Below are 115343 nucleotides of genomic sequence, written 5' to 3'. Positions count from 1 at the left end.
AATCTCGCCTCCCACGAATGGTGCTCGTTATGGGGAGTCGTGTCTCTACTCGATCCTCGTCCCTCGATTCTGGTATACACACTCAAAAGCAATTCCAGGATGTGGGCGAGCGTGCTGGCGGCTGGTGGATTCGACGTCATCACCACTCCCTTCTCGTATGAAAAGTTCAGTGATGCACTCCTATCTGCGGAAGACGATTTTAACCGAAGGATTGCTCCTTGAGAGAGCAATATAGCGTTTTACGGCCCACTCAATTCCTCTGGGCTTGTATGTCGAACGAGAAAGACAGGACTCGGTAAGTTCGTTGTCGCTTGTTGGCTGACCGCTGTTCCGGCTGACCGATTATCTCCACGCTCGATCGCTATCAGCGCCGCAATCGCTTCATCGCTAGCATCGAGAACGTCTTGGGTAATCGAATCGGCCAAACGCGACGCCGGGTTTCGGTGAGCCTTATACGACCATCCTTGCTCTTTTTGTAGAGGTGCACACCAGAGTTTTCCTGGAATCGCTTTGACTGCGCACTCAGGTTAGGCTGCGCCGTATGAAAGTACTCAGCTACAGTTAGAAAACCGTGGTGTTCCAAAATCTCAAGCAGATACCTGAAGTGACAAAACTCGGCCCAATCGTTCATAGAGGACGGCTCCTTGCATTACTAAAATGCGCGTTCGCTCTAGTCCACAGTCTCTTGAGAGACTGTGGAGGCTCTTCGCCAAACTCCCTCAAAAAGAGCGGGGACCCAGCGTTCAGCTGGGCAGCGACTCCAGCTTTGCTCTAAGAACACCAGATCATTCGAGTCAGCATGTTTGTGGGCTTCGCTAAGCTCTAGAACAAAGATTGCATTCTTGTGAAACGGGCAACCTGCAATCTCGCCAGCAGAAGTCGCCTGTCTCAAGATGGTGGCAGGTGCAATGAGGCAATGCGTCGCAGCCGCCTCGGCGGTCGTCGCTAATCGTTTTGAAATATTTCCATGAAGGGTTTGCATTTCGCGAAACCCCTTCACAATGTTGTGCAACGCAACGCCAGTGCCGTGGACGCCGGCAAGGTCACCGTTTACCTTGGCCGCCAAAAGAGCCTTCGCACGGGAAACTTTTCTTGTGAGTCTCCAAGAGATTGTGGTCAAGATACCCTTTGGCCGAGGAGCTGCATCCAGTGTCATCGCCGCAGCCCAGCTCTCGGCGTCCGCTATATACGAATCGACGAAGAGCCGTCCGACGGTCTGCTGGACAAGAATACCTAGCTCCCTGTCGGCTCTTTGCCCCTTTACCCATTCTGCAAGACGATCGAGACCTTCTTCCCCAAGCCTGACCGTGGCTGCTCGTTCATTCAATCGTTCCCATAATGCATCCTGGTCGTGAGCACGGTCCGCATCACCCCGTGGCCTCATGGTGGGAAATCGCTTTCCACCAAAAGACAAAGCCTTCAAGACCTTCCGGAGCAGCAATCCATTCAGGAGTGGCCGAAATGCCAGAAATTTCCGATCTACCCTCGGATCGAGGGAAAGAGCTCTTATCTCCTCAGGATCGGAGACCTTGATGACCTCAATGAGGCCAGGTATTCGATGATTTTCCATGTCAATTTTCCTATTCTCTAGCGTGTCTAGAAACGGTAGTCCAAAGCTAAGGCAAGCGCATTGTTGGCTTTCAGGTTTACGCCCGGAGCGGCACTGGACACTACATGTCCCGTGCCAATATCCACACTCCACTTCATGTCGGGGTAACGTGAGATGCGCACAGCGTAGATCAGCGTGGTAGGGATATTGGCATAGGTTACATACGCGAGATGATGCGGTTCTTGGTCTACTTCAAAGGTCGGTGCGATCAAAACGTGTTTCATCGGAAGAGGAAAGGCAATCGCCCCGAATGTCCGCGCTTGCCAGTTGGTGGCGTTGCCGCCATATCCATAAACCTCTGCGTTCGTGCCGCGAACTCCTCCGCTCAACAGAAGAGGCAATTTTTTCTCTATGACAAGAAGCTTGGTTGCTACCCCGTAGATGTCCCCGTTTGTTGCGTTCTTGTGGACGAAGGTCTGACTGACATAAGGGACATTCGTGCGAAGGACTCCTCCAATCGCCACCGCTGGAACCCATTTCATGTGGTGGATATTTTCGGCGATGACCTTTGCCTTTACATTGAAAATATTCATCCCAGCATAGTTGAATAGGGGACTAAAAGTGGGATCACCTCCATCGGTGTGGTTGCCTCGAGTGAAGCCGAATTCAAGCCAGTTGCCGAAGCCTTCTTCGAGAGACACGTTATAGTAATCTCCCGCTACAGGGCCAGCCGTCACTGCGTGGTAACTGAGCGTTGGACCGTTGAACTTTTTGGGGGATGCTGGAACGACATTGGCCCAAGGTTGAAAGAATACCCCCGACTGTCCGTCCATCGTGAGGGCCTGACCGTCCGCGGAGCGAATGCCCAGGAAGGCAACCGCCAATAGAGTGACCAAAATGTATAGGTGGTGAGGTGTTGTTGTACGCATAGCATTTCCTCCCTCTCGGGGTTCAGTTGTGGCTGAACAAGGGCCGCCTCTTCCAATCTCGGCGGGTGACCGTATCCGGCATATCTATCGCAACATGTGTACACGGGTAAAAAGAGTGATGGAACCGTGAGTTAACAGTGAGAAGTAAGAGCGGCGGCCAGAGCGTGTAACTTCTGCCCGGCAATTCTTACTTCGCCATCTCACTCTTCGACATCGATCGCAATCGGGTGTTCTGCCCAGCCAAGAGCAAAACTCGCCACCTCTTGCCATCCGTCTTGGCCGAGCGTGTAGTGTGTCCGCTCTGGATATTCCTTGTAGGCGGTTATCGCCGATGTCTTCCGGTACAAATGCTTTGTGGTCTTGATCACAGAAGGCGGTGAAACGTGGTCAAGACCTCCTGCAATCAGCAACAACGGCGCCCGCGTCTCATTCCTGAAATCGACAGCCGCCTCTGAATCGGAGTTGAAATTAGCGAATGCCGCTTGGAACACAACATGGTCTGGCCCTGGGACTGCATACTTCTCGTAGACCGCCAACGATTCCTCCTCACTCAAGGTATTTGTGAAGGCATAGTGGAATTGCTCTGCGCTGAGAGGAACGGCTCTGTGGTTATTCGCAGGACTGCTAAGGGCCGGGAATATCACTCTTACGGTCGAGAACGGAAGGAAGAGCACGCCCTTCACCGGAGCCGATGCGATAGCAACTCCTGCCGAGCCGAGGCCGCGATCCAGAAGAATCTGAGTTACCAAACCACCAAACGAATGTCCGATGATAATCGGTGGTTCGGAAAGATCTCGAATGATCGATTCGTAGTGGTCGACGATATCACTTAGGCCGATCGTAGCTATTGTCGAGGGATCCTGCCTCAAAACATCTATGCCGACGTCCATACCGGGCCAACCCCGCGCGATCACTCTGTAACCCTGTTCTTCATAAAACTGAACCCAATGTTCCCAACTCAGTGAGGTCATCCATAGGCCGTGAATGAGTACGATTGTCCGTTTGCTGTTTTCAGCCATAAGAAGTGCTCCTTTGATGATCTTTAGGGACGCGTACTCCCCTTATCCAAGCAGCAGAAGAAAAGGTCCCTAGACTCGGAGTATAGGAATCAGAGCGGCTCGCGAGCAGTAGGACTAGGGAAGATCACGGTGAGTAGTAAGTGTGCCATCTAGTGAAAACTCACGTCAGAAGAGGCTTCGCCAACTTGAGCCTCAAGCGGCGCTAAACGATGTCCGATTAAAAAAACCCCCATCGTTATTAACGATGAGGGCTTGTCGCACAAGCTAGTGCTTGAAAGCAGGTGGCACAAGTGACTTCAGTTCGCGCTTGATCGGAATGGTGATCACAGTTGGCCCCTCTGTCGTCAAAGCAATCTTGAACGCAGCTTGGATCTCTTCTTTGGTCGAGGCATTGGCTGTGGAACAACCGTAGCCCTTAGCAAGGGAATTGATGTCAAGGAAGGGGAGATCAAGGGCCGGCACATTGGGAGTCTTCTCCAACTCTGCGAACTCCTTAAGGATGGCATACTCCCCATTGCACGGGACGATGTAGATGATCTTCAACTTATGTTGTGCTGCCGAAGCGAGACTTTGCACTGAGTACTGCAGCGAGCCGTCACCTATCACTGTGATGACTGGGCGATTTGTACCGAGCTTCCTCTGGGCCAGTGCAACACCAACGGAGGATGGTGCATTGTGCCCCAATCCACCACTGGCGTACGTGTAGTACTCACCTGGCGCTTTCGACGGCCACCAATGTAGGAAGTCGTTGTAGTTCGATGGCGTTTCCTGCACAACGATCGCACCTTCCGGCCGAACTTCGCTCAGGGCGGCATACACTTCATTGGCTGTTAGCGGAGAATTCGGAACTTCAGGTAACGTCCTAAGTATCTGTCTTGACGCAGGCGCGATACGAGCTGAGTCATCTTCAACTAGTTCAAGTAGAGCTTCCAACGCGAGCTTCGCATCGGATAGCAGGCTGTCACCCACCAATGCGCTGCCAGCATCTGTCGGGTCGTCAGTTACCTGCAACAGGCTGGAACCCTCCGGAATCACTGGCCCTGGGACATAAGGATAGTAACGAAAGACAGGAGCGCCAATCACCACGATGAGATCGTGACCTTCGAGTCGCTGGCTTAGCGGCCCCATGGCGCTCACCAACTCCCCCTGAAACAACGCATGAGTTTCAGGAAAGCAGGCACGTTCAGCCGCTGGAGCGCGAAAGACAGGTGCGCGGAGCTTCTCTGCCAGCGCGATGCCAGCATCCCACCCTCCCGCTTTTTCAACTTCGGCTCCGTAGATGAGGGCAGGATTCTTCGCAGTAGAGATTCGCTTGGCAAATTCCTTGACCCGTTCCGGATCAGGGCCAACGCGCGAACTCACAGTCCGCACATCTGCAGTTCCGAGGGCCGTCTTGTCCCAGTCGTCTAACGGAATTGAAACGTAGACCGGCCCTGCTGGTGGTTGAAGGGCCAATGCATATGCCCGCATGATCGCTCTGGGAACATCCTGCGCACGCTTTGGTTCATAAGCCCACTTCACATAGGGCTTTGGAAGCGCAGTCTCATCGCGGTTTGTCAGCAGCGGATCGCAAATGATCATCTCCCTCGTCTGCTGACCGGCGGTGATGATGAGAGGTGTCTTATTCTGAAAGGCTGTCATGATGTTGCCCATGCCATTGCCCGTGCCTGCGTTCGTGTGGAGATTGACGAGGACTGGCTTTCCAGTCGCCTGCGCAAAGCCATCGGCCATCGCAACCGCGGAAGCTTCCTGAAGAGCAAGAATGTAATCGAAATCATCTGGAAAGTTTTTCAAGAAGGGTTGTTCGGTAGAACCTGGATTACCGAATATAGTAGTCAGCCCCAGCGACCTCAATAGATCGTATGTTGCTGCCCAAACAGTTTGCTTCTTCTCAGTCGCCATTTTGTGTTCCTCTCTGAAGCCCCCGCGCGGAGTAAACCATCGCGCCGTCACGCTGCGGCGTTAGCTTCTGATTTAGAAGACACTTTCAGGTTGGCATTTTCCAGTAGTCGCAGGGTTAGCTCACAGTGAGGGCGCGTTTATATCGAGCGCGCTTGCTTACAGTGAGCTAACCCTACGTCTCTTCTTTGATCTCCGAGATGCTGTTTAGATCCGATCAGGCTTTTCGCTCGACACATCACTGGAGAAGACAATGTCACGAACTAAATCACCCAGAATGCAAGCTACTTACTTCACAATATGTCTTGCCGCCCTCGCACTCGCTGCATGCTCAATTCAAGCGCAAACCGCGCCTTCGTCTAAGCCGAGCCAAGGAGCCGAGGTAAGTGCTAATGCATCGGCCAGCCAGTCGGAGGATGCAGCCGCAAAGGACGCCGCACAGAATCCTGTTGCCGCGGCGATCAGTGTTCCTTTCCAAAACAATACCTACTACGATGTTGGTCCCTATCGTAGAGCGGAGAACCAACTCCTCATTGAGCCGGTTATTCCCATCAAGCTGTCTGATCGCTGGATCGTCATCTCACGCACAATTACACCAGTAGTGGTTGTGCCGCGCCGCTCGCCAGGAGAGGGTGTTGATTACGGTCTCAGCAATATTCAGCCGCAGTTCTACCTTTCACCCGCTCACCCCGGAAAATTCATTTGGGGAGTGGGGCCTCAGCTGTGGTTGCCTACAGCAACCGACAAGACTCTGGGAACGAACAAATGGGGAGGCGGCCCAGCCTTAGTCGGCCTCATACATCAAGGCCATTGGCTCGGCGGATCTTTGCTCAGCAACCAGTTTGCAGGCGTGAATCATACCCATGTTAACCAGATGCTCATCAATCCGTTCCTCTTTTACAACATGAAGCATGGCTATTACTTTGTGACGACTCCAGTCATTACCGCGGATTGGACGCAGCAGAGGAGTCAGCGTTGGACTGTTCCAGTAGGTGGAGGCGTCGGACGTGTATTCAAAGTAGGGCCCCAACCGTTGAATGCACGCGCTGAGTTCTTCAACAACGTGCGAACTACGAACGGTGGTTCAAGTTGGCAAATGCAAGTCCAACTCCAGTTTCTGTTCATCCAGAAGAAGAAACGCTAGCCGAAGCATTTGTTCTGCGACGCAGCATACTATCGGCATCTCCACTAGCCTGAATGTAAATCAGAACGTCTACACGCAATCTGCGGTGTCGAAGAGGCAGATCGGGGTGAATCAATTTATTAAAGAACTATCGTTTGTATTGTCCTCTTAGCTTCATCGGCCATCTCGCAGTCGAATGCGACCAAATCCGCCTCTCAGGTTGCGGCTTTGCCAGACGCATCAATTACGTCTTCTGCGGAAATTGATCACACTCGAACGCACTCAACCCCAAGGCAAACGTAGTCGATGCATTGGTTCGCGCCGCCCGATACTTGAGCCAAACGAGGGTTGGACCGGGACCGCGACCCGGACAGTTAGCTATCGGAAAAAGCCGCAACCGAGGATCTCGGACGTGGATCTAGGAGGAGCAGGACTTGGTTTGGTAGCGCTTGCTGAGGCGAATCATGCCAGACCAAGTTCCATTCCAGTGGTCGAAATGCAATCGCTCGGAAAATTCGCGCTTTTGTTGCAAAAAGAGGATGGCAATTTCTAGAGCAAGTATCGTGCTGGCTTAGGGCCGGACGAAGAATGGGAAAGTCTCTACTATCCGGACGAAGCTGCTCTTGGGTTCATTTCACTTTACGAAACCGATCACTCGAAGGAATGGCTTATTGCGGCAGCCAAGGCGCTCGCGCACCTAGCGCGCAGCCGCGTGGGGTTCGCGGAGGTCCCGCCTGATCTCATTGGGCGCTCTGGAATTTCTTCCGAAAGAAGATAGGGCGTTGCGTACCCAAATCGAATTAGCGGCAAGACGTGGTATTGCATTCCTGTTGCGCACCCAAATTCAGGCCGGTCCATGTGCCAGTGGATGCCCGGAGCATATGCGAGGGGCACCAAGGACAGTAGTGAGATCCGTATCGACTTTGTGCAGCATTCGCTGTAGTTTCAATCGGGTAATCGTTCGTTTACTCTCACTGTATCCGGAAATGTCGCGTATAGCAGCATAGTAATGAGGAACCTCATTACTATGCTGCGGAGCGCCGTCCGGGTGTGGCCGACTTAAATAAGCCTGCAGTGGAGACCATGAGATAAACAATCCATGATCTATGGAACAGCAACCACGTCTGGGGAGCGAAACATCGAAGCGAACGGCTATTGGACAGCGATGAGATAAATCTGCTGTGTTATGTCTCTCTGCAGCCGTACTGCGTTGCGCGTGCTGCCGAAGACGATCGCACCACCGGCAGTCGCTGGCCATGTATTGTTGCCACCCCCATTGAGGAGAGATCCGGTGCTCCAGCCCGTATCCTTGTGGTAGACCGCCGTCATGACGCGCCAACGCCAGTCGACGGAGCGTGAATCAAACCAGACCGCCCGCACGCTGCCATCCAGGTTGAGGCCAAGGCGAGCATGCTGGCTCATGGTCTGCGCATCTTCAGCCAATACTGTGGGGGGAGCAAAGGTCAGGCCATCGTCAGTGGACACCGCTGCACGAACCGACAGATTTTTGCCGCTGGGTTCCAGCGCTTTGCTTTCCCAGGTGACGATAAGATCGCCAGCTCCGCTGAACGCCACATCAGGATGACGATCTGCCATATCCTCGGCACCGAGCGAGACCGGAGCTGCCCAGGTATTGGATGGGTTCCGCACAGCAACCATAATCTGCCAGTTGTCAGGATCCGTACCCTTCCCAGCCGCGGCGGTTCCGGTCCACAGGGGATCGGGATCCGTACGATTGTCCTGCCAGGTCACAGCGACATGACCGTTCGTGGCGACTGCGATGGCCGGCCAGACTGAGGCCGGATAGCGAGGCGAGCGGGTATCGTCGGGAGTGCCCGCGCTGATGGATTTGCCTTCTCTTGAGAGATTGCGAGGCTCTGCGTCCGCCCCGATCTCCTGAAACATGATATCGAATGGCTGAGTGGCGCGAATCTCCTGCCAGACCAACAATGGCTGACCGTTTGCGGAGAGTGCGAGAGCCGGACGCTCGGCGCGTCCCTCCAGTGCACGCACAGTCTGGGTGGGCTTCCAGGTATGGCCTCCATCTACGGAGTGCCGCAACTGGATCGTGGGCCGGTGTGGTATCTGAGTGGCATCTTCCTGCCATGTAACCCAGACGTCGTTGCCGCGGGCCACCACGCGAGGAAACTGCGCCATACCCTTGCCGCTGAGCGTCTGGCCAGCATCGCTCCAGAAGCCTCTGGCATCGCGTCGGCGATAGACTATCGTGCTGGTAGTTACGCCGTGGACTTCAGCGACTATGTGGATGATACCTGCGTTCACCGCTACGTCAGGAAACCCTGCGAACGCTCCGAGTGCACCCGCTACCCGTACCGCGCCATCGTCCTGGCCTTGATCCTCGGGCACTGCAATCTCCGGCTTCGCTTCAACGCGAGACGGCGAGATAAACAGCGGCGAGACGGCGGCCCTCAGATCGTTTGGAATCGTGGCGCCTGTTCTCGTGAGTCCGGGGCCGCGCACCTCCACGCGGTACCAGTCCGGCTGGTCTCCGGCAGTTACGTCGAGCATCACGGTCTCATCATCACTGGCGGGAACAAATGTCTTCAACGGGCCAGCGCTTCTGCCTGGCTTGCGGTAGACCAGCACCTGCAACCCAGCCGCTCGCTGCACCCGGATGCGCAGGTGTCCTCTGGTGCCGGCTGGAACGATGATCTCATCGCCGCCCATAGCGGTGTAGCCGCCGCCTTTCAGATCGGTCGTGAAGGTGAGGAACGGTCCGGTTGGCTGCGGCGAGAGGCTGGTGTGTCCAGCTCTTAACCCAGCGAGGATTGCACGCTCGTTGTACTCTTCCGCAAAGACGCTGGAGGTGTTCATACCCGGCCCCGCGACCTTCCAGAGCTCTCGCATATGGCTGTCGCTTACGCCAGCTACGCCGAAGCGGAAGCCTGCGTTCCAGCGGTTTTCGTCGTAGTCGATTTGCTTTTCGACATTTCTCGCGCGGTTCCATATCTCGATCAGGTCGACGCCCTGAACGTTTGCAAGCGCATTCAGGCTGCCATCGGTGTTCATCTCGCCGTCGTCAGGATGCGCGACCGACCATACAGCATCCTGGCTGTGCGCGTCCCAAACGGATTGCTGGACATGCGTGAAGTCAGCCCGATCCGCACGGCTGGCGCCCTGAATGATTGAATCCACCGCGCCGAGAACTGTCGCGTGTGGCTTCGTGTTAGCTTCCTCACCCGGTAACAGCAACAGTGATGAGGACTCCCATAGCGGATCGTAGTGCTGGTCATAGGTTCGATGATCGGTCAGCGGCATGAATTTCAAGCCGTTCGCGGTGCCCTGTGCTATTTGATCTGCGACGGACACGTTTCCTTTGGCCTTGTCGTGGTTTCGCTGCCGAGCGAGACTGCCATCATACGAATGATCGTCATGCACATGCAGATCGCCCGCAAGCCAGGTACCAGCCGGAATCATCGGCCCAACCTGAGAGAATCTGGCCACGACCGTTCGCGCTTGCTTCATCGATACGGCGCATGTTCCTGTTCCACGGCAGGCTCCTTGCCAGCCAAGAAACGTGGAATCCCGAGCGGGCACGGCGATCAGACGCACGGTTTCGGATGCGGGAAAAGCTACTGTGCAGCTCGAATCGCAGGCGAGCTTCGAGTCCAGCGACTCTACATTCCCTCTGCCCTCGCCCTGTCGTTGGATAGACAGGGTATGGTCAGAGGCACTCCCACTATGAAGTGCGGCGCCGGTTGTCTTCTGTGAGAATGCGATGCAGGACATCGACGTCAAGAAGAGCAGAGTAGCAAGTCTGACCATTTGGGAGAAAGAAAAGTAGCTTGGAGAATTCATCAAAAAAAGTGCCTCGCGTCGAGTTGCAGGATTGGTGGATTGCTGGCGGTGGAGGCTTTTAGAAAGTGCGTGCCGCTGGTCACGGTGCCAAGCGGATTCCTTCAAGCCATTCGTAAGAACATTTGAAGCAGAGCAATGAGCCTCGACGAGATTGCTCAAGATTGCCAAGGCAGAAGCATGATGTAGACACCATGCTCTTTAGTTGACTGCTCATAACCGGCTTGTATCGATAGGAGTGTAACCGTTGCCGTGCAGGGATATCAGAGAATTCAGGCTCCATTTCTCCGCAATGTTGTGCCCGTTCTGAGCGAATTTGAATACTGTGCAGTGGCGTCAGCTTCAGCATCGAAAGCAGTTCTCGTGAAATGAACGACTTAGTGCGCGCAGGCCGAAAGAGAATTGTGACATCCATATAAATTGACGATGCATGAATGGGATCTGCTGGGCTTTTACCGTGAAGGTTTCGATGGATGAAAGCAAATTCATCGACTGCTCGAAAGTCAAGATGCGGATTGACCATGCAGAAGAATGGCAACGGAACCAGCGTCGATTAACTCGCAGTCGAATGGGTGTAATCGCCATATTGCCGTGTGGAATCGGTCTGTGGATCACTGTCGCAAAGCTGTCCTTCAATAGGACTGTTCCGAGAGTTCTTCGAGGCTCTTACCTCTGGTTTCGGGTAGAAAAAAGATGGTGACAACCAGTCCCAGCCCGCACACGATGGCTGCTGTGCCTTCTACTAGAGGCAGACCATGACTATGCATTAAGAACGGGAAAGTAAAAACGCCGGCAAAGGCACCAATCTTGCCTATGGCCGCAGCGATGCCGTGTCCAGTGGTTCGAACTCTTACAGGGAAAATCTCCGCGGGATACACGAAAACAGTGGCATTCGGACCGAACTTGGTAAAGAAATAGCTAAAGCCGTAGATCATGAGGAAGGGGTATGTCCGCTTCTCAATTCCTGGAATGATAGCGAGCAGGCCAAAGGTCACTGCCATCATGCCGAAACCAAGACTCTGGATCGTTTTGCGGCCCAACTTGTCCATCGTGAAGACTGCGGCCGCATAGCCCGGTACTGCAAAAACGACAAAGATGCCGAATTGGATCAGCGTCCTTTGCAGGATGGTGTGGTCGCCGCCAAGACCGGAAAGCACGAGTGGGCTTGAGACGGTGTTGCCATAGTAGGCAAAGTCCACCAGAAACCAAGCTGCGCTGGCGCCGATCAATTGAGAAAGGAGTCTCTTGCTGCCTGCGAGGTGCTGAAAGCCATCCCAGAATATTGTGGAGTTGCTCTTCCTGGTGGAGTAGCTCTTTGTATCAACGTATTCCAACCCGTGCAGTCCGGCAGCTTCGAGGAAGCGTGGGGTTTCTTTGAGATGTCTGCGTGCACGATATACCGCGAGAGCAGGCAAAGCACCGATAGAGATCAGAATACGCCAGACGACGTTATATGAGAGATGAGTGGTGAGTAAGGCCGCGGCAAGCAGCGGACCGAAGATCAGGCCAGCGGCTTGCATAGCAAAGACGAGCGTGATCAGCATGCCTCGATGAGCTTTTCCGGCATATTCGCTTATGATCGTGGCGGAGACAGGGTAGTCGCCACCAATGCCAATTCCGAGAATGAACCGAAACCCGATGAGCCACCAAATGTTGGGGGATAGTGCGCAAGCTGCCGCGCCTGCCGCAAGGACCAGCATCTCGACCCCATAGATCCTCTTGCGGCCGACTATATCCGCGATGCGACCAAAAAGTAGAGCTCCTATCGCCGAGGCTAACAGGGCTGTGGACTCAACCAGGCCTTCTTCCAGTTTACCGATATGCCACATCGGCTTGAGCAGCACCATGACGATGCCGATGATGAACAGATCATATGCGTCGGTAAAGAAACCAACACCCGAAATGAGCACGATCTTCCAATGCACTTTCGTGATGCCTGCATTGTCCATCTCGGAGAAGTCAGCCTGCCGGAAGTTGATCGAAGTGGCCATATCGTTTCCTTCGCTCCTAAAGGAATTTCTTTGCTTGCGCACGGCCCGATATGCCTATCACTTCGACCCGCATTTCCCACATCAATCGTCTTGTCTGTAGATCTCCTTATGCTCTTTGTGGCCAGGTCTTCGCACCCGGGCTCGGTTCTGAACCAGGAACATGTGCTCGATTCGTTAGAAATAGTCAGGCAGGCAAGATTTCTCCCGGAACTCGGTCGGGGTCATCTTCCACCGTTGTCGGAAGACATTCGAGAAGTGACTGAAGTTGCGGAAACCGAGGTCCAGGGCGATTTCTTTAATCTGACGGTCTGTGTTCAGCAGCAGATCCGCGGCCTGTCCAAGAAGAAGGTTGCTATAGGATTTGTGAGGGCTGATGCCCGTCGAATGTGTAAATAATCGAGAAAATGTAGATGTGCTTCGATTCACCTGACCAGCCAGGAAGGGCACTCTGAAATCATGTGGGGACATGGAACTCATGATCTCGATCGACCGCACCAGTTCGTGCCTGGGAAGATATCTATGGTCGTTGGCATCCTGCCTGCGAATCAGCGATTGAGGCCATTCGCGCAGTACGAGAGAAATAATCTGGCGGGCAAGAGCTGTGGCCATCAGCAGGCTGCTCTGGTCCGACTTGAGCATCTCATCCTCGATCATGCGGGCCAATTGACCAACCCTGGGCATGTTGAGCTTGCCCATAAACACTGAGCGAGGATAGGGAGATGAGCGAGGGTATCCAAGGCGATGCAGCACTGCCGGATGAAATTCGATCGTAACTCCCCGGGTCGGCTTGTTCTCGATGTAATACCGGCTCGCGTGTGGGATCTTGGCATTGGTGAACAAGACCTGATCTTCGTGAAGAAGCTCTCGGCATGAAAACTGCGTGGACTCGAGGATTCCTTCGGTACCGATCACGATTGCCATCTCGTCGTGGGCGTGCATTGGAAAGGTAATGGCTTCTTCGTGATGAAAAAGTTGGACGCGTAATCCAGATTCGGGACAGCATACGAACTTGCTCACACCCATCGCTACACCCCTCGGTTTCAGTGTAATCAGGGTTCATTTATACGTTGTTAATGAACATGCCAGTAACAATCCATCGCTGCTCAGGATGGAGCTAACCGTCCTGAATTCTTGAATATGTACACATTTCCTCGCCATCTCCGAGATTGCGATTGTCGGATTTCGCTCAACTGGCGCGCGAGAAGGGCTCGAAGTAGGCCCTGAATATTGCCGGTTCCGATTCCCTGCGCCTTATTCTGATTTCGTTGATCGAGTTGACTAGGCTTCGAGTTTGCGAGGGTCTTCACCCAGGTACCGGGAGACCTGTCTCATTCCCGAGCGCTTGCCTACAACTTCATGAATTGACAATCTCTGGGCGACTGCCTTGGCCAACAAGCCACGTATCCCGCCTTAGATATGAGGATCAACTGTACTGTGAAATCTATTTTGCTGAATAGGCTCATTCTCAGCTTCTCCATATTCCCTTGCAGCCCACGTTTTATGGAACTGCACTACGGCAGCCTTCGCAGAAACCGTTGCGCGCTGTGACCGATCCGGGCGTGGTGGCGACGAGCCAACGCTTCACTCCGGCGGGTGCTTCCAGCATCTTTTCAGGGATCAGCATATGCTGTCGCATCCAACCACTCGCCATGGCGCTTTTGCCACGTAATCAAAGGACAACAACGATATTGATCGCGACGAGAGCTGGCAAGATCCCTGCCTGGTAATCACACATTCAACCATCAGAACCCTGCAAAAAGCTCAACTACAATTTAGGAGATGCCATGAAAGGCTTCATAAGTTTAACTACCCGGATCTTTTGTTTCTTAATTCTCGCCATCTTGATGTATGACGCGCATCCTGTCGATGGCCAAACCATCACAGGATCTGTACGCGGCACAGTTACAGAATCAAGCGGGGCAGTCGTTCAAGGCGCTGCCGTCAAGATCACCAATGTAAATACGGGCATATCCACAGCTACGCATAGCGACCATTCTGGGTTTTACACCATCCAGTTTCTACCGATTGGCAGCTATAAGCTGGAGATATCGTCATCTGGATTTTCAGACTTCCAGGTCGGTCCGTTCGATCTGGGGATCGATAAGATTGTGGATTTCAATGCCGCGCTGAAGGTTCAGGGTGCATCGAACAACGTCAATGTAAGCTCCGATGCGACTCCTGTACTGGAAACCCAAAGCCCCACATTGGGCGCCACTCTCAGCTTCAATGAGCTAAATAACCTGCCCAACAACGGCCTCAACTTCTCCGCGCTTACACTTTTCGTTCCAGGGGCAGTTACAACCAGCCTCAGCTATATGACGGGATACATCGCCAACTTCCCAACGGCGTCGGCTTTCGATACGCCGCAGTTCAATGGGAATCGTGGACAAAGCAACAGCTACATTCAGGATGGTGTGGAGATCAACCAGAGTATCGATAACCGCATATCCTACAATCTGGCGCCTGCCGCAACACAGGAGATTCGTGTTATCACGGGCAACGCGGACGCAGAGTATGGAAATGCGAGCGGTGGCGAGGTCATTTTGGTGACCAAGGGCGGGAGCAATTCGTTCCACGGAAGTGTCTACAATTTTCTTAGAAATGATTCGCTTGACGCGAACTCCCTGGCAAACAATATCTCGCAGATTCCCAAGAGCAGCTATACGCAAAATCAATTCGGCGCGACCTTTGGAGGTCCCGTCATTAAAAATAAGCTCTTCCTCTTCGCCGACTATGAGGGATTTCGTTATCACTCCGGTGGTGCTGCTACCGCTAGCGTTCCGACCTCACAGATGCGAACTGGAGACCTCTCTCAGCTTCTCAGCGTCAAAAAGATTCAACTGTACAACACGCAAGACGGATTTACTCCTTACGCCAACAATCAGATTCCAATTACCAATCCTGTAGCTACCTTTCTTTTCGCGCATCCCGAGATTTATCCCTTGCCGAACAACACTCCTTTGGATGGTCTGACGCAGAACGACTATATCGGCTACTCCAAGACAGCCTATACGAATGATCAAGGAGACCTTCGGGGCGATTATGCGATTGGCCCTAAGGACTCGCTGATGGTACGGTTCTCACAGGACCAGGCCGTCTCCACGACCGCTCATCCTGTTCTAGCGATCACATTTCCGCAGACGAGCGTTTTTCCATTTCAAAGTTTGGTGCTGAACGAAGTTCATACTTTCGGTCAGTCTTTCGTGAATGAGTTTCGCGCAGGATATATGCGTGTAAATGGACTAGCTTCCGGGGCGACGCAGGATAGTACCGGCTTATTTGGAAAGATGGGAGATAGTGTTGTTGGCATCCCTTATGAGAACCAGCCTTATGAAGGCTTCAGCTTGATGAAATTTTCTGGGAGCGATGCTACTAACATTGGCTCCTCCGCGGTCTCGGATACGATCGTCGATAACACGATCGAATACGGAGACGACATTATTTGGGAACATGGAAATCACGTTACCAAGTTTGGTCTGCAGTTTGTCCGCTACCAGCAAAACTATGCGGTGCCCGGAAATAACGGAGCGTTGGGAAATTTCAGTTATTCCGGCCAATTCACATCGAATCCAACCTCGAATGGAGCGCCGTCGGCGGGCTTTCCGTTCGCGGATTTCGTCCTGGACGAGGGAGTCTCGGCCGGAGTAGGAGGAGTGACAGGACTGTTTGGCGAGCGCCAGTGGCGCGATGCGTACTATGTGCAAGACGATTGGAAGCTGCGCCATAATCTGACCATTAACCTTGGTGTGCGGTACGCGTATGACCAGCCGACCTACGAAGTTCACAATCGACAAGTCTCGGTAAATCTGTCTAACCCGTCCCTCGGTCCTGCAGGAGTGGAACTTGCCGGGCAGAATGGCAACAGCCGGGCGCTTTATAACGCCAACTACACTGCTGTTATGCCGCGCTTAGGCGCGTCCTGGCAGGCGTTGCCACGGCTTGTCGTTCGCATGGGCTATGGCATCACCGATAACCTTGAGGGCGGTGGCGTAGGGACGCGATTTACGCAGAATCCCCCATTTGAAGCCCAGTTTTCAGAGACAACTTCGACGCCGAATCGGACATCAGGCGGCTCTCCTATTCGAGTCGAAAATGGCTTTATGGTATCGACCGGCGGCAGCTTGACGAAGAACACGCAGTACAACATCTGGGCTCCGAATATCCGCCCTGCATTCGTGCAGCAGTACAACCTGAGCGCCCAATTTGAATTGAATCACACCAGTTCGTTGCAGGCTGGTTATGTGGGCCAGATTGGACAGCACTTACTCAACTGGGAGAACTTCAACCAGTGGCCCTCTCCCTGCACGGCTAGTTGCTCAAATGCACCGTTCTATAATTTGATTGGACAAACGGGCTACCTGAGCGTCATTTTGTCCGAAGCCGTCTTTAATTACAACGCACTTCAGGTTGTACTCAAGAATCGCCTAAGTCAGGGGCTTGAGTATTCGATCAACTACACTTGGTCAAAAACGATGACCGACGCGGTGGGAATTCAGGGCTTAGCTGGTGTAGATGCGAACAGCGTGTCTGCCCAGAACGCGTACAACTTGATAGCTGATTACGGCCCGGCAGCTTACGATACACGTCAGAACTTTACAGCAACTGCCGTGTACGATCTGCCCTTTGGCCGCGGACGCAAGTTTGGAACTCAGTGGAACAGGCTGCTGGACAGCGTTGCCGGAGGCTGGAAGACTTCTGGCGTTGTGATTGCGTATTCAGGGTTTCCCATCACGATTACGAGTAACAATAACGCCAACTTAAACGCGGAGACGGCACGCGCGGATCAGTATCTTCCGCTGCATGTCGTCAATCATTCAATCAAGAACTGGTTCGGAACGGATTCATCAGCAAGACCGTGTACGGGAACATCCGGGGCGTTCGATGGATCTTGCGCGTATGGGCCGGAGCTTCCAAATCAACTCGGCACCGCGCGTGTCGGTACAGAGCGGGGACCGCGCTTCACTCAGATAGACCTCTCTGTTTCCAAGGACTTCACCATCTGGGAAGCGCATAAGCTCCAATTTCGCACTGATTTCTTCAATGCGCTTAACATCGCCAGCTATGCCGCGCCCGTAGCGAACATTTCTAGTACGACATTTGGTCAAATCTCGGCTACGGCGACTTCGCCTCGACAAATTCAATTCTCCACCTCCTATCGTTTTTAGGGCGTGGTTAACAGGCCTCCACCCATGAACTATCTTGCGATTTTATAACTGACTATGATGGCGGAATAATAGCACTTCTTTTTTGCCATCATAGTCAGCCAGTAGATATAAGGTCCGTCGCTGGTCGGTCTGAAGTATAGTACAGCATTCGCTGTAACTGGTTCAGTACGTTGAAGCTATAAAAGTGAAGCCGCATCGGACTTAGGTTTTAACTTGAAGTTAATGAGCGTGGCATCGATCTAGCTCGGCGATGCCAAGGATTGTTGCCGTGAACGATTGGTGCTGATAGAACGCGAAACTTCCTTCAGACTAGGTGGAACGTCGCAAACCAGGATGTTTGCTGCAAAGTTCGTCAATTAGATACTTAGTCCTTTGTTGAATGGATAAGCTCTCTTCATCTCTCGGCTTTCAGTTACTACCTGACTGTCTAGCTCTTTTCAAAATTTCCAAAAGTTTTTCCGCAGAGTTACCGGCACTATCGTAAGCTTATTTGCTCCCCAAAGGCCCCGCCTCTAATCTCGCGAGCTAACGGAGGTCCTCGACGTTGCGATCTACCAATACGAACTGCAAGACATCTGGGGAGCCATCAACGCCGCCGGGAGCTTTACATCGATGGTGCCGTGGTGGCGCGTGGTTATCTGAACCGTCCGGAACTGACGGCAGAGCGGTTCCTTGCCAACCCGTTCGCAGATGAGCCCGGGCGCGGATGTACCCTGCGTGCGGTCGCTTCGATTCCTACTATGCAAGCGCCACATCGCGACAATTTGGTCGCTCCCTTCCTCGGTTCTGCAGGCCAGGGTACGGAACTGAAGGAGAATTACAGGGATTCGAAGTGGGCTTCTGGATTTCCAGAGACTGTTTCGGACCAGCGGAACCTTCGAACCCGTTGCATCTGGGGAATCGGGTGGGGAACCATTTGATGTGGCAAGTTGTAAACCTCGTAGAGTCAGAGGGACTGGAAGGGAATTTGGTAGGCGTTAGCGCTACCAATACACCTCCCATACGTGCCCCAGCGAATTCATACGCTTCCACGTTCATTACCTACTTTCCAATAAAATCAACTATTTAGCGTTTTAACCGTCTTTGCGCATTCAAGTGCGTCTGCCTGCAGCCAGAGATTTTGGTATATGGATGGTATTCCCTTCGCGCGATTTACTGACTCTGTGCGATCAACCGCGAAGAAGCGGAGCTCCAAAAGGCGCACCCGTTAGCCCTCCATCAACCATCAACTCGACGGCATTGATGTACGAGGAATCCTCAGAAGCCAGGAAAAGGACTGCCTTTGCGACATCTTCCGGTTCAGCCCATCGGCCCAGCGGAACCATTGAGGAGAACAAATCATCCACCTTGGCGGACTGTTCGGCCGATATTGAAGCGCGAGCTCCGCGCTTCCAGATGGGAGTTTTGGTCGCGCCGGGTGCGACTACATTGACGCGAATGTTGCGCGGGGCGAGGTCGGCAGCGATTGCACGCGCCATCGCCACCACCCCGCCCTTCGTGGTCGCATAGGCAGCTACGCCGGCCTGCCCTAGATAGTTGTGGACCGATCCGTTGAAAATGATACTGGCATTGTCGTTCAACAGAGGAGCGGCGGAGTTGACAGTGAAGAAAGCGCCATTCAGGTTGATGTGGATGACATTCTCAAATACTGCTTCGTCCGTTGCGCCGATGGGCGTTCTACCTGTAATTCCGGCATTGGCAAAGACGATGTCCAACTTTTCGAAATCTCTGGTAAGGTTCGCTTCTTGATTATTCCGATTGGTGATACATGTTGGCGCGCCAGGCGATGCTCCCCAGCCGCCCGAGACGCTTATCTTTCAAAAACTGAAAATTAACGACGGAAGAGCGAGATCGCCTCCAAAAAATAAACGACTATACAGATGCAAATAGAAAAAAGACAAGCAAATAAATCGCTTTACGTAGAGAAGCAATTTCTCCCCGACTTGAGGTACTCTTGTTGTGTTTTGCGGCAGCAAGGAATTTGCAACGTTTACTGAGATCGAGTTTCTGCATCTCGTTGTTCATTGGGATATCTCTGCGAAAGTGGGCAAAGATATGTGGCGCTAACGATAAGGCTGATGCTTCCCGAGCATTCGTCAGCGGGGAGTGTTTGCACACTGGCTGGAAAGCTTCGTATGAGGTGAACTTGCAATGAATCTTCGATCGCTTCGCGGTTGGTGTAGTCAGATCAGCTATTCTGCGCCCGAAGATTAACTCGCAATCGATCTAACAATCCATGCGGCAGGAAAGATGCCAGCCCAACAGAATGTCTATCGTGTTTGGCAGAAGTAAAGGAGCAGCGTGATCCGCCTATGAACATTCGAATTCGATTGTGTTTTCTCTTAGCACTGATCTCTGGCCCAAGCCTATTCGGCGCTGATTTTTCCATGCGGGTGACCGATAAAAATTATCTCGAAACACAAGGGTTTAGCGTATTCCTTTACGACAGCACCTACCATCCCGTCTTCGTCGATCAGAAGAACACAGCGATGGAGATGATTCTTCATGGGGCACGCATTGCCACCAATGGCGACGTGCGCCTGATGCCAACGCCCGAGCAGTGGGATTTAGTGGCGACGCTCAAAAATCGCCAGGCAGATAAGGCAAACAACCGGCTCACTGCCGATCTCGCTTTTCCGACCTTTAATCTCAGCTACACCCTTGAAGTGACAGCGGAGCTAGGTGGCGTGAAGGTCAGCATCAACCTCGACAAGCCACTTCCTGAGAAGCTGGCTGGGCGTGCGGGGTTCAATCTGGAGTTTCTACCCTCCATCTACATGGGTAAGGCTTACCTGGTGGACGGAACGAAAGCCGGTATCTTTCCGCGTACGCCGAACGATTCGATGGTGAAGGTGTTGCCGTTGTCCGATGAACCGAAAAAGGCTTACTACCTGGAGGACTGGGATAAGGCCAAGGGATACACGCAGCCGTTGCCGTTCGCGCAAGGTAAGAGTATTACCTTGGGAGTGGACGACACGCTGGCCCGGGTCAACGTTCAGTCAGATACGGCTGATCTCATGCTCTTCGATGGAAGAGACCGCGCGCAAAATGGATGGTTTGTGCTGCGTTCGCTGATTCCTGCCGGCAAGACCACAGGTGCTATCGTCTGGCATATTCGGCCTGACGTGATTCCGAACTGGACGCGGCCGCCGATGATCGCACACAGCCAGGTTGGTTATGCGCCGGACCTGTCCAAGGTAGCTGTACTTGAACTCGATCCGAAGTACAGCGGCCCGAAGACAGCAAAAGTACTACGCCTCATGGAAGACGGGTCTTATAAGCAGGTGTTCGAAGGCCCGATCACGCCTTCGACCCCTTGGCTGCGCTATGTCTATTCGAAATTCGATTTCACTTCTGTCAAGGATTCCGGCCTGTATGTAATTGAATATGCAGATCAGCGTACCGCCCCTTTTCCCATCGCAAAGGACGCTTACGCGAATATCTGGCAGGACAGTCTTGATCATCACATTGCAGAGCAGATGGATCACGTCTCGGTTCGCGAAGGCTACCGTGTTTGGCACGGTGCTTCCCATCTTGATGATGGCCGTCTCGCGCCTGTTGTAGGCGAGCAATTCGATGGGTGGAATCAGGCTACCGCAACGGATGGAAAGTATAAAGGCGGTGATCATATTCCCGGGATTAATGTAGGTGGTTGGTATGACGCGGGAGACTTCGATCTTGAGGAGCCTGCGCAACTCAGCGTGATTCAGAATCTGGCCCTGGCATATCGCACATTCCATCTCAACTACGATGAGCTCACGGTGAACGAAGCTACACGCGAGGTCGAGATGCATCGTCCCGATGGCGTGCCGGATACTGTGCAGCAGGTCAAGCACGGTGCACTTCTTATCCTGGCGCAGTTTCACAATATCGGGCACGCGATACGCGGCACGCATGAACCGGATTTGCGCCAGTATACGCATCTGGGAGATGGAGCTTCCAAAACTGACGGCCGCATTTATGATCCGAAGCTCGGTCTTGACGAAGCGAAGGGGGACTACTCAGGCAAGCCGGATGACCGCTGGATCTTCTCCTCCAATAACCCGTTTTTCCAATGGAACGCAATCGCATCCCTTGCCGCCGCGGCCGATACCTTGAAAGGCTGGGACGATGCTATGGCGAAAGACTGTCTTGAGACCGCGATCAAAGCATGGAACGAGGAGAAGGCTCATCCGACGCAAAATCCGACAGCGGGTGGCTTAGGTGGAGCGGCTCCGGCAGGTGCTCCGGGTGGTGGTGTGCTGGCTGCATCGCAGGGGGTTGTGTCTGGCGTGCAAGGCATTCACAAGGCGCAGGGCGGTTCGGGTGCTCCCGCAAGTTCTGCCGCGGCAAGTACCCAAACAGCTCCCCCGGCAGGCTCTGGCCGTGGCGGGTTTGGAGTGGGACAAGACTGGGCTGCGGCTCTCGAATTGACGATCGCAACCCACGGCGCGGAGCCCTATAAAGCTCGCCTGAAGGAACTGTTTCCCCAGATGATCATGCCGGAGCAGATGGGCTTCCGTGGGTGGACGGCGGTCCGAGCATTGCCTTACCTGGACGCGAGTGAGAAGGATCAATTGCGGGAAGCGGTGAAGGTATATATGGCGGATCTGGATAAGCAGTTAGTCGCGACACCGTTTGGCGTGCCCCCGAGCCTGGGCACCTGGGGAGGATCGGGAGCCGTGGTTGACATGGCTATCCGGATGTATTTCCTGCACCTGGCGTTTCCGGATCTTGTGAGCGGCGACTACACAATGCGTGCCGTAAATTACATTTTGGGCACGCATCCCGTATCCAGCACCTCGTATGTGGCAGGCGTAGGTACGGTTTCGAAGACGAAGACATACAGCAACAATCGTGCCGATAATGCTTACATTCCGGGTGCTGTAATTCCGGGATACATCATCATCAAGCCGGACTTTCCGGAATGTATCGATGACTTCGGTTTTCTGTGGTTTGAGGATGAAGCCGTCGTGGCAGGTTCAGCCAGTTGGGTTGTAGCTGGCAATGCAGCAGACGCCATCACTAAAGAGTCAAGGTAGGATTGGAGGTCGGTTCTCTTTGACCATGCACAAATGCACCGATGCAGCAATGAAGCTCTTTGAAATGGGCAATACAGAGCCTTACCAGTCGTAGGGGTGTGTATATGGGGTGCAATATATACGCCCTTCCACAATGTACGATTTTACGGAGTCATCGACGTTTGTTGTGCCAAATCCCAAGAGTCAAGATAGATCGCAATGGATCGCAGAAAATCTCTCAAGACCAGCAGCGCCATGGTCACCGTCGCCACTGTTTCGCCACGACTGATAGCCCACCATTCAATCGAAGAAACGGGGCGTACACATCTTCCGATCAACCGCGGATGGCGATATAACAAGATGTCTTCAGAGGAAGCGGCGACTATTACCTTCGATGATTCGAGCTTCGAGCGCATTATCATTTCCCCATGCTAACCAACATCTTCCATGGCACAGCTTCGAAGACAAATCCTACAAGTTCGTATCCATCTATCGCCGCGAACTCTGGATCCCCGTTGAGGTCGTAGGCAAGCGCATTTTCGTTGACTTTGACGGCGTTCTCGACTCGCCAATTGCGCGAAGGAGGCTTTGCTCCGACAGGAACAATGATCGCCGCCCTGTATCGCAAAGGTACCTGAGTCGTTTGAGCAGCAAACGAATTTAACCGCAAACGGTGCGGTGTATGGCACATATGCCGCAACGGTCGGCGCCAAATGAATGCAGGCAACAATATTCAATATTTAACCGGTCTGTAACGATTGTCGTGCCTATCAAATTGTATTCATAGAGTTGTTCGTCAAAGACTGAGCTTAAGCCCCTGAGCGTGTTTACATTCCGCCGTGTGTGCTGATCTCCCCACCAGTCTTCCCAAATCTCCTTCTGTGAACGCCCCGTCAAAAATCCAACTGCGCCGTTAGGAAAAGGCTTGTTCAAAAGTCATTACGCGAGCGTGTTTGCGTACGAAGATATTTACCCGCTCGAATGCACTCTTCCGCGAACCGGTCTGTTTGCGAGCTGAATTGCAATTGATGGAATTGAATGTGCTTATCTCTTGGAGGCGTTGTGCAGGTTGTGACTGAAATTGCGGGATTTAGGGCGAAGGCTGCGGGTACGCTTTTGCTGGGCGTTCTGATGTTGGCCGGTTGCGGTGGTTCATCCTCGTCGAACAAAGTAACTACGGCACCTACGTTTAGTCCGGGTGGAGGAACTTACACCGCATCGCAGACGGTGATCGTTGCTTCGCCGACACCTACGGCAGTCCTTTATTGCACCACGGATGGGACCACGCCTACGACTTCTTCCGCTAAGTGCGCCCAGCCGACGATTGTGTTTCAGACGGAATTTCTCCAGGCCATTGCCGTAGCGCCGGGCATGAGCCCGAGCGCTGTGGCTTCAGCCGGTTATGTGATCAATCTGAATACGGCCCCTGCGCCTACATTCAGCCCGACGGGTGGTACGTTTACGGGCGCGCAGCAGGTGACGATCAGCGATTCGCTGGCTGGGGCGAATATCTATTACACGCTTGACGGGACGATGCCGACGACGAGTTCAATGCTTTATTCGGGTGCGGTGACGATTGCGCAGAGTGCAACGTTGAGTGCCATTGCCACCTCCGCCGGATATACCAACAGTGGTGTGGCGAGCGCGGCGTTTACGATTCAGACCGTGGTTCCGGCGCCGACGATTACGAGCATTGCGCCAACGACAGCGATTGCGGGTGGGGCGGCCTTTACGCTGACGGTGAATGGGGCGAATTATGCGGCTGGCGCGACGGTGCAGTGGAATGGTGCTGCGTTGAAGACGGCATATGTGAGCGCGACGCAGTTGACGGCGATGGTTCCGGCGAATCTGATCGCTGCGCCTGGGACTGCAAATGTGACGGTGGTAACGCCCAGTGGCATCTCGCCGATCTCGGCTTTCACGATCTCGGCGGCTATTCCTACGATTACGGGTATCACTCCAGCGAGCGGCACAACGACGGGCGGAACCTCGGTGACGATTACGGGGACCAACTTTACGGGTGCGACGGCGGTCAATTTTGGCGCGGCGGGCGCGAGCTTCATCGTGAACTCGGGGACCAGTATCACGGCTACTTCGCCAGTGGGTACTGGCACGGTGGATGTGAAGGTGACTACGGCTGGTGGGACGAGCGCGACCAGCGCGGCGGATCAGTTCAGCTACATCGTTCCTGCGCCTACGGTTACGGCGATTGCTCCGGCGATTGGGCCTACGATCGGCGGCTCTTCGGTGACGATTACGGGGACCAACTTTAGCGGCGTGAGCGGGGTTAGTTTTGGCGGCACGGCTGCGAGTGGCTTTACGGTGAATTCGGCGACGAGTATTACTGCTACTTCTCCGCGGGAGAGCGCGGGTGCGGTGGATGTGACGGTGACTACGGCGAATGGGACGAGCGTAACGAGCGCTGCCGACCAATTCACTTACTCCGGTACTGCTCCTGCTTTGAGTGCTCTGAGTCCTTCGGCTGGTCCTCCGGGGACGGCGGTGACGATCAGCGGCAGCAACTTCGGTTCTTCGCAGGGCAATAGCACGGTGAGCTTTAACGGCACTGCGGCGACGACTATCAATAGCTGGGGCGCTAGCTCTATCACGGCGGTGGTTCCAGTGGGTGCTACTTCGGGGCCGATTCTGGTTACGATCGGCAGCGAGGTGAGCAACGGCAACCTGATCTTCTCGGTGGGTACGGCGATCAGCGGGACCGTGATGAGCGGGGCTAGTCCGGTGGTCGGCAATGTGCAGTTGTATGCGGCGGGAACGACTGGTTATGGGGTATCGCCAACCAAGATCGGTGGCCCGGTTGCGACCGACGCCAATGGAAACTTCTCTGCTGTCTATGATTGCTCTACGGTATCAGCGCCGGGAGACCAGCTGTACCTTGTTGCCACCGGCACTGTAAATACGAGTGCTGTGCTCATGTCGGCGCTGGGCTCTTGCGGCGGACTTAGCACTCTCAGCTCGGTTACGGTGAACGAGGTCACCACGGTTGCTTCGGCTTATGCGCTGTCGGCTTTCGCCAGTATGGATTCAGCGGGAGGCATCGATGTGGGCGCGCCTGGAACTGGGCCCTCGTGCAATGCGGCTGGCGGCTGGCTGACCACTGGGCCCTCCACCTGCAACTACATGGGTCTGATGACGGCGTTCGGCACGGCTAACAACATGGTCAATCCGATCACTGGGCAAGCGCGCGCTTTCACGCCGGCTTATTCGCAGAGCCTGACGAGCGACACGAATGTTGTGAACAACAGCACGGTGCCGACTGCGCGCATCAATGCGCTGGCGGACATGCTGGCAAGCTGCGTGGAGAATAACTCTGGCTGCGGAGGCTTACTGGGAGCGGCGGCTACTACGGGCGCGAGTGGGGTGACGCCGAAGGATACGCTGCAGGCGGCGATGAATATCGCGATGAATCCCGGCAACAACGTTACAACGTTGCTGGGCCTGGCTGCTTCGCTGGCGACTCCGCCGTATGCAACTAATATCGGTGCGAGCGAGACCGTGCCGCCTACCGACCTGACACTGGCTTTAACCTTTACCGGGGCGGGCCTGGGGGTAGGACCGGTAGGAAACGCTGCCTACAGCGATCCTTTGTGGGTTGCCAATTCAGGCATGGCCATCGACGCACAGGGCAACATCTGGGTCGCGGCCTTTCCTACGGATGGGTTCAGCAAACCAACCGATATCCTTGCGGAGTTCAACAGCCTGGGTGCGCCCTCGCCTCTGACACCCGCGACCATCTTCAACACGACCACTCCATCCTCGTCTACCTGGGGCGGGTTTAACCCGCAGCCGACCAACCCGCAAGGGCTGGGGCCGATCGCGATCGACCAGACGGGAAGCTTGTGGATGACCGGTGAGCAGGACGGCGTGTTGAAGGTAAACCCCAGCCTCGACCCAACCCAATTGCTCCCCACGCTACAGGCAGGGACAAGTGCCAGCAGCATCGCCATCGATACCAACGGCTTTGCATGGTTAGTAGACGCAAATGGCCTGCAGCAGATCAGTACCGACGATACGGCGGTATTGAATGGAAACAACGGATTTTCTATCTTCGCGTATGCATCTTCACTGGGCTGGATCAACTTCGATTTGAATGGGGGCCTGTGGGCTACCGGCTTCGATTCCAATGGCGCCGCCGAAGTCTTTCAGCTCAGCACCTCGGACGGAAGCCTTCTTTATGCTCCATTCGCCAACTCTGCCGCATACAAAAACACAACCCTGGTTGCGGATGCCTCTGGGGATGTGTACGGCTGTGATCCGACAGGCACCATGCTGTATGAGTTCAACAACGGCGCCACGGTTGGTTCGTCTCCTTACATGCTTCCAAAGGGAATAAGCTGCGGCACGCAGTTGGTGCTGGATGGGCAGGGCCACATCTTCGCGGCGAACGTTACTGCCCAGACTTTCCCTACTTCCACCCAGACGCTGTATGAGTTCACCACCATGGGCGTGGCACTCTCCCCGGTGGCTGGCTACACCGGAACCAGCAGCGCGGAGACGGTGACGCTCAATCCGGATGACGATTTCGAATCCCAGGTGATTGGGGTGAGCGCGGCCATGGATGGGGCAGGCAATCTGTGGGTGCTGAATGTCGATAGCAACGGCTACGACTCCAGTTTCAACCCTGCGCAGCCGGGCAACGCGCTGGTGGAGTTTGTCGGGATCGGCGCGCCGGTGGTGACTCCGGTGTCGGTGGCGCTGACAAACGGCACGCTGGGAACGCGGCCGTAGAGCCGGCATACGGCGCGCGAAGACGGGAGGCCTCCACGTTTTCGCGCGCCGGGCAGCTCGCTTTCACGATGGTGTAACAAAAGAAGATTTTCCGCATTGCCAGGAGAGATTCACGTGCGTGTTGCAGTAGCTCCGCATACTCGAAGCAAGGCCTCCAGTCCGCATTCGCGTGCTGTGGTGTGGGATCGCGCCGCTTATGCGGCGGCCGCAGCGAGGAAACCATCCCTTGCGCCGGGGCACGATGCTGGGCGCAATGCTGCAGCTTGCGAAGAGCCTGTGCACGAAGAGTCGATTGAGCGAACGCTGTATCTCCTGGGTGAGAATGCCCATTCACCGGACAAGGAAAAGGACATTATCCGTCAAGCGATCCTAGTGGACCTGGAAGGTCAGATCTCCGCGCTCTATGACGAGTATCAACCTCGGCTTTACAGCTATCTGCGTAGCCTTGGTCTGGATGAGGACCGCGCCCATGAGGCTATCCAGGAAACCTTCATGCGGTTGACGAAGGCACTGCTCCAAAAGGACAACATCAAGAACGTGCAGGGATGGATCGTGCGCGTGGCGCACAACCTGGCGATGGATGCGCACACGCGGCTGGAGCGAAGCGAATCCGGTCATGCCGACAGCGCTTTTGTGATGCGCAACCAGGCCGATCCTGGACTGAATCCGGAAGAGACCTATCTGCGAAACGAGAGGATCTGGCGCATGGAGGATGCGCTGAAGAGTTTCAGTGAAATGAACCGCCAATGTTTTTACATGCGACTGGAAGGCTTCCGTTTCAAGGACATTGCGATGGCCCTCGGAGTGAGCGAGCCGCGCGTGATCTTCGTGGTGAAGCAGGTGACGATGCGATTGGCGGCGATCTGTGGGTAAAGCAATGGACCGACTCATGCAGCGGCTCTTTCCGGGGATGGGGGAGCACCTTTCCGACGACCGGTTGGTGGACCTGTTCAGCCGCGAACTGCCGCTTGTTCAACGGTGGATTGCCCGGCGGCACCTGGCGATGTGCGAGGTGTGTCAGGCGCGACAGATAGAGCTGGAGGGCTGGCGGAGCGATCGTGTGATCGCAGATTTTCAAGCCTCCAGGAGCCGCAGGGCTTTGACGTTGCCGCCAGAACATGGCGCGGAGTTCAAGCAATGGCTGAAGACCACCGTGCAGCAAACAGCTGCACAGCAGAGGCCTCCGCGGCGCACCCGGTTGAGTTTGCCGCCGGCAAATATTTTGATTTCCCGCTTATTCGCTATGAATACTATTTTGATTTCCGGGGCTGTACTGACTGCAGCCGGCCTGGTTCTGCTCTTTACTTCCTGGTGGCAGCAGCGCGTTCCAAAGATCAGCTCAAATGATCTTTTGACGCGAGCGGAGCAGTGGGACAGGCCACAATCTTCCGTGCCCACGGGCGTGATCCGTCAAAGGGTGCTTATAACGACCCATACGCATTCGGTTGAACGGGCCATCTACAGGGATGTGCAGAGAGTTCGCAGGCCCAGGCGTGTCACGCTGGCCGGACCGGAGGAACAGATCAAGAACAATCTGGATAAGGCAGGGGTCGATTGGGACGCGCCGCTTTCGGCGTCACGTTATCAGGCGTGGCACGATCATTTGCGGAATCGCGAGGACCAGGTGGCATGGGCCGGAGCGCACCTGTTGCGGCTGACGACGGTGGCTGCGGGCGGGCCGGTGTCGGAACAGTCGTTGACGGTACGCGATACGGATTTTCATCCGGTGCAGCGAAGGGTGGTTTTTCGCGACCGCGAAACGATCGAGATCGCGGAGCTGGATTTCAAGGTTTCTCCGTGGGGACCGGAGAATGAAAACTTCTTCGAGCCGCTGGGCGGCATGAATACAGCCGGTTCTTCGCCGCGTGTGCTTATGTTCCCACGTGTTCCCGAAAAAGTGACGGAGAGCCAGTTGGATGAGACGGAATTGAGTGCCCGGTTGATTCTCAACAACCTTCGCGCGGATACCGGTGAGCAGGTCACGATTGCGCGAACGGCGCAAGATGTCGAGGTAAATGGCCTGGTTGAAACAGCGGATCGGAAGCGGGCGCTTCAATCGCAACTTGCCACCGTGTCTCATCTGAAGGTTTCGATCCGAAGCGTTCAGGAGGAACAGAGTTTGCCTGGTTCCGACAGCGGCATCAAGAGTGTCCAGGTGACTTCGATGCCGGAGTTGGAATCGCCATTCGAAAGTTATCTGCTGGCGCATGGGCGCAGTGTGAGAGAGATTAGCGCATTGCAGCAGCAGCTCTTCAAAGCGGCGTTGACGGTCAGCCAGGAGAGCAATGCGATTGCGGATTTGCGCAGACGCTTTGTGGGCGGCGGCCAGACTTCGGTGCTGGCGTCGGCCACTGCGGCGGAACTGCTCTACAACCATCACGAACGGCTGGACGATGCGCTGCGAAAAGAGCGTGACTTGCTGGCCGAGGCGCAGGCTGTTGGAAGTAATTCAGAGCGCGCTTCGCAACCTGCCTCACTGCTTGACGGCGCGAACGAAAATCTGGCGTTGTGCAAGGAATTGACACAAACCAGCGGCCCTGCGACGCGTAGTGCGGAGGCGATTCTGGCGGATATGTCGGTGAGGCTGAATGGCCTGACGGATGCCGCGCGCAAAGCCTATGAACGGCCTCTCGATAACTCAGCTCAAAGCGGAAAGAAGTAGGACGCTCCTGACCATGTTCCCATTGTTGAAACGAGTATCGGTGTTACGGTTTATTGCTCCTGGTGGATGGACCTTTCTGGCGTTGCTGGGGGCTGCGCTTGCCGGTTTGCTGACGGGTTGCGGAGGTTCTGCTATCTCCGCCGTGAAGGCTGGGCCGATCGTTATCGCTGGCGGGTCGACTACGCAGATCAGCTCGCTTTCGGTGGCTTCTTCGCTGCAACTGAGCATGATGCCGGTGGGCGATCCATTGAAGGCGGGCGTTGACTGGACTGTGACATGCGAGGGCAATCCGGTAACGGGCAGCGTGACCGGCGGATCCTGCGGCACGCTGTCTCCGGCGCATACCGTGGATGGTGGCACCGCCGTTTACACGGCGCCATCGCAAATTCCTATTGGCACTACGGTCACGATTATCGCGACGGTGACTGGCAATCCCGGGCAGAGCAGCAATGTGAGCCTGACTGTTACAGCGCTGCCTATCGGCGTTTCCATCACCACCGCTGTGCCCGGCACGCTGCTCCCGAACACGCAGTTAATTCTTGGAGCACAGTTGTCTAACGATCCATTCGGTGGCGGCATGGCATGGACAGCCACCTGCGGGGCGAGCGCCTGCGGTACGGTGAGTCCGGCTGTCGTCAATAACACCATATCGGGATACTTTTATTCCACCTATACGGCTCCGGCAGATGTTCCCACAGGCGGAACCGTGACGATTACTGTCACTTCGTTGACCGACACCAGCAGGTCGGCCAGCGTAATGCTAACTATCGTCAATCCGCCTGCTCCAGTTCCGGTCACGGTAAGTGTGTATCCGGCGAGCGTCAGCGTTGTGCCTGCTGGATCGGGCCGCAATGCCAGCCTGTTTGCGGTGGTTGGCAATGATGCGGCGAATGCAGGGGTTGACTGGTCGTTAAGTTGCGGCGCATCGAGCTGCGGTTCCATTACGTCGCACACGGCGAGCGGTGTTGCTGCTACTTACACCGCGCCTTCTGTCGCGCCGCCTGGCGGCATGGTCACCGTCACTGCCAAGTCGACGACTAATCCTGCCATTTCGGCATCGGCTACGGCATCCGTTATCACGGCGACGCCGATTGTCGTGACTCTCTCTACGGCCCCTCCTGCGACGCTTCAGGCGGGATTGCAAACGACGCTTGCGGCCAAGGTGGCCAACGATACGAACAATCTGGGCGTTGACTGGACGGCGACCTGCGGCGGTGTGCCATGCGGCAGCTTCAACCTGTCGCCTGCGCATACGGCCAGTACGTCGCCTATCGTTTACACGGCTCCGGCCACGGTCCCGGCGGATAGCACGGTGGTGATCACGGCTACGTCTTCTTCAACTGCTCCGTCGAATCCAGCGGTTGCAGTGGCCACGATTGTTCCTGTGAACCCTGCTATCTCGTTGACGCAGGGTCCTCCGAAATCGGGATCGGTGGTGGCGTTGACGCAGACTCCTCTGATTGCGACGGTAGCGAACGATGTTGCGCCGGGCGGCGTGAGCTGGTCGGTGCAGTGCGGCAGCACGACGCCTGGTGGGTGCGGCTGGATTCTTCCTGTTACTACGGCAAGCGGTGCTACTGCGTTTTATACAGCGCCTCCGGTGATGGCGATGGGGACCTCGGTGACGATTGCGGCGACTTCGATTGCCAATCCTCAGTCGAGTGTCAGCTCCAGCCCGGTTGCGATCGTTCCCGCCACGACTGTTTCGGTGGCGTTTGTTCCTTCGCTTCCGGCACAGGTGGCTATCAATGCAACTGTTAACCTGACCGCCGCGACGGTGAACGATGCGACCAATGCTGGCGTTGATTGGTATGTCTGTCCGAACGACTGCGGATTCTTCACCATCAAGCCTGCCATGCCGGCCATCGCGGCTACCAATACCACTCCGTATGTGCCGGCTGTTGCGGCGGTGACGGCTACCAGCGCCTCCGGCTGGTCTAACGGTTTGCCGATCCCTTACACGGCTCCTTCCGTCCCGCCAGCGTCTGGTCCGGTGGCGATTATTGCAGCCTCTCACGCCGATTCGTCCAAGGCAATTTCGGGTACGGTCGAGATCACCACAAGCACGAACGGTCCCGCGCTGAGTGGCGTTGTCTATGCCGGGGCGCAGCCGGTCAACGGAGCTTCAGTCTCTCTCTTTGCCGCAGGAACGAGCGGGTATGCTTCCGCTGCCTCTCAAGTTGCGACGGCGGTTACGGATAAGAACGGTAACTACACCGTGCCGTCCACTTATGCCTGCCCTTCGCCTGCAAGCCAGATGTATCTTGTGGCGAAGGGGGGAAGCGTTGGCAGCTTTGCCACGAATGGAAGCCTGGTTATGATGACGGCGTTGGGGAACTGTGCCAATCTGGGTTCTTCGCCGATATTTATCAACGAGGTTACTTCGGCCGCGTCCGCATATGTGACCTCGCCGTTTGCCGCCAATGATGAGCTGACAGGCAACAACAGCTATCTGTATATCGGCACGAGCAGCGGCAATCTTGCCGGGCTTGCCAATGCCTTTTCAGCCGTCAACAACTTGGTCGATATCTCCACCGGTACGGCGCGATTCGTCACGCCGGCGGGCAATGCTACGGTGCCCTTTGCCGAGCTCAATACGCTGGCTGACACGCTGAATGCCTGCACCGATTCCACAGGCGGCGTGGAAGGAGACGGCAGTTCGTGCGGCATTTTGTTTGCAGCTACGGATACGCTCGAGAGCAGCCCGCTCTACCACGCGATTGGCCCGAATGACACGCTGCAGGCCATCTTCAATGTGGCGCAGAAACCGAACGGAGGCTTCGGATATTACCCACCCTTTGGGATCGTAGGGCTGGCGACTTCCAACTCGCCATTCCAACCGATTCTTTCGGCAACGGATTTCTCGGTCACGCTTGCAAATTCCTGGCCGCTCTCGCTGCACTACACCGGTGGTGGAGGGCTCTCTCCGAGCAGCATGGTGGGTTCGTTTGCTGTGGATGGAAGTGGCAATCTCTGGATTACCGATACCAATGCCGACAGTGCGATTGAATGGAACTCCGTTGGCGCGGCGATTTCGCCCTCTACAGGTTTTGCTGCTGGAGGCGGTCCTATTGCCATCGATGCGGCCGGGAATATCTGGATTTCTGGCAATAACGCTCTGACAGAACTGACCAGCTTGGGCAGCGCCGCTCCAGGCAGCCCGTTCGGTGGCGTTCCGGGTGGCGGCGGCGATATAGCCATCGACAAGAGCGGCGATCTCTGGATCACCAATCCTGCGGGCGTGAACGAGTTCAACAGCCTTGGCGTGCCGGTCTCGCCGCAGGCTGGATTTATCAACGATGGAGTTACGCAAGTCGCGGCTGTGGGCATCGATAGTTCGAACAATGTGTGGTTGGGAACGCAGGTAGGGTCGCTGGACGAACTCACAAATCCAGGCGGCCAATTCATTGTCACTAGCTCTGAAGGTATGGGGGGCGCGATTTATCCGCAGATGGCTCCCGATCCGGCAGGGGACATATGGTTCCTGACCCAGCACGAACTTTGCGAGGCGACACCCTTCACCGGCGGGCAAGGCGCACAACTGATTCCTAACTGCTACAACGAGGAACTCGATCCCGATGAATTTGACGTGCTGCCTTTTTATAACGCACGGGGGGTTGCGCTCGATGGCGCGGGCACGCTCTGGGTGGCAAGCCAGGGCGGCGGGCAATCTCCCATTGGACCGAGCCTCCTTCTATTTGCGCCGAGTGAAGTTGCGTCCACTACCACTTTGGCTTCTCCGGCGCTGACTGCCGGGCCATTGCGCGTGGCTGTGGATGGCTCAGGGAATGTGTGGGTGCTGCTTGCCGACAACTCCGTGATCGAGCATGTTGGCGCAGCCGTGCCGGCGGTAACGCCCGTTGCGGCTGCGCTCAAGAACGGCAAGCTAGGGGCAAAACCGTGAATTGGAGCGAGGATATTGTCGCGTCCTATTCCTATTCATGTTCAGGATATTCATGCTCGGCATATACGAGTTCAGGAGAAGAAAAGTGATTCGGAGTTTCGTGTGTTCGCGAATGACAGGCATTGCTCTGCTGGCTTGCCTGGTGGCCGTTTCCGGCTGCTCGTCGGGAGGCTCGACGTCGAAGATTCAAATGGGGCCGGTTACGTTTACTAACCTGATTGGGGCTCCCGTTCCGACGCCTCCGCAGTCGCTTACGGTGGGGCACGGAACGTATGTGGATGTGACGCTGACTGACGATCCGCAGTTGCTGGGCGCCGACTGGACTGCATACTGCGGAAGCGCTTTGCCTCCCGGCTCACCGCTGCCCCCGGGATATACACAGGACGAATCCTGCGGCACCTTCACGCCTGGACATACGATCAGCGGTCCGATACCCAGCTATCTTACGAGCGCTTCAGGATATGTGACGTTCTATACAGCTCCCTCCGCGCCGCCCTCGAATGGGACGGTCACGCTCTACGCTTTGGCGGCTGCCGATCACAGTAAATTCTCCACAGTGACGCTGACCATCGGAGGGCTTCCGATCTCGGTCGGCTTTGCCCCTGAGCCGCCGGCGACGCTGCAGGCTGGCGCGTCTACGTCTTTCAAAGCTGTGCTCTACAACGACAACGGCAACGCGGGCGTGACATGGTCCGTGCTTTGCTCTTCGACCGACTGCGGCTCCTTTGATCCGGTGAAGACCACCAGCGGAGTTACGACCACTTATACGGCGCCCGCCTCAGCGCCTACCGGCGGAACGGTGAAAGTGACTGCCACATCGGTTGCCGATCCCACAAAGGCCGCGAGCGCCACCATTTCGATTGATTAGCGAAAAGTTTACTGCCACAAGACAGGCCAAGGAGAAAACAGATGAATGGGTTGAGGAAGATATTGGTTGTAATGCTTGTGGGGTCCTTCGCGGCAGCACACGCGCAGAATAGCGCAAGCCCCGTGGCCAAGCCTGCTACAGCAAAGACAGCGAGAGCGGCAAAAGCGAAGGCAAAGACGCCGGAAGAATTGCTGCTGGAACAACTGGATGAGAAGCTGCACAAGCTCGATGATCTGAGCCAGAAGTATGACCAGGTTCAGCAGAAGGTAGATGCGCTCCAACAGCAATTGACGTCGCGCGACGCTGAGTTGGAGCAGTCCCGCAAGGATGCGGCTGCAATGAAGCTGGAGCTGGATGCAGCGCTGGCGGCTATCGGTCCGGACGGCGCTTCGGTTACGAAGATGGAAACCGACGTTGCCAATCTGCGAGCCGCTTCCAGCTCGTTGACAACGCAGGTTGCGGCTACCGAACAGGCGACGAAGAAGCTGCAAACTGCGGATACGATCCATTTCAAGGGCATTGAACTTAAGCCGGGCGGGTTCGTGGCCGGTGAAACCGTGAGCCGTCAACGCGCCACAGGCGGCGATGTGAATACGCCGTTCTCGAGCATTCCTTTTGCGGGTCAGACGGCTGGAGTGCTCTCCGAGTTCAATGCCAGCGGACGTCAGTCGCGGATTTCGCTGCTGGCCGAAGGCAAGCTGCCTACGGGCACGATGCGCGGCTACTGGGAAGCGGACTTTCTTTCTGCGGGCACCACTTCGAACAACAACCAGAGCAATAGCTATACGCTGCGGCAACGCCAGGCCTGGGCGCAGTTTGAGATGAACAATGGCTGGAACCTGACAGGTGGCCAGATGTGGTCGCTGGCTACGGAATACCGTCATGGCCTGTCGAACAACGCCGAAGCTACTCCGTTGACCATCGATGCGCAGTACAACGTCGGCTTTACGTGGGAGCGGCAATATGGCTTCCGCGCGGTCAAGAAATTCGGTAACAAGTTCTGGCTGGGAGGTGCTGTTGAAGAGGCGCAGACACTGAACATTGGCGGGCACAATCTTCCGACCATCGCCTTTCAGGAAGTGGGTACTGGCGGGGGCTTGTATAACCCTACTGCTAACTACAGCTTTAACTATGCTCCTGACTTGATTGCCAAGGCTGCTTATGAAACTAACTGGGGACATTTCGAAGTCTTCGGTGTCGGGCGTTTCTTCCGCGACCGCGTTTATCCGAACGGGCCTGCTCCTGCTGGCGCGACGCAGCCGGTATCGCCCTCGGCGCTCGGCGCTTTTACGGATAAGACCGAGGGTGGCGGCGCAGGTGTGAATGCGCGTGTGGCCCTGTTCTCGAAGACGCTGGAGATTGGCGCGCATGTTCTGGCGGGCAATGGTATTGGCCGTTACAGCACCAGCACCCTGCCGGATGCGACGGCACATCCTGACGGCTCGCTGGCTCTGCTTACGGGCGGTTCGGGGCTCGGTTCGATGGAGTGGCATGTGTCTCCACGTTTTGATATCTACGGTTACTACGGCGGCGAATATGCCAAGCGCGCTTATTACAACACGGGGCTGATCAACACTACAGCCGGCCCAACGCTGGGTCAGCCGATCCTGACCGGGTACGGAGCCCCGACTAACATCGTCTCCGGCTGTTATACCGAGGTGTTGCCGGTTTCTTCACCGAATGGCGGTGGTACCGTGCCCGGCGCTGCGACTAACTGCAATGCCGATACGCGCAATATTCAGGAAGGCACGTTCGGTTACTGGTTCCGCTTCTACAGGGGCGTTCGCGGGACGCTGCAGCAGGGCATCCAGTACTCCTATGCGGAACGGCGCACCTGGCAGGGCATTGGCGATCCACTGGCCGATGTGACTAACTCGCCGAAGGCCATCGACAACATGTGGTTCACGTCCTTCCGCTACTACCTGCCGCAGTAGCTGGTAGTAGCGCAAAGATCTGCCCCCTGAAACCTGATCCCTGAAACTGGAGCTAAGACGTAGATGTTTCGACTTTTTCCTCGGCGGTTTTATCTGCTGGCACTCGCGGTCCTATTCTGCAGCGTGCTCCTCCCGGCACAGGAGACGACGGGCCGTGTCTCCGGCCAGGTCACCGATCAGGCGGAAAAGGCGATCCCGGGCGCAACCGTTCAGGTGGTGAATCAGGAAACACTCACGACGCGGGAGGCTAAGTCGGACGGGGAGGGAAACTACGCCGTGCACTCGCTGCCCGCCGGGCGTTACCAGATCATTGTCCAGGCAGACGGATTCAGCCGCAGGGCGAGTGAGGTTCTGACCCTTGCTTCCGGGCAGGCCATCGTCTTCAACGCCAAGATGACGGTCGGTGAGGTGAATGCGAATGTCGAAATCACTGAAGGCGAAACTGCCCAGTTGGATACAAGCACCGCTTCCATTTCGACAACCCTGGGATCACAGGAAGTTACCGGATACAGTCTGAATGGGCGTAATTTTTCGCAGCTCATTACTATCGCTCCCGGCGTCAGCAATCAGACCGGGCAGGACGAGGCTAAAGTAGGCGTGGCAGGCAGCGCGAAGTATAGCGTGAATGGAGGCCGCGTCGAATACAACACCTTCGAAGTGGACGGCAGCGATGTTTTGAATACCAGCATCAACGCCAGTCGCGGGCAGGGTGAGCCGCTGATGGTCTATCCCAGCATCGACGCCATTCAGGACATGAAGGTGCTTACCGCGAATTACAGTGCTCTCTATGGTAAGAGCGCTTCAGGCAGCGTGCTTATCTCGACTAAGTCGGGCACGGATAAATTTCATGGCAATGCGTATGGCTTTCTTCGCAATGAGATATTCAATGCCAGGAATTACTTCGATCAGCCGGATGCTGAGCCGCAGGGCTATCAGGGTAAGTTGAAGTATCGTACGCCGCTATATCGTCGGCTCGACTTTGGTGGAACCATTGGCGGCCCGCTGATTATTCCTCATATCTACGACAGTGCTACTCCGAAGACCTTCTTCTTTTTCTCCGAAGAGATTCGGCGTGAGAAGACGCCGGTCGACTACAACCAAGCCGTGCCGACGATGGCGGAGCGGTCTGGAGATTTTACCGATGTCTGTCCAACCCTTATTCCGGGAGGCCCAACGACTTTCAATCCAACGAATTTTCCCGACTGCCCCCAGGCCCCCAGTGCAAGCGGGAATGCAGGCGTTGGTATCAGAATTCCGGTAGATTACATCAGTAGTGCGATTCTTAACTCGGGGCTGATCCCGGCGCCTAACTCGGCCAGTGGATGTAATAGCACCAATCCGTCGCCGCTTTTTCATTGCTATGTTGGAAGTGTTTCTCCGCCGACGCACTGGCGGGAAGAGTTATTTCGTATCGACCACGATGTCAACGCGCACAATCGCTTGTCGTTTCGCTATGTGCATGATGCGTGGGATACGGTTACGCTGGCTCCGCAATGGGGCGTGGTGCATAACAGCTTTCCTACAGTCGAGAATCAATTGAACGGGCCTGGTCTGGATATGGTGCTCATGCTGGCGCAGAGTTTGCCGCATGGATTCGTCAACCTGATTTCCGCAGGCTATGCCGTGGAGCATATTTCCTTGTTCCCACAGCCTGGGCCGGGAGTTTCCTCGCTCGGCCGGCCGCTAACGCTGGATAATCCCGCAGCTACCGGAGGTTCGCCGATAGCTGGAGCGCCGCAATGCTCGCTATTTACTAACTCAAGTACGGTGTCTTATCCAGGGTCTATTACCGAGTGCCCGATGGGGTATATCTTTAACAACGGTTTTGGTGGTAGCAATAACAGTGCTGGCAGCGGTAAGTTGCCGGGGTTGGTCTTTCAGGGAACCAACGGCGCCTACGGCGGCCACGGCTTTGCCGCCGATACGGGGTATGCGCCGTGGAACCAGTCCAATCCTACCTTCAACATTCGCGACGACGCCAGCAAGACCATCGGCAAGCATCTTTTGCAATTTGGTTTCTGGGGTGTCTATGTACAGCAGAACGAGTTGAGCGCAGTTACTGGCGCTAACTCCGGCGACTTACAAGGTGAGCTGACCTTCAGCAATCAGCAGTCTAAGTACACGTCGGGAAATGCCTTCGCGGACTTCCTTGCGGGTTCGGGAACCGAATCCGACAGTTATGGCACCAACTTTCTGGCGCTTGGCGGCATCAAGAGCTTCACACAGGACAGCGGCCAGGTCAGATACTACAGCCGATACCGCAGCGCCGATCTCTATCTTCAGGACGACTGGCGCGTACGGCCTAACCTGACTGTCAACATCGGTTTGCGCGCAAGTCTTCTCGGCGCCTGGTACAACCCGAGAAACACGGCCTACAACTGGGAGCAGGGAGCATTCAGCCAGGTGGTTGGCTCCTCCATTCATATCGACCAGTCTCTTGGCAACCTGGTGCAGAATTCTACTGGCGCCGCGGTTCCTCTATCCCGTACAGGACCGTACAGCCTTGCGTCTCTCGATCCCTCGATCACTAATGGACTTGTGCAGTGCGGCGTTAAGGGAGTGCCCAATACCTGCATGTCCAACTCGGTCTTTCATCCCTCGCCGCGCGTCGGTTTTTCGTGGGATCCGCGAGGCGACGGCAAGACCGCCATTCGCGCCGGATACGGTCTCTTCTGGGAGCATGGAACCGGTTATGAAGCCAATGTCGGCTCGCTGATCGGCAGCGCGCCGCTGGTGCTCAGCGAGACGCAATCGAATATACAAGGCAAGGGAATTTCCCCCGCGACAGGGACTTCTCCCGCATACAACATGTACAACCTGATCGGGCTTTCCTGTCAGAATGGCATGACACAGTGCGGCGTAAACACACCTCCTCCATGCAGTGCCAACGCTAATACGCCCTGCGGCGCTACCTTTCCTTTGAACGTTACCTCGATTCCCACCAAGGCGGTGTATTCCTACACGCAACAGTGGAGCCTGAGCATTGAGCATCAGCTCGGCAAGGCGATGGTGGGGCAGATTGCTTATGTCGGCACCAAGGGAACGCATCTGACTGCGGTGCGTGACCTCAACCAATTACAGCCGCTCAGCAACAGCCTGAATCCTTTTCCGCAGGGACAGCCCCTGAACAGGGGAAACTGCTCACCCGACGGGTCGGGTGTCTATCCCATCCTGGGAACCAACGCTCCCGGTGGTCCGGTGACCGTTCCCACATCGCCCGGTATCGGTCCCACCGATCCCGGTTATGTGAACATGGTCGTCGCCTGTACGGGCAATGCGGCCAACAAGACAGGTCTAAGCCCCGATGTACTGCGGCCGTATCTTGGCTTCAGCAATATCATCTCCGTGCAGAATGTAGCGGACTCGGAATACAACGCGCTACAGGGCACGCTGCGCGAGACGACCAAGACATTGACGGTCGGCCTCGCTTACACCTATAGTCACTCGCTCGACGACTCCTCCGACCGCTCCTCGGCCAACTTTGCCAATTCGCTCGATATTCACTCCAATCACGCCAGTTCGGATATCGACCAGCGGCACATGCTGAACGTGTATTACATCTACAGCCTTCCCTTCATGCGCCTGCTGAGCGGGTTCACACACCTGGCGGTAAGAGGTCGTGATGACGACGCGGACCTCTCGCCCAATACACCGGAATCATCAGACGCAGATACAAAATCCCCTGTAAGTTTCTCGCCGCTTTTGAAGACGCTTCTGGACCAGTGGCAGCTCAGCGGCATCACCATCTATCAAACTGGCACGCCCTTCAGCGTTATCAACGGTGGCGGTGGAGATGGCACCGGATCAGCCGACAACGCCGGCGTAGGGGACGGGTTGGGTATCGGCTCCTATGCCGACGTCATCGGCAAAGTAGGCAGCGGCAAGCCTTTCGTAGCACAGAGCGCCAACAACGTCGGCCCGCTGCTGCTGAATCCAGGGGCCTTCGCTGCGCCGCGCGGACTGACGTTCGGCGACTCGGGGCGCAACGATCTCAACAACCCATCGAGACTGAACTTCAATATGTCGCTCTTCAAACACTTCAAGCCCTTCCATGAACGCCTGGACATCGAATTTCGGGCCGAGAGCTTCAATATCTTCAATCACACCCAGTTCCGAATTACCGATCCTGCCAATCCCGGCAACACCGGCAACAATGTCATTAACTGCTACGGCTCGCAGACCCAGCTCTATTCCGCCGGCGCGACGGGTTGCCTTGCGGGCAGCTCGTTCCTGCACCCGGTTGATGCGCACGATCCGCGCATCTTGCAATTCAGCCTGAAGGGCAACTTCTAACATGAGAGGTGAGGGAATGGAGCTCGCGATTTCGAGTAAGAGTAAGGCGTGGGGTTTGTCCTGGGCTATGAATAGGTCGGCCACCTTGCTGTGCGTGATCCCGGTGTTACTCTGGACCGCTGGATGCGGGGGCAGCAATGGCGGCCAGATTTCCACATCGCCAAGTAGTCCGCAGGTCTACTTTGCTCCGTCTGTCGGCGGCAACAGCCAGCAGATACTGTCCGTGGACGACACCAACGGTATATTCACACAGACCCAATACGGAACGCAGATTGGGCCCGGACCGCAGGTGATCGACACCGGTGTTCTCTCGATCGATCAGCACGGCCTGCGCAGCCTGGGCATTCTGAACAATTATGCGTTCTCAAGCACGACCGGTATCTATGAGCCGGTGACCTATCCCGCTACCTCTCCGGAAGAAGGCAGCTTCGCTGTTGAACTCCCTAACCAGGCAGGCGGGTTCGCGTTGCTGACGGGCGAGCCACTGATGCCGCTCATGAATGCATCGCAGTGTCCCAGTCTGAGTACAGCGCAAACGTATTTGTACCTCACTATTCCGGGCGCACTGGCTCCGGTCGATGGAGAGCAGGAATACGGTGGCTGGAACCCGGCAACCGACACCGCTTACGGCAGCGTCGATATCAGCACCTCAGGAGGTACGGTCAAGTTCCTGAACAATGTACAGTACATTCTGCCTACGGCTCCGGGGCTTGCGGCGGTAGCGCCCACGCAACCTGGCGCCTCCACGGCAACCGGAACCTGCGCCCCCACGCTCGAAGGAAATCTCATCAATGCGCCGGGGCAGTTGATCATTACTGATCCTGGCGGACAACCCACCTATACCCCGCAAGCCATCATGGGCATCGGCCCGAGCGGCCTATTGGTTGAGAACGATAGTCCTACCAACCCTAGCCCGGGAACCGTCTCTTCGCTCAACTACAACAACCTTCTTGGCGCGGGCACCGGTGCTGTTGGAATCCCCAAACCCTCGTGCACGGCTGGACAGCCCAATTCATCGTGCGCGGTCGACACAAGCTCGTTGACCGGCGCGAAGTATCTCGGCTTTATCTACAGCGCCGGCTACTTTTCCAACAACCAGATCATAGGCCAGGCCACGCACGTTGCCTCCTTCGGCTATTCCAGTTGTCCCTCCGTGTATCCTGCGAGCAGTACAGTGATCTACGGTGGAGACTTTTCCAATGACGATCCCTCAGCTTCGATGAGCGGATACGGCAACTGCGACTTCGCCGTTGACCTCGGACCGCAGGATCCAACGACCGACGGTCTTTATCCTCAGGCAACCGTCTCGGTCGGCTTGTCTTACGCAGGCAACACTACAGGCAAAACCTATTCTTTTTCCGCCGTCGCCATCGCAGGACAACTTAACAGCACGAACGCTATCTTCGTCATCGGGGTGGATTCTACCGAACCGTGGTCGATCTATCTGCTGCAGTCAAAGTAGCTTGAAGCAGAGTTTGCATCGAATGCAGAAGCTCCGGCTCCGTGTAAAGTCGAGCGACAATGGCGATGTGACTTTTATTCGATTCGGTAAGCAAAGTCGATTGAGCAGTCGAATAAATCAATAGTTTAGCGATCTACCGTCTCCAGGCATCCAGACTGCATGACCATTTTTCAAGAATGGTCATGCAGTCTGGATGCCCAGAGAACAGTTATGTCATTGTTCCAAGACTGTGTTCCAGGCTTGTATTCCAGAATTGTGATCTGCTTGTGCTGCGGACCCTCATAAAAATCATAGCCGGACGGAATAAATTCCGATCTTCGTAGTTTCCATCATTGCGGATCCTTTTGAGGGTTCTATGGAGATTACGAATGGCAAATGAAGATGCGTTGATTCAAGACGAATTGAAGAAACCGACCGGCGATGGAATCGATCGCAGAAATTTTCTTGAGTGCATGGCCTGGGCGGGTACAGGCCTGGTTTGGTCGGTTATTGGAGGCGTGCCAGCTTCCAGGCTGCTTGGGCAAACTCCGAAGGGTGCCTCAGGTTCGATAGGCCGAGTTGAGGATTTCTCGTTCGTGCAGATCAGCGATAGCCACATTGGCTTTAACAAGGGTGCAAACCCTGATGTAACAGGCACGTTGAAGAAAGCCATCGACCGCGCCAACCTGGCTGCGCCCAGCATGGCTATCCCGGACTTCATGCTCCATACCGGAGATATCACCCAGAATTCAAAGGCATCTGAATTTGATACTGCGTCTCAAATCATCAAAGGCTTTAAGAAAGATATCTTTTACGTGCCGGGTGAGCACGATTTCATCGATGACGGAGACCAATATAAGCAGCGCTTCGGAAAGGGAACGGTCGGCAATGGCTGGTACAGCTTTAATCACAAGGGCGTTCACTTCGTAGGGCTCAACAACTGCGTCCAGGTGGACGCAATGGGAAACCTCGGCGCTGACCAGATTGCATGGTTGAAATCCGATCTAGCTGGACTAAGCAGCTCTACTCCTATCGTGGTCTTCGCCCACATTCCTCTTTGGATGGTGTATGAGAAATGGGGCTGGGGCACGCACGATGGAGAGCAGGCTCTTGCAATGTTGAAGCGTTTCGGCTCGGTAACTGTCCTGAATGGCCATATTCATCAGATCGTGCAGAAAGTCGAGGGCAACGTTGCGTTCCATACGGCGATGGCGACTGCGTTCCCGCAACCAGCTCCTGGAACTGCTCCAAACCCTGGACCCATGATGGTACCCGCAGGAAAGCTCGAAAGCGTGCTCGGAGTAACGAACGTGAAGGTTGTTCGCGGACACAGCCATCTTGCCGTCGTTGACCATTCTTTGGCGGAAAACGCATGAACAGGACGAAAATACTGAGCGTCGTGGCGATTCTATTTGCCACGTCGCTCGGCGTCTCATACATACATCCATTCGGCAATCCTCACGCTGTCACACAACAGCCGCGAGAAGCGCTGTTGCAGGATGCGGCGATGCCCGATGCTGCAAAGCGGGTTCTCATCAACAAGTGTGCAGACTGCCATTCCCAAGCAACGCATTGGCCTGTGTATTCTCATCTCGCTCCGATGTCCTGGCTGGTTGAAAGAGACATCGTCGTAGGGCGTCAACATCTTAACCTCACGCACTGGAAAGAACTCCCCAGCGATAAGCAGGAGGTGCTGTCGGCAGAGATTGTTCAGCAAGCGAAGAAGAGGTCTATGCCTTTGCCTCAGTATCTGCTTCTGCACTGGGATGCGAGACTCTCGGAGTCCGATGTCGCCGCACTCTCATCGCTCACAGCGGGCGGCGCAACCGATGTTGGAGGAACCCACACCGGAGACGCTGCACAAGGGAAGTCGCTCTTCGAAAGGCGTTGCACTGGCTGTCATGCTCTGGATTCAGATCGTGAAGGCCCGCACCTCCGTGGCGCTTTTGGTAGAAAGGCCGGTTCTGTCCCAGGCTTCAGTTATTCGCCTGCTTTAAAGAACTCGGGAGTCAATTGGAATGAGGCCACTCTTGAACGATGGCTTCAGGATAGTGACGCGATGGTACCCAATAGCGCTATGGGCTTCAGTGTGCCAAAGGCCCAGAATCGCGCCGACCTTATCGCGTTTCTGAAATCTGTGAAATGAGCAGCAATACAAAGCTTCTTCAACTAGCAGGCTCATGGGCTCGGAGGGAAAAGCCCGCCGAGTCTCAGATAAACCGACGTTAAATTAGGAGAGAGTCGAGACGATATCGATTTATTACAAGAACAGATAGCCCTCAGTCGGTGTGCAATATACAAGCAGATATTGAGTGAGCGGAAGCAACCGTACGCAGGGTGCCGAGGGACTCTGCGCACTGCTGCTGTCCTCTGGTCTTCGCGTTTCCATTAATGACTATGGCGTGCATTGATTCACCAACGGCCTTGCGAGCCCGCGACAGACGTGACATCACTGTGCCAAGCGGGATCGACAGAGCTTCTGCGGTTTCACGGTAGGATGCCCCCTGTAGATCGCACAACACGAAGACGTCGCGGAGGATGATCGGCAATCGTTGTACTGCTGCTTGAACCGCATCCAGCAGGGCACGATCAATCAAGATCGCGACGGGGTCCAGAGATCTGGATGGCAACTTTGCCAGGCACTCGTCAGCGTTGAACACGGCTACATGCAGGCGGTACTGAGCGCTCATACGCGAGCTCAGGAATGTGTTCCTTAAAATGCAAAAGATCCAGGCGCGGAAGTTGCTGCCGGGCTTAAACGTTGCGAAGCCGCGAAATGCCTTGAGATAGGTGTCCTGGACAAGGTCTTCGGCATCCGTTTTGCTCCTGGTCAGCCAGTGCGCGAAACGGTACACCGAGTCGAAGAGCGGGAGAGCCAGCTCCTCGAAGTTGGGGGAGGGGTTGCAACATGGCAGGGAAGGGGCGCAGGAACCGGCTACTGAGTTCGCGCTGATTTCAACATGTGTCAAGACTACTCTCCTGGTGCGGCGTCATTTGGCCGCTGATTTCGGACCTCATTGAGGCCAATCTCCCAGACCCGAAGACCCCGGTCAATGCACTCCAGATGGTTTCTGTATTCCCAAATCCTTCCCTATTAAGCCTTTAAGGCTTAGTGGCTTAGCCGTCGATCTTCCCTTGGAGGACAAATGCTAGACTCGGTGGTAATGGTGGCGCCAAAGCGGCTGTTGTCGGCGAAACGATTCGGAGTCTACGAGGTCACTTTGCGTTCGGGAGAATTGCGCAAAGCGGGTAAGTTGATCCGTGTCCAAAGTCAACCCATGAGGGTTCTACAGATACTGCTGGAGCATCCAGGGGAAGTCGTCACCAGGGAGGAATTGTGCAACCAGCTCTGGCCTGGGGAGAGCTTTGGCGATTTCGACCAGGCAGTGAATGCAGCGATCGCAAAGCTGCGAAGCGTACTCGGGGACTCGGCGGACAATCCGCGATTTATCGAGACTCTTCCCAAGCTCGGGTACAGGTTTCTGCCTGAGGTCGTATTAGAGTATGCAGAGCCTGCTGTAGATTCCGAGACGCCGAGTGAGCCAAAGCAATCTGATCCCGAGCAATCCTACACAGAGCTCCCCCGTCAGCCTGCGTCTGTGTCGTCTGCAGCCTTGGCAGGTCGCGTCAGACGCCCCGCCATTTGGATAGCGCTGGCTGTCGTGTTGCTGATCGGTGTAGCCGGACTTGCGTTTTGGCAATACCAATTGAAGCATGGCTCAATGTCGAAGATTCGATCCCTGGCAGTCCTTCCATTAGAGAATCTTTCAGGCGATGCTTCGCAAGACTACTTCGCCGATGGAATGACCGATGAGTTGATTACGGATTTAGCCCAGATCCGAACCCTGCGAGTCATCTCGCGCACTTCAACTTTGAAGTATAAAAACACGCGCAAGTCGCTGCCCGAGATTGCGCGCGACTTGAATGTTGATGCTGTCGTGGAGGGCAGCGCGGTGCGGTCTGGGGATCGAGTTCGCATCACAGCGCAACTGATCCGTGCGTCTACGGACCAGCACTTATGGGCAGAAAGCTACGAAGGCGATATGAGCGACAGTCTGGCCCTGCAAAAAAAAGTGGCGCGTGCCATCGCTGAGCAGATTCGTATCGAACTGACTCCGCAGGAAGAAGGTGTTCTAGAAAGCGCCAGGACAGTGGACCCCGCAGCTTACGAAGACTATCTCCGGGGACGCTACTTCTGGAACCAACGAACGGCTGACGGGCTGGAGCGTGCAGTCGAGTATTTTAATCAGGCGATTGCCAAGGATCCGAATTACGCACAGGCCTACAGCGGGTTGGCCGACACGTATGCACTATTGGGCGACTGGCAATACGCCACAATGACCACGAGAGAAGCCCTGCCAAAGGCCAAGGCAGCGGCGACCAAGGCACTGCAAATTGATAACACACTGAGCGAAGCCCATACGTCGCTCGCTTTTACTCTTGATGGATTCGACTGGGATCTGAAAGGAGCCGGAAGGGAGTTTGAGCAAGCGATAGTTCTTAATCCCGGATACGCAACGGCCCATCACTGGTATGCGTGGCACCTCGCACTTTTAGCGCGATACGACGAAGCTATGGTGGAGATGCGCAAAGCACAGAATCTGGATCCACTATCCCTCATTATCAATGCTGATCTCGCAGAACTACTACTGATTGCGCATCGGAACGAGGAGTCCATCCAACAGAGCCAGAGGACCATTGAGATGGATCCAGACTTCGCGATGGCCCACAATCAATTGGCACAGGCCTATCTTGCCAAGCACATGCCAGACAAGGCTATCCCTGAACTGAAAAAGGCGATTGATCTCTCCGGAGGCAGCCCCACCTCCGAGGCAAACCTGGCGCGAGCGTATGTCGCTGTTGGAGACCGCAACAAAGCCGTCGAACTAATTGGCGAGTTGCAGGAAAGCTCGCGTCCAGGTTTTTCTCACGCTGCGGAGATCGCTACTATCTACGCGGCGCTCGGCAAGAAAGACCAGGCCATGAACTGGCTCGAAAAAGGAGCCGAAGAAAAGTTCAATCCGGGCGTGCTGATACGGCCCGGTTTCGATCCCATGCGTTCTGATCCTCGCTTTCAGGCTCTCCTGCGTCGCATTGGTCTGCCGCAGTAGCATTGTGAGCCGAGAATCTGAGAACCGGGAATTCGATACTTACGTTTCTTCTTAACAGATATAAAAACTGATACAAAGCAAGTCGGGCATCCCACTGGCCCAAACAGGAAATTCCAGTTTCCTCGCTTCAATTGACATAAAAGCCACCGAACAATCCACGCTCACATCAACAAGACATCAACGTGATGTTGAATATTACTCGCTCTCCATTACAGGAATTACATCGTGAGACTGATATGGAGATGTGCGGGCAGCTTCTGCATATTCATCTCCAATTCACGAGCGTAGAAGGCAAACTTCTAGAAGGAAATCTCTCTTTAGTGATGAATGAATAATCTGGCCCCAAAAAATCAGCACCCTGTCCCTGTTCCGAAACCGGAGCAGGTGTTGGAAAGGTACTATGACCAACTGCAGAGTTGGGCACTCGGTCTTACACGGGGCGATAAGGACATCGCATTCGATATTGTCCATAATCTTTATCTATACATTCGATTAGCCAAGCCTGATTTGAGCCGGGTCGTCAGCCTGGACAACTATCTCTACAAGTGCCTACGTCACATACATCTTGCCCACTTGTCGGAGTCTTCGCGCAGGGCCGGCCGCCAGATTCCGATCGTGGAGATGGATTCGCTTGAGCTTGCTGCCTGGACTCACTCTGATTCATACGTCCTGGGGCATCAGAATGAACTGCGCCGCATCTGCCAGTACGTTGTATGGCGCAAGCAGCAAAGCAAGAGCGCGAGCTTTTTCATTCTGCGATTCTTCCATGATTATCATCCTCAGCAGACCGCAGAGATTGCGAACCTGCCTCTGTCCGTGGTGAGGCAGAAGCTGAGCCGAATGCGCTCGGAGATTCAAGAACACCTGCAGACTCCAGGCGATCAGCAGGCCGTCAGGATTTCATCCGAAGAGATGCCCTGGGTATCGCGCTCCTGGCTGGAGTTCTATCGCGAGCTGCGCGAAACGATTATCCGTTCGCGAACCGGGTATTGCCTGGAAGAAGAGGCGCTGCTGGCGCCTTATCAGGCTCTCATTCCTAAAGCCATCCCGGGTCCGCAACTCTCGCATATCGTGAGTTGCGAACGTTGCCTGTCTATAATCGATCGCCATTTCCGCCGCCCCACGCATGGCGCTGGTGAATTGCAGGAGACGATCTCCGGTGTAAAGAAGCAGGACGCCGGGAGATCGGGAGGAAACATTCGGTCACTGACGCATCGAGAGCTTGCGCGCATCGTATCGCGCCATTATGACGACGTTTATCAGCACTGTCCGCGAGTTTTGTCCGTTGTTGTCGATGGGAAGATAGTTGCCTCGCACCATGTAGATGCGCGGCGCAGCGTGCAGTCCGTGCGCATTGAACGGCCTGAAAATGTGAGCGGAGTTGAGATCTACACGGAACAAGACGTCCGCCTGATGCTTGTTCTCGTGGAAGATCTGCCTCCGCAAGGGCCGAGCTCAAGAACGGAGCACATCGAGTTAAGTGATGGCCGCTGGCTTGAGATGAAATTCATCTTTGACAGCGCCGGTCTCGATTGTGAAGTTACTTATTTCGACCCGTTGCTTTCAATCGAAACAAGCCTCGGTGTGCAGACAAGCAAGGATAGCGGCGAGGCTGAGTCTTCGCGGCTTCTACCCATGGCGCCGTGGATGGGACCACAGGCGGGGACGCAGATACAGCCGCTTCAAAAAGGACGAAGGACCTCACAGGCCCCGCGTATTCCATTGCTTGATCGGCTTGCGGCATGGTGGTCCCATCTCAATTTCAAAGCCAAGGGGATGCCAATCTTCGATATCGATCCATTCTTTGCAGGCGCTGTGATCTGTGCCGTCGCCTCCGTCGTCTGCCTGGTTTTCTGGACGAATCAACAGCCGCATATCTCTCCTTCTGCCTTGCTCAAGCATGCTGAAGAGTGGGATGCGGCAGGACATGCCGAGCCTGGGGTGATCTACCAGAAAGTGCGGATTACCACGAAGAAGAGCAGCCTGGAGCGATCGGTCGAACGTGCGATTTACAGGGATGCACAGGGCCATCGCCGCCCCAGGCATAAACAGCTTGCCCCGGAAGATGAGCAGTTGCGATACAAACTGGCTGCGGCCGGCGTCGATTGGGATGCTCCGCTATCAGCGCTTACCTATCAGGGATGGCACGATCGGCAGCAGATATCGAGTGATCGTGTCATCCGCACAGGTAAGAATCTTCTGACGCTTACAACTACGTCGGCAGCACCGGACGCTGACGTTCTGCAGGAATCGCTGACCGTGCGCGCGAATGACTTTCATCCGGTAAGCCGCACTGTTGAGTTGCGGGATTACGGCACTGTTGAGATTGCGGAGTTGAACTACGACGTACTTCCGTGGAGCATGGCGAACCCCGATTGGTTCGAGCCGGTGGCTAGCGATACCGTGCGCAGGCCTGTCGTTCATGAGTCGCCGGCTTTTCATGTTGCGCCTCAACTTACCGAGATGCAACTGGATGAGGCTGAGCTGGAGGCACGCGTTGTTCTCAATCGGCTACAGGTCGACATGGGGAGACACATAGACGTCATACGCAGCAGCGATGGTGTTCATGTTATCGGCATTGTCGACAATGCCGAACAGAAGAGGCAGATGCAGGCCCAGTTGATGATCGTTCCGCATGTCATCGCTGCTTTTTCCACGATTCAGGAACTCGATACAAGCCTGACAGCGAATGCAATCAGCAGTGTGCAGGCAAGATCGGTTACCGCCGTTTCTGGCGATTCATCCGTAGAGCGCTATTTTGCCGAGAGGGGGATGCAGCGCAGTCTCGTTCTGCCACTGACGAGACGCCTGGTAGACAACGCCTTCATCGCTAATCACGAGAGCAAGACCGTTGCGGATCTGATGCGGAGATTCGCCGCGAATCAGGCTCTGACCCCGGCTGCCCGCATGGCATTGAGCGAACTCATCATCCACCACAAAGCCACACTGCTTGATGCTCTTGAGGAAGAACAGCAGCGGCTTGTCGATCTAAAACTCATCTCGGATATCTCCGTCTCGTCGGGATCGATTCAGGGTGATCCCACAACACTGGAAGCAGCCGCGCAACGAAACTTTGCGCTTTGCGTGGAACTGACAGCTCTTGATGCGGTGCAGCCCCGGCCCGCTCAGGAAATTGCGCCTCAAATTGCCGAAGCTATTTCGGGGATACGAGCGAATGCCCTTCGTATCTCTGCGGCATCCGTATTGGCGCCGTCCGAACCCAATAAAGCTGAAATCGTCAACCAAAACAAATAGGGAAAGAGAGACAGATGTCTTCCATTTTGCGAAGGATTGTTCTGACGTGTGTCTGCTTGGCAACCAGCCTGGCAGCATTCGGACAGACAGCACGCTTTTCAGGCCAGGTTACTGATCCTCAGAATGCAGCAATTCAGGGCGTGGAGGTTGAAGTTTTCAACCTCGATACTCTGGACAAGGCGAGAACAACGACGGACAATTCCGGCTCTTATATGGTTCCTTACCTGCCGGGTGGGCATTACAGAATCCAGGTGCAAGTGCCCGGCTTTGCCCCGTATACCAGCAGTGCTTTGACGGTGACAGTAGGGCAGGCGTTCATCTACAACGTAAAACTCTCGGTTGATTCCGCGCAGTCGACAGTGAGTGTCAATAGCGGCAGCGAGATCACTCAGGTAGAGACCCAGAACGCCGAAATAAGCGGTACAGTGACGCAGCAGGAAGTTACTGGCCTGCAGTTGAACGGACGAAACTTTACGCAGTTGATTGCGCTTGTACCCGGCGTCAGCAACCAGACACAGCAGGATGAAGCCAAGGTCGGCGTGTTGGGCAGCGTGGCTTACTCGGTCAACGGCGGCCGCACGGAGTACAACAGCTTTCAGGTCGATGGTGCTGAGACGCTGAACGTCGGTATTAACAAGGATCACAGTACGCTGCTTGTATACCCCAGCGTGGATGCCATCCAGGAAATCAAGGTACTGACATCGAATTACGGCGCGCAGTATCCGAGCACAGGCAATGCGACAACACTGGTTACGACGCGGTCCGGCACCAATGGAATTCATGCGAGCCTCTACGAGTTCATTCGCAATGAAAAGTTCAATGGTAAGGGCTACTTTGACGTTACCAACGGACCTCCGTTGTATCGACGAAATGATTTTGGCGGCACAATCGGCGGCCCCATCAAGATCCCGCATATTTATGACGGCAAGAATAAGAGTTTCTTCTTTTTCTCTGAAGAAGCCCGCATAGAGAAGTCGCCAACAGCATACCGGCAGGCGGTGCCATCGCTTGCGGAACGAAGCGGTGACTTCAGCGATGTCTGCCCGTATGAACCGCCAGGCGGCCAGGACGATTTTCCTGGAGCCGGTTATCCGGATTGTCCGCAGGGGATAGGGTTCGTCAACAATAACTTCACTACGCTGGAGCCGCTTTCTCCGACTTCCACCGCCATTCTGCAGACGGGCATTATTCCGAATCCAAATTCCTATACGGGATGCAACGGCGGATCGACACCGACAGGCTCCTGCTATCTGGCGGATGTTTCGTTGCCAACTTACTATCGCGAAGAGTTATTTCGCATTGACCATGCGCTCAGCGATAGAACCCAGGCCTCTTTTCGTTATATTCACGACGAATGGGACACCACCACTCCGATACCGCAGTTTGCTTTCGTCACGAATAGCTTTCCGACTATCCAGAACAGGTTTTATGGACCGGGCCTCAGCCTGGTTGCGCGTGTAACTCATACTTTCAGCCCACGGCTTCTGAATGAGTTCGTGGCAAGCTATACGAATTCGTACATCACGCTTGCCCCCAAGGCAGCACCTTTTGTCTCACTACAGCGGCCGCCACAGCTCGACCAGCCGACCTGCAGCTACGCTCCTGAGGGCGGCAACTGCGGCATCGGGGCGATCTTTCAAAACGGATTTGGCGGAAAGCTCCCGGGCATTATCATCGGCGGCAACAATGCGGAGTATGGCGGCTACGGCTTCAGCGTGGATACCAGTTACATGCCATGGGAGCATAGCAATCCAACGTACAGCTTTGCCGATAACGTAACCCGCCTCATAGGCCACCACAGCCTCGCGTTTGGCGGACAATGGGTGATCTTCCAGCGCAACCAGCTCAACGGTCCCATCGGTGCGGCTACAGGCGACATACAGGGATTGCTGACCTACAGCAATGAGCAGTCCTCCCATACCACGGGCAACGCGTTTGCCGATTTCCTTTTGCAGCCCACCCAAAACGACGGTGCAATCAATGGTGGTTATTCATTCGGCGGTCCAGCCAGTTATCAGCAGGATAGCGCGCAGGGCAGGTATTACCAGCGCTATCAGATAGCCGAACCTTATATTCAGGACGACTGGAAGGTGACGCAACGCCTCACCATCAACGCGGGCCTGCGTGTCAGCCTCTTCGGCGTCTACCACGAAAAAAATAACGACGCTTACAACTGGCTGCCCACGGCCTTCAATCAGGGATTGGCGCGATCGCTGCACGTTGCAAACAACGGGCAGTTGATCGACAACGGCAGCGGGAGTGCGATACCCATCTATGGCAAGAATGGCGCTCCGGACCCACGTGTCATCAATGGCATCGTGCGCTGCGGGGCAGGCAGCGTTCCAAACGGTTGCATGACCGGACACCTGTGGAATCCAGCTCCCCGCGTCGGTTTCGCCTGGGATCCGCTCGGGAATGGCAAGAATTCCATTCGTGCCGGATACGGCATCTTCTTCGAACACGGCACCGCGGACGAGGCCAACACCGGCTCACTCGAAGGCAGCGCGCCGATGGTGCTGAGCATGACGCAGCTCACTCCGCTTGGCATCGGCTGTATCGGCAATGCAGCACCTGGGTGTTCCGCTGCAGGACCGGGAGCTTTCCCGCTCAACGTGACGGAGATTCCTACCAAGGTCCACTGGTCGTATGTGCAGCAATGGAGCTTCAGCATTGAGCACGAACTGCCAAGGGAGACACTCGTCCAATTCGCCTACGTGGGCAGTAAGGGAACGCACCTGACCACGGAACGCGAAGTCAATCAGCTCATTCCGCTGCTGCCGGGCACGTCGCCTTTTGGTGCGCATGATCCGCTTACCAAACAGGAATGCGGCAACACCTTTGCGCAGCCGATCGGCTTCGATGGCTATCACTATCATCTGGCGAACGGCGCGACCATTGGGCCTTCCGACCCCGGCTTCATCAATATGGAAGCCGCCTGCTATGGACAGGGAACCGGCGGTAATGTCGACCCCAACGCTCTTCGTGAATATGCGCCGGGCCTGGGTCAGATCTACTCACTGGAGAACATCGCAGACTCGCACTATAACGCCTTCCAGGCCTCGCTGCGCAAGGTCTCGCGAGATCTGACGCTGGGTGTGGCTTACACATACAGCCACTCGATCGACGATGCCTCCGACCGCTCCGACACAACGTTCGTCAACTCCTTCGATCTGCTGTCGAACCGCTCCAGCTCCAACTTTGATCAGCGGCATTTGCTGCACTTCAACTATATCTACCAACTGCCCATCCTGCAGGCTCTGCATAGTCTTGTGGACTGGGAAGGGAAGAACCCGGACCACAATTGGCAGTCTAGTCGTGAGCCTGCAACATTCGGGGCTTCGCACTTAGCCAAGACCCTTCTGGATGGTTGGCAGCTATCGGGCATTACGCTCTTCGAGTCGGGCATACCCTTCACCGTGGTTAACGGTGGCAGTCCCAATGGCGTGTCGTTCCTGGATAACGCGGGCGTCTACAACGGCGTAGGCTCGGGTTCCTATCCCGATAAGGTGGGGTCCGCGAAGGGGCACATTCCCGCTGGCGGCAATAACTCCAACAGCTTTGGACCGCTGCTGCTTAACCCTGGAGCATTCGTTGCGCCTCGTGGTCTGACCTTCGGAGATGCAGGGCGCAATTCACTCAATAACCCTCATCGCTGGAACTTCGATGCGGCCCTGGAGAAGCACTTCGCTCTGCCCTGGGAACATGGCGATCTTGAGTTCCGCGCGGAAGCGTTTAACGTCTTCAACCATACGCAATTCCGCATCTACGATCCGACCCTCGGCAATCAGCCGCAAAACACCGCGAGCTGCTATGGCCCGTCGAGTTATTCGGCAGGCGATCCCGGTGGGGAAACAGCGCCAAATACCACAGGCCAGCCAGGCTCTACGGGTGCGGATCCCGGCTGCCTGAACGGATCCTCGTTTCTGCATCCTGTCGATGCACATCGTCCACGCACCATCCAGTTCGGCATGAAGCTGAACTTCTAGCCGGGGGGAATTGACTGTGATGAATCAACTCAGCATTTCAGGAAGAGCAGAAAAGATGAAGCGCGTAAGTATCGGATCGTTTCTTGTATCGGCGGTATGCCTGCTGGTCGCCGGCTGCGGAGGAGGCAAGGGAAGCAGCAGCCTTGCACCCCAGCAGCCTGCGGGCTCGCAGGGCAGCCAATCGTATACCTACATCGGCACGGAGGGAGCGGATGCCTCCGACAACACATCGACCTTCGCTTCCAACTTTGCCTTCGGGGGAACGTGGAGCCTGACCTTGGACGATACGACCAAGTATTTTTCCTATGAGAACATCGGCCATTCGGGATACGAAGGAATTAACGGGATAGGCAGTTGGGAGTTTCCTACAGCTGAGCCGACTGTAGGCACCTCCGGCGGCAGCGGCTTTATGAGCCTGAATGCCACCAGCGGAACCAAGACGGGAGCAGTCGGGTATGCGCTGGAAGTTCCCGGCGATGCGGCGCTCCTGCGGCCTGGAAGCGATACTGTCGCTCCAGTAATTGCCGTGGAGACGAGTGGCTGTCCCACCGTGTCCACCCCGACTACCTATCAGTTCATCTCCTTCGGGACACCGCTCCCAACCGACAAGAACACGCACGTCGCCTATGGCAGTGTGCAGGCCAGCAACAGCGGCACGGCGTGGACCTTCAACAACTACAACATGTACACCTTCGCCGGAACGTCCCTGAGCCCCACCGCGCTGCCCATCGGCAATTGCGGGTATACGCAGTTGGGGTATGCCGTGAATATTCAGCCCATGGAATACACCTTCGCCGTCAGCCCGTCCGGATACTTCCTTCTGGATCAGGATCAGGGCGACCCTGCCAACGGCCCGCCCACCGGCAACACTGCATCGTACGGCGCTACCGGGCCGCTTGGTCTGGTAGGCGTGGTGCAACCTTCGAGCGCGATCAACACAGGCAGCCTGGTCGGCGGAAAGTATCTCGGCATTGAGTTCGATCCCGTTGATCTCACTTTGCACAGAGGAGCATCGCAACCTGTGGCCTTTGGGCAGACAACGGGCTCGGGAACGGTGATGACCGGCGGCGCCTTTCCGAACGACGATGTGACTCAAACTCCCCCGTCGAACATCACGATCGACCTGGGCCAGCAGGACTCAAGCAACAATGGCCTCTATAAGAACGTGACCGTCACCGTGCCCGATACCTATGTCGCCTGCGTCTCATTGCCGTTCGGGGGCACCGACGCGAATGGCAATCCCACCTGCACCTTTCATGGAGTGGCTGTCGCAGGCAATCCCAACGGCAAGTTTGTCCTCTTTGTCACCGTCAACGATGTGAGCCTGACCATTAGCCATTACGCGGCGGATGCGGCTCTGGAGTTCTTCCTTTACCAGCAATAGCGCCTCATAACTCAGAAGGCGGACCAAGAAAAGGGCCAGGAAATGAATTTGTCTCACGATTCAAAACACTTCGAGAGGGGCTATATGCGGTATCGCACTATTTCGCACGTTCATAGCATGTTCCGGTTGTTTGTTCTGCTGTTTGTAGTGCTGGCAGCTACAGGCTACGCAGGGGCGCAGACCCTTGCCTTCACGCCTGGCCAATACAAGGTCTATGCAGGTAACCCACTACCGCCGGGCAATAAGGGCCCCAGTCTGTCGCCGGCAACCTTTACCGGCACGGCGGCCAACCTGGTCCTGGGCGGTCCCGGAAATATGGTTTTTGACTCAGCCGGGAATCTTTACATCATGGACACAGGTAACGCCATCGTGCGTGTGGTGGCTGCCAGCAACAATCCCATTCCGGCGCTCCTCCCCGGCACAAAGGTGCAGGCGGGCCATGTGTACACCGTGGCCGGAACCACGAACGGCACAGGCAGCACGATTCCGCCCGGATGCGTGGATGTTCAGGGCAACGGCTGCCCGGCAACTGAAGCGTCCTTTGTTTTTGATTATGGCATCGCCGTCGACAAGAACGGCAACGTCTACATTCCGGACGCTTCCAATAGCCAGATTCGAGTCGTCTACGGTGGAACCGGGAGCCTGCCCGGAATCACAAATCCCAGGCAGGGCTATATGTACGCCCTGACCAACCAGCAGAACGATCATAGTGGCGAGATCTCCGGCGAGAATGGTCCCGCTGTGAGCGCTACCCCGACGGACCCTGTTTCTATAGCTGTGGACAGCAACGGGAACATCTTCTTCAACGATGGCTACTCGACCGACATCCACTTCATCTACAGCGGCGGTAACCTGCCGTCGAACTTCTTCCCCGCGGGCGTCACACCGACGCAAGGGCACTTCTATCAGTTGACCAACGGCTTCGGCATCGGCTGCACCGCCACGACTGGTGTCTGCGATGGCTACCCGATAGGAGAGGCATATTTCTCGAATACTCCGGATTACATCGCCTTTGATGGCTCGGACAATCTATACGTCTTCGACCAGGCTGATGCAGAAGTTCGAGCTGTCTTCGTTGGCGGCAAACTTCCCGGCCTCGACTCGTCTTCCCTGACCGTCGGCTATATCTACGCGATCGCTGGCAATGGGCAATTTGGTCCCGCGACCCTTGGGGGCGCGGCGCTTCAAAGTCCGCTTACGCTCGCCGGCCAAGGTGGTGGTGGTTATGCTGGTTTCACCTTAGACCCCGCCGGCGATTTCTACTTTTCCGCTCAGGGCTCTCAATCTCAAAGCATACAGTCGATCTATAAAGTCGATACATCCGGAATCCTGACTAACGTCTTCGGTGGGACCGCGCAATGCGCAAACACGATTACGACCGGTTCCAGCGCTCCTCCGCTTGACGCACAACTGGAAGGATGTTCCTCTCTCTCCATCACCGACACCAACACCAACGGCCTGGCCGTAGACGCCAATGGGAATCTGTTCATTGCGGATTACAGTAACTCGGGTAGTCACGTGGTCATGGAGTCGAATATGTCGACCTCCACGATTGCGTATACCGATACCGCCGGCCTGCCCATTGTGAACCCGACCCTCACGGTCTCCAATATCGGCACGCAGGCGCTGCAGCTCAGCAACATCGTCTTTACCGGCCCATTCAGTCAGGTGGCTACGGGCGGATCGAACGATTGCTCCGCTTCCACCAACCTGGCCAGTGGCGAAGATTGCATAATTGGTTTGAACTTCACACCCCCAACCCCCGGTCAAATGTCCGGTACGTTGACGATTGCCAGCAACGCAACCAATGCGGTCAGCGGTACCAACACAAACGTGATGACCTTCTCTGCAATAGTGGCGCAGGCCACCAGCTCCACCAAGGTGACGGCAATCCCCGGCGGCTCTGTCCTTTCCAATGCCGGACAGTCCGTAACCCTGACTGCCGTGGTCGCTCCGGAGTATCAGGACACGCTCATTCCTAGCGGAACAGTCACATTCATGGATGGTTCCACCACCCTGGGTACCGCGACTCTGAGCGGTCCTACGGCTACATTTACCGTCAGCGCATTTGCAGCCGGGACGCACTCCATCTCTGCGGTCTATAGCGGCGATACGAACTTCCTCGCCAGTACTGCGTCTCCCTATGCCGTTGTCGTGGCGCCTGCTTCCTCACCTGTTGCTGTGGTTTCGATCACCAGCTCTGCATCGTCGGTCAATGGGGGGCAGTCGGTTATTTTCACCGCTACTGCGTCATCCTTCTCCGGCACCGGCACTCCTACCGGAACAATCAGCTTCCAGTCCGGCGCCAACCTGTTGCCCAACAGCCAGATGGTCTTGAACAACGGCACGGCCAGCTTCACCACCACGCTGCCTGCAGGTTCGAACCAGATCAGCGCCGTGTATAGCGGTGACAGCCACTTCGGCGCAAACGCATCGGCCCCGGTAACGGTGCAGGTGAACTCCTCCGGGCTGATCCAAGTCAATCCCGGCGTCATTTCTCTGGTTACAGGCAGCTATTTCACTAACAGCGGCGCGGCCCCGGCCAGTGGAAGCGCAGCCAATGCGGCCCAATTTTCGCCATCAGGTCTGGCGGTAGACAGCTACGGCAATACCTACACCTTCGGACCCAGCGTTGCTGGCATCTATAACGGCAGTTCGATCTTCGTAACCGCCTCCGGCAACGGACCCATTCCTGGAATCAGCAACCCAAAGAAGGGGCTCATTTACCTGCTGGGCAGCGCAACGGCCTGCGCCAACTCTGGCATCTCGGCTTGTGGGGACGGCGGTCCGGTCAGCCAGGCCTACTTCACAGCTTCGGGAGCCATGGCTATCGATGCCCTCAATAATATCTATGTGAGTGACAACGGAGAAATCCGCAAGATCTCGGTCGCAACCGGCAATGTGACCAACCTGGGCGGCAGCTATGGCCAGTCTGGCGATACGGGAGATAACGGTCCTGCTTCCGCCGCTCAACTTGTCGCGAGCTCTATCTTTGCGGACGCGAATGGCAACGTCTATTTCGCGGATTCTTATGACCGGGTGGTACGACGCATCGACGGCCAGACCGGCATTATCACCACCATCGCCGGACAGACTCCAGCCTTCGCTGGGGATCCCAAGAGCTGCAACACATTGCCCTGCGGTGATGGCGGCCAGGCAACCGCTGCCACGCTGATTGGCCCCGTCGGCATCTTCGTCGATCAGGCCAGCAACGTGTATATCGGCGACTACGGCAATGTTTCCGGAGCTAACCCCGGCGTGGTTCGCAAGATCGATGGCCAGACCGGCATCATCTCCCTCTATGCGGGCATGTACACCAGCCCGAACCTGACCTATTACAACGTGTGTGATCCGCAGGAGCAGATGCCATGCGGCGACGGCGGCCCAGCCACCAGCGCCAGCATCAACAACATCAGCGCCATGACCGGCGACCAAAGCGGTAACATCTATATCGCCGACAACAGCCTCATCGTGGTGCGCCAGATCAACGCCAAAACCGGCATCATCAACACCATTGCCGGCAATCTCGCAGACGCCGGCAACTCCTTTGACCCGTTCTCTAACAAGTGCGCCAACAGCAACCACCCGCTGGCAGGCAGCGCCCCTTGCGGCGATGGCACCGCCGCCACCTCGGCCTTCCTGAATAACCCGACTGCCCTTGCGGTCGATTCTCAGGGCAACTTCTATATCGCCGACGGCGGATTCAGCTCGGGAACCGATACCATTCGCATGGTGAGCGGATCGACCACCACCCTGGATTATGGAAGCGAGTCCCTGGGCAGCCTCACCGGGAACAACATCCTGTTGACCAATCTGGGCAGTCAGCCGGTCGACATCACCGGCCTTACCATCCCCATCAACTTCCCGCAACAGGCCACTGGCACCAGCGATTGCTCTGCCTCAACCACCCTGGCCGCTGGAGCGTTCTGCCAGCTCGATCTGGCGTTCTTCCCGACCGAGACCGGGGCCGTTACCCAGACTGCCACCATCGCCAGTAACTCGACCAACGCCACCAACGGTGTCAACACCATTACCCTCATCGGCACGGGTTCAGCAGCAGGCGGAACCCAAAAGCAAAACATTACCTTTAATGCCCCGGTCGGACCGTTCTACGCGGGCCAGCAGATTCCGCTTACCGCAACCTCGGATGCTCAAGCTCAGCCCGCACTCCAGGTGGAATACCTGGTGACCGCAGGATCGGCTGAAATTCTGAACAACAATACCGCCAGTGCAACGCTCAAGATCATCGGCGCGGGTAGCGTAGCTGTCACTGCCTACCAGTTCGGTAATAGCACATATGCTCCAGCCACGCCGGTGACTGTCACCCTGATGGCAACCACTCCCATCCTCACCTTTACCCCGACGCTGCCCTCCATTACGGTAGGAACATCCCTTCCGTCCTACAACAGCACGTCGAATTACACTGTTGCCGGGTTTGTAGGCAGCGATACCGCATCCGTGATTACCGGTCAGCCCCTCATTTCGGTTCTGGATTCGAGCGGAAATACAATCGCGCCCGGAACGGTTCTCAATGCCGGCAGCTACACGGTCTCCATTGCACTGGGAACCTTGAACTTCCCCAGCTACTACCAACCCCAATACGTTCAGGGAACCCTGAATGTTACAGGCTCTAATAAGCAGACGATCACCTTCAACGCTCTTCCAACGAACATCACCTACGCGGGCGCTACTAACTACACGCTGAACGCGGTTGCCTACGACGCGACTACCGGCAAAGCCGATGGCGAGAGCATCACATATACGGCAACTGGTCCAGCGACTGTGGCTGGAAATGTCCTGACCATTACCGGTGCGGGCACAGTGAACGTCACAGCACTCCAGGCTGGCGACAGCACCTATGCTTCAGTCTCGGCAGCCCAAACTATCCAGGTAGCCAAGGCATCACTCACAATCACGGCTGTCAGCGTGACCTACGCGCAGGGAGTTCCACTGCCCTCGTTTACGTCCGCCTCAAGCTACGCTATTACCGGCTTGCTGCCCGGAGATAATGTCTTCGCGGTGACTGGCCAACCCTTGCTGTCGATCGTTGACACAAACGGGCTCGCCGGAACAGCGGGATCCATTCTGTCGCCTGGCTCAACTCCGCCGGCGGGTAACTACACCCTCAGCATCAGCACCGGTCAGCTTGCGGCAGCCAATTACAACTTCACGTTCGTAAACGGCACTCTAACCGTGAGTAGCGGAACTCCGCAGACGATTAGTTTCGGGCCCATTCCAAGTGTCGTCTATGGCGCTGCACCGATCACGCTGGGCGCCTCATCCAGCGCGACGGCTCTTTCCGTAAGCTATTCCGCGTCTCCCTCGAACCTGGTCTCGCTCTCCGGCAACACCCTCACCATCCTGGGCGCGGGAACCATCACGATCACGGCGAGCCAGGGTGGCAACAACACCTATGCGCCTGCCAAGCCCGTACAGCAGACCCTGGTGGTAGCACCGGCCACGCTCACGGTGACCGCCGCGAATGCCACGCGCTTAACCAATACGCTCAACCCTGCGTTCAATTACACCTTGAGCGGCTTCGTAAACAACGACATTGCGGGATCTTCCGTGAGCGGAACGCCCGCATTGAGCACCACGGCAACTGTCACATCGCCGATTGGACAGTATCCGATCAATTTTGTCATTAGCCCCACAACCGGCCTGACCGGCAACCTGACTTCGACGAACTATGCCTTCAACTTCGTTCCCGGTACGCTGAACGTGACCTCGGGTGGCCCAATACCGGACTACTCGATCACCGCAACACCGCAAGCCGTCACCGTAGTTCAGGGACAGACCGTGCAGGTGCAGATCTCCCTTCTGCCAGTGAACTATTACCAGGGATTGGTAAACCTGAGTTGCGGCAGCCTTCCCGCAAATATGACCTGCACCTTTTCGCCTGCATCTCTCACGGCCACTGGCAACAATGCGCTTGTGAGTTCGACGCTGACGATCAACACCAACCCGTCCTCGCCCATAGTCGGGCAAGTACGTACACCCGGCTCTCCGTCGATCTTTACCGCGGCATTCTTCTGGCTGCCGGGAGGACTGGCTGGACTGCTCCTGTTCATCTCACGTAGGAAGATCAACTGGGATCGCAGGATAACGTATCTTGCAATCTTCATGCTGTTGCTATCGGTCACAGGAGGGTTGACAGCCTGCGGCGGAGGCAGCGCTTCAGGCGGCTCCAACCTGGCTCCGACTGGACCCAGCACCTTCACCGTAACCGCAGCGGACGCGGCCGGTTCTGTTACCCACAACCTGCCGATTTCCATTACAGTGCGTTAACGGATAATTCGGATGCACGCTGAGTAGTTCAACCAATCGGTCTGCGGACGCTTCAAGGAGCGTCCGCAGACTCTCAAATCACCCCTCGTCCCACCCCTCATCTTGATGCATCATCGATGCTGAGCAGCCCGACCCGCAGAATAGCCAGTTCATAAAACGCAATATTTAAAATGTAGATTTCCCGATTTTCGTGCCGTTGGAATAGCTTGTGTAGCGCAGCTACTTCTGATTTCAAGTAGCCGCCGGAGCAGCTAAAGAAAAATCGACCAGCCCCAGGTCGAGTTACAAAATGCCCCTGCCGAGATCGCTATAAAGCCCAATGCTCATCAGCATCATGGGCCAAATCACACGAGATCATCACGGAGACCATTCTGCCTCAGCGCGGATGCGTACTCCGGCGTCGATAGCGGTGTCGGTGGTCCTCTAGCTGGTCCTCGCGGCGCAGTCACATGGCTTTCACATTACATTCGCTTATTGTGCGCGTTGCGGGTGCGCTAACGTGGGTGCATTGGCGACTTAACCTGCCAAACGTCCCCGTTGAGGGCATTTTTGCCTGAGCCTGAGAGGGATCGCATTCCGTCTATATTCATTTGAGAGCCGGGCATGGAGGTGATCGGCAAAGGTCTGGGTGGAGCAAAGCTGCTCATGACGGCATTGCATGCGCGGCGAGATCCCGATGCCAGCGGTGGATGGCGCCGGATCACTTTACTCACGAAAAAATCCCATACTGTGAGGCACGCCTTTCGCCATCATTGAGAGAATCGAAGCCGGAAATCTGACCGGCATGAAGATGGACCGCTGGCTGAGGCAGAGGACAAACAAAATCCTGTAAGCAGCGTTGAGCTTCTATATAGTGTTGAGCTTCGGGCTCAGTTGCAAGACATCAATAGGGCAACACGGTTATAAGGCAACACGATCGCACTCACCCCTCCATAGACCATGGCACATTGCAGAGCAACATCGGAGTACTGTGATCGGAATTCTGCACACGGAATTCTCCCCGCGCAACAAAGAGCAAGCCCATTCTGAACCAAAGAGCCGTCGATCCACGTCATGACGATCCTGTAAATGATGGTTCAAATGCGCGATCTTTCGCGGTCTTTAAGGTGCCTTGAAAAGAGGCTTTTCTGTTTCTGCAGTGTGAAGAGACACCCATACTTTGCGCAACAGATTCACGCTGTATTCATGCCAGTATTTCGCTGGCTGACATGACTTTGCAGAGACGGACCTCTATCGGCGCACAGAACGAGCACCATATCGCGACTTAACCTGCTGAACGTATCGGGATGCGCAGAACTGCCTAACACTGGGTACAGAAGGACAACATTTTGGAGGGGTCGACAAGATGCAAATCAGGAAGTGTTTCAGTTGGTGCAGACATCTCTTTCCACTCGGAGGCCTTTTACTTGGCCTATTATTCGTAGTCCAACCGTCACCAGGACAGGCTGTACACGGAGCCATTGTCGGCTCCGTAATGGATACCACCGGTGCCGTGGTGCCAGGCGCTACCGTAACTCTGACAGATACAGATAAAGGAATAGTGCGCACGACCACTAGCAGCGCCATCGGTGCGTATCAGTTTCTGGACGCCGATGCGGACCACTACAGCGTGGAGATTCAGGCTAGCGGATTTGAGAAGTGGACCACAACAAAATTACAGTTGAACACTCTGCAAACCTTGCGCGTCGATGCCAGGCTGGTCATCGGCAGTTCCTCGACCACGGTAAGTGTCGCGGGTGAAAACACAGGCGTGATCCAGACGGAGACACCAACGATCACCACCACTTTCAACTCCGACGATATTGTGAATCTTCCGACAAACTTCCGGGCCAGTGCGGCTGGTACATCGATCCTGGGCGCAATGTCCGCCATGCCCGGTGTGCAGGCTGATCAGGGATCATTCTCGGTTGAGGGAAATCTGCCATTCACATCGGACATGACCGTGGATGGTGTCACGAATATTCAGGTCGGAAGCAGCGGCAATCCTGTCCTCTTTCCCAGTGCTGACGATGTGGCCTCCTTTCAGCTTACCGGCGTACTGGCGCCTGCTGAATTTGGCGATCCTGCTCAGGTGTCGGTCACGACTAAAGGTGGTACGAATCCGTTTCATGGCTCAGGATGGGAATACCACCAGAACTCTGGCATAAACGCAAATACGTATGGATCCCCGACCCGGCCGCATCTTGTGGCCAACACATTTGGCGGAAAGCTGAGCGGCCCGGTCCTGATTCCTAAACTGTACGATGGCCGAAACAAGAGCTTCTTCCTCTTCGATTATGAAGGCTTCCGTCTTCCCCAGAGCGTGACCATGTCTGCCACAGTGCCAACGGCAGCCATGAAGAATGGCGATTTTACTGACTACGCAAATCCCTCGGCAGCCTACTCTAGTCTGACCGATCCTTTTACGGGCACTAGCTGGGGCAATACAATTCCGACCGGGGCCTTGAGTTCGATCGCGCAAAAGTTTTTGCAGTTCTACCCCGACCCCAATACACCGGCAACGTTGACTGGGGGCGGCACCGTTCCCACGACCTCTTACGTGAACGGAGAGTCGGCGAACTACTACACCAATGTATCCGAGCCCACGCACTCCAACCAAATAGATGCTCGCGGCGACCAGTACTTCGGCTCAAACCAGAAGGTCCTGTTATGGGGCCGCTATAGTCACTACAATTTTCCGCGCATATCCGGATACAACTTAAATTTCGATCCCAGTACAAATATCTACGACTCGTCGAACTTGACTACGAGCCTCAGTTGGACGATAAATCCGAACCTGATTAACGTGGGTATTTTTGGTTTCACGCGCTGGACCAATGGAGATGCGAATCCTTATAACGGCAAAGCCTTCACGCAGAGCCTGGGCTTCGGTGCATTGAACGATTTGTGGTACAACGGCTTCCCATTTGTTTCGTTCACAAATATTACGTCTCCTCCAGCGGGACGGCTCAATAGCAACGATATTGATAACACGTACTCCTATAGCGACAACCTGTCATGGACCAAGGGCGTCCATAACTTGAAGTTCGGCGGCGATGTTCGTACTTACACGTACATCGGAGGAACCGGAATAAGCACCGGCGACAACTATGGAAACTTCTACTTCAGCAATGCGGGCAATGCTATTGGTGCATTCACGGGCGTTGACTTTGCCGACTTCCTGTTAGGTATCCCTAATAACTCGAGTTATGACGATATAACCAGAGACATTAACGGCTCGGCTGGTGAATACCACGTATATGCAGAGGACCATTGGAGGGTTTCACCAAAGCTGTCAGTCGACCTTGGCGTGCGATATGAATATCGCCCAGGCTTCTACGACAAGAATGGCTTCTATGCCAACATGGACTACAGTGTGCCGCGCTCGGCAAGGGTTATCTATCCCGCCTTTCCACAGCCTAATCTACAGTCGGCAAGCACGCTTGCATCCGCGAATGCCTGCGACCCGGATGGCATCACCAACTCGAACAGTGCGACTATAAACGGCGCGCCATGTATGCCGGTTGTCTCCAACATTGCTGCAGGCCTGCCGAGAAGCTTGCGCTTCGTGGATAAGAACCGCGTCCTGCCTCGCCTTGGCTTTGCCTATCGCGTGACGAACGACGGTAAGTGGGTTGTGCGCTCAGGCTTCGGCTTGTACAACGTCTCCATCCTGGGCCAGACGTTTCATTCTTTAACTGGAACGATTCAGGGCAGTTCTTCGGCGTACACAAATGCCTTGAATACAACCACGAATCAACCACTTTATTCATGGCCGGCGATTGGGTTCGGCTCCGGAACCAGCGGCTGCACAAACTGCTACGGCACGAACGAATTTAACGCCAGCATTGACCTCCACTATCACGATGCCGAGACAGCTCAGTGGGCTTTGACCGTCGAGCATGACCTGGGTCGGGGCTACGGCATTCGCGCGTCGTACACCGGTTCCGAAACTTCCCATCTGAATTTGAAACAGGACGAGAACACACTGCCGCTCTCGAGCACCGTTTCAGCCTACAACCAACCGTTCAGCGCTCGCAGATTCCCTAACTGGGGCATCCTGATGAATTATGGTTCGCAGGCAAATGCGAATTACAACGCAATGGAAATTGAAGCCAAACACCACATGCAAAACGGTCTTCAGTTCGACTCGACATTTACCTGGGCCAGGGCTCTGTCGAATAACACTGGCGCCACCTCTACCCAGTTCTCAGGTGAGCGAGGGGGCGGGGATTTTGCCTCCTGGGTGGATGACAAGAGGCTGGATTATGGAAATACGCCAGGCCCTCGTCGCCTGCATTGGCTGACTACGTCAATCTACGAGCTTCCCGTCGGTCGCGGCAGGCACTTCGGCGCAACCATGCCGAGGGTTCTGGATGCGGTGGTCGGCGGCTGGCAACTGAGCAGCATCTTTACCTGGCAGACGGGTGCGTATCTTACGCCAGCTTTTCCCGCTGGAGAAACGGACCCATCCGGTACCGGTTCAGGGCTTAAAACATCCCTCGCAGGGTGGGACCCCACACAGGCTACACAGCATCCTGACCGTGTGGCTGGCGTAAACTGGAAGCCCATGCATCAGGGCCGCTCTGGCTGGGTTAACCCCTCGGCTTTTGCCTGCCCCGGCTGGTCTGCCTGGGTACCGGGCGAGGCGTGCGATACGGGCGCCGGTTTCAAAGCTGACGGGAAACCGGTCTCCACCTTCGGTCCCGCGCTTCCGATTGGCCGCTTTGGCAATAGCGGAATCGGCACAGTGCAAGGCCCCGGCTTCGTTCAGCTAAACGCAGGTCTCGCGAAGATCTTCTCGCTCAATAATCGTTTCAAACTCCGAACTGAAGCGAGTTTCACCAACGTAACGAACCACACCAACTTGGACGAGGATAACCTCAACCTGGATCTAACGAGCGCTAGCTTCGGTGTCATCAAAACGGGACTCGGAGGTCGCAGCGGTCAGATCGCAGCCCGAATAGACTTCTAGCCCTATAACAAGCGAATGCCCCGCCGCCTGCAAGGCGGCGGGGCGTTCACTATTTCTTGAAGATGACGTTGTTACTTGCCGCGAGCGGATTGGGGGCTGATATATGGTCTTCTCTCCCGCGGGTCTGCTACTGTTCAACTTTAAGTACGGTTCAAATCTATAGAAGTAACTAGCTTCTAGAAGTGCAAGTTGCGCTTTTTCTATAGAAGCGGAGGTATCTTCCTGCTGCCGTAGAGTTCGCATGTGTTAGGGATGTGAACAAATCCAAAATTTCTGCGCAAAGCTGAATTTAAATTTGTATGCTACATAGTATGCCTTCCGGCTATTTTGCCTTGCACCGAACCGTTGCCATAATTCTGCTTGCCTTCGCCACCCATTGGGTACACGCGAAGCAAACAAGCAGGAAGAACGCGACGGCTGCTCCTCTCATGATTGAGGCGCTCGGCAAGGGAACTTTCGCACTCAGCGGCCCATGGCAATTCCATACTGGAGATGATCCCACATGGGCAAATCCCACCTTTGACAGCTCTGGCTGGGAGAAGCTTAGCGCAGATCAGCCGTGGGGCAAGCAGGGGCATGCCAACCTGACAGGGTTTGCCTGGTACCGGTGCTCTATCGCGCTCACCCAAGCTCCCGGAGTACCTCAGGAGTTCTCACTACTGGTGCCGAAGATTCGTGATCCGTATGAAATCTATTGGAATGGTTCACTCATCGGGCATAACGGCAAGCTGCCACCCAGCCCTGTCTGGTACATTTCGCAGCCGATGCAGACCTTTGAACTTGGCCAGGTGCAGCACGGTGTTCTGGCGGTGCGCGTTTGGAAGGCACCCTTGCTCTCCGACGATTCTGGTGAGTTTGGCGGGTTTGATACAGCCCCTTTGATCGGGAGTCCCGAAGCCATAGCCACTGTCAAGGCTGCGTATGAATTTCAGTGGCTGCGTAGCCGACAGCTCCATTTTGGCGCCAATCTTCTCTGCGCCGTGATCGCCTTCCTGAGTTTTCTTCTCTGGCTGCGAGCTTCCGACCGGTGGGTCTTGTTTTGGACAGCAGGCTTTGCCGTAGCGCAGCCAGCCATCCTGCTGTTGGTGAATGCTCACCTGGGCTTGCCCTACTCTCTGGCTATGGGAGCTGCAGAGCCACTGAGCGGCATGCAGGATATATCGCTCTGGTTTCTCCTCCTCTGGCTTCTTTCCCTCCATGAGAACCGCGTCATTTGCCGCATTACGCGGATCTTCGCTTACATCTACATCGTCAGCGAGGTATTGGATGGAGTGCTGATTGCCTTGAGTGGGAATCCGCAGTGGACTAGTCTTGCGCAGATCTCCGATGCTGTGTTGGCGATCTTCTCTTTCCTCTTTGAACTTTTCCCTCTGGTTCTGGTGGGTTATGCACTTTTCCAGCGCAAGCAGTTTGATTCTGCTCGCTGGCTGGTAGCCATCCTGGCCTTCCTCGACGATATGTTGCTCGTCTTCAGCTACACAGTCAAACAAGGCCGCCAGTTCACCGGTTGGGCCATCGCGGACAAGATCGACTCGCCTCTTTTTTCCCTCGATGGCAATGGAATCTCTCTAAGGACACTCGCCGGAGCACTCCTGCTTGTTGCAATTGTTTACGCGGTCTATCACAGTGTTCGCGAAGATCAGCACCGCCAGGATGCGCTGGAACTGGAGAAGATGGAACTGCTGCACGAAAGCAACCGGATGCGGCACCATGCCGAGCACGATGGTTTGACCGGACTATGGAACCACCGCGTGATTGTCGAGCGATTGAGCCAGGAAATGATCCGCTCGCGTCGCGATGGGACGCCAATGAGCGTGATCCTGGCCGATGTCGACCATTTCAAGAAGGTCAACGATAGCTATGGCCATCTGGCAGGTGACATCGTGTTGAAAGAGATCGGCACCGTTCTTTCGCGTAGCCTGCGTCCCTATGATTGCGTAGGCCGCTACGGTGGCGAGGAATTTCTACTGATCCTGCCAAATTGCGGAATGGAAAGCGCGCTTATCCGTGGCGAACAACTGCGAGTCGCCGTGCAATCGGCGCGTATTCAGGATGGCGAGACATTGCTGCAGGTAACCGCAAGCTTTGGTGTAGCCTCGGTTCTTCGGACACATCATGAGGCTGAGGCTATAATCCGGGCTGTCGATGCCGCGCTTTATCGGGCCAAGAGCTGTGGACGTAATTGCGTCATCTCTGCCGAAGCCGAAATGGATGCCTCGATTTGCAATTTCTAGATTTGCGTCCACCGCGTAAACCGCATCGCAATTGGCGCAGAGTGCCGGCCCGCTGAATTCGGACGCTCAGGCAAAGTGCAGTTCAATCGTCCAATTTCTCCCATACCGTGTCTCCGTCTGCGAAGACCTGAACGAGAGTATAAGAAGACTTCAAATAGGCGCGAAAAGGAGAGAGTTGATCCTGGCAGGCGCTGAATTCGCATCCTTCATCCAGGGTTTGTTTCCAGAGCACATACCGCACCCGTTTGGCTTGTATTTGCTGTATAGACGACGCGATGTCCTGGCTGCGAAGAGTGTCCCAGCGCGCTAGTGTCGGCATGTAGATGGGGTTTCGTAACTGAAGCGGTATGTAAACCCCTGGCCATCCCGCCTGAAACAAGAAATCTCCACGGTGCGTATGTTCCGCAAGCCAGTGCAGCTTCCCGTAGGCCTCGGTGGTTGTTGTGCACCGTCCGCCCGGCAACTCGATTTGAACACTGTTAAATGCACGCTTAACGGCGATCTGTCGAATGGCTACAACGCTTAGCGCAATCCAGAGGGCGACAACCATAGGCCTGCGAAGAGCAGGCAAGGCGCCGATAGCCCAAATCGCAAGTACAACCGCAGGCAGAGACACCGCGAAGAGGCGCAGCCAGGTAATGCTCACCGCCACTTCCAGGAGCAGAGAAGAGCCGACCAGGGCAAGAAGAGCAACCTGGTTCCAGGGGAAAGAGTCCCTCTTGCGCGAACGCCAGCACTGCCATAGTGCAATGCCATAGACAATCGGCACGAGGATATAGACGGCTAGATAAGGCGCCAACCCAGGGATAGCTCGTGTCGTCAATGCGAGGGTAGGTAAGCCAAGTGCCGGCGGAGTGTAGTGCGTCAGATACTTGAACACATATAGAACGAGACAGTACCAGAGTCTCTCGATTCCAACCGTGACGATATAGTACGCATTCAGCAAAAGCAGCATCAGCGTGAAGGACATAAGAAGAAGAGCAACCAGCTTGATGGTCTCAGCCGCTGTCTGTCGAGCACGTACATTCCGGCACAACAAGAAGGCGGAAAATCCAATTAAAGCCGCTCCTCCATGCGCCTGATTGAAGAAGGCAGCCAGCGCCAGGAGCGCTCCAGATGCCGCAATTCGTTCCGTATTTGCCCGCTCCATGCTGACGCGCACAGCGAGCAGAACGAATATAGCTGCAAACCAATGATTGGTAGCAGTCAGGACTTTGCCGTAAATGAGTACCATGAACAGGCCTGTGGTCAGAGCGGCCAGTTCGGGCTTCATCAATTTACGTGAGATGGAAAAGCAAACGCAGCCGAAGATCACCCCGAAGACCATCACGACGATGTTCGTCGCCCCAATGGTGATGCCCAAAAATCTGAAAAACGCAGCGAATATTAAATCCGTGCCCGGAGGAGTGTACTGAAAAAAATCTCGATAAATGACTTGTCCATTGAGAAGTTGTTGCGCACCCATCCAGAAATACACCTGGTCGCCGCTCTGGAGAATCGGCACACCATGAGATGCAAAAAGATTGAAGTATAGATAGACCACACATCCAAACGCGACGAGGATGTAGTACCAGATCGCCCACTTCCAATCGGACGGCCTCGGAACCAAGGGAGCATAGTCATCGTTTCTCAATGCAGGCTTAAGCTCAGAGGACAATTGATCTCCGCGAAGGGAAACTGCGCAGGCTGCAGGTTACTTAGTTTAAGTCCTGCGATCCGAGGAAATAGACCAGCGTCTCGCTGCATTCAGGCCACAACGACAAAACCAGAGAAGCTGTGCCCGGTCGGTTGCCCAAAGTCAGGGTTGCCTAAAGTCATGGCTCCCTAAGATCATGGCAACCTAAGATATGGTTTCCGGATACAGCATCTCTGGCCTTGTGATAGAGCCCGAGCTATGGATGAGCCGCAGATAGCGGTCCGCGTGCCAGCCTTACTCTTGTGTGTCACCAATAAGCGGCGCTTGCTCTGCGAATGCTTCCTCCGTGCCGGTTCGGACCTTTTTCACAATACCTGTCCATACCGGATTGGTCTTCGATGAATCGTAAGTCCCACTGGCCACGTCCGCTTCGTAAGCTGCGCTCTTTTCCACTCCATTTTTGTACACTGGAAGCTCTTTAATCAACCTGAAGGCGGCAGCAATGACCACGCCGACGTCGTCCTTAAGATCCTCCGGCACAGAAGCATAAACCTCCGGCTTGTGCTCCTCAATCCACTGGAAGGCGATGGGCAACACGAATGAGCTCACCCAATCGCTGTAGGCATTCAAGGCTTCCATGCCGGCAATCCACGACGGGTGCATCTCCCAGTCGTGAGGACGACCGTGGACTGGAGGCTTGGGATGATGAGGTGCGCAGTATTCACAATTCTTTTTGACAATCGGCATAAGCTCCTCCATAGGATCGAGCGTGAAGTAAGGCGACTCGATGCCGGGGTGATAAAAACAATTTGTTGATTAATCAGGCGATTTTTCAAAATGCCTGTTCAATTGCAAATTTGGATTTGTGTACGTTTTCGCCAATGTTTACGGCAGGTATTTGGTACTGAAGATGAGTTGAATTCTATCATCCATGCATAGAGCTTAAGCCTAGGCCAACAGCTCCCTTGAGTGCATAAATAGTGTCGATCGGAAGATACGGTATGCATTGGTTGGTTGTGGAAGAAGCAGCAGTACTAAGCCAACCATACCAGCTGCTTCCAACGTATTGAAGGAAACAGTTACTTTATAACGATATTTTTTAGAACGAGGAAGTAGTTGCCCTTGAACACTCGCTTGGCGCGGAGAATTGCATTCGCCGTATCTTATGCCACGCCCAGAATGCTCTCTTCAAACAAGGGCGATGGTGAGTCTTTTGCCTCGCGGAAGTTACTCAAGCCAACACCAACCAGGCGAAAGCGCTGCGCCGGTCCAAGGTCAATTCGCTCTCGGAGAGAAAGCGCGATCATGGTTAACTCTTCGCATGAAACCGGGGGAACAACCGGTGTGTAACTGCGGGTGAGGATGTTAAATTCGCTGGTCTTCAACTTGAGAATTACCGTCCTTGCCATTCGCGATTCTTTGCGCGAGGCGGACCAGACTTTTTCTGCGAGATGCCGGATAAGTTCTTCCGTCTCCGATAGCGGAATATCTCGCTGGAACGTATCTTCTGCAGAAATAGATTTGGTCGGCCGGTCGGGTATGACCCGGCTATGATCTATCCCGCGAGCGAGTTCATACAGGCGTAATCCATAGCGGCCAAATTGCGCTTCAAGAGCCTTCAGGTCAAAAGCCCGCAAGTCGCCAACGGTCTGAATACCGATCTGTTTGAGCCGTGTCTCCGTCACTTTACCCACACCAGGAATTCGTCCGACCGGCAGTGGCGGAAGAAACGTATCCAGATCTCCAGGCTGAATGACAAAAAGTCCGTCAGGCTTTCGCCAATCGGAGGCGATCTTCGCTAGAAATTTGTTCGGCGCGACGCCCGCCGATGCCGTAAGAAAAAGCTCTTCGCGAATTTGCCCGCGAATCGTCTTCGCAACTTTGGTTGCGGTAGGCAGATCGGTTTTGTTTTCCGTTACATCCAGATATGCTTCGTCCAACGAGAGAGGCTCAATGAGGTCCGTATGACGCTGGAAGATTTCTCGGACTGCGCGTGACACAGCCTTATATCGCGTGAAATCGGGAGGAAGAAAGATCGCCTCGGGACACAAGCGTTCGGCAGTGATCGCAGGCATCGCAGAACGGACCCCGAAGCGCCTTGCTTCATATGAAGCGGCGCAGACGACAGAGCGGTTTCCACGCCACGCCACGACAACCGGTTTACCGCGAAGCGTCGGATCATCGCGCTGTTCAACCGATGCATAAAACGCGTCCATGTCCACATGAACGATCTTGCGAAGCATAGCCTCGCGAGGAGGATCGGCTTCGGGATGGAGTCGCGTTGCGTCTTCCATGCACTTGATTGTAAGCGAAGATAGGGCGAAAATAACAAGTATGAATCGGAAATGCGTATGAAACGATCCGGGACCGCCGATCTTCCACTACACGGTGGGCGAGTGCCGCCCTGGCTCGCGAACCGTATGACTGAACTCTGCACAGCGATTGCCGAGCACATCATTCTTGAATACGGCACCGGCGAATTTTTGACTCGGCTAAGTGATCCCTTCTGGTTCCAGGCCTTCGGCTGCGTGATGGGCATGGACTGGCACTCCTCGGGCATCACGACATCGGTCATGGGAGCGTTGAAGCGTGGCCTGAATCCACGCTTTGCCGAACTGGGTCTTGCAGTATGTGGAGGCCGAGGTCGTCATTCCGTCCGTACTCCCGACGAGTTGCGTGCATTTTCTATGAAGATTGGTCTGGATGGTGAAGCGCTCGCACGCACCAGCAGGCTTACTGCACGCATCGACAACAATGCCGTGGCCGATGGCTTTCAGCTATATCTTCATTCATTCGTTATCACCGGCTCCGGCGAGTGGACAGTGGTGCAGCAGGGAATGAATCCTGAGAACCATCTGGCCCGCCGGTATCATTGGCACTCCGCAGCCGTCCGAAGCTTTGTATCCGATCCGCATACGGCGATTCTAGGTAGGCCTCAAGGTACGATTCTGAATTTAGTTGACGCGCGCGCCGCGAAGGCTCAAGGCGCTCTCCTCGCCATTGCGAAGGAACCGATCGAGAAGTCTTTGAACGATGCACGCAAACTGATAATGCCCGCGCATCACGACGTTCAGGCAAAAGACATTGACCTGAAGCGACTGGGGGCAGTCCTCGCCGTCGCGCATGAACAGGAATTGCGCGACTTTGCTTCGCTCCTGCTCGTAGAGGGATTAGGGCCGCGGACGCTGCAATCCCTCGCATTGATCGCCGAGGTTGTACATGGAGCGTCAAGTCGATTCTCCGATCCAGCTCGCTTTTCCTTCGCACTCGGAGGCAAAGATGGGCACCCATTCCCGGTGCCTCTAAAAACATATGATGAGTCATTGGCGATATTGCGACGTTCTTTAGAAGCCGCCCGATTAGGACATGCGGAAAAAGTAGACGGCTTCAAGCGCCTTGATCGCCTGACACGAACAGTCGAAGAAGAGCGACAACCGCTTGCAGACTTCAACGCAGCCTTGACGCATGAGCGCCATATCTCAAAGTCTGTAGGCGGCAGAACCGTTTTCGACGATCGCCGTGAAAATAAAAAAGCGAAGAAGACAGGGCAGCAATCACTCTTTTAGTCATAAGACAAAGAAGGGAAGCGACGCTATTATTCGTGGCTGACATTAAGCAGGCACTTCTCCAGCACCTCGATAACACAATTGATCTCCGACGGCGGAATCTTCTGCCACAGTTTCGCTTCGATGCTTCTCATGAGGCCATCGGCAATTTTCAATAGTTCTTCTCCGGCAGGCGTCAGCGAAGCAGTCACAATACGATCATTGATGCTGTCTTTACCTCGCACAATCCAACCGGCTTCTTCAGCGCGCTGGATAAGCACCTGCGCCGATTGCGGTGTTACCTCGCACTGCCGGGACAGTTGTGCCCCGGAACTGCCGGGGGCAGTGTGGATGGCAAATAGCAGCCTGATCTGCGCAGTCGTGACCCCATAGGGACGCAATCTCTCATCCATCGAGGCGCGTAGCTGCGCCATGATGCGCTTCATCAGTTTCGCCGCGTGTCGCCGGCTTTCCTCTAATTCATTGGGCGTTCGTCTAGCCATATCAGTCTCCTGATATGATATCAGCATACTGATATGGCGACTCAAGCATATTCGCTTCCGCAATGGAAGCCAAAGCACAATCCCTGGGCGGTCGCCCTTACTGTCACCCTGGCTACGTTTATGGAGGTGCTCGATACATCTATCGCTAACGTTGCGCTGCCTCATATTGCCGGTTCGCTCGGCGCCAGCCAGGACGAGGCGACCTGGGTACTGACCAGCTACCTCGTGGCCAGTGCGATCATTCTGCCGATTTCAGGCTGGCTCTCCAACCGTTTCGGCCGCAAGCGCTTCTACATGACCTGCGTGGTTATGTTCACCGTTTGCTCTTTGCTTTGCGGCCTTGCGCCAACGTTGCCCTTTCTCATCCTCGCCCGTGTTCTGCAAGGGCTCGGCGGCGGCGGCCTCGCACCCAGCGAACAGGCGATCCTGGCCGACACCTTCCCCATCGAGAAACGCGGTCAGGCATTCGCTGTTTACGGTATGGCTGTGGTCTTTGCGCCCGCTATCGGGCCCACGCTTGGCGGCTGGATCACGGATAACTTCAACTGGCATTGGATATTCTTCATCAATCTGCCCGTTGGTCTACTCTCACTCTTTCTCTCAAATAGGATGGTCGAAGACCCACCACATCTCGTCGCTCGGAAAGAAGCTTCAAAGCATCTCAAAATCGACTTCATGGGCCTTGGATTAGTCGCTCTCGGCGTTGGCCTGCTTGAATTCACCCTGGACAAAGGGCAGGAGAAGGATTGGTTCAGCGACACCGGCATTCGCGTCTCATTCACCGCTGCCATTGTTCTGCTTATCTGGTTCGTCTATTGGGAGTGGAAGCACCCCGACCCAATCGTCGATATAAAGCTGCTCAAGAATCGTAACTTTGGTACAGCCGTCTTTCTCCAACTCGTTCTCGGCATGGTGTTATTTGGCTCTACCGTGCTCATTCCTCAATACCTGCAATCCCTGCTCGGCTATACGGCAGAACGCGCCGGCATGGTGCTGTCTCCGGCAGGCTTTGTGCTCATCATCATGATGATGATTGCAGGCAAGACTCTGGGCAAGGTCGACGCTCGTGCAATGGCAGCTTTTGGCTACTTTTGTACCGCGGTAGGAGTCTACAACCTCACCCGGCTCGACCTGACTACATCCTACGGAACCGCCACACTCTGGCGCATTTTTCAGATGATGGCGCTCCCTTTTATCTTCATCCCGATCAGCACGCTTAACTATGTCGGCGTGCCTGCGGAGAAGAGTAACCAGATATCCAGCCTGTCTAACTTCGCCCGTAACATCGGCGGCAGTGCAGGCACAGCGTTGCTTACCACCTTCATCGCCCGCACATCGCAGACGCATCAACAGGTCCTCGGTTCGAATGTTGTTCGCGGCAGTGTCGCATATAACATCTACATTACCCGTATGCAGACACTACTAGTCGGGCGCGGAATGTCCGTCGCACAGGCAGCACAAACGGCGATGGGGCAGGCTTATCTTCAGATGCAGCTTCAGGCCACGATGCTCAGCTATAAGAACGCTTTCGTCCTGCTATCAGCGCTGCTCTTCTTCCTCGTTCCGTTGCCTTTCCTCATGCGCCTGCCAAAGAAGCGCGAGAAGCCGGCACCTGAAGCGGTAGGGCATTAGAGCATTGCTTCAGGTGTGGACTTCAATAGCGTCATGGGATACAGATCTGTTCCTTAAACCGTGTCGAAATTAGTAGAGATCGATAGGTCGCGCCACGCTTCGATCTCAGCTTTAAGTGCATCGAGCTTGTCGATAACGAACTTCACAGCGTCCGGCCCGAGCAGGAGATGTGCAGGAGGATTGGGGTACGCAATGATCGTCAGCATGGCTTTAGCAGCCTTCGCCGGATCTCCGTTTTGTTTGCCGCTGCGCTGCTGTCGCATTTCGCGCTGTGGTTCGAATATCTGGTCGTAATCGGAGATCGAACGCGGTGCGCGCGTCATCGAGCGTCCTGCCCAGTCCGTACGAAACATGCCCGGTTCGACCGCTGTCACAAAAATGCCGAACTCTTTCACTTCTTTTCCAAGAGCCTCGGAAATACCCTCCAATGCAAATTTGCTCCCGTTATAGATGCCTACTCCCGGAAACGTCACGAGCCCACCCATCGATGTGATGTTGAGAATGCGGCCAGAGCGGCGCTTCCGCATAAACGGCAGCACCGCCTGCGTTACAGCCACAGCACCAAAAACATTCACCTCGAACTGACGGCGAATCTCATCGAGCGAAGACTCCTCGACAGGTCCCTCCATTCCGTATCCAGCATTGTTCACTAGAACATCAATAGCGCCGATCGTCTCTTCGATCTCAGCAGTCACTTTAGGAATCGCAGCAATGTCGGTTACATCAAGCACACGACCAAATGCCCGACCGGCAGCCTTGGCTTCAAAGCTCTTCCGCGCCTCTTCGCTGCGCACTGTGCCAACTACTCGCCATCCCTGTGTCAGAGCTTCGGTTGCCAGGGCCTCGCCAAGTCCGGAACTAACCCCGGTAATAAAAATCAATTTGTCTGCCATAATCCTGTCCCTTCATGAATAAATAAATTGGAAGTTCATCCGTACCTATCTATGGATACGCGTTTTCGCCTGAAGATTCAACACACTCTTAGGCATAAAAAGATGAGGCAAAAAGAGGCCCATCCTTTGCGGATGGGCCGTTGAATCTATTCAAGAGTCAATGTTCGTGCGACTGCCTGACTCTTTACTTCCGTATGGGTAATACGCTGTGGCCCTGGCAGAGTAGCCCTTCGACATCCTGAAGCAAGTCGAGAGACAAGGTCACGGATGCTGCAATTACAAATCGATTGTTTGGAAGTGTCAGAGACTTAACAGTCTTGAATGGGTTGATGGTGAATGTGTATTCGTACAGGTTAAAGGTTTGGGCATTCTGGCTTCCATCGTTCAGGTCTCGATAAGGCATTTTCATCGCCTTCGCCTCACCTGGATAGCCCTGTGGACTGAACCAATCGCTGAAGCTCTGCGTGAAAGTAGCCTTGGTTCCATCGGTGTACGTCACAATCACAGACTGATCCGTCTGGTTGCCCTGGACCCCTGTTCCAAGTATGTGAAGAGTGGTGAAATGGCCCTGCGGCAAGGAAATAGGCAGCCCTGTGCCGAAAACCACATTGGAGACATTGGGTGCTGCCAGATTGAAGTTCTGAGTGTTGACAACAAGATTGGATGGGCCGGATTGATTGCCTAATAGATTCGCCGAATAAGCAGCTCCACCCCCGTCAATACCACCATCTGCAGCAAAGGTAGTGCCGTCGGTGTAGATACCCGCCGCGTTATAGGCGGAGGCTAGATTGACCTGCGTTCCCAGGGCCTGCTCTGTAAGCGTTGCAGCGAGAATCACTACGTTCCGATTGTTTGGAAGAGTAATACTCGTGACACGCTTGTCACGATTGAGAACGAGAGTATATCCATACAGGTTGAACGGTCTTTGGTCTGTCGTGCCCGTTGCTGAATCGCGGTAGGGCATGGCGACTGCTTCTTGCTCACTTGGGTTTTCAGAGGGCGAGAACCAATCGCTGAAGCTCTGCGCGAATTTGGAAGTGGTACCGTCCGAATAAGTCACAGTTATGATCTGATTGGACTGGTTGCCGTTGATGCCGGTAGCCAACAGTTGCAGCGATGAGAAGTTGCCTGAAGGAAGCTTAATCGTCTGGCCCGCGCCAAAGATGGCGTTGGCTGCATTGGCCGGACCGAAGCGGAAGAGCACATCGCTCAACACTCTCGACTCAGTCAATATGTTTGAAGAGAAAGCAAATCCATCCCCATCCAGACCGCCGTTCGTGAAGGCCGTTCCATCCGTGTATAGACCATTCAAGTTATATGCCGACGATAGATTCACAGGAATACCGGCACCGCAATCTCCTAACGCAGCACTTACTGAAAATTGAACGGAAGACACAGTGTGTTGTATGTTTCCTGATGTCCCACTTACTGACAGCAGATTTCCTATTCCGGTCGTAGCGGACCTGTTCGCGCTCAAGATCAGCTTACTGCTGGTGTTGGTAGCGGTAGGCCTGAATGTTGCGCTGACACCCGCAGGTAGAGCCTCCTGCGATGACAATGAAACCTTGCCTGGGAAACCGTTCAGAGGTGTTACGCTGACGCTGCCTGTGGCTGTCGCTCCCTGGTTGAGATAGATAACTGTCGGTGTGACAGCAAAACTGAAGTCGGGCAGTGCCAACTGGACATACACCGTATGGCTTATGCCTCCACTGACGCCAGTAACAGCGACAACGGAGTTGCCACCAGGAGTAGCGCCCGTGGTTGAGACAGTCAGCGTAGCTGAACCAGGACCGGTGATCGCGCTTTGGCTCAAAGTAGCAGTCACACCGGCGGGCATTCCGATTGCATTTACCGATAGATCTACCGCGCCGTCAAAACCGTTCATTGGCATAACGTTGATTGTGCTTGTGCCCGTGGCTCCGGGTGTAAGTTCCAGAGTCAACTTGGATGCAGTCAACGAAAAATTAGCGCTGGTTGCACTGACGGGTGCGAGCGTGTCGATCATCGCCTGACCATTTGGCGAGCCCCATCCCGATGTCAGATCGTAACCAACCGAAGCCGTAAACAGGTTAGGACTATCGCTATTGAAGTCATTGCCTTGAGTTATGTCATGAAAGTCCATGTCGTAACTCGACGTCTGGCCGAGAGGATAAAAAGTGGTGTTGAGAAAGGGAACTGGAACACCATTGGCTTGCTCGTTCACCAGGGATAAAAATCCCGCCCAGCGTGGTGCCGCGAGGCTCGTGCCTCCAATACCTCCCGAACATTGCCCATTGGCGCAGAAGAAGTTATCCGTGTTGGCTTCCATTGAGATGTCTGGAATGTTTCGAAACGATGTCGATCCCTGGTTCGTGCTGTTGATTACAGGTACTTGATATGTAGGAATAGGAGACTGCGTGCTCCATCCGCCACCGCTGCCGACCCACGCTGTTTCGGATTGCCACGGACCACCGGCAGTCGCTGTTGTTAGATCCGTGCCGCCTACGTCAGTAACGTTAGGACTATTGCCTGGGTAGCCTACACCACCAACGTTTGCGCCTGAGTCACCAGAAGCAATGAATAGGTTTTGCCCCTGGGCTGCCAGCTCCATGAAGACCTGCTCATACCCAGGTTCAGTGCTCGGAGTGCCACCAAATCCAAAGGACAAACTAAGCTGCTTGGCAACGTTATCGCTCGCAGCCTGCGCAAATGCGGTCAGCGCGTCGCTGCCTGATCCGTAAGCCTCATAGACAATCAGGCCGGAGAGATTAGGCGCCATGGAGATAGCCTGTTCGATATCGATGACCTCTTCTCCGTCATCGCATCCGCCGCTTGCCGGGATGCCGGAACAAACTCCATCAACGTCGAGCAATACGTTGTAGATGGGCACGTTCAATGGTTGATTCACGGTACTAAAGTACAGCTGTACATCGCTTAGATTATAGGGTCCGAGTTCGACCAGTCCTACCGTCTGGCCGGCCCCGTCAAGCTTGACTCCAGGGGCATAAGCAGCGCGCATATCGCTGCCGAGAAACTGACCTCCCTGGCCAGAACCAGTCTGATCGCTATGCACCGTATCTGCTTCAGCATGCTTCAACATTGGGTGCGGCAGATTCAGATCCGTAAGACCATCTACAGTTAGAATCGGAACTCCCGTATCGATTGTCGGCTCCACATCCGGAGCATAGAAAACGCGATTTTCTGTCGGATGCTGATAGCGTTGCATATTCACATGGAAGGCCTCGCCGATATCGGATGCGGATCCGCTGACGTTGACAACCAGACGATTGGAAAAAGTTCGAACCACGTTCAATCGATGAGCTTTTGCAAAGCTGAGGACTTTGGCATAGTCGGTTGCAGACGGTCCAAATTGAGCCGTGAATTCCTGCACCGTCAGGTACTTGCGATACTGGGGGCTGCCAGGAGTTTGTATCTGCTGCAGCAATGCTTTGAGTTGTTGCTGGTTGCGCAAAGGAAGCGAGAGATTGAGCCGCAAAGTCTGAGATTCAGGGACACGGCTGAGCATGTGAGCACTCGCGGGGGCGACCTGAGATGCTTGCAGTGGTGTTCTTTGCGCATCAGCGGGGAACACGGATCCAAGCAGCACTACGACGGTAATTGCGAGCATGACTATGCGTAAGTTCCTTGCAAGTCTAAGCATGAGTGGGGGCCTCTCCTCTTAGCTGAATTTATTTCAATTCGATTGAGTCGAACCTGGTTTGCCACGACGATCTCGTCACGGTCTTTTTCCGAAAAGAGATCGATAATTTCGTAACAATCCAGTTCGTGGGAACGATACCATCATTTTGCAAATCGCGCACCATCGAATGTATTTTCATCTGGAAATAATAAGGATGTGCCGAAAATTGCAGCGCTCCTCTCGACGAGAAGATCGCCATCAAATCGAGAGGAGCATCATTTTATCGAATGTATCTATTGTGATCAACGAAGAACTAAAGAGTTATAAAACAAGATACAAATGCAGGCATCTTCTTAGTTTCCGCAATGGGGAAAAGCAGTAATGCGCAGCTTTGCAGCCGCATACGGAATCAGTGTGATCGTCTCCTCAGGCTGGTCACTTATAACCGGACTGATCGGCAATACGTTGGCTGCACCATCTTCAGCACGCCACTCCGTTAGCTTTCGTGCCTTCACTTTGAGTTGCACAGGAACATTGCGCGCAGTGAATGGGCCTTCGATCACCGCGGATTCAGACACAACAATGCTCTTATCTAGCTTGTCGATTTGGATGCTCAATGCATAATTCCATTGTGTGGTTGGAAATACCTGCCAATCCGCAGTCATGCCGCGATCGCGAAGCTTCACCCAACTCTCTCCAATTCCATACGAAAAGACCAAAGGTCCTCGCTCTACAGCAACGGAATTATTGAACCAGCGCGAAACACGCGGGCTCATCGGAAACGTAATCGTAACCCGATCACCAGGCTTCCACGTACGTTCAATGCGTGCAAACGATCCTGCCTCCGGCTTCAATGCGTGCTCGCCGTTTACCAGGATGGTTGTCCCGGCAGCCCATGCAGGAATGCGAAGCTGCAATGGAAAGTTCAGCGGAGCAGCAGGAGTGATCGTGAAATGCACTGTTTCGCGAAACGGGTACTCCGTCTCTTCAACAACATGAACAGGTATGCCGCGCAGAATTGTATGAACCTCGCACGGCGCATAGACCGCAGCTACAAGCCCATCCTGAGATGTGTCATCTCCCGCACCTGAAAGCATGAAGAGGCTGTTGGCAAACTTCGGCCATCCCTGGTGATAGTTGGCCGTGCAGCATCCAAAGTTAGGCTCTAACCCAAACAGGTTTGACTCAGGACCATCCGTTGTCCACGGCTTTTGATGCAGGCTACACTCAACCTGATTCGGCTCCTGGTTATATTGATGAGCCCACATATCATCTGTCAGTGTGCCTGGCAGCGCATTAAATGCAAGTCTCTCCAGCATGTCGCCAAGTACAGGATCGCCTAGAATAGCAAGCGATTGCTCCAGCGAGAACATATATTCAACAACAGTGCAAAGCTCAGAGCCCTGCGATGGATCGAGCCCCGCCAGATGCTCATCGCAAGAGAACATTCCATTCGGCAATCCGTGGTACTTATTCAGTTCCGAAATCATCTGTAGCACGGCAGCGCGATCGGTCTTAGATCCGGAAACAAGAGACCATACCGGTCCGGTCTTGATCGCCTGACCGTTATTTACACCGTGTGTTGAAAGCGCCAGATCCTTGAGCCCTTCGCCTTCTCCAAGCTTGATGTACTGCGCCGTAATGCGCTTCGTATATTTGAAATCAGCATACTGGCCTTCCCAATCGAAGCCTTGCTGATGCAGCATCCGTGCGAGATCCAGTAGATATGCCGATCCTGTCCGGTTATATAGCCAGATCACGCTGAGAACTGCATCCTGCCAACGAAATTTCCCCCAGTCGATCAACGGACGTTTAGGCAATTCCTGCAACTGATAGCGGAAGTATTTGTCCATCACTGGAACAACGCGCGGATCGTTCGTAAGCTCGGCATACTGAGTCAACACCTTAAGCATCACGAAGCGCGGCCACCAATCATTATTCGATACAGGGCCGATCATTCCATCCGCAGCCTGATGCTCCAGTACCCAATCGATGTATCGCTGTGCCTTGGTCTTGAGCCGCGCATCATCCAGCAGATAAGCAAGCGGCACAAGCCCGTCAAGATAATAAGGACCGCGCTCCCATGATTCGCCAGTACCGCCAAGCCAGCCGCTGTTAGGCCCAACATCCGCCCACGTCTCATCGAGATGCCCAGTGAGCCCCTTGGCCTGGATCTCCAACTGATTAAGCAGCCAGCCGTGTGGTTGTATCGAGCCCAAAGGCAACAACGAAAATGCACTCGCAGCAAGTGGAGCACGATTCCTGATTGCAGGCGCTGCCGTCGATGGCGAAACCGATCCAACCCTTCCAGAGATATCTGAAGCGAAAGCAAGGTCGCCCATTGACAACGATGAAGCTATCCCCAAAATACCAAGATGATTGAGAAAGCGACGGCGGTTAAAAAGTGATTCTGCAATCGGCGACAAAAGAGACTCCCAGATACAGCTTGTATTCATCGTACTGAAGTCGACGTTTCATGCGCACTTCTTTTTACACAGCATTTGAATCACGCCAATATAGAGTCTTTCTAAGAGAAATATTGGCCGATGCTTTTGCATTTTACGTACTTATGGTCCAAGTACGCAGAATGGTTTTGTTAAAGCGTAATCCATCCTGCACGAATTGCAACTAATGAGGCTGTTGCAACAATAGCCCAAAGGAACACACCCTGAAGAAAAGGCCTCACGCCGACACGCTTCACGGTTTCCTTTGAAAGCCCGCTGCCAATCAGAAAGAGCACAACAGTTAATCCGATGCGACCTAGATGACTGAGCATGGGATACACCCGAGTTCCGATGGGTAGATAAGTATTTGCCACAGCCGCAATACAGAACAGCAGAATAAACCAAGGCAACTTAACACGCGCCTCACTCTTAGTAGCCAACGCAGTTAACGCCGCCACCGGCACGATCCACAACGCGCGAGCAAGCTTGACTGTAGTTCCAATTTGCAAAGCCTGCGCACCATACTTTGCAGCCGCGCCAACTACAGAGCTGGTATCGTGTATGGCCAGCGCGGACCACAATCCAAACTGTGTCTGACTCATATGCAATGCCACGCCAATTGCCGGAAATAATAACAGCGCCACTGAGTTAAGGATGAACACTGTGCCTAGCGACATCGCCATTTCGTCTTCACCAGGTTTCGTAATCGGTGCGATGGCGGCAATAGCACTTCCTCCGCAGATAGCCGTTCCTACTGTGATCAGAAACGATGCTTTACTGGAGACTTTCAGTAGCCGTCCCAGCATCCATCCGAATACCATAGCGACTGAAATACTGATTGCCGTGTAAAGAAAGCCCGATCTCCCCGCATGAACCACTTCATGCAGATTCATTCCAAATCCAAGCGCTACCACTGCAGCTTGCAGCAAAAAATGAGAGAGATTCTTGCTGTCAAGAGAGTAAGGATGCACAAAGGAAAACCCAAAAGCAATACCGCCCAGCAAAGCAATTGGAGGCGATACAAATCCACTCGCACTTAAGATCACTCCAATAAAAAAAATCGTCTTCGCGTTCATAATCTTTCCTCTCATCTAAGTCTCTGCGCATGGTTGCGCGGAGTCCAAGCGGAAGTTCTTATACCCGATAGCATTCCCTTATACCCAGTAAGTGAAGCCGTACCACTGCAAGTTACACCGCTTGCTCATACACTTCTGCGACAATCAAAAAGTAGAATGGTACGGAAGAATCACAATGCATTGCGTGGATGGCGTGGCCATAGTTGAAGGAGAGGGAAGATGGAAAATTTCAGATTAAAGGTCTTTCGCGTAGTGGCGCGTCATCTGAATTTCAGTCGTGCAGCTGAAGAGCTTCTTCTTACCCAGCCCGCCGTCACCCAACAGATCAAAGCCCTGGAGGATGAATACGGCGTTCCTCTCTTTGATCGCAGCGGCGGCCGTATAGCTTTGACGGCAGCAGGAAGCGCGCTCTTGCCTTACGCGGATAAGTTGAAAGAGTTATCCGATGAAGCCTTCGATGCCGTCACCAGCTCCATTGGAGACAATGTCGGAAAGCTCTCATTGGGCGCGTCACAGACCATCGGCCAGTACATTTTGCCTACATTGGTTGCCGGTTTTCTCAAAGAAAGTCCGCGTACAGCGGTGACTGCAGTGAGTGGTAACACCGATGAAATTCTGGATATGCTTGCAGCGCACAAAATTCAACTGGCCATGATCGAAGGTCCAGGACTGCGTAAGGACTTCCGCATCGAGCCTTTCATGGAAGATCAGATGGTATTGGTCGTTCCCGCTAGTCATGAGTGGGCCGATACGGAGATTCGTCTTGATGACCTCAGGCACGCACCACTGCTCATGCGCGAGTTCGGCTCAGGATCGCGTCGCATCGTTGAGACAGCGTTGATCAAAGCCGGCCTCAAAAAGAAAGAGATCCGCGCAACTATGGAGCTCGATTCAACAGAGGGTTTGCTGAGCGCAGTAGAGGCCGGACTCGGTATTACATTCGTGTCTCGATGGGCCGTACGCAATCAGCTTACGCTTGGAACTCTGCGGCTTGCGCGCGTAAGCGGTCTGCAATTATCGCGAATGTTTTCGTTAGCCTATCCCACAGGCCCGGAACCAATGGGAAGCGCAGGTGTATTTCGCAGCTTCGTTCTTTCGCGCTCCCCGGATCTTGCTCTTCGCCCTACAGGAAAACCGCAAAAAGCGGCAGCCCGCGCAACATGATATTTGCGTTTGGACTGACGCTTCTTGGTTGCCAGGGTGAGAACTTATAGAACCTCGACTAACTCCGGTTCCTTATCACCCTGCCCATAATGGCTGGTCACATAGTTATCGAGGATCTGCTGAAACTCCTGCACAATGTGGTCGCCGCGCAGGGTCGTATATAACTTGCCATCGACATATACAGGAGCCTTCGGGTCTTCAAATGTTCCCGGCAGGCTGATGCCAAGGTTCGCATGTTTTGACTCGCCAGGCCCATTCACAATGCATCCCATCACCGCAAGCTTCAACTCTTCCACACCGGGGTATTGCTGACGCCACACGGGCATTGAGGTGCGTAGGTAAGTCTGAATCTGCTCAGCTAATTCCTGAAAATAAGTACTTGTCGTGCGTCCACATCCAGGGCAGCTAGTCACCTGCGGCATAAAGCTGCGAATTGAAAGCGACTGCAAAATCTGCTGTGCAACGTGAACCTCTTCGCTGCGATCGCCGCCCGGTGCAGGAGTCAGGCTTACGCGAATCGTATCGCCAATGCCGGCCAGTAGCAGCGGCGCAAGTCCGGCAGCCGAAGCGACGATGCCCTTGGCTCCCATACCCGCTTCGGTCAGTCCGAGATGTAATGCGTAATCGCAACGCGCAGCCAGATTCGTATACACATCGATCAAGTCGCGCACACCGCTAACCTTGGCGGAGAGAATGATCTGATCGCGTCGTAATCCATATCGCTCAGCGGCTGCGGCATTATCCAACGCGCTTACAACCATCGCTTCCATCATCACGTCGCGCGCAGGCTCAGGGTTAGATTTTTTGCTATTCACATCCATCATGCGTGTTAGCAGCGCCTGATCGAGCGAACCCCAATTCACGCCGATGCGCACCGGCTTCTGATGCTCTACCGCGACCTCGACCATGGTGCGAAAATTATCATCGTCCTTGCGCCCGATCGACACGTTGCCGGGATTGATGCGGTACTTCGAAAGCGCAGCAGCGCAGTCGGGAAACTTCTTCAACAACTGATGACCGTTGTAATGAAAATCGCCCACAATCGGCACGTGAATTCCGCGCTTTGCCAGCCCCTCGACAATATGCGGCACAGCGGCAGCAGCGGCATCGTTATTCACCGTTACGCGAACGATCTCAGAGCCAGCCAGCGCCAGCGCCTGCACCTGATCGATCGTCGATGCGGCATCCGCCGTATCGGTGTTGGTCATCGACTGGACAACGACCGGCGCCTCCCAGCCCACGCGGACCGTATTCGTTTCACCTGAGCCGACCTTGACTGTAACTGACTTCCTACGCTGTATATCCGCCATATCTTATAGTTTACTCGCAACCCGGTTTGGAGGAAAGAACGGCAGCATTCACCCCGAAATATAGCCCATGTCGATTAGGAAAGCTTTTTTTCAAAATAGCGTACGGTCTTGGTGCCATTGTAGATAGCCACCCGGCCAATCTCGATAAAGCCCATCGCAGCATGAAAGGCATCGGATGCAGGATTAGGCGGAGAAAGGTTCACTTCGCAGACAATTCGGCCATGTCCTGCGCGGCGCGCTTCGTCGAAGAGATCCTCATACAACCGGCGAGCAATACCCTGGCCACGCGCAGAGTCTGCAACGATAATCCGGTCGATATAGACAAAAGTATCGCGGCATTGCTTGAACCAGTTGAAATTAGGGTTATCGTACAGCGCATCCTAGTCCAGGGCGATCAAAATTGCGGTCAAACCCTGGTCAATACCTCGCCTGTAAAACGCCATATTGAGTAATCCGCCCATGCCGGATGTATCGAGCAGCGACGTTTCAGCAGCATGGGCGTTGTTCAGTTGCAGCATATTAGGGACGTTCTGCAACTCAAGATTTTTGATATCTGGCACCCGTTAACCCCCAGGATCAGGCCTCAATGGATCAAATGTATAGCAGTTTTGGGTCAGCAGGCGATTGCGGTAAACTGTGTTCATACGAATGTAGTTGGCGTGGCCCTGTAGCTCAGCTGGATAGAGCAGCGGTTTCCTAAACCGGAGGTCGGAAGTTCAAATCTTCCCAGGGTCACCATAGAATCAAATACTTACATCCTTTCTAGAAATCAGGAAAACATTTTGTGTCGCTTCTGGCGTCGGTTTTGTTAAGCCGTCATCGGATGAGAGATCGCAATCCGTTTGTACCAGGGCTGGCAGGCATCCTTGATCCCACCAAATGCACCCAAACAAAGGGAGACTTAGCCATGCCTCGCCCCTTTTGGTCCGGTCAAATACAGATATCGCTGGTTTCTTTCAGCGTCAACCTATTTCCCGCCGTAGAGGCGAAAAGTGAAATTCACTTTCACCAACTATCGCGCAAAACAGGGGAGCGTATTCACCATCAAAAGGTTTCTGGAGAAGACCCTTCCGAGGGCGATCCAGTAGAAAAAGACGACATAGTCAAGGGCTACGAATACAGCAAGGGCGAGTACGTCATGATTGAGTCCTCCGAGATTGAAAATCTCCGCATCCCTTCTCGCCATGCACTGGTCATTTCTCAGTTCATTGACCTTGATGAATTGCATCCCGCATTCTTCGAGAAGCCCTACTTTGTCGCCCCAGATGGAGATAGCCAGACAGAAGCATTCACCGTCATTCGTAAGGCCCTCCAATCGACGAAGAAAGCCGCGTTGGGCAAGATCGCCTTTGGGGGCCGCGAGCATTTGGTCGCAATCTCTGTGCCCCCCGAGGAGAAAATCGAGAGTGCAGCCAACCGAGGTATGATGGCCTACACGCTCCGCTACGCAGAGGAACTGCGTGATCCTGCAGAGTACTTCTCGGAGATTAAAAAGACCGCCGTTGATTCCGATCAGTTGACGTTGGCTAAAGAACTCATTCAGCGCAAAACTGCCAGGTTCGCCCCCGAAAAATTCCACGATGAGTACGAAGCAGCGCTGAAGGAGCTGGTCGAAGCCAAGGTGAATAACGCCCCGCTGCCGAAGGAAGAACGTCCCCGCCGTTCAGGTAAAGTCATCAACCTCATGGACGCATTGCGCGAGAGCGTCAGTTCCAGAGCGGATGACTCGGGCGATGTGCGCAGCAGAAAGTCAGCCAAGAAAGAGGCTGTAGCGCCGAAGAAAGGCATGAGCTTGGTAAAGGCTGGCGCCAAGTCCAAATCAAGCCGCAATCGCAAGTCTGCGTGAGATGCCATGACCAGCAAAGTCCCAGACAAGTCCGTAAATAAAGTATCCGCGAAGAAAGCAATCGCGAAGCAAGTAACCGTGGAGAAACGCGCACCGAGCAAGCCTTCGCTTAAGGGCAACTCCGGCTCGAAGGCCTCGGCTGCGATCGATCGGCAATTGGCTCGCTACCAGTCGATGCGAGACTTCAGCATCACGTCGGAACCGAGCGGCAAGAAAAGATCCTCCATTAAACTGGCCGATGCGTCAGCAGGATTAACACCGGCTGGGCTTCCGTTTGTCATTCAGAAGCATGCTGCTTCGCACCTTCATTATGACTTTCGCCTCGGTTGGAATGGCGTTCTGAAGAGTTGGGCCTGTGCCAAGGGACCGAGCTACTACCCTGGGCATCGACGCCTTGCCGTCCAGGTGGAAGATCATCCCATGGATTACGGAGGCTTCGAAGGAATTATTCCCCAGGGCCAATACGGCGGTGGCACGGTGATGCTCTGGGACCAGGGAACATGGGAACCCCAACCAGGCCATACAGACGTCGATGCAGGTCTTCTCGCGGGTTCACTCAAGTTCACTCTTCACGGCACGAAGATGAAGGGTAACTGGACTCTCGTACGCATAGGAGGCAAGGCTGCCCACGAGAAAAAGCCAAACTGGCTGTTAATCAAAGAACACGATTCCTTTGAACGTGGGGAGAAAGACAAACCCATCACAGAGGAGGCTCCCGACTCGGTCGTCACCAAACGCTCTCTGGATCAGATCGCAGCGAACCAGGACCACATCTGGAATTCGAAAGACACAGCCAAAGAAAATGTCGGGCAGCGAAAGAAGCAGCGAAACAATAAGAGCGAAAACAAAAAAGTTTCTTCACCGCTACTATCTGCGTATCCAAAAGAATCACTGCCCGAATTCATCGCTCCACAACTAGCTACGCAGACGACTAACCCTCCGTCGAACACGGGTTGGCTCAACGAACTCAAGCTCGATGGCTACCGCATTCAGGGCCGCCTTGATCAAGGCAAGGTTGAACTGCTGACTCGCACAGGCCTGAACTGGACACATCGCATGAAGGCAATCGCCTCAGAAGTCGCAACGCTGCCTGCCAGGTCAGCTCTCCTGGATGGAGAAATTGTGGTTCTCGGCAACGACGGCAACACCAGCTTCGCTGATCTGCAGGCAGCCTTTCAGCAGGGAGAGAAGAAGCCCCTCACTTACTTCCTTTTTGACCTCTTACATCTCAATGGTCACAACTTGCGTAACCTGCCGCTGCGTGAGCGAAAAGTCCTCCTCACCGCGCTCCTCGTGCAGTCTGGACCAGATCTCAGACTCTCAGAACATTTGAATTCGGATGCTGCAACCGTCTTCGAAAAAGCCTGTGCGCTGCATGCGGAAGGAATAATCGCGAAGCGCGCAGATGCACCCTATACCTCAGGGCGATCATCCTCCTGGCTCAAACTTAAGTGCATCCACGAACAGGAATTTGTCATTGGAGGCTTCACCTTGCCTGCCAGGGGACACGCCGGTATGCACGGCATCGGCGCCCTGTTGCTCGGCTACTACGACGCGTCGAAGAAGCTGATCTATGCCGGACGCACTGGAACAGGATTCACGCAAAAGACCCACATCCTCATCCGATCACAATTGGAAAAGCTGCGTCAGTCCGGCAGTCCGTTCTCAACCCCGCCGACAGAAGTTCGTCAAGGAGCCATCTGGGTCAAGCCCACTCTGGTTGCGCAGGTGCGATTTGCAACTTGGACAGCCGACAACCTCGTCCGCCAAGCCTCATTTCAAGGTCTGCGCGAAGATAAATCTGCCAGTGAAGTGCGCAAGGAAGAGCCAGCTTTAAACCCTCGCCCCGCGCGTCAGCTCTCAGGCTCTCGGCAGGCGTCTCATTCTGCTCCTTCACTCCGCGCGGCAAAAGCGGCTCCCACAAAGAATAGTAGTCAGACCGCCTCCCACGCCCCCATCCGGCTTACCCACCCAGATAAGACCATCGACTCTGAGTCGATGTTAAGTAAGCAGCAGTTGGCGGACTACTACTGGGCCATCGCGCCGCACATGCTCCCTCAAATCATTGGTCGGCCGCTCTCTCTCGTTCGCTGTCCCGAGGGTTTGACCAAACCGTGTTTCTTCCAAAAACACACGAGTCAGATGCTTCCGCCCGGAATAGAAACTATCGATGTGCCCGATAAGAAGACCGGTGAACTGGAGCCATACATAACCCTCTCTACACCGGACGCACTGGCCAGTCTGGCGCAAATTGGAGTTCTCGAAGTGCATCCGTGGGGCTCGCGGAACGACGACCTGGAGCATCCGGATCGCATCGTCTTCGACCTTGACCCGGATACAGCGATCTCCTGGCGTACCCTTGCTGATTCCGCCATTGAAGTGAAGAAACGGCTTCAAAAACTAGGGCTCGAATCTTTCCTGAAATCTACTGGGGGCAAGGGGCTTCATGTCGTTGTCCCCATACAGCCTGAGCATGACTGGCCCACGATCAAACAGTTCGCGCATGGTTTTGTTCTCGAACTCGAAAAAGCCAACCCAGGCCTCTATCTGACGAAGATGACGAAGTCCGCAAGAGTAGGAAAAATCTACCTCGACTACCTGCGCAACGAACGTGGCGCTACCTCAGTTGCCGCATTTAGCCCACGCGCTCGTGCAGGGGCTCCAGTCTCTCTGCCTCTCAGATGGAACGATCTCAAACTGGAAGACCGACCACTCTTCCACGTCGCGGACTATGCCAGTTGGAAACATCGACTTGCGCGCGATCCCTGGAAACTGCTCCCATCAACCCGGCAGGTGCTCAGCACACAGGCGTTGAATTTATGACAAGGACTTCGCAGTTATCCAATCGCAATCATTCAATCGCGATTCTACCGGAAACTTTGCTCTTTGTTTCCTTACTTCAAAATTCCAAATCTAGTGGAGTTCAGAAGTAGGTCAGAACAATATCGATCACCTGATACTCCGCATTCAGTACCGGTAATGTGCGCCATTTATCAAAGGTCAGGCAAGGATGAGAAATGTCGAAAGCGATCATATCGCCTACGCGAAGATCGTCTCCCTCCGCGATCCGCAGATACGCATGCTGATCCATCATCTTGGTAAGTGTCCAGTGCGCCAGGGCCGCTTTTGGGGCTGTCTCTCCCGGTCTGAAATGCAGCGCTGGAGCTGGAAGACCCGCGTCAAATGCAGCATCGCGCTTGCCCATCGCGATGATCGCGCGTTCCGCCTCCGGCACCGACTGCACATACGCCCAGACTTGAAGCGCCGGCAAAAGCCCTGAGCCTATGCGGCGCGCAATTGGATTACGTTCCTGGATCTTTGTCTGCGCCTCGCGATACGCCCCAATATCATGCGTGAGATAACAACCCGGTCGCAGAACGATTTCAACTCTTCCATCAAAATCCGCAGCAGAGAACACCTCCGCCACAACGTCGTACCATGCCGAACCAGCACCCGATAACAGGATCATCCCCGGTTTAAAAAATCCCTTTGCCGCAAGCTTCTGCGTGACATCCACCGCATGTTGAAGATAGCTTCGAATCGAAGCCTCATCTTCGAGAACGCCTTCATATATCTCGACCCCGCGCAGCGCAATCGAATCCTGCCATTGCGTCAAAGAAGCCAGCACGGCCTGTAGTTGCGCCTCGTTGCGCACGCCGGTGCGACCTCCTGCAACTCCCAATTCCAGCAATACGTTCAGTCTATGCCCATGCTTCAAAAAATACGCGCCTAACTGATCCACCAGCGCCGCCGAATCCACCAGGCAGTAGTATTCAAAATCGGAGTCCGCAAGCAGGCGTCCAATGGTCGCCATGTTCTCCTTGCCGACAAGCTGGTTGGCCATCAGCACCCGGCGTACCCCATGCGCATAGGCAACCTGTGTCTGGTGTGCGGTCGCAAGCGTGATTCCCCATGCGCCTGCCTGCAATTGCCGTGTAAACAACTTCGGAGCCATCGTAGTCTTGCCGTGCGGCGCAAGCTTCACTCCATAAGCAGTGATGAACTCCTGCATCCAATCGAGGTTATGCTGCAATCTCTCTTCATAGAGCACGGCAGAAGGCAAGCTTAGATCCTCGCGAAGCAGGTTCCAGTCAAGCCCCGAGATATCCTGCGATTCGATATCTTGAGATTCGATATCTTGTTCAAGAAACCCGAGTCCCTTGTTCAGCGAAGAGTTCAGCGAAGAAATGGAGCGAAGATAGGTTGTTCGTGTAGATTCTCGATCAGTCAACACAGCAGTCTCCAGAATGTCCCACGACAAAACCACAAGCGCGCTAGAACATAGGACGAATATAGTCTATATTCTGAATCAGCCGACATGCTTAGTTGCGACACTCTTATCCGGAATGCAAGCGTTATCGATGGTACTGGCGCTGCTTCTGAACAACTGGACGTTGCTCTTCGCGATGGCCATATCTGCGCGATCGATACCACTCTTGATTTCCATGCATCTGTAGTCAAAGATGCGAAAGGCCTTGTACTGGCTCCTGGCTTTATCGATGTGCATACGCACGATGACATCAGTGTGATTCGCACTCCGGCAATGCTGCCCAAAATCTCGCAGGGAGTTACAACTGTCATTGTCGGCAACTGTGGCATCAGCGCTTCTCCGGTCCATCTACGCGGTGAACTTCCCGATCCCATGAACCTCCTGGGTGGCCCCGAAGATTTTCGCTATCCCACGTTTGCCGCCTATGTTGCCGCAGTAAACGACGCGCGGCCCGCAGTGAATGTAGCCGCTCTGATCGGTCACACCGCTCTTCGAAATAACCACATGGATAGGCTCGACCGTACCGCAACCCAAGCCGAGACCGAAGCCATGCGCGTGCAGTTGCAAGAGGCGCTCGACGGCGGTGCGCTCGGTCTGAGTTCGGGTCTTGCTTACCTCTCAGCCAATGCCGCATCGACGGAAGAGGTCCTGGCGCTGGCTCAGTTATTAGCCGCAGCCGGTGCCGTATATACAACTCACATGCGAACCGAGGCCGATGCAATTCTCGACGCCATGAGTGAGGCTTTCACTATCGGTCGACTCAGCCATGTCCCGGTTATTATTTCTCATCTGAAATGCGCTGGCATCGCCAACTGGGGGCGGAGCGGCGAAGTCCTGCAAGCACTGGAGAAGGCGAGCACCACGCAGGATGTTGGCTGCGATTGCTATCCCTACGCAGCAGGTTCGAGCACACTCGATCTGCGTCAGGTAGATGAGCGCGTCAAGATCACCATTACCTGGAGCACACCGCATCCAGAGATGGCAGGGCAATCTCTGTCACGCATCGCCGAGAGTTGGAGCATCTCTCAACTCGAAGCAGCACAGCGGCTCCGGCCCGCTGGAGCCATCTATCACAGCATTTCAGAAGAAGACATGCGCCGTATTCTGCGCCATCCTGCCACCATGATCGGCTCCGATGGATTGCCCAACGATCCCCGGCCGCATCCTCGCTTATGGGGAACGTTCCCTCGTGTGCTCGGTCATTACAGCCGCGAAGAAAAACTGTTCTCGCTTCCCGAAGCAGTCCACAAGATGACCGGTATGCCAGCCCAAAGATTTGGGCTCGCTGAGCGTGGATGGATACGCGTAGGCTATTGCGCAGACCTCGTGCTCTTCGATCCGAAAACAATTCTCGACACGGCAACATTTTCTGATCCGATGCGCGCATCCGAGGGGATAGCGGGCGTATGGGTTAACGGCGTTCTCACCTACACATCCCAAGGCGCTACATCGGACCGAGCAGGACGCTTCGTAACTCGCAGCAAAACCGCCTGGATTTAAAGACCAGGATCTAAAAGCTCGGATTCGATAGTCCCGGATTCACCAAACAAGGATTCAATAACTGAGAACCAGCAACGCAAGGAGACAACATGAGTATCAAGCGGTATGGAGTGGAAGGAGGCAAGGGAACTGGCGGACAACATCTACCCTTCGCGCGCGCGGTCGAAGCCGACGGCTGGTTGTATGTATCGGGACAGGTTCCGATGGTCCAGGGCGAAGTCATCACAGGCAACATCGTTGTTCAATCGCAACAGGCAATTCAGAATCTCCTGACGATTCTCAAAGAAGCAGGCTATGGTCCAGAGCACGTCGTGCGATGTGGCGTCTGGCTTGAGGATCCCCGCGACTTCACTTCGTTCAATAAAGTCTTCAAAGAGCACTTCGGCGAACACCCACCCGCACGTGCCTGTGTCGTCTCAAGCATGGTCATCGATTGCAAGGTAGAGATCGATTGCGTTGCATACAAAGCGCCCGGCAATTGATCGCACTATAGTTAAGCTTTCAGCCACTCGCCCGCCAGAGGAGCACCCGTTCTGAGCCTATGATCGACTCCCACAGCATATTCCTGCTGGTCTCGACGCTGATCGCGGTCGTTGGCCTGATTCTGCTTATCGCAGTCTTCAAGCTGAACCCATTCATCACGCTGCTGCTCGCCTCGCTGTCGCTTGCCCTGGTCACGGGCATGTCCGCTTCAACTGTCATTCATTCTTTTGAGGCGGGCGTAGGAGCAACCCTGGGCCACATCGCCGTCGTCGTTGCGCTGGGCACCATGCTTGGAAAGATGATGGCAGAGTCCGGTGGCGCGGACCAGATCGCATACACGCTCATACGGCTCTTCGGTGAGAAACGTGTGCATTGGGCGATGGTTCTCATCGGCCTCGTAGTTGGATTGCCTGCCTTCTTTGAAGTAGGATTCGTCCTCCTGATCCCCATCGTGTATACAGTTGCGCGACGTACACGAACATCGCTGATCATGGTTGGCCTGCCCATGGTCGCCGGGCTCTCCGTGGTTCACGGATTAGTTCCGCCTCACCCCGCGGCGTTGCTTGCCGTAACCATCTATAAGGCCGATGTGGGCCGCACCATCTTTTATGCCCTGCTTGTCGGTATTCCCACGGCGATCATCGCTGGGCCGCTTTATGCGAAACTCATCGCTCCGCATATAAACCTTCCAACAGAGAATCCCATCTCCGCGCAGTTTGTCGATCATGGAGCTGATCACGAGTCAGGACGCAGCCTGCCCAGCTTCGGCCTCACCTTGTTCTCCATCCTTCTGCCCGTTCTTCTCATGCTGATCGGCAGTTGGGCAGACGCAATCAGCACTCCCAAAAGCGCCTTGAATGAGGGACTGCATCTGGTTGGCAACGACGACGTAGCACTACTGATCGGTGTGCTGCTAAGTTTCTTTACTCTGGGACGGCTGCGAGGCTTCTCGCGAGATACGATCCTGCGCTTCAGCAACGAATGCCTCGCCCCCACGGCGACCATCACGCTCCTGGTCGGCGCAGGCGGAGGCTTCGGGAGAATTCTGCAGGACAGCGGAGTATCGCAGGCCATCATCGGTGTTGCATTGCAGAGCCATATTCCATTGCTGGTATTGGCGTGGTTACTGGCCGCTTTGATGCGTTTGGCCACAGGCTCGGCGACAGTAGCCATGACCACCGCAGCCGGCATCGTGGCCCCAATCGCATTGCACAGCCCGGGAGTTCACCCCGAGCTGCTGGCGATTGCCACCGGAGCAGGATCGCTCATCTTCTCCCACGTAAACGATGGTGGTTTCTGGCTCGTCAAGGAGTACTTCAACATGACCGTCGCACAAACCATCAAGACCTGGTCCGTCTGCGAAACCATCATCTCGGTTACGGCGTTGCTTCTCACGATCACCTTGTCATTCGCGGTTTAATCATCGCGATGCAGCATCGTGAATCCCTGCCGGCATACCGTATACGAATGAGCAGCATCAAAACAATATCAAAAGTTTCTGCATGATAAACTTCAGAGACCCGGGGAAATTTTTCATGGATTTTCCCCACAATTCTTTATCTTTTCTTGCATCGGCCTGATTGACATGGGCCTGCGATTCATTCACTGAAACGCATCAGGATGTTCGGGAAAGCGGTGTAAATCCGCTACTGCCCCGCAACTGTGAGCGTACCTGGGGTTTTTCCCGTCAAGAACATATGGGGAAGCAGCCAGGAGTCCGGCCAAATGCCACTGAACTTCTCCATCACGGAGAGTTTGGGAAGGCGGTTCGGAGAAGCGCAAGTCAGGAGACCGGTCCTTGGTGTCTATCACCCGCTTACGTTCCGAGGGGAACGGAGGAGAACGATGTCTCTGCCTGTTAATCAGTCCAAGTTAGTCAGTTTGTTTCATGGCCGTTCCAGCCTGTGTTCGCGCTTATTCTGCGCAACGATCCTTCTATTGCTCTCGACAGTAGCTCACGCCGGAGTTATCCGTGGCATCGTCACCGACACTACCGGAGCCACAGTCACCGGTGCATCGATCGTCCTCATGCAGGGCAATAAGGCCGTCTCCACGACAGTCTCCGGCGCCGATGGCACCTATCAATTCGTGACCGGCAAGAGTGGCCGTTTTTCGGTCATCACCAGCGCGCCCAGCTTTCGTGCATTGGAGACACCTGCCTTCTACGCTTCCCAGGGTTCCAACATCGAGCGCTCCATCGTTCTCGAACCACAATGGGTCCATCAGTCGATCGTAGTCACCGCCACTGGAACACCCGTTCCTCAGCAGCAGACCAGCGTCTCCACCACCGTTTTTACCTCGCTGGATCTCGCTCGCCGCGATGATCTGGTCAGCGTCCTCCGCCTTCAGCCCGGCGTCGTCATGGCGCAAACCGGACAGCGTGGCGCACAAGCCTCCATGTTCATTCGGGGTGGAGATTCCAATGCCAGCAAAACCCTCACCGACGGCGTAAACGCCAGCGAAATCGGCGGCATCTTCGACTTCGGCTCCGTCTCTCCAACCGGTATCCAGAGCACCGAAATCTATCGTGGACCAGACAGCAGCCTCTACGGTGCCGACGCAGCCAGCGGCGTAGTCAACTTCAATACTCCGCGCGGATTCGATAACTCTCCCGTAGTTTCCTTCATGGGCGATCTGGGCAACTTCAACACCGCCCGCAACGACCTCCAGCTCGCCGGCAGCCGCAACAAGTTGGACTACTACGGCGCCTATTCCTGGCTGCAGACCGCAAACTCCCTGCCCATGGACCAATACCACGCAGGCACCAGCGTCGGAAACTTCGGCTATCAGCCCATCTCCAGCGTTCAACTTCGCGGCACAGTCCGCTATGGCGTCACTGCCGTTGGAGTTCCAAATGCATGGGATTTCTACGGCATCAGCGACGACCGCAAGCAGAGTGACCAGAACCTCTACATGGGCGGCTCTCTCGATTTTCAGATGACCGCGGACTTCCACAACAAGGTTCAATACGGCGGCACTCGCAAGCGCGAACAATCCATGCAGTGGTACGCAGCAGGCCTCTGTGAACCAGTCGACACCTGCGATCTCCCCTTTCCGGACGCTGGCAATTTCTACGGCAACGATGTCACCATTCGTGGCGCTAACGGAGCCCAGGTTGTAGGCCAGGCCATCCTCGACTACTCCTCCGGCAACGGCTCTGTCTATCCCAATCGCCTCGATCTCGTCACCAATCGCGACGAAATCCAATACGAAGGCGACTTCCACTTCACGCCCCATCTCGTCGGCCTCATCGGCTTTCACTATGAAAACGAACGTGGCACCGAAGTCGAACCTGTCTATTTCCTCAACGATGTCGTGCAGCGCAACAACTACGATTACCTCGCCGAGATTCACGGTGACTTCAAGAGCCGCTTCTTCTACACCGTCGGCGGCAGCCTCGGAAAATATCAGATCATCGGCACGCAGACATCGCCACGCGCCGGTTTCTCCTACTATGTGCTCAAGCCCCGTTCTGGATTCTTCAATGGTACCCGCCTGAGCGGCAACTTTGCCGACGCCGTCCGCGAACCCACGTTGGCCGACCAATCCGGTTCGCTATACACCTTCCTCCTGGCCAATGGCGGTCAGCAGACCATCAACCAACTCCACATTTCACAGCTCGCCGCACCAACCGCGCGAACCTGGGAAGGTGGCATCGAGCAAGACCTGCTCGGCGAACGCATGATCGTCCATCTCAACGTCTTCCACAACCAGTTTGGCCGCCAGATCGAGGGTGTCGGCGCCGGGCTCATTCCACAATTGCTGCCCAATCTCTCCGCGGCAGCACAGCAGCAGCTCGAAGCCTTTCTGAATAACAGTGGCGCCTTTTCGCTGGACATCAACTCACAGGCCTTCCGCGCTCTCGGCGTCGAGTCCACGGTTGAGGGCGGCATCGGTCGCCATATCTTCCTCCGCGGCGGCTATACCTATCTGGATGCAGTAGTCCAGCGCTCGTTCTCCAGCGACAATGAAGCACTCCTCGGAGTTGCCCAGCCCACCTACAACGGCATCCCGATTGGCATCTACTCGCCACTCACCGGAGCACGTCCATTCCGCCGCCCGCCGCACACCGGCTACATCTCCGGCAGCTACGCAGGCCAGCGCTGGACCATCGCCTCGACCGCCGCTTTCTCCAGCCGCAGCGATGACTCCACCTACCTCGGCTATATGGACATCAACCAGGGCAACTCGCTCCTGCTGCCCAATCGCAACCTCGACTACGGCTTCGCCAAGATCGACTTCGGCGGAAGCTTCCAGTTGCTCTCACGCCTGGGCATCTACGGTCAGGCCGAAAACCTCACCAGCAACCAGCACATCGCCCCCATCGGCTACCCCAGCCTCCCATTTAACTTCCGAGTGGGCCTGCGTATCCAGGTAGGCGGCTCCAAAAAAACCAATAATTAGTCCGCCACCTCATATATGATTTTCAAAGTATGAAGCGAGGAGTTCCTCCAATTTTTACCCTGGATGAACTCCTCGTTCTGCGTCCTGATTCCCACACAGGGGATTTTTTAATGGGCGAAATTGCACTCTGTTAATAAACTATTCGTATCCTAGTCGCAGACCGTTCACACTTGGATGAACGTCATCAGCGCATTCTAATAAGAGCGTAGGCACTGAACCTACCTTATGGAAGACAATAACTCATTCTTAACAAAGCACTTCTTGAGGAGAATATGACGACAACCCATTTTCGGCGCTTCGCCGCGGGTACCCTGCTGGCGATCGCTGCTGTTTTGTATTGTTGCGCCCCCGCTCTTGCTCAGCAGACTCTCGGTTCAATCAACGGAACAGTTCTGGACGCATCTGGCGCGGCTGTGCCCAATGCCACGGTAACCGTGATCAACACTCAGATCAGCCTGAGCCGCACTGCCAAATCGCAAGGCAATGGCTTCTTTCAGGTCTTCAACCTGCCCATCGGCACCTATGATGTAAAGATTACCGGTGCCGGTTTTGAAACCACAGACGAAAATGGAATCACCGTGCAGGAAGCACGTGCAACCACCATCGACGTCAGGCTCAAAATAGGTCAGGCATCTGAATCCGTTGAAGTTACGGCAAATCCTCTGCTCAACGCAACGGATGCCACCAACGGCTATACCCTCGATGCAGGGCAGATCGCTGAAACGCCCTTGGCCACTGGCAGCTTCACTCAGCTCGCCGTGCTTTCCCCCGGCGTCAATGCCGAATTACTCAGCGGCCTCGATTCCAACAGCGGCCTCGGCAACCAGCCCATCTGGGCCAACGGTCAGCGCGATACGTCCAATACCATGCAGGTCAATGGCGTTGACGTCACCAACATCTTTAATGGCAAGACTTCGAGCAGCTCAACTTCACAGCGCTACAACTTCAACATCGGCGCAGGCAGCACATCCGGCTCATCATCGGCTGGTACAGGTGTTACCGGCGGAGCTAACCCCACAGGAACCTCGGTTTTTGGTTCGAACGGTAACAGTCTTCCTTCACCAGTGCCCGAGACTATCGAAGAAGTTCGTGTCAATACCTCCATGTATGACGCCCAGCAAGGTGCAACGAGCGGTGCACAAATCGACGTCAACACCAAGACCGGCACCAATGCATTTCATGGGCAGATCTATGGAACCTTTGCCAACAATGCACTCAACGCTTCACCCTTCTTCTTTAACCAGGCATACCAACTCGGCACTGAAGGCATCGGCGCATTTCCCCGATCTCTCCAGAATCCAGAACTGCATCGCTGGACCACAGGCGCCACCGTTGGCGGTCCTCTCTTCCGCGACAAACTCTTTTTCTTCGCGGGATATCAGCGCCGCTACAATTCGGATCAGGCAACTGGTCTGTCGCAAATGACCGTTCCAACCGGGCTCACGGATGATCGTTCGGTTGCCGGTTTAGATGCTGCTGCTGCTTCCTGGGGTAATGGAAAAGCATTTACAGGAACGATTGGCCCGATCGCATCGTCACTCTTGAATGCCAAGTTGCCCAATGGGCAGTACCTGATTCCTTCGGCTCAGGGCGTACCTGGAGCGCCCTATCAATTTGGAGTTCCGAACGTAACGTTGATTGGAACGTCCGTTTTGACCTCGGATCAAGGCACCGGTTCGCTGACCTACACCGTAAATCCAAAAGATAACCTTTCGGTAAAGTATTACTACCAGAGCGATCCAGTCCAAAAGCCCTTTGGCTATTCGCAAACCGGTGGTTTCCCCATTACTCAGGACAACGGGTCCCAGGTTGGCGCGATCGACAATACCATCGCATTCAGTTCGCGTCTGAACTGGGAACAGCGCCTTGGATTCGTTCGCATGAATTCCTACAGCCACTTCACACAGACTGTTGTTAATCCGAATGGGGGCTCAAACTTCGGCATTGGAGATGCAGCACCCTCAACTGCTCCTCCTCTGGCTCCCGGTTTGCCCGGCCTGCTTCTCAGCGGTTTTGCCAATACCCAGGTTGATTCTCCCGGCCTGAAGGTAGGACCTTTTAGCTCATTTGCCGATATGGGCTATACCCAGAACCGTGTGAATCCCTCGACGAACCTCATTCTTTCTTTGGGTAAACACACCATCAAAGCGGGTGGCGGCTACAATTACACGCAGTTGAATATCGACAACAACCGCAGTGGTCTGGCTCAGATCACAACAAAGAACTTCACCAGCTTCCTCGAAGATGCGGTTAAGAGTTCCAATGTGTTGGAAAGCATCGATCCCATCAGCCACCGCAACACGGCCGATCGTTACTACCGCTCCAATGAAATTGCCGCCTATGTAGTGGACAATTGGCAGGCGATGTCAAACCTCAGCATTACCGTGAGTGCCCGTTATGACTACAAGGGCGGTTTGACCGAAAAATACGGCAACATGTTCAACTTCGATCAGTCCTTGTTTGATGTTTCCGGCACAACAGATACAGGCTTCACGGTCAATAACGCAGGTTTCGTTGTCGCTTCGAACAACAAGTACTTCCCCACCAAAGGCGAGAGCGAATCCACGTTGAGCGGCCGTCAATGGGGTATTTCACCCCGCGTTGGCTTTGCCTGGTCTCCCAAGGCCAATCAGGGCAGGGTTGTGTTCAGCGGCGGCGCCGGCATGTATTACGACCGCGGCGAGTTGTTTAATTATCTTTCCCAGCCGGCAGGCAGCGGCACAGGTGGCCCCTTCGGCGTTACTGAGTCTTCTCCGTTAGCCAGCTATATCGTCGGAAAGGGCACAAACCTGTCGAATCCTCTAAACGTAAGCTATGCTGCGCCTAGTGCGGATCCCAGTGTCATCGGGCAGGCGTTGCAAGCTACGTTGAATGGAATGACTGGTAATAGCGCCAAATTCGGTAAGAATTGCGGCGCCGTGGATAACCAGGAAGGTTACACCGACTGCCCGGATGCATTGAACTTTGGCGCTTATAACAAGCGCAATGTTCTGCCTTACACCATCAACTACACCCTCAAATTTCAATGGCAGCCGAGAAACGATATCTCGTTCTCGCTCGGTTACGTAGGCAATCTCGGTCGCCATGCCGTGATCCCAGTTCCGTTGAACGAGCCGGGAATCGCAACATCCAGCAATCCAATTCACGGCGAAACAGGAACCTACGGTTTCCAGGTGCTGAACCAAAACTCATTCACCGGATTTGACTACAACTCAATCGCGGGCGAGCCATGGAATACCGAGGATGGCGGTAACACCGACTTCCGCGTTCCGTTTGTCGGATTCAGCCCCAACGCGGCAATCTTTACCACTGCGGGCAATTCCTCATATAACGATCTCGAAGCGCATCTTGAAAAGAGGCTCTCGCATCACGTCCAGGCAGGCATCAGCTACACGTGGAGCCACTCACTCGACGAGCAAAGCGACATCGGCCTGTTCTTCACGGGTAACAACCCAAATAACCTGAAGCAGTCGTATGCTTCATCTGACTTTGATCGTACCCAGGTTTTCATCGCCAACTTCCAGGTCGAGACTCCGGACTTTGTCCGGCGTAGCTCACCTATGGCGTATATCGCCAATGGTTGGCATCTGACCGGTATTGGCGTCATCCAGAGCGGCGAGCCCTATTCCCTGTATGAGTTCTATGGCGCAGTGGGCAGTGCTTACTTCGGCGACTTCCCAACACTTTCGAATCCAGTGCTCTCGATCAAGGATCCATCGCATCCCAAGCGGGCTCTCACCGGTAACTCCGGTGCGTTCCGTGGCAGCGGTGGCAGCTTCATTCCCCACATCGATCCCACTCAACTTGCCATCAACTATCTGGCTCCTGGACAAAAGGGCGTGCCCGTTTCCACCGGTAACGATCCTCAGGATATTTACGAGACCGATTTTGCTCCGGGCAACCAGCGCAACATCTTCCGCCAGGCAGGTCAGGAGCGCTTGGATCTCTCGATGCGCAAGAGCTTCCACCCCACTACGAAACTCGTCCTGCAGTACGAGTTCAATGTCTTCAACGTAACCAACAGAACCAGCCTTGACGTGCCCCAGAACCAGACGCAGATTCGTCAGGCTTCTGCCTGCTCCAACTCGGCAAAGATGAACGGAGATAATTGCAGCACGAGCGAATACTTCGTAAACTTCGGTCAGATCGTCACCAGCAATAGCAGCGTGGACCAGCAGTCTTCCAAGACAAATCTGGATCAGCTTCCTTTTGCCAATGGCTCCGGACGGGGAACGACGATTCCGACGACACTGCCGGTCGGTGTCGGTTCTTGCTCGGCGTCGGGTTCAGTCGGCAATGGATGCCCCAACAACGGCGCTAACTTCGGATCGGTTACTGGAACTATCGGTGGTTCGCGTGCTGTCACAATGGGTCTGCACGTCACCTTCTAACATCGCTGATCTGGCGCAAACCAAACGAGGTTCCTTCGGGAACCTCGTTTTACGTTGATCGTCTTTATTCAGACAACACTCCATGCGTGATTTCTAAAGATTAGTTGCAAGACAGCAAAGAGCCCCCAGCCGAAGCTGGGGGCTTTTTGTTGTTCTTGCTTCTGCGCCAAAGGCGCGTCTGCTTGAACGGCAGGGCCTAGTACATGCCGTCCATGCCGCCGCCGTGACCGCCGCCTGCTGGCGCCGCTGCCTTGGGCTCCGGAATATCGGAGATCAAAGCTTCAGTGGTCAGCAACAGACCAGCGATGGAAGCTGCGTTCTGCAGTGCTGTGCGGGTTACCTTGGTCGGATCGATGACGCCGGCCTTCACCAGGTCTTCGAACTGGCCAGTGGCCGCGTTGTAGCCGTAGTGAACATCCTTCGACTCGTGGACCTTGCCGACAACCACTGCACCCTCTTCGCCTGCATTGGCGACGATCTGGCGAAGCGGCTCTTCAACTGCGCGGCGAACGATCTGCGCGCCGATCTTCTCATCGCCCTCAAGGGTCTTGATCAGAGCGTCGATTGCAGCAGCCGAACGAACCAGGGCCACGCCGCCGCCGGGGACAATGCCTTCTTCCACAGCCGCACGGGTTGCGTGCAGAGCATCTTCAACGCGAGCCTTCTTTTCCTTCAGCTCGGTCTCAGTTGCCGCACCGACCTTGATGACTGCGACGCCGCCAACCAACTTGGCCAAACGCTCCTGCAGCTTCTCGCGATCGTAGTCGCTGGTGGTCTTTTCGATCTGGCTGCGGATTTCCTTGACGCGGCCCGAGATGGCTGCCGCTTCCCCGGATCCGTCGATGACCGTGGTGTTGTCCTTGTCGATGGTGACGCGCTTGGCGCGGCCGAGCTGCTCCAGCTTGACGCCGTCCAGCTTGATGCCGAGGTCTTCGGTGATGGCTTCGCCGCCCGTGAGGATAGCGATATCGCCGAGCATCGCCTTGCGACGATCGCCAAAGCCAGGAGCCTTGACGGCAGCAACGTTCAGCGTGCCGCGCAGCTTGTTGACCACCAGGGTCGCGAGCGCTTCGCCTTCAACATCCTCTGCAATGATCAGCAGGGGCTTGCTGTTGCGGGCAACCTGCTCGAGCAGCGGCAGAAGATCCTTCATGTTGCTGATCTTCTTCTCGAAGATGAGAATGTACGGATCTTCGAGGACTGCTTCCATGCGGTCGGCATCGGTCACGAAGTAGGGGCTCAGGTAGCCGCGATCGAACTGCATGCCTTCGACGGTCTCGAGGTAGGTCTGCATCGTCTTCGACTCTTCGATCGTGATGACGCCGTCCTTGCCTACGGTCTTCATGGCGCCGGCAATGATCTCGCCGATTTCCACGTCGCCGTTGGCCGAGATGGTGCCAACCTGGGCTACGGAATCATCGTTGACTGGCTTGGACATCGCGCCGAGGGCGCCGCCATCGGTGAACTTGCCTTCCTTGTCGCGAGTACCGATTACGGCAGCAACTGCCTTATCGATGCCGCGCTTGAGGGCGGTCGGGTTCGCTCCGGCTGCAACAGTCTTGACGCCTTCCTTATAGATGGACTGGGCCAGAACGGTTGCGGTCGTGGTGCCGTCACCGGCAACGTCAGAGGTCTTGGAAGCGACTTCCTTGACGAGCTGTGCGCCTACGTTTTCGAGAGCATTGCTGAGCTCGATTTCCTTGGCGACGGTTACGCCGTCCTTTGTGATGGTCGGCGAACCGAACTTCTTCTCAATGACGACATTGCGGCCCTTGGGGCCGAGGGTCACCTTGACGGCGTCCGCGAGGATGTTAACCCCACGCAGGATCGCCTGACGGGAATCTTCTCCGTGCAGAATCTGCTTTGCCATAACTTGAAATCTCCTGTTTCAGAATCATTTGCGCTCGAAAGCGCGTTGAGTGTGTTTCCAATCTCATCAACTTGCGCGTTCAATCACGCGAAGCAATCAAGAGTGCGAAGCACTACTTGCTGAGGATGCCGAGGACTTCTTCTTCACGCATGATCAGCAGCTCTTCGCCGTCGATCTTGATTTCGGTACCGGAGTACTTACCAAAGAGGACGCGATCGCCAGCCTTAACATCGAGAGGGAATACCTTGCCCTCGTCGTTCGACTTGCCTTTGCCCACGGAGAGGACTTCGCCTTCCTGTGGCTTTTCCTTGGCGCTGTCGGGGATAATGATGCCGCCCCGAATGGTTTCACCCTCTTCTACACGGCGAACGAGGATGCGGTCGTGAAGTGGAGTAAAGGTCTTCGTTGTCGATGATGTTGCCATAGTGTTGCTTCTCCTTCGCGCGGGAAGGCTCAGGCCCGCCTCGCGTTTGTGGTTGAAAAAGGTCTTCGGACGCAACTCGCCCGCTTTAGGGGTGAGAGTTTGCGGAGGTCCGCACAGGCTTTAGCACTCTCACTGTCCAACTGCTACAGTAGGCAAGATGGCTTGCCATTGTCAAGTGCACACCGTAAAAATATGAGCGTATCTCGCTCATGAAAATTGCGTAAATTAGAGGCTTCATGATTCGGCTTTGCCGTTCCTGTCCCCTCGCCGCAATCTTGTTGAAAACTCATCCCTTATTTCCAGCTATTAGAATGTGTGGATGGAGATCAAGCGCATCGGTTCGCAGCCCTCAGGCAAAGGTCCGGCAGATTGGTTTACGGGCACTGTACGGATTGACCCGCTATTTCAAGCGCCTGATCCAGCTTTTGTTTCCGGCGCCAGCGTCACATTCGAGCCGGGGGCGCGTACCGCCTGGCACACCCACCCTCTTGGGCAAACCTTGATTGTCACCGCAGGTTGCGGATGGGCTCAGCGGGAAGATGGGCCGATAGAGGAGATTCACCCCGGTGATGTGGTTTGGTTCGCGCCAGGAGAGAAACACTGGCACGGGGCCACCCCATCCACAGCCATGACCCATATCGCAATCCAGGAACGATTAGACGGCAAAGCTGTGGATTGGATGGAACAGGTCAGCAACGAACAATACAAACTGTAAATACAGCCTCAAATAGCCTTTACCCTTACCCTTGCCGTAGTCTTTGCCCTTGCCTTTCTGTCTGTCATTCCCGAAGGGAATCTGCTTTCCCCCCCGCCAAAAGCACAATTACCCCACCACCCACCACCATTGACCTCCGGAATTGACCAGCGGAATTGACCAGCGAGGGTAACCACGGTCTACAATGACAGGATGGTTCGTCGCATGATTTCGTATCGCCGTTTCGTTGTTTCAAGTCTTTTGTTAGCCTCTGTAGTGCTCTGTGGCCTGAACGTGGCCGCTCATGCCCAGGACGATACAAGCAAGCGTGGCCGCAAATACAAGGCTCCGCCACCGACCGCCAAATTTGAAGTGACCGTCGTTCGCGCTTCCACCGGCAAGCCGGTCGAGAACGCTTCCGTGATCTTCCATCCCCTTGAGGATGGCCGCAACAACGGCAACATGGAGCTGAAGACGAACGACGAAGGCAAAGCCTCCCTCGATCTGCTCTCCATTGGTAAGAGTGTTCGTCTGCAGGTAATCGCGCAGGGCTTTCAGACCTTTGGCGAAGATTACCTGGTCGACAAGGATAAGATGGCGGTCGAGATCAAGCTGAATCGCCCGGCCAAGCAGTACTCCATCTATAAAAAGAGTGAAGGCTCGGCTCCGGATAAAGATAAGCCGGCCGATCCGAATGCCAAGCCCGAGGTAGCTCCTCCAGACGCCGGCACTGCGCCCGCGCCCGATGCCCCAAAGGACGGAGCGCCGGCTACTGCACCCAGCGACGCGAAGCCTCAGGATACGACTTCGCCCAAATAAACTACGCAAAATAAACCCAGCGCAAGTGAACCAGGCGCGGTTGAAGTTTTAAACATCAGGGCGGCCTTCGGGTCGCCTTTGAATTTTGACCCGAAACGCATTTCATGAGGAACCATGTCCCATCGTTCGTCGCCTCATTGTTCATCGCCCCCCGATTCGCAAATCGGCCAACCGTTATCAGGCAAAACCGCCCTGGTCACCGGCGGCGCCAAGCGCGTGGGCAGGGAATTGGCATTGGAGCTGGCCCGCGCCGGAGCGAACGTGGTCATCACCTTTCGCGAGTCCGCGGATGAGGCCGCCGATACCGTGCGTGAGCTTGAGAAGACAGGTGTGCGCTCTTTCGCGGTGCAGGCCGACGTTCGTAGCGAAGAGAGTGTGCGCCGTGCCGTAGCGGATACGGTCGATCTCTTCGGTGGACTTGATCTGCTGGTAAACAATGCGGCAGTCTTTGAATCTGCGCCGTTCAGCGAGATCACGCTCGATCAATGGGACAGGGTCTTTGAAACCAATACACGCGGCCCATTTCTAATGGCGCGGGAGGCTTTGCCTCACCTGAAAGCTGCACGCGGACGCATCGTCAATCTAGGCTCGCTGGGCGGCATACATGCATGGGCCACGCATGCTCATTACTGCTCGTCCAAGGCCGCTCTGCACATGCTCACCCAAACCATGGCCAAGGCTTTCGCGCCAGAGGTGAGCGTGAACTGTATTGCGCCGGGCTGGATTGAAATGGGCAATGCAGATGAGCTTGCCAGCCGGTTTGCGGCCAAAACTCCGATGGGGCGTAACGGAGCTGCGCAGGATGTGGCGGAGGCCCTGCTTTTCTTCGCGACAGGCCCCCATTTCATCACAGGACAGATTCTGGCAGTCGATGGCGGCCTGGGCCTCTAGCCTGCCTTCTATCAGTCTGCCTGCTATTTGCCGAAGAGTTTGCTTAAAAATCCCTTGCTCGGCTTTTCAACATCGGGAGAGCTGCGACGCGGAGCCGACTTGACGCTGTCGCCGAATTTGATCGGCGCGCTGTCCCAGACGCCCAGCGCCTCTGGCTGCACCGGCATCTTGGTGCCCAGGAATGCGGCTTTGGGGTTTTCCACGCAGATGCGGCGAGCTGTTTCTTCCCCGGCGCGGTTGGCTGCGTATTCGTAGCCCTTTTTAAGATGCGGAGGACGCCAGTCGAGATTATGGGCGTCAGTCGCAAGGAAGTGGATCCAGTTGCGATCCAGGCACTCGTTGGCAAATGCCTGCGCCGAGTTGCCGAAGCGTCCGTACAGAGACGATGCAGTCACCTGCACAACGCAGCCCATGCGAATCCAATCGGCGAGCATCTGCGGATGCTTCACAATGACCGGGTTTCGCTCGGGATGGGTGATGATGCTGGTATATCCGGCAGCCTTGAGGCGGTGAAGTGCTTCGCCGAGTTGCGGAGGAATCGCCATCTCAGGAAACTCGACCAGCAGATAGCCTTTGCCGCAGATGGAGTACTTGAGCGGATTGCGAATCGCGTCGTGGATGTTATCCGCGTTCAGATGAAAGTCGCAGGCCAGGCCCAGCTCGATTTCGTTACCGAGGTGCGATTGAATCTCCGCCATGCGCTCAGCGTTGAGCTCGGCCTGGTACGGGTAGCTGTCGCTGGAGTGCGGCGTACAGGCGATGCGAGTCACGCCCTCGGAAATGGCTTCTCGCGCCATCGCAATCGAGGTCTCGAGATCGGGCGAGCCGTCGTCGACGCCGTAGATAAGGTGATGGTGGATATCGATCATAGCCCTGCTCTGACTGCTCGGTTGGATGAGTTAGCGAGTGGCGAGTGCATCCACCAGGGATGAGAAAATCTTGAGCCCGTCAGCGGAGCCGAGAAGCTGTTCGCTGGAGCGGTCAGGGTGAGGCATCATGCCCAGCACGTTACGGCCCTTGTTCAGCACTCCCGCAATATTGCCGAGCGATCCGTTGGGGTTCGCTTCAGGAGTGACCTTGCCATCCGGGGTGGCGTAGCGGAAGGCGATGCGGTCTTCGGCTTCGAGTTCGCGTAGCGTCTCGGCGTCGCAATAATAGTTGCCTTCCATGTGACCGATGGGGATCTGGAGAACTTCACCGACACGAAGCTGGCTGGTGAACGGACTGTTGGCCGTCTCGACGCGAAGGTCGACCTGTTTGCAGATGTATTTAAGTCCGGCGTTGCGCATGAGCGCGCCAGGCAGCAGTCCGGCCTCGGTGAGGATCTGGAATCCATTGCAGATGCCCAGGACAAGTCCACCGGCGTCGGCAAAGCGGGTGACGGCCTGCATCACAGGGGAGAAGCGGGCGATGGCTCCGGTGCGGAGGTAGTCGCCGTAAGCGAAACCGCCGGGGACGAGCACTGCGTCCACTCCGCCAAGGTCTTCTGAGTCGTGCCAGAGAAAGCTGACCGGCTGATGGGTAATCTCGGCGATCACGTTATAAGTATCGTGATCGCAGTTAGAGCCTGGGAAGACAAGGACGCCGAATTTCATATATCTAGGGTATCAGTTATGAGGGTTGAGCTAACTGCTTTATGCGCAAGTGAGATTCGCGAGCAAATCGGCGTTGCTGTGAGCGAGTATACGGATTTCCGAGTTTGGCCAGCCAATAGGCAGCTTGAGAAACTGCGAGCAGATCATAGTCGACGCAATCAGACTGCGGATCATATTCCAGTAGAAATCTCTCTTCGCCGCGCTCCACATGCAGCGAGGTTGTGCCATAGCCGAAACCGAAGCGAGTTGGCTCGTCGATGACATAGAGAATGCGGCTGAAATTGACGGACCATAGGCCGAGAGCATAAGCCTCGACCCCGACAGTTTCTCCAACTTCAATCTTTGCATCTGGATTGATTACTCGTACCCAGCCGAGATCAAATTGCTTCCAACCTTTTAGTGCTTGTTTGGCGAGTCCAAAAGATTCTGGCCCACGGCCAATCGTCGAATGAGTATGGTCAAGGACGAACCCTGCGGGCACTCGGATTTTATTAAGCCCGAGGGCGGTATTGAGTAATGTGCTATAGCTGTAGCCAAGGGTCCTGGCGGCCTCCAATTGAGAGGTAAGTTTCGTGACCGACAGCTGGCGTATAGAAAACACGGCTCTAGTACGCCAACGTGAGTTCAGCACCTTTGCCATCATCCGGGATTACAGCTTGCAGCCGGTGGTGATCGGTGTCAAGAGCGGTGGTAACTGGTCCCGACACTGTGCTGGCGCTGGCAGCAGCCTTTGTGGCTCCATAAACTTCGATTGAGAACTGGGACCACCACGGAGTGAAACTGCCTTCACGGGGGCCGATCTTGACGATCAGGCCGCTCGATGTCAGTTCGCAGGAGAACTTGAGGCGCAGAAACTGGCCTTTCTGGTAGGCATAGCTGACGCCGTCGTCGAGGTAGAGGCTGCCTTCGCAGGTTTGGCCTGCGGCGCTGGGTGGATAGACGCGCAGGGTCAGAGGGCCTTCGGGCTTGTCCATGGTGCTTTGAACGAGCGGCTGAATGGGGATGATGGAGCCTGCGCGGGCGAAGACGGGTACGGCGTCGACGCTGGGGTGCAGGAAGATTTGCAGGTCGTTGTCGGGAACGTTGTCATTGCCGACCCGCATCGCTTCCTGGCCCTGGACGTGAATCTTCTCGCCAGTCCAGTAGTTGTACCAGCCAACCGGCGGCAGGACGGCTTCGTAATCGTCGAGCGTGTCGGGATAGGGCGACGGAGCGACGAGCAGGTCGGGGCCCATGAGGAATTCGTTATTGGTGTTCAGATCGAGCGGGTGGCGATCCTTGCTGGCTTCGGGAAATTCGAGGAACAGGGGCCGCATGATGGGGATGCCGGTGCGGCTCATCTCCTCGGCGGTGGTGTAGATGTAGCTCATGAGCTTGTAGCGCTCTTCGATGGCGTGGCGGCGCAGGTTCAGGTCTTGCGTCGTACCGTCTTCCCAGGGCTCCTGGGGGTAGGTGCCCATCGAGGTATGGTCGCGGTCAATAGGATGAAATGCGGCGATCTCCAGCCACTTGGTCAGCAGTTCGGGCTGGGGTGATCCGGCGAATCCGCCTACGTCTGCGCCGGACATGCCGAAGCCGCTCAGTCCAAGATTGATGAGCTGGGGAGTGGTTTGGCGAAGGTGGTTCCAGGTGCTGGAGTTGTCGCCGGTCCATGTGGCTGAATAGCGCTGCCCACCTGCATAGCTGGCGCGCGTGAGCACGAATGGCCGCACGTCAGGCGAGATCTTGCGCAGCCCTTCATAGGTGCCGCGTGAGTTCTCCATGCCGAAGACGTTGTGGATCTCAAGATGAGTTGCCGTGCGCTTGGCAAAGCCCGGCTCGTCGATGCGGTGCTGCACGTTATCGGGCATGGTTTTAGAAGCTACTTCAAAGAGCGCAGGTTCGTTCATGTCGTTCCAGAAACCGGCAACGCCGCGTCCTGCGAAATCCGCGTACAGGGTACCCCACCAGTCGCGGCTCGACTTCTGTGTAAAGTCCGGAAAGACAGACGGCCCCGGCCACACGATTCCGCTATAGACCGAGCCATCTGGATTGTGGACGAAGTGATCTCCCGCGATGCCTTCGTCATAGGGTTTATAGCCCTGGTTGGGGAGCTTGGCAATATGCAGGTCGGTGATCAGGATGGTGTGCAGATGCTCGGCCTTGAGGTCTTTGATCATCTGGTCAAAGTGCGGGAACTTATCGGGATCGACGGTGAACGGCCGGTTCTTGAGCTGATAGTCGATGTCGAGATAGATCGCGTCCGCAGGGATACGCTCGCTGCGCAGGCGGTCTGCGATGCGGCGCACTTCTGTCTCGGGATAATAGCTGTAACGGGACTGCTGATAACCGAGCGTCCACATGGGCGGCAGCGGAGTTGCGCCGGTCATCCATGCCCATTCGCTCAGCACGGCTTTGGGTTCGGGGCCGTAGAGAATGTAGTAGTCGAGCGGTCCATTTTCAGCGCCAAAGGAGTAGCCGTCGCGAAGCTCCTTGTTGAAGTCGAAGCTGGAGCGCCAGGTGTTGTCGAGAAAAATCCCGGCAGCAACACCCTTGCGGAAGGTCATGAAGAAGGGAATCGATTTATAGATTGGGTCGGTGGATTCCTGCCAGCCGTACGAATCGGTATTCCAGTTGGTAAAGGCCTCGTCGCGGCGGTCGAGCGGGCCTGGTTTGTCGCCGAGTCCGAAGTAGTGTTCGTCTTCAGGGGATCGCTTATAAACGCGAAAACCGGTGCCGTGAAACTCCACTGGATGCTCGGGAATATCTTCGGTGATTACATTTCCAGCCAGATCGGTAACTGTCAGCACCAGTGGTGTGCGTTGGATTGAAACCCGAAGCTTGCCCGTGGCGAATCCAACCGCTTTGCCGCTGCTCTCGGCCTTGACCGGGATCTTGCTCCTCCTCGCTTCTTCGAGGACTGCCCAGGAAGCATCTTCGGGCAGCGCCCGGGCTGCTCCAACGCGAACACGTAAAAGGTCATCCCGTAACGCAGTTACCTGCAGAATCGCCTGACCGGAGTGGATTTCAATTCCGTTCGGCAGCGGCTTTGTTTCTGTCACCCGGTCGAGCGAAACGTGAACAGGCACAGGCGCGGAACCGCCATCTTGCGCCCAAAGCACGGAAGGAACTCCTGTTGCCAGACCCATCGCTAGAACCAGCGACGGGATGCCGAAACGATTCATCGTAAACACAAGACACTCCTGAGGATGATACAGATACACAGCCGAAGAATACTGTATCGCCGCCTGAAGTGGCGCTATTTGTGAAAGAATTAGTACTCGGGAATTCGGGGCATCTAAGTGTGTAGAAGACGGTTCCGCAGGCCAGCGTGTTGTATTCTTCGGTTAGAGAAATCGATTCTGAATGGCCCGCGCAAGCGTTTCCTAGGTGCTCATGGGTATGGATGTTGTAGCTCTGGTGCGATTCCTTCTGGTAGGGATCGCGCTGCTACTCGCATTTTTGGCGGTGATTACCTGGAGTCGACGCAAGGATGCGCCCGGCGCGGGTACCTTCAGCATTTTGATCGGTTGCATGGCGATCTATGCTTTGGGTTACTCGGGCGAAGTAGCGCAAACCACCGTCGCTAATGCCAGATTCTGGCTTGATATCGAGTATCTCGTTTTGCCCTGGACGCCGGGTTTCTGGCTGCTGGCCGCATGCCAGTACACGCATCGCAAAGTGCGCATCCCCCTGCTGTTTATCATTCCGTCGATCTCTTTTGTCGATCATTACTTCAACTTCTACAATTCCTTCTACAACGCTCCGTTCACCATACGGCAGAATGGCCCATTTTATGTTTTGGAGATGGGCCGCGGACCAGTCTCCATGCTGGACAATGCTTATCTTCTTGTAGCGTTTCTGGCCGGCGCATGGATCTATCTATCGGGCCTCCGCAATGCATCGTCGCTGTTTCGCAAGCAGGCACTCGTCCTGTTGCTAAGCTCACTGCTACCTGTTGCCGGATACTTCTTCTATCTGATGGGCCTTAGCCCGTGGGGGCTGGATATTACGCCCATCACGCTCGGCATCAGTAGCTGCCTTTTTTACTACGGCTACTTCCATTGCGGACTCTATAATCTTGCACCGGTTGCACGTGCATTGATCTTCAACAGTATTCGCGACGCCGTACTGATTCTCGATATGCATGGCCGTTTGCTGGACTTCAATCCAGCCGCATCGGCGCTTCTGCCGATGCTCGATAAACGCGTTGTCGGATCGGATACGGCAACGCTTCTCCGCAACTATCCCGAACTCGTGCAGACCCTGCAGGGGAACGAAAAATCCCGTGAGCTGGTCATGGGCACCGCGAATTTACCGGTGTACTGTGAAGTGCGTACCTGGCCTCTGACGACGGACAACAGGCAGGTTGGACGCGCGTTGATCGTCTCCGATGTAACCGCACAGGTTCGGCTTCGCGAAGAGCTGCGCAGCCGTGCGGAAACCGATTTTCTGACAGGAGTAGCCAACCGGCGGCGCTTTTTGCAGGCAATCGAGGTCGAGTGTATCCGGTTCAGCCGCAATCATACCCCGCTCTCTCTGCTCATGATCGACCTCGATCACTTCAAGCAGGTAAACGATGAATGCGGCCATCCCGCTGGCGATGTTGTGCTTTCCACCGTTGCACAGCGGCTCCTCGGCTGCCTTCGCAAAACCGATCTGCTCGCTCGCTTCGGGGGTGAGGAGTTCGCTGTAATGTTGCCCGAAACCCGCATCGAAGGCGCGATGATCATTGCAGAACGCATCCGTGCGACAGTTGCTCAATATCCGATTAAGGTGGATGAACGCCACATCTTCATCAGCG

Annotated in this window: 65 protein-coding genes, 1 tRNA gene and 1 riboswitch (2 of these 67 only partly in view); of the genes, 37 read left to right on the top strand and 29 right to left on the bottom strand. The window is 55.1% G+C overall.

Annotation, left to right across the window (positions count from 1 at the left end; genetic code table 11):
* Positions 1-222, top strand: the 3' portion of a protein-coding gene (locus tag OHL19_RS13150) for a hypothetical protein (RefSeq protein WP_263358155.1). The gene continues 51 nt to the left of window position 1, outside the view; only the last 222 of its 273 coding nucleotides appear in the window; its start codon lies beyond the left edge, outside the window; its stop codon occupies positions 220-222.
* 142 nt (positions 223-364) lie between these two features.
* Here OHL19_RS13150 and OHL19_RS23085 read toward each other — a convergent pair whose 3' ends face one another.
* The 5 genes from OHL19_RS23085 to mdlC all read right to left on the bottom strand — a co-directional run bounded on the left by OHL19_RS23085 (position 365) and on the right by mdlC (position 5399).
* On the bottom strand, positions 365-631 hold the full coding sequence (locus tag OHL19_RS23085) for a LysR family transcriptional regulator (RefSeq protein WP_396126764.1): 267 nt from the start codon (positions 629-631) through the stop codon (positions 365-367).
* A 39-nt stretch (positions 632-670) separates the two neighbouring features.
* A complete protein-coding gene (locus tag OHL19_RS13145) occupies positions 671-1570 on the bottom strand; it encodes a hypothetical protein (RefSeq protein WP_263358154.1) in 900 nt (299 codons plus the stop codon).
* A 26-nt stretch (positions 1571-1596) separates the two neighbouring features.
* Positions 1597-2478 carry a DUF3034 family protein gene (locus OHL19_RS13140; RefSeq protein ID WP_263358153.1) on the bottom strand — a complete coding sequence of 294 codons (882 nt, stop codon included), beginning with the start codon at positions 2476-2478 and terminating at the stop codon, positions 1597-1599.
* A gap of 200 nt (positions 2479-2678) precedes the next feature.
* The gene (locus tag OHL19_RS13135) at positions 2679-3497 is read right to left on the bottom strand and encodes an alpha/beta hydrolase (protein WP_263358152.1); all 819 of its coding nucleotides are present in this window, start codon (positions 3495-3497) and stop codon (positions 2679-2681) included.
* A 264-nt stretch (positions 3498-3761) separates the two neighbouring features.
* Positions 3762-5399, bottom strand: coding sequence for a benzoylformate decarboxylase (gene mdlC, locus OHL19_RS13130; RefSeq protein WP_263358151.1), 1638 nt, complete (start codon positions 5397-5399; stop codon positions 3762-3764).
* A gap of 250 nt (positions 5400-5649) precedes the next feature.
* On the opposite strand from mdlC, the gene OHL19_RS13125 reads away from it, so the two are divergent.
* On the top strand, positions 5650-6540 hold the full coding sequence (locus tag OHL19_RS13125) for a neuromedin U (RefSeq protein ID WP_263358150.1): 891 nt from the start codon (positions 5650-5652) through the stop codon (positions 6538-6540).
* 1131 nt (positions 6541-7671) lie between these two features.
* Here the strand turns inward: OHL19_RS13125 and OHL19_RS13120 are convergent.
* From OHL19_RS13120 to OHL19_RS13105, 4 genes are all read right to left on the bottom strand, one after another.
* Positions 7672-10005, bottom strand: a complete 2334-nt coding sequence (locus OHL19_RS13120) for a CehA/McbA family metallohydrolase (RefSeq protein ID WP_396126763.1) — start codon at positions 10003-10005, stop codon at positions 7672-7674.
* Between the two features lie 962 nt (positions 10006-10967).
* The gene (locus OHL19_RS13115; protein ID WP_263358148.1) at positions 10968-12326 is read right to left on the bottom strand and encodes an MFS transporter; all 1359 of its coding nucleotides are present in this window, start codon (positions 12324-12326) and stop codon (positions 10968-10970) included.
* Positions 12327-12500: 174 nt separating this feature from the next.
* On the bottom strand, positions 12501-13265 hold the full coding sequence (locus OHL19_RS13110) for a helix-turn-helix domain-containing protein (RefSeq protein WP_263358147.1): 765 nt from the start codon (positions 13263-13265) through the stop codon (positions 12501-12503).
* A 559-nt stretch (positions 13266-13824) separates the two neighbouring features.
* Positions 13825-13962 (bottom strand): hypothetical protein, encoded by a 138-nt coding sequence (locus OHL19_RS13105; RefSeq protein ID WP_263358146.1) that lies wholly within the window; start codon positions 13960-13962, stop codon positions 13825-13827.
* A gap of 148 nt (positions 13963-14110) precedes the next feature.
* Here OHL19_RS13105 and OHL19_RS13100 point away from each other — a divergent pair, with 148 nt between their 5' ends.
* The gene (locus OHL19_RS13100) at positions 14111-17491 is read left to right on the top strand and encodes a TonB-dependent receptor (RefSeq protein WP_263358145.1); all 3381 of its coding nucleotides are present in this window, start codon (positions 14111-14113) and stop codon (positions 17489-17491) included.
* Positions 17492-18660: 1169 nt separating this feature from the next.
* Here OHL19_RS13100 and OHL19_RS13095 read toward each other — a convergent pair.
* Entirely contained in the window at positions 18661-19257 is a 597-nt protein-coding gene (locus tag OHL19_RS13095; protein WP_263358379.1) for an SDR family NAD(P)-dependent oxidoreductase, read from the bottom strand.
* A 546-nt stretch (positions 19258-19803) separates the two neighbouring features.
* On the opposite strand from OHL19_RS13095, the gene OHL19_RS13090 reads away from it, so the two are divergent.
* The 12 genes from OHL19_RS13090 (at position 19804) to OHL19_RS13035 (ending at position 44485) form a co-directional block, all read left to right on the top strand.
* Entirely contained in the window at positions 19804-22512 is a 2709-nt protein-coding gene (locus tag OHL19_RS13090) for a glycoside hydrolase family 9 protein (protein ID WP_263358144.1), read from the top strand.
* Positions 22513-22710: 198 nt separating this feature from the next.
* Complete coding sequence (locus OHL19_RS13085; RefSeq protein ID WP_263358143.1) at positions 22711-22926, top strand: hypothetical protein; 216 nt, start codon at positions 22711-22713, stop codon at positions 22924-22926.
* 627 nt (positions 22927-23553) lie between these two features.
* Positions 23554-27237: an IPT/TIG domain-containing protein gene (locus tag OHL19_RS13080; protein ID WP_263358142.1), complete on the top strand. Its 3684-nt coding sequence runs from the start codon at positions 23554-23556 to the stop codon at positions 27235-27237.
* A gap of 114 nt (positions 27238-27351) precedes the next feature.
* On the top strand, positions 27352-28110 hold the full coding sequence (locus OHL19_RS13075; protein ID WP_263358141.1) for an RNA polymerase sigma factor: 759 nt from the start codon (positions 27352-27354) through the stop codon (positions 28108-28110).
* 4 nt (positions 28111-28114) lie between these two features.
* Positions 28115-29899 (top strand): hypothetical protein, encoded by a 1785-nt coding sequence (locus tag OHL19_RS13070; RefSeq protein ID WP_263358140.1) that lies wholly within the window; start codon positions 28115-28117, stop codon positions 29897-29899.
* Between the two features lie 40 nt (positions 29900-29939).
* Positions 29940-33803: a hypothetical protein gene (locus OHL19_RS13065; protein ID WP_263358139.1), complete on the top strand. Its 3864-nt coding sequence runs from the start codon at positions 29940-29942 to the stop codon at positions 33801-33803.
* Positions 33804-33888: 85 nt separating this feature from the next.
* On the top strand, positions 33889-34671 hold the full coding sequence (locus OHL19_RS13060) for a hypothetical protein (RefSeq protein WP_263358138.1): 783 nt from the start codon (positions 33889-33891) through the stop codon (positions 34669-34671).
* A gap of 41 nt (positions 34672-34712) precedes the next feature.
* Complete coding sequence (locus OHL19_RS13055) at positions 34713-36605, top strand: hypothetical protein (protein WP_263358137.1); 1893 nt, start codon at positions 34713-34715, stop codon at positions 36603-36605.
* A 63-nt stretch (positions 36606-36668) separates the two neighbouring features.
* Entirely contained in the window at positions 36669-40898 is a 4230-nt protein-coding gene (locus OHL19_RS13050; protein ID WP_263358136.1) for a TonB-dependent receptor, read from the top strand.
* A gap of 67 nt (positions 40899-40965) precedes the next feature.
* Complete coding sequence (locus OHL19_RS13045) at positions 40966-42360, top strand: hypothetical protein (protein WP_263358135.1); 1395 nt, start codon at positions 40966-40968, stop codon at positions 42358-42360.
* 368 nt (positions 42361-42728) lie between these two features.
* Complete coding sequence (locus tag OHL19_RS13040; protein WP_263358134.1) at positions 42729-43715, top strand: metallophosphoesterase family protein; 987 nt, start codon at positions 42729-42731, stop codon at positions 43713-43715.
* Positions 43712-44485, top strand: coding sequence for a heme-binding domain-containing protein (locus tag OHL19_RS13035; RefSeq protein ID WP_263358133.1), 774 nt, complete (start codon positions 43712-43714; stop codon positions 44483-44485). The genes OHL19_RS13040 and OHL19_RS13035 overlap by 4 nt, the downstream gene beginning before the upstream one ends.
* A gap of 133 nt (positions 44486-44618) precedes the next feature.
* On the opposite strand, the gene OHL19_RS13030 is transcribed toward OHL19_RS13035, so the two are convergent.
* Positions 44619-45308 carry an RNA polymerase sigma factor gene (locus OHL19_RS13030; protein WP_263358132.1) on the bottom strand — a complete coding sequence of 230 codons (690 nt, stop codon included), beginning with the start codon at positions 45306-45308 and terminating at the stop codon, positions 44619-44621.
* A gap of 177 nt (positions 45309-45485) precedes the next feature.
* Between OHL19_RS13030 and OHL19_RS13025 the strand changes: the two genes are divergently transcribed.
* From OHL19_RS13025 to OHL19_RS12995, 7 genes are all read left to right on the top strand, one after another.
* Positions 45486-47450, top strand: coding sequence for a winged helix-turn-helix domain-containing protein (locus tag OHL19_RS13025; protein WP_263358131.1), 1965 nt, complete (start codon positions 45486-45488; stop codon positions 47448-47450).
* 387 nt (positions 47451-47837) lie between these two features.
* Positions 47838-50705, top strand: coding sequence for an RNA polymerase sigma factor (locus OHL19_RS13020; protein ID WP_263358130.1), 2868 nt, complete (start codon positions 47838-47840; stop codon positions 50703-50705).
* A gap of 14 nt (positions 50706-50719) precedes the next feature.
* The gene (locus OHL19_RS13015; protein WP_263358129.1) at positions 50720-54691 is read left to right on the top strand and encodes a TonB-dependent receptor; all 3972 of its coding nucleotides are present in this window, start codon (positions 50720-50722) and stop codon (positions 54689-54691) included.
* Positions 54692-54746: 55 nt separating this feature from the next.
* Positions 54747-56075: a hypothetical protein gene (locus tag OHL19_RS13010; RefSeq protein WP_263358128.1), complete on the top strand. Its 1329-nt coding sequence runs from the start codon at positions 54747-54749 to the stop codon at positions 56073-56075.
* Between the two features lie 48 nt (positions 56076-56123).
* Complete coding sequence (locus tag OHL19_RS13005) at positions 56124-62363, top strand: NHL domain-containing protein (RefSeq protein WP_263358127.1); 6240 nt, start codon at positions 56124-56126, stop codon at positions 62361-62363.
* Between the two features lie 1345 nt (positions 62364-63708).
* Positions 63709-67317, top strand: a complete 3609-nt coding sequence (locus tag OHL19_RS13000) for a TonB-dependent receptor (protein WP_263358126.1) — start codon at positions 63709-63711, stop codon at positions 67315-67317.
* Between the two features lie 332 nt (positions 67318-67649).
* Complete coding sequence (locus tag OHL19_RS12995) at positions 67650-69551, top strand: GGDEF domain-containing protein (RefSeq protein ID WP_263358125.1); 1902 nt, start codon at positions 67650-67652, stop codon at positions 69549-69551.
* A gap of 82 nt (positions 69552-69633) precedes the next feature.
* On the opposite strand, the gene OHL19_RS12990 is transcribed toward OHL19_RS12995, so the two are convergent.
* From OHL19_RS12990 to dinB, 3 genes are all read right to left on the bottom strand, one after another.
* On the bottom strand, positions 69634-71208 hold the full coding sequence (locus OHL19_RS12990; RefSeq protein WP_263358124.1) for a hypothetical protein: 1575 nt from the start codon (positions 71206-71208) through the stop codon (positions 69634-69636).
* A gap of 273 nt (positions 71209-71481) precedes the next feature.
* Positions 71482-71934 (bottom strand): hypothetical protein, encoded by a 453-nt coding sequence (locus OHL19_RS12985; protein WP_263358123.1) that lies wholly within the window; start codon positions 71932-71934, stop codon positions 71482-71484.
* A gap of 416 nt (positions 71935-72350) precedes the next feature.
* A complete protein-coding gene (gene dinB / locus OHL19_RS12980; protein WP_263358122.1) occupies positions 72351-73481 on the bottom strand; it encodes a DNA polymerase IV in 1131 nt (376 codons plus the stop codon).
* Positions 73482-73538: 57 nt separating this feature from the next.
* Between dinB and OHL19_RS12975 the strand changes: the two genes are divergently transcribed.
* Positions 73539-74753, top strand: coding sequence for a DUF763 domain-containing protein (locus OHL19_RS12975; protein ID WP_263358121.1), 1215 nt, complete (start codon positions 73539-73541; stop codon positions 74751-74753).
* 29 nt (positions 74754-74782) lie between these two features.
* Here the strand turns inward: OHL19_RS12975 and OHL19_RS12970 are convergent, their stop codons facing one another.
* Positions 74783-75235, bottom strand: a complete 453-nt coding sequence (locus OHL19_RS12970; protein ID WP_263358120.1) for a MarR family winged helix-turn-helix transcriptional regulator — start codon at positions 75233-75235, stop codon at positions 74783-74785.
* A 33-nt stretch (positions 75236-75268) separates the two neighbouring features.
* On the opposite strand from OHL19_RS12970, the gene OHL19_RS12965 reads away from it, so the two are divergent.
* Positions 75269-76867, top strand: coding sequence for a DHA2 family efflux MFS transporter permease subunit (locus tag OHL19_RS12965; protein ID WP_263358119.1), 1599 nt, complete (start codon positions 75269-75271; stop codon positions 76865-76867).
* A 53-nt stretch (positions 76868-76920) separates the two neighbouring features.
* On the opposite strand, the gene OHL19_RS12960 is transcribed toward OHL19_RS12965, so the two are convergent.
* The 4 genes from OHL19_RS12960 to OHL19_RS12945 all read right to left on the bottom strand — a co-directional run bounded on the left by OHL19_RS12960 (position 76921) and on the right by OHL19_RS12945 (position 84899).
* On the bottom strand, positions 76921-77760 hold the full coding sequence (locus tag OHL19_RS12960) for an oxidoreductase (protein WP_263358118.1): 840 nt from the start codon (positions 77758-77760) through the stop codon (positions 76921-76923).
* 184 nt (positions 77761-77944) lie between these two features.
* Positions 77945-81367 (bottom strand): S53 family peptidase, encoded by a 3423-nt coding sequence (locus OHL19_RS12955; protein ID WP_263358117.1) that lies wholly within the window; start codon positions 81365-81367, stop codon positions 77945-77947.
* A gap of 365 nt (positions 81368-81732) precedes the next feature.
* Entirely contained in the window at positions 81733-83805 is a 2073-nt protein-coding gene (locus OHL19_RS12950; protein ID WP_263358116.1) for a glycoside hydrolase family 127 protein, read from the bottom strand.
* 170 nt (positions 83806-83975) lie between these two features.
* On the bottom strand, positions 83976-84899 hold the full coding sequence (locus OHL19_RS12945) for a YeiH family protein (protein ID WP_263358115.1): 924 nt from the start codon (positions 84897-84899) through the stop codon (positions 83976-83978).
* 219 nt (positions 84900-85118) lie between these two features.
* Here OHL19_RS12945 and OHL19_RS12940 point away from each other — a divergent pair, with 219 nt between their 5' ends.
* Positions 85119-86063, top strand: coding sequence for a LysR family transcriptional regulator (locus OHL19_RS12940; protein WP_263358114.1), 945 nt, complete (start codon positions 85119-85121; stop codon positions 86061-86063).
* 44 nt (positions 86064-86107) lie between these two features.
* Here OHL19_RS12940 and ispG read toward each other — a convergent pair whose 3' ends face one another.
* The 3 genes from ispG to OHL19_RS12925 form a co-directional block, all read right to left on the bottom strand.
* On the bottom strand, positions 86108-87373 hold the full coding sequence (ispG, locus tag OHL19_RS12935; protein WP_263358113.1) for a flavodoxin-dependent (E)-4-hydroxy-3-methylbut-2-enyl-diphosphate synthase: 1266 nt from the start codon (positions 87371-87373) through the stop codon (positions 86108-86110).
* A gap of 74 nt (positions 87374-87447) precedes the next feature.
* On the bottom strand, positions 87448-87747 hold the full coding sequence (locus OHL19_RS12930) for a GNAT family N-acetyltransferase (RefSeq protein WP_396126773.1): 300 nt from the start codon (positions 87745-87747) through the stop codon (positions 87448-87450).
* Between the two features lie 6 nt (positions 87748-87753).
* Positions 87754-87933 carry a hypothetical protein gene (locus tag OHL19_RS12925; protein ID WP_263358112.1) on the bottom strand — a complete coding sequence of 60 codons (180 nt, stop codon included), beginning with the start codon at positions 87931-87933 and terminating at the stop codon, positions 87754-87756.
* 101 nt (positions 87934-88034) lie between these two features.
* On the opposite strand from OHL19_RS12925, the gene OHL19_RS12920 reads away from it, so the two are divergent.
* From OHL19_RS12920 to ligD, 3 genes are all read left to right on the top strand, one after another.
* A tRNA-Arg gene (locus OHL19_RS12920) sits at positions 88035-88111 on the top strand.
* 169 nt (positions 88112-88280) lie between these two features.
* Entirely contained in the window at positions 88281-89219 is a 939-nt protein-coding gene (gene ku / locus OHL19_RS12915) for a non-homologous end joining protein Ku (protein ID WP_263358111.1), read from the top strand.
* Positions 89220-89225: 6 nt separating this feature from the next.
* Positions 89226-92042, top strand: coding sequence for a DNA ligase D (gene ligD / locus OHL19_RS12910; RefSeq protein ID WP_263358110.1), 2817 nt, complete (start codon positions 89226-89228; stop codon positions 92040-92042).
* Between the two features lie 100 nt (positions 92043-92142).
* On the opposite strand, the gene OHL19_RS12905 is transcribed toward ligD, so the two are convergent.
* Complete coding sequence (locus tag OHL19_RS12905) at positions 92143-93453, bottom strand: amino acid deaminase (protein WP_263358109.1); 1311 nt, start codon at positions 93451-93453, stop codon at positions 92143-92145.
* Between the two features lie 84 nt (positions 93454-93537).
* On the opposite strand from OHL19_RS12905, the gene OHL19_RS12900 reads away from it, so the two are divergent.
* From OHL19_RS12900 to OHL19_RS12880, 5 genes are all read left to right on the top strand, one after another.
* Positions 93538-94989, top strand: a complete 1452-nt coding sequence (locus OHL19_RS12900) for an N-acyl-D-amino-acid deacylase family protein (RefSeq protein WP_263358108.1) — start codon at positions 93538-93540, stop codon at positions 94987-94989.
* 89 nt (positions 94990-95078) lie between these two features.
* Positions 95079-95471, top strand: a complete 393-nt coding sequence (locus OHL19_RS12895) for a RidA family protein (RefSeq protein WP_263358107.1) — start codon at positions 95079-95081, stop codon at positions 95469-95471.
* 59 nt (positions 95472-95530) lie between these two features.
* Positions 95531-96892, top strand: coding sequence for a GntP family permease (locus tag OHL19_RS12890; RefSeq protein WP_263358106.1), 1362 nt, complete (start codon positions 95531-95533; stop codon positions 96890-96892).
* A gap of 157 nt (positions 96893-97049) precedes the next feature.
* Positions 97050-97286: riboswitch (cobalamin riboswitch) on the top strand.
* 31 nt (positions 97287-97317) lie between these two features.
* On the top strand, positions 97318-99876 hold the full coding sequence (locus tag OHL19_RS12885) for a TonB-dependent receptor (protein ID WP_263358105.1): 2559 nt from the start codon (positions 97318-97320) through the stop codon (positions 99874-99876).
* Positions 99877-100148: 272 nt separating this feature from the next.
* Positions 100149-104267 carry a TonB-dependent receptor gene (locus tag OHL19_RS12880; RefSeq protein WP_263358104.1) on the top strand — a complete coding sequence of 1373 codons (4119 nt, stop codon included), beginning with the start codon at positions 100149-100151 and terminating at the stop codon, positions 104265-104267.
* Between the two features lie 196 nt (positions 104268-104463).
* On the opposite strand, the gene groL is transcribed toward OHL19_RS12880, so the two are convergent.
* Both groL and OHL19_RS12870 read right to left on the bottom strand, forming a co-directional pair.
* Positions 104464-106137, bottom strand: a complete 1674-nt coding sequence (groL, locus tag OHL19_RS12875; protein WP_263358103.1) for a chaperonin GroEL — start codon at positions 106135-106137, stop codon at positions 104464-104466.
* A gap of 112 nt (positions 106138-106249) precedes the next feature.
* Positions 106250-106561 (bottom strand): co-chaperone GroES, encoded by a 312-nt coding sequence (locus OHL19_RS12870; protein WP_263358102.1) that lies wholly within the window; start codon positions 106559-106561, stop codon positions 106250-106252.
* Positions 106562-106880: 319 nt separating this feature from the next.
* Here OHL19_RS12870 and OHL19_RS12865 point away from each other — a divergent pair, with 319 nt between their 5' ends.
* From OHL19_RS12865 to OHL19_RS12855, 3 genes are all read left to right on the top strand, one after another.
* The gene (locus OHL19_RS12865) at positions 106881-107276 is read left to right on the top strand and encodes a (R)-mandelonitrile lyase (RefSeq protein WP_263358101.1); all 396 of its coding nucleotides are present in this window, start codon (positions 106881-106883) and stop codon (positions 107274-107276) included.
* Positions 107277-107480: 204 nt separating this feature from the next.
* Complete coding sequence (locus OHL19_RS12860) at positions 107481-108074, top strand: hypothetical protein (RefSeq protein ID WP_263358100.1); 594 nt, start codon at positions 107481-107483, stop codon at positions 108072-108074.
* A gap of 114 nt (positions 108075-108188) precedes the next feature.
* Positions 108189-108965 (top strand): SDR family NAD(P)-dependent oxidoreductase, encoded by a 777-nt coding sequence (locus OHL19_RS12855; RefSeq protein WP_263358099.1) that lies wholly within the window; start codon positions 108189-108191, stop codon positions 108963-108965.
* A gap of 23 nt (positions 108966-108988) precedes the next feature.
* On the opposite strand, the gene OHL19_RS12850 is transcribed toward OHL19_RS12855, so the two are convergent.
* Genes OHL19_RS12850 through OHL19_RS12835 form a run of 4 tightly spaced genes read right to left on the bottom strand, consistent with a single transcriptional unit; the run spans position 108989 to position 113724 of the window.
* The gene (locus OHL19_RS12850; protein ID WP_263358098.1) at positions 108989-109834 is read right to left on the bottom strand and encodes a tyrosine-protein phosphatase; all 846 of its coding nucleotides are present in this window, start codon (positions 109832-109834) and stop codon (positions 108989-108991) included.
* Between the two features lie 30 nt (positions 109835-109864).
* Positions 109865-110560 (bottom strand): phosphoribosylformylglycinamidine synthase subunit PurQ, encoded by a 696-nt coding sequence (gene purQ, locus OHL19_RS12845; protein ID WP_263358097.1) that lies wholly within the window; start codon positions 110558-110560, stop codon positions 109865-109867.
* A 16-nt stretch (positions 110561-110576) separates the two neighbouring features.
* Positions 110577-111203: a DUF1990 domain-containing protein gene (locus tag OHL19_RS12840; protein ID WP_263358096.1), complete on the bottom strand. Its 627-nt coding sequence runs from the start codon at positions 111201-111203 to the stop codon at positions 110577-110579.
* Positions 111166-113724, bottom strand: coding sequence for a glycoside hydrolase family 31 protein (locus OHL19_RS12835; RefSeq protein WP_263358377.1), 2559 nt, complete (start codon positions 113722-113724; stop codon positions 111166-111168). The genes OHL19_RS12840 and OHL19_RS12835 overlap by 38 nt, the downstream gene beginning before the upstream one ends.
* Before the next feature lie 217 nt (positions 113725-113941).
* Here OHL19_RS12835 and OHL19_RS12830 point away from each other — a divergent pair, with 217 nt between their 5' ends.
* On the top strand, positions 113942-115343 hold the 5' portion of the coding sequence (locus tag OHL19_RS12830) for a histidine kinase N-terminal 7TM domain-containing diguanylate cyclase (RefSeq protein ID WP_263358095.1). The gene runs 125 nt beyond the window's last position; only the first 1402 of its 1527 coding nucleotides appear in the window; it begins with the start codon at positions 113942-113944; the stop codon falls past the right edge of the window.

It is taken from the genome of Acidicapsa ligni (assembly GCF_025685655.1).
Lineage (GTDB): Bacteria > Acidobacteriota > Terriglobia > Terriglobales > Acidobacteriaceae > Acidicapsa > Acidicapsa ligni.
This window is presented reverse-complemented; position numbering and strand designations above follow the sequence as displayed.

Coding starts and splice junctions, on each gene's coding strand:
- dinB (WP_263358122.1), bottom strand. CDS start 73,481: ATGGAAGACGCAACGCGACTCCATCCCGAAGCCGATCCTCCTCGCGAG.
- OHL19_RS12860 (WP_263358100.1), top strand. CDS start 107,481: ATGATTTCGTATCGCCGTTTCGTTGTTTCAAGTCTTTTGTTAGCCTCT.
- OHL19_RS13070 (WP_263358140.1), top strand. CDS start 28,115: ATGGACCGACTCATGCAGCGGCTCTTTCCGGGGATGGGGGAGCACCTT.
- mdlC (WP_263358151.1), bottom strand. CDS start 5,399: ATGGCGACTGAGAAGAAGCAAACTGTTTGGGCAGCAACATACGATCTA.
- OHL19_RS13140 (WP_263358153.1), bottom strand. CDS start 2,478: ATGCGTACAACAACACCTCACCACCTATACATTTTGGTCACTCTATTG.
- OHL19_RS12885 (WP_263358105.1), top strand. CDS start 97,318: ATGTCTCTGCCTGTTAATCAGTCCAAGTTAGTCAGTTTGTTTCATGGC.
- OHL19_RS12970 (WP_263358120.1), bottom strand. CDS start 75,235: ATGGCTAGACGAACGCCCAATGAATTAGAGGAAAGCCGGCGACACGCG.
- OHL19_RS12850 (WP_263358098.1), bottom strand. CDS start 109,834: ATGATCGATATCCACCATCACCTTATCTACGGCGTCGACGACGGCTCG.
- OHL19_RS12835 (WP_263358377.1), bottom strand. CDS start 113,724: ATGAATCGTTTCGGCATCCCGTCGCTGGTTCTAGCGATGGGTCTGGCA.
- OHL19_RS12890 (WP_263358106.1), top strand. CDS start 95,531: ATGATCGACTCCCACAGCATATTCCTGCTGGTCTCGACGCTGATCGCG.
- OHL19_RS12895 (WP_263358107.1), top strand. CDS start 95,079: ATGAGTATCAAGCGGTATGGAGTGGAAGGAGGCAAGGGAACTGGCGGA.
- OHL19_RS23085 (WP_396126764.1), bottom strand. CDS start 631: ATGAACGATTGGGCCGAGTTTTGTCACTTCAGGTATCTGCTTGAGATT.
- OHL19_RS12955 (WP_263358117.1), bottom strand. CDS start 81,367: ATGCTCGCAATTACCGTCGTAGTGCTGCTTGGATCCGTGTTCCCCGCT.
- OHL19_RS12865 (WP_263358101.1), top strand. CDS start 106,881: ATGGAGATCAAGCGCATCGGTTCGCAGCCCTCAGGCAAAGGTCCGGCA.
- OHL19_RS13025 (WP_263358131.1), top strand. CDS start 45,486: ATGCTAGACTCGGTGGTAATGGTGGCGCCAAAGCGGCTGTTGTCGGCG.
- OHL19_RS13045 (WP_263358135.1), top strand. CDS start 40,966: ATGAATAGGTCGGCCACCTTGCTGTGCGTGATCCCGGTGTTACTCTGG.
- OHL19_RS13050 (WP_263358136.1), top strand. CDS start 36,669: ATGTTTCGACTTTTTCCTCGGCGGTTTTATCTGCTGGCACTCGCGGTC.
- OHL19_RS12985 (WP_263358123.1), bottom strand. CDS start 71,934: ATGCCGATTGTCAAAAAGAATTGTGAATACTGCGCACCTCATCATCCC.
- OHL19_RS12900 (WP_263358108.1), top strand. CDS start 93,538: ATGCTTAGTTGCGACACTCTTATCCGGAATGCAAGCGTTATCGATGGT.
- OHL19_RS12840 (WP_263358096.1), bottom strand. CDS start 111,203: ATGATGGCAAAGGTGCTGAACTCACGTTGGCGTACTAGAGCCGTGTTT.
- OHL19_RS13125 (WP_263358150.1), top strand. CDS start 5,650: ATGTCACGAACTAAATCACCCAGAATGCAAGCTACTTACTTCACAATA.
- OHL19_RS13010 (WP_263358128.1), top strand. CDS start 54,747: ATGAAGCGCGTAAGTATCGGATCGTTTCTTGTATCGGCGGTATGCCTG.
- OHL19_RS13040 (WP_263358134.1), top strand. CDS start 42,729: ATGGCAAATGAAGATGCGTTGATTCAAGACGAATTGAAGAAACCGACC.
- OHL19_RS13090 (WP_263358144.1), top strand. CDS start 19,804: ATGAACATTCGAATTCGATTGTGTTTTCTCTTAGCACTGATCTCTGGC.
- purQ (WP_263358097.1), bottom strand. CDS start 110,560: ATGAAATTCGGCGTCCTTGTCTTCCCAGGCTCTAACTGCGATCACGAT.
- OHL19_RS13145 (WP_263358154.1), bottom strand. CDS start 1,570: ATGGAAAATCATCGAATACCTGGCCTCATTGAGGTCATCAAGGTCTCC.
- OHL19_RS13115 (WP_263358148.1), bottom strand. CDS start 12,326: ATGGCCACTTCGATCAACTTCCGGCAGGCTGACTTCTCCGAGATGGAC.
- OHL19_RS12960 (WP_263358118.1), bottom strand. CDS start 77,760: ATGGCAGACAAATTGATTTTTATTACCGGGGTTAGTTCCGGACTTGGC.
- OHL19_RS13035 (WP_263358133.1), top strand. CDS start 43,712: ATGAACAGGACGAAAATACTGAGCGTCGTGGCGATTCTATTTGCCACG.
- groL (WP_263358103.1), bottom strand. CDS start 106,137: ATGGCAAAGCAGATTCTGCACGGAGAAGATTCCCGTCAGGCGATCCTG.
- OHL19_RS13085 (WP_263358143.1), top strand. CDS start 22,711: ATGGATCGCAGAAAATCTCTCAAGACCAGCAGCGCCATGGTCACCGTC.
- ku (WP_263358111.1), top strand. CDS start 88,281: ATGCCTCGCCCCTTTTGGTCCGGTCAAATACAGATATCGCTGGTTTCT.
- OHL19_RS12880 (WP_263358104.1), top strand. CDS start 100,149: ATGACGACAACCCATTTTCGGCGCTTCGCCGCGGGTACCCTGCTGGCG.
- OHL19_RS13100 (WP_263358145.1), top strand. CDS start 14,111: ATGAAAGGCTTCATAAGTTTAACTACCCGGATCTTTTGTTTCTTAATT.
- OHL19_RS12975 (WP_263358121.1), top strand. CDS start 73,539: ATGAAACGATCCGGGACCGCCGATCTTCCACTACACGGTGGGCGAGTG.
- OHL19_RS12870 (WP_263358102.1), bottom strand. CDS start 106,561: ATGGCAACATCATCGACAACGAAGACCTTTACTCCACTTCACGACCGC.
- OHL19_RS13110 (WP_263358147.1), bottom strand. CDS start 13,265: ATGCACGCCCACGACGAGATGGCAATCGTGATCGGTACCGAAGGAATC.
- OHL19_RS13135 (WP_263358152.1), bottom strand. CDS start 3,497: ATGGCTGAAAACAGCAAACGGACAATCGTACTCATTCACGGCCTATGG.
- OHL19_RS13120 (WP_396126763.1), bottom strand. CDS start 10,005: ATGAAGCAAGCGCGAACGGTCGTGGCCAGATTCTCTCAGGTTGGGCCG.
- OHL19_RS12940 (WP_263358114.1), top strand. CDS start 85,119: ATGGAAAATTTCAGATTAAAGGTCTTTCGCGTAGTGGCGCGTCATCTG.
- OHL19_RS13055 (WP_263358137.1), top strand. CDS start 34,713: ATGAATGGGTTGAGGAAGATATTGGTTGTAATGCTTGTGGGGTCCTTC.
- OHL19_RS12945 (WP_263358115.1), bottom strand. CDS start 84,899: ATGAACGCGAAGACGATTTTTTTTATTGGAGTGATCTTAAGTGCGAGT.
- ispG (WP_263358113.1), bottom strand. CDS start 87,373: ATGGCGGATATACAGCGTAGGAAGTCAGTTACAGTCAAGGTCGGCTCA.
- OHL19_RS12965 (WP_263358119.1), top strand. CDS start 75,269: ATGGCGACTCAAGCATATTCGCTTCCGCAATGGAAGCCAAAGCACAAT.
- ligD (WP_263358110.1), top strand. CDS start 89,226: ATGACCAGCAAAGTCCCAGACAAGTCCGTAAATAAAGTATCCGCGAAG.
- OHL19_RS13015 (WP_263358129.1), top strand. CDS start 50,720: ATGTCTTCCATTTTGCGAAGGATTGTTCTGACGTGTGTCTGCTTGGCA.
- OHL19_RS13105 (WP_263358146.1), bottom strand. CDS start 13,962: ATGCGACAGCATATGCTGATCCCTGAAAAGATGCTGGAAGCACCCGCC.
- OHL19_RS12855 (WP_263358099.1), top strand. CDS start 108,189: ATGTCCCATCGTTCGTCGCCTCATTGTTCATCGCCCCCCGATTCGCAA.
- OHL19_RS13000 (WP_263358126.1), top strand. CDS start 63,709: ATGCAAATCAGGAAGTGTTTCAGTTGGTGCAGACATCTCTTTCCACTC.